Raw genomic sequence first — 112621 nt, 5'->3', positions numbered from 1 at the left:
TTGGATCGTCACCTGGGCGAACGGGAAACGTCGCACCTTGGGTTCGATCGAACACCTGACACTTGATCAAGCCCGCGACCACACGCGGCAAGCTGTCGCTGAGTACGTTCAGTCCGGGCTGCCCGCGCTTGAGAAGTACAAGCCCACTAGTTGCACGCTCGAAACACTGCTCAACGATCACTTCGAGCCTTGGGCCATAGCTGAGCTCAAGCGTAGACGTCAGTATCCGGATCGCATTCGATCAGTGTTCTCGGAGCTGCTGCTCCGTCAGATCATTGAGATTGATGTGCCGACCATGGAGCGTTGGTGGCGTGGGCGTGTCACTGGTCCTGCTGTAACCAGGGCTACTGCAGCGCGCGACTTCGCTTGCTTGCGGTCTGCATTGTCTCGAGCCGTTGAGTGGAAGTTGATCGAGACCAATTCTTTGATGGGGATGCGTCAGCGGTCAACTGCTAGTCGGAAGGTGGTACGGGTTCTGTCGCCTGATGAGGAGGTGGTGCTACGGGCTGCACTGGCGGCGCGCGATCTGGCTGGCGTAGAGGGCAGGGCGAACGCAACTTCACCGATGAAAACACACCTTCATCGGCGCCCCACAATCACCGCATCCCGCGCCAACCACCACGCGAGCTGTCGCAGGTACCCGCCCACCGCACCGGCCATTACACCCAGCAGCAACCGCCGCAACACACGCGCCGATCGCAGGCCAGCCTCCCGCAACCACGGCAGCATCGCCATCACCTGCGCCCCCAGCAGCAACGCCAGCACGTCCAGCCCCAGCGCATCCAGAACCGGCAGCAACGGCAGCAGATCCGGATTGCAGGCCAATACGATCACCAGCAGGGTGCCGAGCACGGCCATCACGCGGCGCCCAGCGGGCAATGTGGTCCAGCGCAGCAGTCGGTTGATCAGACGCATGGCATTCCTTGTGTCATAAGCGGGAACCCTAATCGGGTTCAATCGGCCGCACCGGTTGCCGCAGCATGGTCTTCAATCGCGCGGCTGCGGTCTTGCGCGGGTCGCTCAGGTAGATCTCGTGATGGGGGCCGGCAAAGGCATATCCCAGTGCAGGCATCAGCGCGTCATGAAGACGGGCCAGGGTCGGCCCTCATCATCGTAGGCACCCACATGCCCTGTGTGGAGCATCCCATGTCCATGCCCCAGTAAACATGCCTGAACAGGTTCAGGCGACTTTGCCGAACCCGGTCGGAGCCCCCGCCATCGCCCGATGCCAGGATGCTGCGCCGAGCGTTCTGCCCGCCATGCCGCGCAGTGCGACAACGTGTCGCAGTCAGAATCAGGCCTTTCCTGCGCTCGATCATTGTCAATGCCTTTCTTAAATGGTGCGTGACGGCCTAAAATTGAAAGGCTGACTCGACCCCACCTCCCTGCCTGTCTTCCGGACCGGTGGGACCGGCTTTGGCCGGAACAGGCAGGACGGGGAACGGCATTCCCTCGCAATTGGATCGACCGATGATTCCGTTGAAAACCCTTGGGCGCTGGTTGCGCCCGGGCCTGCTGCTGTCGTTGCTGGTGATGCTCACTGGCTGCGATGCCGTGGCCATCCTCAGTCCGAAGGGCCAGATCGGCCAGGATGAAAAGACACTGCTGATCACGGCCACCGTGCTCATGCTGCTGGTCGTCATCCCGGTCATCATCATGACCCTGACCTTCGCGTGGAAGTATCGCGCCTCCAACACCAAGGCCCGCTACGAGCCGAAGTGGTCCCACTCGACGGCGATCGAGGTGGTGGTGTGGTCCATTCCCTGCATGATCGTGCTGGTGCTGGCGGTCCTGACCTGGCGCTCGTCGCACGCACTGGACCCGTACAAGCCGCTGGATTCGGACGTCAAGCCAGTCACCATCGAGGCGATCTCGCTGGACTGGAAGTGGCTGTTCATCTATCCGGAAGAGAAGGTCGCGGTCGTCAACGAAATCAAGTTCCCGGTCAACACGCCGCTGAACTTCAAGATCACGTCCGATTCGGTGATGAATGCGTTCTTCATCCCGCACCTGGGCAGCATGATCTACTCGATGGCTGCGATGGAGACCAAGCTCCATCTGATCGCCAACGAGACCGGTGAATTCCCGGGCATGTCCTCGCACTACAGCGGCGCAGGCTTTGCCAAAATGCACTTCACCGCTTACTCGGTTACCGATGCCGAATACCGCCAGTGGCTGGACCAGGTCCGCGCCGGCGATCAGACCCTGGACAAGGCTTCGTTCAAGGCCCTGGGTGATGCGCGCAACGCCGAGTGGTATCCGGTCACCTACTTCGGCAAGACCGAAGAAGGCCTGTTCGACTGGGTCCTTGCCAAGCACATGGGCGACAACAAGCACTACGGCATGAAGCACGAGCACAAGGCCCCGGCCGATGGTGCCGCTGCCGAAGGCCACGACGCCCATGCGGGTCACGAGGGCCATGAAGGCCACGCCGACGCCGCTGCCGCTCCGGCCGAACACGCCGGACACACTGCTGACGAACACGCCGCCGCCGGTCACGCCGGCCACGCGGGTTCGGGAGAATGAACATGTTGGGTAAACTCTCAATTGAGTCGATCCCCCACGATCCGATCGTCCTGACGACGTTGATCGGCGCGGTTCTGGGTGGCCTGGGCGTCATGGCCCTGATCACCAAGTTCAAGCTGTGGGGCTATCTGTGGAAGGAGTGGTTCACCTCGGTGGATCACAAGAAGATCGGCGTGATGTACCTCATCGTCGCCTTCGTCATGCTGCTGCGCGGTTTCTCCGACGCGATCATGATGCGTACCCAGCAGGCGCTTGCCGTCGGCGGGTCCGAGGGCTACCTGCCGCCGCACCACTACGACCAGATCTTCACCGCCCACGGCGTGATCATGATCTTCTTCGTGGCGATGCCGCTGATCACCGGCCTGATGAACCTGGCCGTGCCGCTGCAGATCGGTGCGCGCGACGTCGCGTTCCCGTTCGTCAACTCGCTCAGCTTCTGGCTGTTCGTGTCCGGCGCGGTGCTGATCATGCTGTCGCTGTGGATCGGTGAGTTCGCTGCCACCGGCTGGCTGGCGTTCCCGCCACTGTCGGGCATCGAATACAGTCCAAGCGTAGGCATGGACTACTACATCTGGGGTCTACAGGTCGCAGGCCTGGGCACCACGCTGAGCGGTATCAACTTCTTCATCACCATCTTGAAGATGCGTACCCCCAGCATGAAGCTGATGCAGATGCCGGTGTTCACCTGGACCGCCCTGGTGACCAACGTGCTGATCGTCGCTGCCTTCCCGGTGCTGACCATCACCCTGGTGCTGCTGACCCTGGACCGTTACCTGGGTACGCACTTCTTCACCAATGACGGTGGCGGCAACGCCATGCTGTACATCAACCTGATCTGGATCTGGGGTCACCCGGAAGTCTATATCCTGGTGCTGCCGGCCTTCGGCGTGTTCTCCGAAGTCATCGCGACCTTCTCGCGCAAGGCGCTGTTCGGCTACAAGGGCATGGTCTACGCCACCGCCTGCATCGGCGTGCTGTCGTTCATCGTGTGGCTGCACCACTTCTTCACCATGGGTTCGGGTGCCAACGTCAATGCCTTCTTCGGCATCACGACGATGATCATTTCGATCCCGACCGGCGTGAAGATCTTCAACTGGCTGTTCACCATGTTCCGCGGTCGCGTGCAGTTCACCACGCCCGTGCTGTGGACCATCGGCTTCATGGTCACCTTCACCATCGGCGGCATGACCGGCGTGATGCTGGCGATCCCGGCCATCGACTTCGTGCTGCACAACAGCCTGTTCCTGATCGCCCACTTCCACAACGTCATCATCGGCGGCGTGGTGTTCGGCATGTTCGCCGGCATCACCTACTGGTGGCCGAAGATGTTCGGCTTCCGCCTGAACGAGTTCTGGGGCAAGTGCGCGTTCTGGTGCTGGTTCATCGGCTTCTACGTGACCTTCATGCCGATGTACGTGCTGGGCTTCATGGGCATGACCCGTCGTCTGCAGAGCACCGTCAACCCGGCCTACGAGCCGCTGCTGCTGGTGGCTGCCGCAGGTGCCTTCATCGTCGGCGCTGGCATCCTGTGCCAGATCATCCAGGTGGCCGTGTCGATCCGCGACCGCAAGAAGACCGCCGACCTGACCGGCGACCCGTGGGATGCCCGTACGCTGGAGTGGGAAACCTCTTCGCCGCCGGCCTTCTACAACTTCGGCAGCCTGCCGGAAGTCACCGAGCTGGACGATTTCTGGGAGCGCAAGCAGCGTGGTGAAGCCTGGCCGAAGCCGGCCAAGTACACCGACATCCACATGCCGCGCAACACTGGCACGGGCGTTGTCATCGGTGCCTTCAGCCTGGTGTTCGGCTTCGCGATGATCTGGCACATCTGGTGGCTGGCCATCGTCGGCTTCGTCGGCATGATCGCCACGTTCATCTACCGCACCTTCGACCAGGACGTGGACTACTGGGTCCCGGCCGCCGAGGTGGAACGCATCGAGAACGAACACCGCAAGCACCTGGAATCCCAGGGCCTGGTGAAGTCGGAGCTGAAGGCATGAGCACCAATACCTCGACCCTGAGCCACGGGCACGCCGCGCAAGCGGCGGCCCATGGCCATGACGACCACGAGCACCACGACACCGGCGGCAACACCGTCTTCGGTTTCTGGGTGTACCTGATGAGCGACTGCCTCATCTTCGCCTCGCTGTTCGCCACCTATGTGGTGCTGGCAGGTGGTACCGATGGTGGCCCCACCGCGAAGGACCTGTTCGAGTTGCCGTTCGTGGCGTGGGAAACCGCGCTGCTGCTGACCTCGTCGCTGACCTTCGGCCTGGGCATGATCGCCATGCACCGCAAGCAGATGGGCCAGATGTACCTGTGGCTGGGCATCACCTGGCTGCTGGGCTTCGGCTTCATGTGCATGGAAGTGTGGGAGTTCCAGCACCTGATCCACCAGGGCTACGGTCCGGACCGCAGTGCTTTCCTGTCGGCGTTCTTCGCCCTGGTCGGTACCCACGGCCTGCACGTCAGCGCCGGTCTGCTGTGGCTGCTGGTGATGTTCGTGCAGCTGAAGAAGTACGGCCTGACCCCGACCAACAAGACCCGCATGGCGTGCCTGAGCCTGTTCTGGCACTTCCTGGACCTGATCTGGATCGGTGTGTTCTCCGTCGTCTACCTCAATGGAGCGCTGTAATGGCACATGACAACCATGCACACGACCACGCAGCGGGCGGCGAGAGCCACGGCAGCGTCAAGTCCTACCTGATCGGCTTCGTGCTGGCGGTGGTGCTGACCGTCATCCCGTTCTGGGTGGTGATGTCCGGCGACTTCTCGCGCACCGTCAGCGGTGTGGTGATCGCGATCACCGCGGTGCTGCAGATGCTGGTCCACCTGGTGTTCTTCCTGCACCTGGACCGCTCTTCGGAAAGCCGCTGGAACGTCAACGCTGCGGCCTTCACCGTGGTGGTGATCGGCATCATCGTGGTCGGCACCCTGTGGGTCATGCACAACATGAACGTGCACATGATGCACTGACGTCTTCGCGACGTTGCCACGCAGAAAGGCCGCCCTCGGGCGGCCTTTTTGTTTGCGCGATGGAGGCTATCCACGCATGGCGTGGATCTACGGGGATCCACGATGGCGACCGCAGGTCAGTAGATCCACGCCATGCGTGGATGCTGTGCCCGCCTCACCCCACCTTGCGCAGGAACTCGTCCGCCTCCATCGGCCGGCCCAGGTGGTAGCCCTGCAACTGGTCACACCCCAGCTCGCTCAGGTATTCGCGCTGCGCCTGCGTCTCCACGCCCTCGGCCACCACCTGCAGCTGCAGGGTGCGACCCAGTGCGATGATCGACGACACGATGGCCGCGTCCTCGTCATTGCGTTCCAGATCACGCACGAACGCACGGTCGATCTTCAGCTCGGTCGCCGGCATCCGCTTCAGGTACAACAGGCTCGAATAGCCGGTGCCGAAATCGTCGATGGCGATATGCACGCCCATCGCGGTCAGGTCGTTGAGGATCGCCAGGCTGGCGTCGACGTCCTTCATCGCCGTGGTCTCGGTGATCTCCAGAGTCAGCCGCGCCGGCTCGATGCGGTGCCGTTCGAGCACCTGGCGCACGCTGTCCAGCAGGGCTGGGGAGGAGAACTGCAGCGGCGACAGGTTGACTGCCATCGACCACTCCATGTGCCCGGCATCGTGCCACGCACGCAGCTGCGCGCAGGCGCGATCCAGCACCCAGTCACCGATTGGAAGGATCAGCCCGCTGCGCTCGGCGATGGGAATGAACACATCCGGCGCCAGCAGGCCCAGTTCCGGATGCTGCCAGCGCAGCAGTGCTTCGGCGCCGGTGGCCGGTGCGCCCGCAGCCGGGAACTTGGGCTGGTAATGCAGAAGCAGCTCGTTGCGCGCCACGGCCTTGCGCAGGTCCTGCAGCAGTCTCAGCTGGCGGTTTGCGCTGAGCTGCATCGACGGGGTGAAGAAGGTGTAGCCGTTCCGTCCGGTTTCCTTGGTGTGATACATCGCTGCATCGGCATGCGCCATCAGCTCGCGCTCATTGCTGGCGTCGTCCGGATACAGGGCGATGCCCAGGCTGGCACTGACCTGCAGTTCGGCCGCATCCAGCAGGAACGGCTCGCCAGCGGCAGCGATGATGCGCTCGGCTACCACTACCGCATCGTCGGGAATATCGATGGCCAGCACGATCACGAACTCGTCGCCGCCGAGGCGGGCGAAGGTATCCTGCGGTCGTAGCAGCCCGCCAATGCGTTGAGCCACTGCCACCAGCAGGCGGTCGCCGAGCTGATGGCCATAGGCATCGTTGACCGCCTTGAAGCCGTCCAGGTCGCAGAACATTACTGCCACCGCGTGGCTGCGGCGCCGTGCCTTCTCGATGGCCTGCTCGATGCGGTCCTGCAGCAGCATGCGGTTGGGCAGCTGGGTCAATGGATCATGCAGGGCGGCCTGGATCAGCTTGTCGTTGGCGTGGGCCAGTGAATCGGCGAGCAGGCTGGTGCGCACGCGCATCTGCCGGTCGAACAGCGAGGCCACCAGGGCGATGCCCAGCGTGGCCACGGTGGTGACGATCACCAGTACCGCCAGCCAGCGGGTGTCGATGCCGCCGCTGCCGACCGCGCCACAGATGCTGCCTTCGGGGAAGCGCGCGGCGGCCATGCCGGTGTAGTGCATGCCGACGATGGCCAGGCCCATCACCAGCGAGGCGAGCAGGCGCAGGCGCGTGGTGTTGCGCTGTTCGGCACGCAGCCGGAAGGCGATCCACAGCGCCGCACCTGCGGCACCGATGGCCACCGCAATGGAGGCAGCGAACCAGCCCGGGTGGTAGTCGATGCCCGGCTGCATGCGCATCGCGGCCATGCCCAGGTAGTGCATGGCCGCGATGCCCAGGCCCATCAGCACCGCGCCGGCCAACAGCCGCCGCCACGGCAGGCTGGGCCGCGACACCAGCCACAGTGCATAGGCCGAGGCGCCGATCGAGACCGCCAGCGAATACAGGGTGATGCCGAGGTCGTAGCCGATCGGGATCGGCAGGTCGAAGGCGAGCATGCCGATGAAGTGCATCGACCAGATGCCGAGGCCCATGGCAGCGGCGCCGCCGGCCAGCCACCAGCGGGCCACGCGGCCTTCAGCCGTCGCCAGGCGCCCGGCCATGTCCAGCGCCGTGTACGAAGCAAGAATGGCCACCAGCAGCGAGATGGCGACCAGGCTCTGACTGTAACTGCCAGTCATGTTGAATCCAGTGGGGGAAGGAGGGGCGCCCGCAAGGCGCACGCCCGCGACAGCTATCGGCGGGGGCGGGCGGGACTTGAGCGGTCGCAGCACCTGCGACCCGGCTCGGCTATCCTGCCACGCCCGTTCCCGTTGCAGGAAATCACCCGATGGCAAAAGCCCGCACCGCCTACGTCTGCAATGAATGCGGCGCCGAGTTCAGCAAATGGCAGGGCCAGTGCACCGAGTGCAACGCCTGGAATTCGCTGTCGGAAATCGTGCTGGAGAGCGCCGCGGCGGCCAAGGCGCCAGCCTCGCGCCGGGCCGGCTGGGCCGGCAAGATCGACCCGCCCAAGATCACTGCGCTGAAGGATGTGGAGCAGACCGAGCACCGCCGGGTCAGCACCGGCATCGGCGAGTTCGATCGTGTTCTGGGCGGTGGCCTGGTCGAGGGCGCGGTGGTGCTGGTCGGTGGCGACCCGGGCATCGGCAAGTCGACCCTGCTGCTGCAGGCGGTGGCGAAGATGGCCGCCGTGCTGCCGGTGCTGTACGTCACCGGCGAGGAGTCGCTGGCCCAGGTGGCCGGTCGTGCACATCGCCTGGAACTGCCGCTGGACGGGGTCAACGCGCTGGCCGAAACCGGGGTCGAATCCATCCTGCAGCATGCCTCCAGGGCCGGCCCGCGGCTGATCGTGGCCGACTCGGTGCAGACCCTTTGGACCGAGAGCCTGACCGCCGCGCCGGGATCGGTCAGCCAGGTGCGCGAGAGTGCGGCGCGGCTGGTGCGTTTCGCCAAGGAGACCGGCACCGCCGTGTTCCTGGTCGGTCACGTCACCAAGGAGGGCGGCATTGCCGGCCCGCGGGTACTGGAACACATGGTCGATGCGGTGCTCTATTTCGAAGGCGAGAGCGGCAGCCGCTTCCGTCTGCTGCGTGCGTTCAAGAACCGCTTCGGCGCGGTCAACGAACTGGGCGTGTTCGCGATGGGCGACAAGGGCCTGAAGGAGGTCTCCAATCCGTCGGCGATCTTCCTGTCCGGTGCCAGTACCCATCAGCCGGGCAGCTGCGTGATGGTCACCCGTGAGGGCACCCGGCCGCTGCTGGTGGAGGTGCAGGCGCTGGTTGATGCATCGCCGCTGTCGAACCCCCGCCGTGTCGCAGTCGGCCTGGAGCAGAACCGCCTGGCGATGCTGCTGGCGGTGCTGCATCGCCACGGCGGCGTGCTGGTCGGTGACCAGGACGTCTTCGTCAATGTCGTCGGCGGCATCCGCGTGCAGGAAACCGCGGCCGATCTGCCGGTGCTGCTGGCGGTGCTGTCGTCGCTGCAGGACCGGCCGCTGGCGGAGAAGACCATTGCCTTCGGCGAAATAGGCCTGTCCGGCGAGATCCGTCCGGTGCCCAATGGCGAGGACCGCCTGCGCGAGGCTGCCACCCATGGATTCAAGCGCGCCATCGTGCCCAAGGCCAATGCGCCCAAGGGCGGTTCGGTGAAGGGCATGGAAGTGATCGCGGTGGAGCGCCTGTCCGAGGCCATCGACGCGGCGTGATGCCTGCCGCGCCTCCCGCCGGGCATGGCCCGGCGCTACCTGCGTGCGTGCGGAATGCGGCGGCGGGCACGGCAACGGTCAGCGTTCCTGTGCTAGTTTTTCCCGCTCGACGAAGGCGCCCTCTGGCGCCTTTCCGTGCCCAGGAGTAACCGATTACATGCAGGACACCGCGCTCACCGCCCCCAACGCCGAAATCCGTCGCGCCGGGGTCGATCTCAATGGATTGATGACGGTGCTGGGCAAGCACCTGTATTCCACCCCGGTGGTGGCGCTGCGTGAGCTGGTGCAGAACGCGCATGACTCGATCATCCGCCGCCGCATCGAACAGCCCGGCGTCGAGGTGCCCTCGCGCATCTCGGTGCAGGTCGATGCCGGTGCCGGCGTACTGCGCATCATCGATACTGGTGCTGGCCTGACCCGCCAGGAGATCCATGATTACCTGGCCACCGTCGGCGTCGGCTACACCCGTGGCCTGCGCCAGGGCGGCGAGGACGATGAAGGCCTGATCGGCATGTTCGGCCTCGGCTTCCTGTCGGCGTTCGTGCTGGCGCGCCGGGTCAGCGTGCGCACCACGTCGTACCAGACCCCGCAGCTGGGTCACCTGTACGTGTCCAGCAATGCCGAGCAGTACACCGTCAGCGAAATGCCTGCACGCGCGGTCGGCACCGAGGTGGAGCTGGAGCTGCATCCGGATTTCCTACCGCTGGCCAATGAAGCGCGCCTGCACGAGGTGCTGGGTCGCTACTGCGCGCTGCTGTCCGAGCCGATCTTCATCGGTGCCGGGGCCGAGGCGCTCAACCCGGAGCCGCCGCCGTGGCGCGGCCAGGGCGATGTCGCCCTGCATCCGGTACAGGCGCGGCGCCAGGCGCTGCAGTTCGCGGCGCGCTTCGAGCATGACTTCGAGCCCATCGTGACCGTGCCACTGCGTGCTGATGGCAGCAGCGATGCCACCGGCATGCTGTGGGTGCAGGACGGCGCCACCTATGGCACCAGCGACAACCGGAATCTGTCGGTGTTCGTGCGCGGCATGCTGCTGGACGACGATGCGCGTGACCTGCTGCCGCCATGGGCCGGCTTCATCGGCGGGGTGATCGAATCCTCGCGGCTGACGCCCACCGCCAGCCGCGAAGACCTGCAGCGCGATGACCAGTACCGTGCCGTGCAGCATGCGCTGCTGGAAGCGCTGATCGACGGCCTGGCCGACGTCGCGCGGCAGCAGCCGGAAGCCTGGCGACGGGTGCTGGCCCGCCACAACGAGGCGCTGCTGGGTGCGGCGCTGTGCGATGACCGCCTGTTCGAGCTGCTGCTGGAGCACGTGCGCGTGCCGACCTCGCAGGGCGACCTGCCGGCCAGCGCACTGCCGGCACGTGGCGCCGTGCACGTCATCCTCGACAACGGCGGTGGCTTCGAGGAAATGCTGTTCCGTGCGATGGGCGTGCCGGTCGCGCATGGCCACCGCTACGCCGTAGTGCCATTCCTGCGTCGCTGGGCCCAGGCCAAGGGCCTGCGCCTGGTTGAACTCGGCACCGAGCAGGGTAATCGTGCTCTGTTCCGCACCGACGACAGCCTCGACGAGGCGCAGCTGGCATGGCTGCGCGAGCAGCTGGGCGATGGTGAACAGTTGCTGCCGGCACGCTTCAGCCCGGAGGCACTGCCGGTGGTGGTGGTGCCCGACCGCGAGGCCGAACTGAAGCAGCGCCTGGAGGACGACGAGAACGACAAGCGCGTTTCGATGGCCGCGCTGCGCCTGGCGCGGCAGTTCACCGCACGCATCGAATCGCGTGCGCCGTCGCGTTTGTACCTCAACCTCGACAACCCGGCGGTGCAGGCGCTGCTGCGCGCGCAGCGCGAGGGGCATCCACAGGCCGAAGCTGCCGCACGCCTGCTGCGCTCACTGAAGATCATCGTCGCCGCGCAGGGCCGTCCGTTGGCCCGCGCGACGGCCACACCGGGCCCGGATCTCAACGGCGCCTTTACCGATATCGCCGGTGCCCTGCAGCAGATGCTGCGCTGAGCACCGCATCCTCTCATCCAGCCTTCGCTAGACAGGAGCACTTACCCCATGGACATCTGGAACTGGGTCGAAAAACTGCAGGGCGACCTGCGCCAGGCAGGCCAGGCACAGAACTCGCACCTGCTGAACCGCCTCGCCGACGAAGTCAGCGAGCTGCAGGTCGACCGCGTTGATGCATTGCTGCCGGAGGCACGCGCGCTGGGCAAGGCGCTGGACAACCCGTGGGTCGACGTCTACGTCGGGCACTGGGCGCTGCGCAACCGCGTCGGCAACCGCGTCGAAGGCGAAAGCGCGCTGGGCGAGGCGGTCGCGCTGTTCGAGCGTGCGCACCGCGAAGACACGCTGGAGTGCCCGCAGTCGATCTGCGTGACCCAGGATCTGGCCGCCTGCTACGGCAACATCGATGGCCCGGGCTGGGTGCCCGAGCGCATCGAGGTCTGCGATGAGACGCTGGGTCGCATCGATCCGAGCTGGGCATGCTTCCAGTGCCTGAGCTGCGAGAAGGCCGATGCATTGCTTGACGATGGCCGTGGCCAGGACGCGCTGGACTACCTGCAGGTGCAGTCCGATGCGATCGAAGCCTGTGGCAAGGAAGTGTTCGACAGCTTCCCGGAGATGCAGATCAAGATCCTGCTGGGCATGGGCCGCGCCGAAGAAGCGCTGGCGCTGATCGAGAAGCGCGAGGCCGACGTGGCCGCCTCCGGCGAGTACGAACCGGCCAACTGCACGGTGCCGCGCCGCTTGTCCAAAGCCTGGGCGCTGGCCCAGCTGGGCCGCGACGAAGAGGCGCTGCAGCAGCTGGTGCCGTGGAGCGAACTGACCCCCACTTACTGGCGGCTGTGGGCGAACACCGCCGCAGCACTGTGCCAGCGTGATCCGGCCCGCAATACCTGGGACCTGGGCACACGTTTCAATACCATCATCGAACACTTCGCGAAGGTCGGTTCGCACCGACTGCTGATCGAAGTCGCCGCGCTGAGCCTGGAGCTGGCCCTGCAGCGTGGTGCACGCTGGGTGGCGCTGCGCCAGCTGGAACTGGCCCGTACCCATCTGGCGCAGCTGCGTCAGGATCGTGGTGCGGCAGCGCTGGTGGCCGGTCTGGCGGCACGCATCGATGCGCTGCCGGACATCGCGCCGCTACCGGTACCGGCGGAAGAGCTGCTGGCGTGGCTGGAGGTACAGGGCGAGCAGAACCAGGCGCGTAACCCCGAGCGCGAAGCGCAGTGGCTGCTGCAGGCGCACGAACAGCAACCTGATGACGAGGCGCTGGCCGAGATGGCCGCCTCCGCGTTGAGCGCCTGTGGTGCACAGGCGGAAGCGCGGGCATTGCTGTGGCGCTTCGTGCGCGCACATACGCAGGATGACGGCCCCGCTGCCTACACGCTGATGCGCTGGTTGACCGAGCAGGGCGATGACGACGGTCTGCGTCAGCTGGCCGGGATCTATCGCGGCAGCGTGCCGGTGTTCGCGCACTGGTGCGAGGTGCAGCGCGCACGTCGCGTGTCCGACTGGCCGGCGCTGGAGCAGGCCGCGCAGGCGCTGCTGGCGGCGTCGCCGGGTTCGCACGGTGCGCGCGGCACGCTGGCGCGGATGTACATGGAAACCGGTCGCTTCAGCGAAGCGCAGGCCTGCTATGCGCAACTGGTGGAGCTGCTGGAAGAGCCCAATGCCGCGCACTGGGACCACATGAGTGCGGCCAGTGCGGCGCACGACTGGGACGCGGTGCGCCGCTCGGCGGCAGCGATCGGCATGGAACTGTCCAGCCAGGATGGCGTGGTCGAGGAGCCGTGGGGCTGGGTGATCATCCGCAGCGAAGAGAACGGCGAGCCGATGGAGTACTACGCGCGGCGCAGTGGTCCGGTGACCGCGCGCGTCGTCGAGAATGCGCCGGCCAACCGTGACCAGCAGGTCGGTGACTGGGTGGTATTCGACGCCGCGCTGGTGCATCCGGCGCCGGAAGAGGAGGAAGCGCGCGAGCATTTCATCCCGACCTATGCGCAGGTGCATGTGCTGGAGCGCGGTGGTTTCGCCCGCAGTTGGCTGATCGATGGAGCGCACCCGGGCGAAGAGGCCTGGAATGCGTTCGTTGAAGCTGCCGAGGGGCAGGGCTGGAAGGTGTGGTCGCACAACCGTGCGGACTACACCGTGACCGATCCCGAGGTGGAGGAGGGCACCCTGCCGGGCGTGCTGTTCACCGTGGCCCAGCCGCAGGACCATGCGCCGCTGGCGCTGCACCGCTTCCTGCAGCAGGAGACGTCCCAGTGGCCGCACCCTCACTGCTGGCTGCGGCTGGCCGAGGCCTGCGACCAGGATCGCCAGCCGCACCTTGATGTGATCGAGCGTTACGGGTTGTAAGCTCTGCCGCGCTGCGCGCTCGCCGGACATGGCCCGGCGCTACCCATACGTGTTGCCGGTAGCGCCGGCCACTGGCCGGCAACCCCATGAGATCCTGTGTTGCCGGCCAGCGGCCGGCACTACCTCCAGGAGAACTACATGCGAAAGACAGGGATGCTGATGATTGCCGGGCTGCTGCTGGCCCCCACCGTGCAGGCCGCGCCGGCCTGCCAGGCGCCTGCCGCCGTGGCCCGCGCCTTCTACGAGGCAACAACGGGCAATGGCGATCTGCTGGAACCGCCGCCCGCGCTGGTCAGCCCGGCCTTCGACAAGGCCCTGCGCGGCGAGCGCGCCTGCCAGACGCGTGAGGAAGGCATCTGCACCATCGATTCGGATCCGTGGCTGGATGCGCAGGACGGCGACATCGACAGCCCGGTCGATTATCGCTGGAAGGAAGCCACGGCTACGGCCGGCCAGGTCGAGATGCGCTATTCGGTATGGAAGAAGGCCTACGTGACCCGGTTGCCGATGGTGCGCCAGGGCCAGGGTTGCTGGCAGGTCGATGACATTCTCACCAACAGCGGCCGTTCGGTGCGGAAGATCCTGGCCCAGCCGCTGCCCTGACCGTCTGCGGCATCCACGCATGGCGTGGCTCTGCTCCATCTGCGATTGCCGGCCAGCGGCCGGCACTACCGGGGTGGGTGCCGACCGTTGGTCGGCACGCCTCTATCGCGAATGCCCGAACACCAGTTCGATCACGAACTGGCTGCCGAAGAACGCCAGCAGCAGCAACAGCATCGCCGTCAGCGTCCAGTGCACGGCCTTGACCCCGCGCCAGCCATAGCGGCGACGGCCGATCAGCAGCACGCCGAATACGATCCACGACAGCACACTCAGCACGGTCTTGTGCACCAGCTTCTGCGCCAGCAGATCGTCGACGAACAGCACGCCGGTCACCAGCGTGAGGGTGAGCAGGGCGAAGCCCACGGCGATGACCCGGAACAGGAGTGCTTCCAGATCGGCCAGCGGCGGCAGCGCACGCAGCCACGGGCGGAACTCGCGGCGACGCAGGGCACGTTCCTGCAGCCACAGCATGATCGCCAGCAGCGCGGCGATGCTCAGCGTGGCGTAGGCCAGCAGTGCCAGCCAGGCGTGGCTGGCCAGGCGCCAGCCCAGCACCTTGCTCGGTTCGTGGCCGTAGCCGTGGTAGGCCAGCAGCAGTACTGCGGCCAGCGGGAACACGACCACGCCCAAAGCCGACATCCGCCCGCGCGCGCCGACCAGCGAGGTCAGCCAGGCCATGCCCAGGCCGACCAGCGACAGCGCGGCGAAGAAGTGCATGTCCGGCCCGCCGTTGGTGCGCATCGCCACCATCACGTGGTAGCCGCCATGCAGCAGCATCGCCGGCAGGGCGGGCCACAGCCAGACGGGCGAGCCGGGAGTTTCATCGCGGCCGAGCGCGCGCACCAGCAGGGCACTGGCTGCCAGGTAGAGCAGGACGGCGATGAGAACGATTGTCATCGTTGCAGTTTCGCATACCCCTGCGGTGGTGGCGACGGCCCCGTGGTCGCAGTCCGGGGAGGGGGGCGGACCCGTTATACTGTCTGCCTTATTGTCCCCCGCTTTCAGACAGGTTGCGCCGCATGTTCGAGTCCCTGACCCAGCGCCTTTCCGGCACCATCGAGCGCCTGCGTGGCCGTGGCCGCCTGACCGAGGAGAACATCCGCGAGGCGACCCGTGAGGTCCGCATCGCGCTGCTCGAAGCCGACGTTGCGCTGCCGGTGGTGCAGGCCCTGATCGAGCGCATCAAGGTGCGCGCGGTCGGCCAGGAAGTGCTGAAGTCGCTGACCCCGGGCCAGGCCCTGATCAAGGTCGTGCGCGACGAGCTGACCGCGGTGATGGGCGCCGAAGCCAGCGACCTGAACCTCAATGTTCCCGCGCCGGCCATCATCCTGATGGCAGGCCTGCAGGGCGCCGGCAAGACCACCACGGTGGGCAAGCTGGCCAAGCACCTGAAGGAAAAACGCAAGAAGAAGGTGATGGTGGTCTCGGCCGACGTCTACCGTCCGGCCGCGATCGAGCAGCTGAAGACCCTGGCCGAGCAGGTCGGCGTGCTGTTCTTCCCGTCCACTGCCGACCAGAAGCCGGAAGCCATCGTCCGCGCCGCCATCGACGATGCACGCAAGTCGTTCGTGGACGTGCTGATTGTCGATACCGCCGGCCGCCTGGCCATCGACGAAGCGATGATGGCCGAGATCAAGGCCCTGCACGCGGCGGTGAACCCGGCCGAAACCCTGTTCGTGGTCGACGCCATGACCGGCCAGGACGCGGCCAACACCGCCAAGGCCTTCGGCGACGCCCTGCCGCTGACCGGCGTGGTGCTGACCAAGACCGATGGTGACGCCCGTGGTGGTGCCGCGCTGAGCGTGCGCTACATCACCGGCAAGCCGATCAAATTCGTCGGTGTCAGTGAAAAGCCGGAAGGCCTGGACGTGTTCCACCCGGACCGTATCGCCAGCCGCATCCTGGACATGGGCGACGTGCTGTCGCTGGTCGAGCAGGTCGAGCAGCAGGTCGACAAGGACAAGGCGGCCAGGCTGGCCGAGAAGGTCGCCAAGGGCAAGAAGTTCGACCTGAACGACATGCGTGACCAGCTGGAGCAGATGCAGAACATGGGCGGCATCGGCGGCCTGATGGACAAGCTGCCGGGCCTGGGCAACATCCCCGACCATCTGAAGCAGCAGGTCAGCCAGGGCAAGGAAGTGCCGCGCATGATCGCCATCATCAGCTCGATGACCAAGAAGGAACGGCGCAACCCGAACCTGCTCAATGGCTCGCGCCGCGCGCGCATCGCCAAGGGCTCGGGCGTGACTCCGGCCGACGTCAACAAGCTCATGAAGCAGTACATGCAGATGGAAAAGATGATGAGCAAGATGGCTGGCGGCGGCATGAAGGGCATGATGCGCAGCATGAAGGGCATGATGGGCGCCATGGGCGGCCGCGGCATGCCGTTCCGTTGAGCAGTGCCACAGCGGCTGCAAGCGTCACCCGATGCCGCAACTGCCTCTTGTAACAGGACCCGCTGGCTGATTCACTAGCCGGCTTGAATCATCAAAGGGATGCGCGTGAGAAAGACGACCGTGGTGATGGCGCTAGCCCTGTCGCTGGTGGCCTGCAAGGACGACACCTCCGTGTCGCAGAAGGCCGGCAGTGCCATCAGTGGTACCGCTGCCGATTTCGTCGCCGGGCTGGGCGAGGGCGTGGACAAGAAGATGAACGTGACGCTGCAGGCCGATCCGGCCCTGGCCGCGCGCGGGCTCACCGTCACTCTGGGCAAGAGCCGCGGCATGGGCTCCAAGGACGCAGCGGTCTACGTGGTGGCCGACAAGGCCTTCAAGGGCAAGCTGGTGGCGCGTGCACTGGATGCCGAGGGCACCGAGATCGGCCGCGCCAGCGCCGAGGAAGAGTTCGCTGCGGACGACGCACGCTATGTGACGTTCACGTTCAACGAAGAAATGGACAGCCAGCTGGTCCGCACCTACGCAGTGTCTGCGCGCTGAGCAACGTGGGAGCGGATCGCCCGATGCGACGCTCCCGTCCACAGTGTCTGGCGTATGCTGACAGCGACTCCTCCCACAGGTGCGTCGCGTGAGCCTTTCGCCGATTCTCGAACGCGCCGACGATTTCTGTCGGCGTTTTTCATTGCAGCTGCCGATCCTGCTGGCACCGATGGCCGGCGCCTGCCCGGTACCGTTGTCGGCCGCGCTGGCCAATGCCGGCAGCATGGGCGCAATGGGCGCGGTGCTGTCGTCATCGGCCGACATCGGTCGATGGATGGACGACTTCCGCGCCGTATCCACCGGCCCCGCACAGGTGAACCTGTGGGTGCCGGACCCGGCACCGAACCGTGATGTCGTCGCCGAGGCCGCCAGCCGCACCTTCCTCGCGCAGTGGGGGCCGGACGTCCCGGCCAGCGCCGCTGATGCCACACCGGCCGAATTCGAAGAACAGTTCGCTGCGTTGCTGGCCGCGCGCCCGGCGGTGGCCTCGACCATCATGGGCGTGCTGCTGCCGCGCCACGTACAGCAGCTGAAGGATGCCGGCATCGCCTGGATCGCCTGCGCGACCACGCTGGCCGAAGCGCGCGCGGCGCAGGACGCCGGTGCCGATGCGGTGGTGGCGCAGGGCGTCGAAGCCGGCGGCCATCGTGGCGCATTCGATCCGGCGATGGCCGAGCGCCAGCTGGTGGGACTGTTCGCGCTGCTGCCGCGATTGGCCGACCACCTGCAGATTCCGGTAATTGCCGCCGGCGGTATCGCCGATGGTCGTGGCATCGCTGCCGCACTCACCCTGGGCGCCAGTGCAGTGCAGATTGGTACTGCGTTCCTGCGCACGCCCGAAGCGGCGATCGCCTCGGCGTGGGCTGATGGACTGGCGGCCAGCGAGCCGGAAGACACCTGGCCGACCCGTGCTTTCAGTGGCCGCCTCGGTCGCGGCCTGGCCACGGCCTATGTGCGCGCCGCAGCTGCCGAAGGTGCACCGGTGCCGCGCCCGTACCCGGTGCAGCGTGGCCTGACCGCGCCGATGCGCAAGCAGGCCGTGCAGGAAAACCGGCTGGCAGCGATGCAGGCCTGGGCCGGGCAGTCGGCCTGGATGGCGCCGGCACAGCCGGCTGCCGACGTGCTGCGCGGCATGTGGGAACAGGCGCAGGCGCTGCTGCGATGACCGTGACCTGCAACGGCCGGCCGGCGCAGGTCGAGGACCTGCTGCCGGCGCTGGTCAACTACGGCCACTTCACCTCGCTGCAGGTGCGTGGCCACGCCGTGCAGGGACTGGAGCTTCATCTGGCGCGGCTGTCGCAGGCGACGCGCGAACTGTTCGGCAGCGAGCTGGATACGGCGCAGGTGCAGGTCTGGATGGCGCAGGCACTGCGGCAGGCCGGGCAGGCCGATGCCTCGCTGCGGGTAACCGTGTACTCGCGCCACTTCGATTTCCGCAATCCGCTGGCGGCGGTGCCGGTGGACCTGCTGGTGGCGGTGGCCGCACCGGTGGCACTGAGCGCCTCCAAGCGTGTGCGCAGCGTGGTCTGGCAGCGCGAGCTGCCGCAGATCAAGCATGTGGGCACGTTTGGCCTGTTCGCCGAACGCCGTGCCGCGATGGCGGAAGGATTTGACGATGTGCTGTTCGTGACCGCCGATGGCGAGGTGAGTGAAGGCAGCACCTGGAACCTGGCCCTGCACGATGGTGAGCGGCTGCTCTGGCCGCAGGCGCCGGCCCTGCGTGGTACGGCCGAGGCGCTGTTGAAGCAGCATTGGCCGGGGGCACAGGGCACGCAGCCGTTGCGGCTGGCGGATATGACTGGCGTGAAGGCGGCGTTTGCCTGCAACGCCAGCGGCCTGTGGGCGCTGGAGGCCATCGACGGGCATGTCCTGCCCGGCTCGCAGACGCTGGCTGAACAGGGCAGGGCGGTGCTGGCGGCGGTGCCCTGGCAGGGGGTAGGGTCAGATCCCTTTTGCGGCGCAAAAGGGATCTGACCCCCGGCCAGCTCCCCCGGGGTTGGCTCGGCGGGGCAGTGCCGCTATAATCGCCGGCTTACCGCGCCATCCTGGCGACTGGGCAATAGGAAAAAAGACCATGGTCAAGATTCGACTGACCCGCGGCGGCGCCAAGAAGCGTCCGTTCTACCACATCATCGTGACCGACGTTCGCAGCGCCCGTGACGGCCGCAACATCGAGCGCGTCGGCTTCTACAACCCGGTTGCACAGGGTGGCGAGAAGCGCATCGAGCTGGACCTGGCCCGTGTTGACCATTGGGTCAAGAACGGCGCCCAGCCGACTGAAAAGGTTCGCAACCTGATCAAGGAAGCGTCCAAGTCCCAGGCCGCTGCGGCCTGATCCTGACGGGCCGCACCCTGGTGCGGCCCATCTGATTGAACGCAGATGAAAGATAACGAGCGCCGCATCCTGCTGGGCAGGATTGTCGGCGCTTTTGGTGTGCGCGGCGAAATAAAGCTCGAGTCCTGGACCGAGCCGCGTTCCGCTATTTTCCGTTACCAGCCGTGGATCCTGCGCAGCCCCAACGGGCAGGAATCGACGCTTGAAGGCGCCCGTGGCCGCGACAGCGGCAAGCATCTGGTGGCCCGTTTCCCGGGCATCGAAGATCGCGATACGGTCGAGGCGATGCATGGCACCGAGGTCTACGTGGCCCGCAGTGCATTGCCGCCGCCGAGTGCCGATGAGTATTACTGGGTCGACCTGGAAGGCCTGGATGTGAAGACCGTCGAGGGCGTTGCCCTGGGCCAGGTCTCGCACCTGTTCAGCACTGGCGCCAACGATGTGGTCGTGGTGCGTGGCGATCGCGAGCGTATGATCCCGTTCGTGCTGCCGGAGTTCGTCAAGTCGGTCGACTTCGAGGCCAATCTGGTCGTGGTCGACTGGGATCCCGAGTTCTGAGTGTGAGCATGCGTTTCGACGTCATCACCCTGTTCCCCGAGTTCCTCGCCCAGTCCGCCGGGCTGGGTGTGGTCGGGCGAGCACAGGAAAAGGGGCTGTTCAGCCTGCACGGCTGGAATCCCCGTGACTACGCCGAAGGCAACTACCGCCGGGTGGACGACCGTCCGTTCGGTGGTGGCCCCGGCATGGTGATGCTGATCGAGCCGCTGCGGGCCTGCCTGCAGGCCATTCGCGATGCTGATCCGACCCCGGCGCGGGTGATCTACCTCAGCCCTCAGGGGGCGCCATTGACCCAGGCCAAGGTGCGGGAACTGGCGGCGCTGCCGCGCATGGTCCTGCTCTGCGGCCGATATGAAGGCATCGACGAGCGCTTCCTGGAGGCCAATGTCGACGAGGAAATCTCCCTCGGCGACTACGTGCTGTCTGGTGGCGAGCTGGGTGCGGCGGTGATCATCGACGCCGTGGCCCGCCTGCAGGACGGTGCCCTGAACGACGCTGAATCTGCGGCGCAGGACAGTTTCGAGGGCGACCTCGGGCTGCTCGACTGCCCGCACTACAGCCAGCCGGCCCAGCACCCGCTGGGTGACGTGCCGGATGTCCTGCGCTCGGGCAACCATGCGGCCATCGCCGCCTGGCGCCGCCAGCAGTCACTGGTTCGCACCGCACAGCGGCGCCCGGACCTGCTGGATGAACAGGCGCTGGGCAAGGCCGACCGCAAACTGCTGGACCAGGCCCGACAGGCCCGGAAACAAAAGGCCAGCCCCTAGCGCAGGGCCGGCTTTATCGGCTATCATGGCCAATTCCCGCCAGCCTTGTGCCGGCGCGCGCAGTACCCAGAACAAACGTGCAGCACAGTCCAGTGACTGCATGAGCCTATGTTGTCGAAACGACACACCCACCCGAACAAGAATCGGTGTAACCCATGAGCAAGCTGAACAAGTCCATCGTCGCGGAATTCGAATCCGCCCAGATCACCCGCGAACTGCCGAAGTTCAGCCAGGGCGACACCGTTGTCGTCAACGTGAAGGTGAAGGAAGGTGCCCGCGAGCGCGTGCAGGCCTATGAAGGCGTTGTCATCGCGACCAAGAACGGTGGCCTGAACTCCTCGTTCACCGTCCGCAAGATCTCGCACGGCTACGGCGTCGAGCGCGTTTTCCAGACCCACAGCGCCATCATCGACTCGGTCGAAGTGAAGCGTCGTGGTAAGGTCCGCGCCGGTAAGCTGTACTACCTGCGTGGCCTGGAAGGCAAGGCTGCCCGCATCAAGGAAGACCTGGCTGCCGCTGCTGCCGCCAAGGCTGCCCGTCTGGCCGAAAAGGCCTGATAAACAACTTCGGTTGTTGCCGCGACGGCCACCTTCGGGTGGCCGTTTGCGTTTCCGGCATCGCATCGGCCACGATCGGGTGATGAACGATATCAACTCGCGCTATCCCGCCGTGATCCAGTCGGCGCTGCGCTTCCTCGACGGCAAGGGGCTGGCGCGCGTGCAATCCGCGCCGCTGCTGCATCGCCTGCTATGGCGCATGGGCATCGCACTGCCGCCGCCGATCCTGGCCGGATTCGGTATCAATGCGCTGGTGCAGGGCCTGCTGTTCGGGCTGTTCTGGACCGCGCTGATGTGGCTGATGCTGTGGCAGGGCAGTGAGCGCCCGCTGGCCTTGCTGCTGCTGGCTGGGCTGCTGGCAGGTGCCCTGTTCGGCGTCGTGATGGCGGCCTTGATGCGCTCGTTGCGCCGTCACCGCAGATTGCCGGACTGGCGGGCGTTCCGTGCGGGGCAGGCGGACTGAGCCGATGGCGCACTGCGCCGTGACCGGCAGGTGCGAGCCGCGCTAGGCTGCGGCTTCATCCCGATGGACGTGCCGTGCGATGCCTGCCAAGCGAACCGCACCCTCCGCCGCGCCCAAGCTGCTGTCCGGTGGCAACCCGCAGATCGCCAAGGGCGAGGGTGATGCCACGGTGCAGGCCTATATCGCCGCGATGCCGGACTGGAAGCGGCCGATCGGCGCCCAGCTGGATGCGCTGATCGAGCAGGCGGTTCCCGGCGTGCACAAGGCGGTGAAGTGGAATTCGCCGATGTATGCGGTTGCCCCGGGCGAGGGCTGGTTCCTCAGCTTCCATTGCTTCACCCGCTACATCAAGGTCGCGTTCTTTCGCGGCGCTGCACTGAAGCCGGTACCGCCCGAGCCGTCCAGGAGCGCTGACACGCGCTATCTGCATATCCACGCGGACACTGCGCTGGATGAAGCGCAGTTCCTGCAATGGGTGCGCCAGGCCGCGGCGCTGCCCGGCGAGCGCATGTAAGCCTGCTGTCTGATTCCCTTCCGACGAGAACACGGATGGCCACGCATGCACCGGACCCCGCCGATGCCGGAACACCGGCCGCCGAACTGATCGATGCACGCATCGCCGAGCTGGGCGACTGGCGCGGCCAAACGCTGGCGCGCGTGCGCGCGTTGATCCATGAAGCGCTGCCCGACGTGCAGGAAACCTGGAAGTGGCGCGGCACGCCGGTGTGGGAACACAACGGCATCCTGTGCACCGGCGAAACCTACAAGCAGGCGGTGAAGCTGACGTTTGCCCATGGCGCGGCGCTGGCCGATCCGAAAGGACTGTTCAATGCCAGCCTGGAAGGCAACACGCGGCGCGCGATCGACATCCATGAAGGCGCGATGCCGAATGCCGCTGCGTTGAAGGCGTTGCTGCGCGCGGCGGCGACCTTCAACGCGGCGAAGAAGAAGCGGTAGAGCCGGCCGCTGGCCGGCTGTTGCACGATGCTTCCGGAGAGGTATGAAGTTGCCGGCCAGCGGCCGGCACTACCGTGGCATTCACCGATCCATGATGTTGCCGGCCAGCGGCAGGCACTACCGCGGCGGCGCTGACTCCAATACCGCGTCCGGGTCGGCCACCGGCGAGGGCGGGCAGGCCGGAATCTCCGACGGCGTGGCCAGTTCTTCGGCGTGCGACGGCTTGCCGATCATCGTGGCCTTGCGCCAACCACCCCAGCGGTAATACGCCAGCGACAGCAGCATCGACACCAGCGAACTGACCGGGAAGCTCCACCAGATCGCATCCACGCCCCAGTACGGCTGCAGCAGTTCGGCGAACGGTACGCGCACGCCCCACAGCGAACCGGCCAGGATCAGCAGTGGCGGAATCACCGCGCCGGTGGAGCGCACCACACCGGAGATCACGAAGCTGACGCCGAAGAACAGGAACGAGCCGATCACTACGTGGTTGAGGTGGCGGGCGATGTCCAGTGCCTGGCTGGCCGGCGGCAGGAACAGCGCCAGCAGCTGCCGATCGAACAGCACCAGCGGCAGGATCAGCGCGCCGGTCAGCAGGAAGTTGAACAGCACGCCCTGGCGCGCGGTGCCACGCACACGGTCCCAGCGCTGCGCGCCGACGTTCTGCGCGGCCATCGACGAACACGCCGCACCGATCGCCATCGCCGGCATCTGCAGGTAGTTCCACAACTGCAACGCAGCACCGTAACCCGCACCGGTATCGGTGCCGTACTGGTTGACCATGGTCATCAGCAGGATCACCGACAGCGAGATCAGCACCATCTGCAGGCCCATCGGCACGCCCTTGATCACCAGGGCCTTGAGGATGGTCAGGTCGAGCTTGAACAGGCGCATGTCGGCACGGCCCAGCCACAGCGTGTGACGCTTGTGCCGCATGTACAGCAACAGGCCGGCCAGCGACAGCGTCTGCGCGACCAGCGTGGCCCAGGCAGAGCCGGCGATGCCCAGCGCGGGGAACGGCCCCATGCCGAAGATCAGCACCGGGTTCAGTACGATGTCCAGCGCCACCGACACCAACAGGAAACGGAACGGTGTGCGCGAATCGCCGGCACCGCGCAGTGCGGCGGTGAGAAAGGCGAATGCGTACAGCGTCGGCATCGCCAGGAAGATGATCTGCAGGTAGGCCTCGGCCAGCGGCAGCGAGGCGGCAGGCGTGCCCATCGCCGCCAGCAGCGGGTGCGCCGTGAACCAGCCGACGATGGCGATGATCACCGATAGACCGATGAAAAACGTCGCGCTGGTACCGACCACGCGCCGCGCCTGGGCGATGTCGCGCCCGCCGATGGCCTGGCCGATCAGGATGGTCGAGGCCATGCCGAAGCCGAACACCGAGCCGATCAGGAAGAACATGATGTTGTTGGCGTTCGCGGTGGCGGTCAGTGCCGCCTCGCCGAGGAAGCGCCCCACCCAGACCGCATTCACCGAACCGTTCAGCGACTGCGCGATGTTGCCCGCCAGGATCGGTAGTGAAAACAACAGCAGATTGCGGCCGATCGGGCCGGAGGTCAGGTCAAGCGGCGCTTTGGCCATGGAGTGGTGATCGAATCCCGGGAGGCGCACACTAGCACCAAGCCGGTTTGCAGGATGTGGCAATGCATCAACGACTGCAGGTGAAATGGAGCCTTGCGCTGGCCTTGATCGGCGCCGCACTGGCCGCATGTTCGACAGGTGACCGGCTGGGCGATACCCAGGTGCGGCCGACCGACCGTCCGGAATGCCTGGTCGGCAGCCAGCGCCAGGACCTGTCCGCGGGTGTACCCACCTTGATCGGGGGCAGCGGCTGCCGCACCGACCCCGACAACCCGCGTCCCCTGAACAAGCGAACGGAGTAGTACGCACCGATGCCTGAGCTTTCCCCGCTGTCGCCCAGTGTCCGCTTGGACCTCTGGCTATGGGCGGCCCGTTTCTTCAAGACCCGCAGCCTGGCCAAGCAGGCCATCGAGACCGGCAAGGTCAGCGTCGCCGGACAGCGCCCGAAATCCTCGCGCGCGGTGCGCGTGGGTGAGCAGCTGCAGGTGGATCGTGGCGAAGAGCATTTCGAGATCCAGGTGCTGGGCCTGAGCGACCAGCGCGGGCCGGCGCCGACAGCGCAGCAGCTGTATGCCGAGAGCGAGGCCTCGAAGGCGCGCCGTGCCGAACAGCGTGCGCTGCGCATCGCCGCACGGGATGGTTTCCAGCCGCCGGAGCACAAACCGGACAAGCGCGCACGGCGGTTGATCCGGGCGTTGGGTGACATCGACGCGCTCTAGCGAAATCCTGATTCCAACGGATTGTTCCTATCGTCGTGCGGAAGAAGACACCGGTCACGGTGTGTTCGGATTGTGCTGGGCAGGCTGTTTCTTCACCTCTCGAAGGCCTGCCCATGCGTTGTCTGCTGTTATGCCTGTCCCTGCTTGCTGCTGCGCCACTGCACGCTGCCGACATCACCTTCTGGGATGTTCCGCAGCGCGGCGGCAACAGCATGAACATGTCGCCTCCGGACAGGAAGTACTTCGAAGCGCTGCACGCGACCGGTGCGACCTGGGTGCGGCTGGTGCCGGACAAGTGGCAGGGGCAGGGCGGTCGCGACTTCCTGATCGGTAACGCCGACGACTATCGCGGACTGGTTCCAGCCGATCTGGCCACGCTGCGGCGGGTGCTGGACGACGCTGATGCGGCGGGGCTGAAAGTGGTGCTGGCGCCGCTGTCACTGCCGTTGCTGCGCTGGAAGCAGCACAACGGCGGCGTGGTCGACCAGCGCATGTGGCAGTCCTTCGACAACCAGGCGCCGGCACGACGTTTCTGGCACGATCTGGCCACGGCGCTGAAAGGTCATCCTGCCCTGGCCGCCTACAATCTCATCAATGAACCGGTGCCCGAGTACGGCGCGGGCCTGGCCGAGCACGCGTCCGCCGAAGCGATGCAGCAGTGGTATGCCGGCGTGCAGGACGGCCCACGCGATCTGCGCCGCTTCTATTTCGGCTTGATCAGCCGCATCCGCGAGGTCGACGCGGAGATGCCGCTGATGCTGGATGCGGGCTGGTACGCCGCCGCCGACGGTTTCAACTACTGGCCGGCGCCGCTGGCGGATCCGAAGCTGCTGTACAGCGTGCATATGTACGAGCCGTATGCCGCAACCAGTGCGCCGAACCAGACGCGTGCGAAGCCGTACCGGTATCCGGCGCAGGTGCCGTTTGGTGGTCGCAGCGAGCGCTGGGATGCGGCGCGTGTACGCAGTTACCTGCAGCAGCCGATGACGTGGGCCGCCTCGCATGGTGTCGCTGCCAACCGCATGGTGGTCGGTGAGTTCGGTTGCATGCGGCGCTGGCCGGACTGCCGCCGCTACCTGCAGGACGTGCTGCAGGTGCTGGAGCAGGACAAGGTGCACTGGGCCTTCTACGCCTTCCGCGAGGATGGCTGGGAGGGCATGGACTACGAACTGGGCGACAAGCCGTTGCCATGGTCGTACTGGCAGGCGCAGGAAAAGGGGCGCCTCGTGGAGCCGCCGCGCTCGATGCAGGCGCCGTTGTTCGCGCCGATCCTGCAGCGGTTGAAGGCTGGCAACCGCTAAGCCGCCGGGCATGGCCCGGCGCTACCCATGGAGATGCCGGTAGCGCCTGTCCATGCCCGGCGGATGCCGATCAATGCAGCACCCGGTAGCGCCGGGCCATGCCCGGTGACGCTTTCCGTCAGCGCTTGCCGCCGAGCAGATTGCCGCCCAGCTTGAGCAGATCGCCCACACCGAGCTGTCCATCACCATCCTGGTCCAGCAGGCTGCCGAGAAGGCCACCGGCAAGCCCCCCTTGCTGCTGTACCTGCTGCTTCTCCTGGCCCAGGGCCTGGCTGAGCGAGCCGGCATTGGCCTGGCCACCACCCAGCCGCTGGGCGAGGAAAGCCATCACGATCGGGGCAAGGATCTGCAGCAGCTGGCCGGTGCGGCCGCTGTCGAGCTGGGTGGCCTGGGCCAGGCCGGTTTCCACCTTCTGCTGGCTGCCGCCGAAGATGTGGCCGAGGATGCCGGCGCCATCGCTGGCCGCGCCATTGCCTCCGCCGCCCAGCACCGAGCCGAGCACGCTGCCCAGGTCCAGGCCGCTGTGGTTGTTCTGCAATGCGCCGAGCAGTGCCTGTGCACCCTGTGGCTGCGAGGCGTTGTTGCCCAGCGCGCCCATCAGCACCGGCAGCGCGGCACTGATCGCGCCGGAGGCCTGGGTATCGCTGATGCCAAGCTGCTGCGACACCTGCTGCAGCGGGGCGCCCTGCAATTTGGCGAGAAGTTCGTCGGTCAGGCTCATCTGCGGAATCCTTGTTTGGGGTTGGGCGTGCAGAAGGTACGACGCGGACCGTTAAAACGGCGACGCCGCCTCACGGGGAGGCGGCGCACCGTACGTCGGGGAGGCGGATCAGAGCTCGATGTCTTCCGCACCCGGGGTCGCGCTGGGGAAATCCGCTTCCGGTTGGGCCGGCTTGAACGGGTCGGACGGTTGGTCGGCCAGCGCCTTCAGGGCTGCGGCGATGCCGGCACCGTAGGCCGGATCGGCTTTGTTGCAGTTGTCGATGTGGCGCTGCTTGATGAAGTCCGGCGCATCGCCGAGGGCGCGGGCGGTATTGGCGAACAGGCGCTCCTTCTGTGCCTGGTTGTAGCTGCGGAACAGCGCACCGGGCTGGCTGAAGTAGTCGGCGTCGTCCTCACGGAAATTCCAGAAATCGGCGTCTCCCCGGATCTTCATCGGCGGTTCGCGGTACTGCGGCTGTTCCTGCCACTGGCCGTAGCTGTTCGGCTCGTAGTGCGGCAGGCCGCCGTAGTTGCCGTCCACGCGCATCGCGCCGTCGCGGTGGTTGCTGTGCACCGGGCAGCGCGCTGCGTTCACCGGAATCTGGTGGTGGTTCACGCCCAGGCGGTAGCGCTGCGCATCGGAGTAGGCGAACAGGCGCGCCTGCAGCATCTTGTCCGGCGACGGACCGATGCCCGGCACCAGGTTGCTGGGTGCGAACGCCGACTGCTCCACGTCCTGGTACCAGTTGACCGGGTTGCGGTTCAGTTCGAACTGGCCCACTTCGATCAGCGGATAGTCGCTCTTCGGCCACACCTTGGTCAGGTCGAACGGATGCACGCGGTAGGTTTCGGCATCCAGCTCCGGCATGACCTGGATGAACAGCTTCCACTTCGGGAAGTCGCCTTTCTCGATCGCGGCGAACAGGTCGCGGCCGTGGCTTTCGCGGTCATGGCCGACCAGGATCTGCGCCTGCGCGTCGGTCAGCGATTCGATGCCCTGCTGGCTGACGAAGTGGAACTTCACCCAGAAGCGTTCGCTGTCGGCGTTGGTGAAGCTGTAGGTGTGCGAGCCGAAACCGTGCATGTGGCGGAAGCTGCGCGGAATGCCGCGGTCGCTCATCACCACGGTCACCTGCATCAGGGCTTCGGGCAGCAGCGTCCAGAAATCCCAGTTGTTGCGCGCGCTGCGCAGGTTGGTGTGCGGGTCGCGCTTGACCGCCTTGTTGAGGTCGCCGAACTTGCGCGGGTCGCGCAGGAAGAACACCGGCGTGTTGTTGCCCACCAGGTCCCAGTTGCCTTCTTCGGTGTAGAACTTCAGTGCGAAGCCGCGGATGTCACGCTCGGCGTCGGCGGCGCCACGCTCGCCGGCCACCGTGGTGAAGCGGGCGAACATCTCGGTCTGCTTGCCGACCTTCTCGAACAGCTTGGCGCGGGTGTACTTGCTGATGTCGTGGGTGACGGTGAAGGTGCCGTAGGCGCCCGAACCCTTGGCGTGCATGCGGCGTTCGGGAATGATTTCGCGATTGAAATTGGCCAGCTTCTCCAGCAGCCAGACGTCTTCCATCAGCAGCGGGCCACGCGGGCCGGCGGTCCTGCTGTTCTGGTTGTCCACCACCGGCGCGCCGAAGGCCGTGGTCATCGGGGTGACCGGATCATCGCCATGCTTCTGCTTCGGCGTGGTGCTCAGCTCGCGCTGCTGCTGGGCGCCTTCTTCAGGCGTCGGGGCGCTGTGATACGGGCACTTGGCGTTGTTGTTGTCGGACTGGCTCATCGGCTGGCTCCTGGTGGCGGTGAAGACGTGGGAGAAACATCTTCACTCGACTTTAGCTATGGCCAGATGAAATGAATAATCGAATGATTCATTCAGCTTGATAGATTTTATCAATTGGAATGCAGAATCAAATTTACGGAGCCTTTCGAACGGCCTCCCGCAACTGGGCGGGAGGCCATGGGCGTGCGCTGCGATTACAACAGCGCCTTCAGCCGGTACAGCGCTTCCAGCGCCTGCTTCGGGGTCAGCTCGTCCGGATCGATTGCTGCCAGCGCTTCCTGTGCCTTGTTCGACGGTGCAGCAAACAGCCCGAACTGCTGCGGGGCATCCAGAGCCTGCGGCGCCAGTTCAGCAGCGTGGCTGTCTCCGCCGCGCTGTTCCAGCTCGGCCAGGCGCCTGCGGGCCTGGGCCACGGTCGCGCGCGGCAGGCCGGCCAGTGCCGCTACCTGCAGGCCGAAGCTGCGGTTGGCCGGGCCGTCTTTCACCGCGTGCATGAACACCAGCGCCTCGCCATGCTCGACCGCGTCCAGGTGCACGTTGGCGATGCCGCTGCGGCCGCCCTCGTGCTGCTCGTCGGCCAGCGCGGTCAGCTCGAAGTAGTGGGTGGCGAACAGCGTGTAGCAGCGGTTCTGGTAGGCGAGGTGACGCGCCACGGCGTCGGCCAGCGCCAGACCGTCGTAGGTTGATGTGCCACGGCCGATCTCATCCATCAGTACCAGCGAATGGGCGCTGGCGTGATGCAGGATGTAGCTGGTCTCGGCCATCTCGACCATGAAGGTGGACTGCCCGCGTGCCAGATCATCGCCGGCGCCGATGCGGGTCAGGATGCGGTCGATCGGGCCGATCAGCGCACGGCGGGCCGGCACGAAGCTGCCGATGTGGGCCAGCAGCACGATCAGCGCGTTCTGCCGCATGTAGGTCGATTTACCACCCATGTTCGGGCCGGTGATGACCAGCATGCGGCGATCCGGATGCAGGTCCAGGTCGTTCGGTTCGAACGGCTGCTCGCGCACTGCCTCGACCACCGGATGACGGCCGCGCTCGATCTTCAGGCACGGCTCGGCCTGCAGTTCGGGGCGCGCCCAGTCCAGCGCCTGTGCGCGTTCGGCGAAGGCCGCCAGCACGTCCAGTTCACTCAGCGCCGCAGCGCACTGCTTCAGCGGTTCCAGCTGCCCGCCGAGGGTATCCAGCAGCTGCTCGTACAGGTACTTCTCGCGCGACAGCGAGCGGTCGCGCGCGGACAGCACCTTGTCCTCGAAGGCCTTCAGCTCTTCGGTGATGTAACGCTCGGCATTGGTCAGCGTCTGGCGGCGGGTGTAGTGCACCGGCGCGCGGTCGGACTGGCCCTTGCTGATTTCGATGTAGTAGCCGTGCACACGGTTGTAGCCCACCTTCAGGGTGGCAATGCCGCTGCTCGCGCGCTCGCGCTGCTCCAGGTCGACCAGGAACTGGTCGGCATGGGTGGACAGGCGGCGCAGCTCGTCCAGCTCTTCGTCGAAGCCATCGGCCAGCACGCCACCATCGCTCAGCTTCAGCGGCGGCATCTCGGCGATGGCGCTGGCCAGCAGGTGCGCGCACTCGTCGTGTTCGCCGAGCGCGGCATGCAGGGCCTGCAGGCGCGGCGAATCCAGCGGCCCCAGCACCTCGCGCACCGCCGGAAGCAGGCCAAGACCGTCACGCAGGGTGGAGAAATCGCGCGGACGCGCCGAGCGCAGCGCCACCCGGGTGAGGATGCGCTCGAGGTCGCCGAGTCGGCGGAACTGTTCGCGGATATCTGCATCGCTGCCACGGTCGATCAGCGTTTCCACCGCGTGGTGGCGCTGCACCAGCACCTCGCGCAGGCGCAGCGGGCGATGCAGCCAGCGCCGCAGCAGGCGGCCGCCCATCGGCGTCACCGTGCTGTCGAGCACACCCAGCAGGGTATTGCGGGTGTCGCCGTCCACGCGCGTGTCCAGTTCCAGATGGCGGCGGGTGGCGGCATTCATCGCGATTGCTTCGCCGGCGGTTTCCATCGAGATGGACGTCAGGTGCGGCAGGCGCTGCTTCTGGGTTTCTTCGACATAGCCGAGCAGGGCGCCGGCCGCGCCCGTGGCGCGTGGCTTGTCGTCGATGCCGAAGCCACTCAGGTCATGCAGTTTGAAGAAGGCCAGCAGCTGTCGGCGGCCGCTGTCGGCATCGAACAGCCACGGCGCGCGGCGGCGTACGCCGGTGCGCTGGCGCAGGAACTCCGGCCAGTTCTCCTCGTCGGGCACCAGCAGCTCGGCCGGTTCCAGGCGGGCCAGCTCGGCTTCCAGGGCGTCGTCGGTTTCCACTTCGTTGACCAGGAAGCGGCCGCCGGCCAGGTCGGCCCAGGCCAGGCCGTAGCCCTGCTTGCTGCGCGACAGGGCCATCAGCAGGGTGTCGCGGCGTTCATCCAGCAGCGCCTCGTCGGTGACGGTGCCGGGGGTGACGATACGCACCACCTTGCGTTCGACCAGGCCCTTGGCCAGCGCCGGGTCGCCGATCTGTTCGCAGATCGCCACCGATTCGCCCAGCGCCACCAGCCGTGCCAGGTAGCCTTCATAGGCATGCACCGGCACGCCGGCCATCGGGATGGGGGCGCCACCGGAGCTGCCGCGCTGGGTCAGGGTGATGTCGAGCAGGCGTGCGGCTTTGCGCGCGTCGTCATAGAACAGTTCGTAGAAGTCGCCCATGCGGAAGAACAGCAGCAGGTCCGGATAGTCGGACTTGGCTGCGAAGAACTGCTTCATCAGCGGGGTGTGTTCCTTGGACGCCTTGGCGTTGCTGGTGTTGTCTTTTGTATCAGTCACTTGGGGCGTTTCGCGTCTTGGCAGGGCGTCGGGGCGTGGCCATGCAGGCATGGCCGGGAGGACCGTTAGTGTAGCGACCTGGGTCGGTCGATGGCCCGCGGCGTCGGAGCTCCGGGCAGGGCCGTCGGGCGGGGCTGTCTGCACGCCAACTCCCACGGCCCAGGCACCTGTGGTTTGGTTGATTTCCGTAGGCCCCCACGGTAGTGTCAGCCCCGGCGATTTCCGCCAAACGGCCTCCATGGAAACCGGGGCGGCTCATCCCCGGGCGGGCGTTGATGGAAAGAACAAGCATGACTGCAGCCTGCACGGCCGCCGAACCTCGTTACACCTGGCGTACCGTCCTGCTCAGCATCCTGGTCGCCATTGTTCCGCTGGCTGGATCCGCACCGTTCACCCTGCTGAAGGCAGTGCTGCTGCTTGTCCTGCTGGTCACCGGCGTGGTCCTGATCCGCCGCCAGCCGGATGTCCGCCTGCGCTACCGCATCGCGCGGTTCATCGTGATCGTCTGCTTGCTGCGCCTGGCCTACGCTTTCTACAGCATCGGCTGGCATGGCCTGCGCTGGAACGAACTGGACCTTCCCGCGCAGACCCTGATCTACCTGGGCACGGCCGCGGTGTTCGCCACCGCCCTGGACTGGCGCCTGATCTGGAAGGTCTTCGCGTTGTCCACCCTGGTCTTCGGTGGTTCCTGCATCGTGCAGCACCACGTGATGGGCATGGAACGCGCACATGGCTTCAGCGGTGGTGAGTGGACGGCCATCGAGTTCGCCATGGTCACGCTGTGCATGGCGCTGTTCTCGGTCATCCGGCTGATCCAGCCGAACGTCCATCCGGCCGAGCGCTGGCTGCATGGCATCGCCATCGCGGTCGGGGTCTACGGCTCGATCCTGGCGCAGAGCCGCGGGCCGATCCTGGCCTTCATTCCCGCCATGCTGATGGTGATTGCCGTGCACGTCCGGCGCACCCGGCGCTGGCGCGGGGCGCTGGCCTTCGTCGGTGCCCTGGTCATCGGCGTGGCCGGTGCCACCTCGGTGCTGAACCACGAGGTGATCCAACGCTTCGGTGAGGTCAGCGGCGAGATCTCCGGTTTCAACCAGGAAAACGAGGTCGGCTCGGTCCGCGAGCGCATCGCCATGTGGGGCGTGGCGGTCGACGCCTTCGCCGACCATCCCGTGGCGGGGGTGGGCCTGAACCAGTTCGGTACCTATGCACGTGAGGGCATCGCCCGCGGCGAGGTGTCCGATTCGATCTACCGCTACAACCACCCGCACAATGAATACCTGGAAGCGGCGGTGACCGGTGGTGTGCCGTTGTTGGTGATCATGCTGCTGGTCTTCATCCTGCCAGGCATCCACTTCGTACGACGTCTCGGCCATGCCGATGAGGTGACCGCGATGATCGCTACCGCAGGACTTGCCGTGGTCATCGTCTATGCGCTTTCGGCGTTCACGGACAACGTGTTCTACCGGGCGATGCCGCATTCGTTCTACTTCTACCTGGTGCTGGGCTTCATGCTGGCGACCGCCTTGCCTGCGCGCGACCTGCGCCGGGAAGGGAGCGCCTCCTGATGGCGCATATCCATCTGTTGGCCGCCGACAACCAGCGTGGCCTGTCCCATGACATCCAGGTGATCGAGCGCTCGTTGCAGCAGCTCGGGCACAAGGTGACGGTCAGCCGCCTGGACGCGGTGCGCAACGGTGGTGCCTGGAAACTCCGCCGGATGCGCCTGCGTAGGCTGCTGGCCTCGTGGCTGAGCCTGGGGCGCACGCCGTCCCGGTTCGACATCAACATCTCGCTGGAACATGTCCGGCCGGCAAGCTTCGGACTGGCCAAAGTCAATCTGTTGATCCCGAATCCGGAATGGGTGTCCGCACGTAGCCTGCGCATCCTGCCGCGGTTCGATGCGTTGCTGACCAAGACCGAAGAAGCCACGCGCATCTTCACTGCACTTGGGCTGCGTGCGCTGGAAGTCGGTTTCTGCAGCCGTGACCGTTACGACCCTTCAGTACCGCGCAAGCCCCGCAGCTTCCTGCATGCGGCCGGTACCAGTGGCATGAAAGGCACGGCAACGCTGGTCGAGGTCTGGAAGCGCCATCCGGAATGGCCCTTGCTGACCATCCTGCGCGGCGGCCCTTCGGACGAGAACGAGGGCGGTGCCACGAACCTGCGGATCGTCCGAGAGCGCCTGCCCGACCAGGAAGTGCAACGCCTGCAGAACGAGCACGCGTTCCACCTGTGCCTGTCGCAGACTGAAGGCTGGGGCCATTATCTGGTGGAGGCGATGAGCTGTGCGGCGGTGGTGATCACCTGCGACGGCGCGCCGATGAACCAGATGATCGACGACACGCGTGGCATTCCCGTTGCGGCCCATGAGGGCCAGCCCTGCCACCTGTCCAGGACCTGGCACGTGGACGAAGCGGCGCTGGAACAGGCGATCGAGCGTGCCTTGGCCATGGATGAGCTGGAATGGAGCCGGTTGGGCGCCAATGCGCGCGCGTGGCACCTGGCCAGCGAGGCCGCGTTCCCGCAGCGGCTGGGCGAGGCCCTGGCGAAGCTCTGAAGCGAAACGCGTTGTCGTCGCCGCACGCTCAAGCGAGGACCAGAGTCACCTGCGGGTGGCCGTTGAAGATTTCCATCACGATCTCGAAGTAGGTCTGTCCCTGGCCCCGTTCCAGCGCCGCCAGCTGGCCCGTGACCGCCGCGGTGTTGAAGCTGCCGGCCGGATCGAGTTTAGACCGCAGCCACGCCCGTGTGGTCTCGCGACCCAGTGCGTGGCGGCTGTGTTCGATGTCGCGCCAGACCACCGTGGCGGAGGCATGACCGGCGAGTGCACCGTAGCCACCCCATAGCAGGTCATCCAATGCGTCCAGGCTTGGCCCCAGTTGCCAATCTTCGCCAGCCATGAATACCCGGTTGATTTCCACGTAGAAGCTGGTGATGTCGCTGATGGCTGCGCCGTCGATCTGCAGGACAAGGGTCATGCGACGACTGTATCGGCTTCTGCGGCATCGGTACGATTCCACGGGATTCTGGACGGTTTTGTCCGGTGCGAATGACCGGTGATGATCAAGGGCGGAGTGTGGGCGGGATTATCTTGTGAGTATGTCGTGACATTCTTGGGGTGCAGCGTTGTTGCTTTTCACGCCGGTCTGCACAGTTCCAGAGTTTTGGATCGATATAATAATCGAGGCCCATAAAGTTTCCCTTGGTCGAGCCGCCATCGATCGTACGGCCACGATCAAGGGAATTGAGATGCTCGCCTTACGCAACCTTCGTGTGGGTTTCCGGCTGGGTGCCGGTTTCGGTCTGCTGCTGCTGTTCATCATGGCCATCATCGGCCTCGTGCTTTATGGAAACCAGCTGAAATCCGCCCAGTTCGAGAAAGTGGTGGACGTCAACATGGTGAAGATGCGGCTGTTGAACGACATGCTCGATACCAACAACGCGGTGCTGATGCATCGCCGGTTGATGGTGATCAAGCGCGGCGAGGATTTTGATAAGGATTATCAGCGCGCACAGGAACTGTCGAAGACCTACGATGGCATCTGGGCCCGATATATCAAGATTCCGCGCGATGCCACCGGCAATGCACTGGTGACCCGTATCGACGCAGCGCGAAAGGCCACCGATACATCGACCCGACATCTGCATGAACGCATGAAGGCAGGTGATTTCGACGGCGCGGCCAAGGAGCTGCTGGCCGAGCATGGTTTGGCCACCGCCTGGAATGAATCGATCTCGGCCCTGCTTCGGCATCAGGAAATGCTGACCGAGCGCAGCCGTGAGGAATACCGTTCGACCGAAGCCTGGACCGGTACCTTGTCGATCGTGTTCGGGGCACTGAGCCTGTTGCTGGGTTCGTTGGCGGCGTGGGCGATTACCCGCAGCCTGACCCGGCCGCTGGAGGGTGCGGTGAAGCTGGCCGACGGCATCGCCGGTGGCCGACTGGACAGCAGCATCGACGCCTCCGGCAACGATGAGGTGACCCAGCTGCTGAGATCGATGCAGCGCATGCAGGCGCAGTTGCAGGCGGTGATGGCCGCCCAGGGCGAACTTGCCCGCCAGCACGATGCCGGCAGCCTCAGCTACCGCATGGACGAGAGTGCCTTCCCCGGCGACTACGGGCGCATGGTGCACGAGACCAACGCGCTGGTCGGCTCGCATGTGCAGGTGCAGAACCGCTTGATCGAGGTGATGAAGCACTACGCACGCGGTGATCTGTCGGTGGACATGGATCCACTGCCTGGCGAGAAGGCGGCGATCACCCAGGCGATGGATGAGACCAAGAGCAGCCTGTCAGCGATCAACAGTGAGATCCGCCGGCTGGCAACCGCGGCCGCAGCCGGCGACTTCAGCCTGCGCGGCGACGAGGATCGTTTCGCCTACGATTTCCGCGACATGGTGGCTGGGCTCAACCGGCTGATGCAGACCACCGACGAGAACCTGGTGCAGGTGTCTACCCTGCTGCAGGCCATCTCACGCGGCGATCTGACCGTGCGCATGGAGGGCGATTTCCATGGGGTGTTCGCGCGCATGCGTGATGACTGCAATGCCACGGTCGATCAGCTCAAGCAGATCGTCGGCCGCATCCAGGCCAGTGCGTCCAGCATCAATCTGGCGGCGGGCGAGATCGCTTCGGGCAACACCGACCTGTCGCGGCGTACCGAACAGCAGGCGGCGAACCTGGAAGAAACAGCGGCGTCGATGGAGGAACTGACCTCTACCGTGAAGCAGAACGCCGAGCACGCACGCCAGGCCAACCAGCTTGCCATCGGTGCGCATGGCGTGGCCTCGCAGGGCGGCGAGGTAGTCGGCCAGGTCGTGACGACGATGTCGGCCATCGAGGCATCGTCGAAGAAGATCGCCGAGATCATCTCGGTCATCGACGGCATCTCGTTCCAGACCAACATCCTGGCCTTGAACGCAGCGGTGGAAGCCGCGCGCGCCGGTGAGCAGGGCAGGGGCTTTGCGGTGGTCGCCAGCGAGGTGCGCACGCTGGCGCAGCGTTCGGCCGGTGCTGCCAAGGAGATCAAGGGCCTGATCGAGGATTCGGTCGGCAAGGTTGCCGATGGATCAGCGCTGGTGCGCCAGGCCGGCACCACGATGGGTGAGATCGTTGCCTCCGTGCAGCGGGTGACCGACATCATGGCCGACATCTCCGCCGCCTCGCAGGAACAGAGCTCGGGCATCGAGCAGGTCAATCAAGCGGTGGTGCAGATGGACGAGACAACCCAGCAGAACGCCGCGCTGGTGGAAGAGGCCAGTGCCGCGGCACGCTCGATGGAGGAGCAGTCCACGCTGCTGGCCGAGGCGGTATCGGTGTTCCGCACCGGTGCTGTCACGGCAGCAGCAGCGGTACGCCCGGCCCTGGCGGCGGTGGCTGCGACGGTCACTCCGGTACGGCGGCCAGCGTCGCTGTCACCGCGCATCGAGCCGACGCTGGCGGCCAATGCGGGCGGCTGGGAAGAGTTCTAGCAGGGCTGGAACGCCGGCAGGGAGACGGCGCCCATCGCGATGGCTGATCGCGATGGGCGCGGATTTTCTTCCTGAACGGGCGATGGCCGATGAAGTGGCGGACACACGCATTTCACTTCCGGTTGCCAACGGCGGGAGGACACTCGTGCCATACCAGACCTCAGGAGATGGCCATGAAGACTTCGACCCGACTGCTTGTGCTGGGCACGCTGCTGGCGGCATCGTCCGTTGCGGGCGCGCAGACCTACGGACCACGCGATGAGGGACGCAAGTTCAATGATGGCAGCCGTGTGGTCTGCAAGAACGTGGAAGTGCAGCGCAATTCACGCGACCCCAACCGTATTGCCGGTACCGCCACCGGCGCGGTGATCGGTGGCCTGCTGGGCAACCAGGTGGGTGGTGGCAACGGCAAGAAGCTCGCCACCGTGGCCGGCGCCGTAGCCGGCGGTGCTGCCGGCCGCCAGATCCAGGGCAACAGCCAGCAGAAGAACGGTGATCGCGTGGTCGAACGCCGTTGCGAGCGCGTCTATCGTTGATTGCGCGAACCGCTCAGCCCTTCCACACCGCAGTACTCGAACGCCGGCCCTGTGCCGGCGTTCCTCGTTGTGGAAAAAGGGGACGGAGGGGATTAAGTCGTAATTCCCCAAGCCGGCCGCTTACGACTTAATCCCCTCCGTCCCCTTTTCTGCGAGGAGGCGCCAGGTGGCGAGGCTGCCGTAGAGCAGCAGCAGGACGGTGAGGGTGATCAGTTCGTGGCTGACTTCGGCCAGGCTGGCGTCCATCTGGTTCAGGCGCACCATCAGGTTGATGCCCGAGGTGGTTGGCAACAGCTGCGCCAGCCAGACCAGCGGTTGCGGCGTCATCACCGAAGGCCAAGACAGGTTGGCCAGGAAGAACAGCGGGATGGAGGTGGCGATGATGTACTGGAAGGCGCGCTCGCGGGTGCGGAAGAAGCTGCCGACGAACAAGCCGAACGCCACTGTGGCGGCGATGAACAAGGTGCCGCCCAGCAGCTGGCCCAGCGGGTTGCCGCCACGCGGATAGTCCTGCACCCAGGCGGTGAAACCCGCGTAGTAGAACAGGCCGAACAGGCCGATCAGGCCGAAGCCCAGCGCCATGCCGGCCAGCGTTGGCAGGTCGAAGCGCAGGCGGCGGCCAAGTATGAGGCGGCGGCCGCCGAGCAGCACGCCGATACCCATCAACAGTGTCTGGTGCACGATCAGCTCGGCCACGCCGGGCACGATGGCGCTGCCATAGCCTTCCTGGGTGTTGTACAGCGGGCGCTGCACCAGGGTGACCGGCGGTGCCTGCGGCGCGCCCATGAAGGCGGCCTGGCCGACCACAGCGTCACGCCCGAACGCACCCAGTGCATCGGCCACACTGCCCAGCACCCAGCTGGCACGGCCCAGGTAGGCGCCGTTGCCGAGCAGCACCAGCTTGGCCGGGTGGCCGCGCAGGATGTCGCGCTCCAGGTTGGCCGGGATCAGCACGATGCCTTCGGCGTGGCCGGCTTCCAGCTGCTGGCGCGCGCTGTCGATGTCGGCCGGTTGCCCGACCACGCGTGCAACCCGTAGTGCATCGAGCTTGCGCAGCAGTTCGCGGCTGGTCGCGCTGTGGTCCTGGTCCACCACCAGCACCGGCAGGTTGCCGGCCACCTGGTGGCGGTATGCGGCCGGGTAGAAGAACGAGTACAGGATCACCGCGCCGACCATCACCACGATCGCATAGCGGTCGCACAGCACCGCCATCAGGGTCTGCCGCAGGCTGCGCCAGAGTGCGCTCATGCGTCGGCCCCCGCCGGTTGCGCGGCCTCGGGCGTGCGCGCGAAGGCGATAAGGCGCACGCCGCCGATGCCACCCGCCACGACCGCCATCAACAACAGCGTGGCCAGCGGCCATACCGAAACCTGCAGCGGCGAACCGATGAACTGCTGCTGGGTCTGCAGCTTGATGTAGGCGCTGAGTGGCAGCAGCTGATGCCAGACGCGGGTGAACAAGGGGCCGTCCAGCACCGGGAAGGTGGCGCTGGAGAACGCCAGTGCAGTGCCGATGCTGAGGCCCACTGCGGACAGCGCAGTGCCCATGTCACGGGTGACGCCGACGAAGAACAACGCGTAGGCGGCGGTGGCCAGATAGAACAGGGGCTGTGCGAGCAGCAGCAGGAGCACGCTGCCAGCCACACCATCGCCGCGCAGCCAGGCCAGGTAGCCGATGCCGAGCGCGCCATACAGCGAGAACAGCAGGATGTACGGCGCGACCTTGCCGGCAATCGCAGCCCATGGCGTGTGCCCCAACCAGTCGGGCAGGGCGCCGTCGCGGATCTCGCGGCCGAGGCTGCCGGCCACGGCAAGCGCCAGCACCAGCGACAACACTGCCGGGAAGATCAGTGGCAGCAGGAACAGCTCGTAGCTGCGCGCCGGGTTGTAGAGGATGTCCGACTGCACCGCGATTGGTGCCGCGCGCAGCTTGCCCGGGCCGACCTGCAGGCCGATGCGCTCGCGCAGCAGGCGTGCGTTCCAGGCAGAGACCGCATCACCGATATCGCGCGCGGCGGACTGGCCGGTGGTCATGTAGGTGGCGTTGTAATAGGCGAACACCGTGCCCTGGCGCCCACGCAACGCCTGCCGGGTGACATCACGCGGCACCAGTACGATGGCGAACACGTCCAGGCTGCGCAGCTGCGAACGCGCGTCTTCCATGTCCACGGGCTGGCTGGCGATACGCACTCCCGGGCTGGCATCGAGCATGCGCAGCAGCAGGCGGCTGTCGCTGCTGTGGTCGAGGTCGACCACGGCGATCGGGATGTCGCGCATCACCGAGGGCGTGAACATCCACGCCATCACCACCAGCATCAGCAGGGGCAGTACGGTGACCAGCATCAGATCGGCGCGGTTGCCGCGCAGCGACTGCAGTTCGCGCCGCCAGGAGGCGGCGACGCCGCCGTGGTCGGGGTTCAGTGTTGGGGCCATGCGAACAGCACGCTCATGCCGGGGCGGAAGCCCTCGATGCGGCGTACCGGGCGCACCCGCACCTCGAAGCTGCGGACGTCGTAGCCGGACGACTGGCGGGTAGTACGCCAGGTTGCATAGTCACCGGCCGGGTTGATGAAGTAGACCTCGAACTCGCCGTCCACGCCGAGCGCCGGCACGCTGCCCTGCAGCTTGCTGCCAACCTTCAGGCCCTGCATCTGCGATTCGCGCAGGTTCATCGCCACCCACATGCGGTCGATGTCGACCAGGGTGAACACTGGATAGCCGGCGGGTACCAGTTCACCCGGGTCAGCCATGCGCTTGTTGATTTCGCCGGCCACCGGCGCGCGCCCTTCCACTTCGACACGCGCGGCGTTGACTTCGGCCACCGCACCCTGCGCCTGCTGCACCTGGCCCTGTGCGGCGCGCTTGTCCTGCTCGCGGGCGCCGGCCAACGCCATGTCGTACTGCGCGCGGGCGGCGCGGGCCAGTTCGCGTGAACTGGTGGCCTGGGCATGCGCTTCGTCGCGCTTCTGCCGGGTCATCACTCCTTCGTTGAACAGGTTCTGCACGCGCTGGTAGGTGGCTTCAGCCAGCGTCGCACCGGCTTCGGCCCGCTTCCAGTTCGCTTCGGCGGCGCGGATGTCTTCGCTGCGTGCGCCTTCGTCGGCCTTGTCCGCCACCGCCTGAGCGGCTGCAAGCGCGCCGTGCGCCTGCTGTTCCTTGGCGGCCACTTCGGGGCTGTCGAGCAGGAACAGCACCTGCCCGGGTTGCACGCGGTCGCCCTCGCGCACCTTCAGTTCGGCCACGCGCGCGGTGATCTTGGCGGCCACGTTGATGGTGTCCGCGTCGGCCATGCCCTGGATCTGGTCGGCCGGGCTGCGCCAGGCCAGCCACAGGCCCAGCACCACCACGATCAGCAGAACCACCACCAGGATCGGTCCCAGCCGGCGCTTGCCGGGGGGCGTCGTTGCTTCGTCGTGCAGCACATCACTCATGGTCGATCACCTCGTCCGCACGCCGCCGGAATTCCTCGAAACGGTCCATCTGTCCACTGATCTCCAGCAACTGTGCCAGCGCAATATCGTATTGGTAGGCGGCCTGCGCGCGCTCGACACGGGCGCCGCCCAGGCCGAGCCGCGCGTCGATCACATCCAGCGAGGTGGCCTGGCCTTCGCGGAACGCCAGCGCCTGCAGGCGCAGGTTCTCCTGTGCCTGGGCGATGCTGCTGTCGAGCAGCACGTACTGCTGGCGCGCGGTTTCCAGTTCGTTCCAGGCCTTGCGCACGCCCAGTGCAACCTGGTTTTCGGCTTCGCGCAGGCCGGCTTCGGCCTGGTCCTGCTGCGCGCGCGCCGCGCTGATCTGCGCCGGCCGCGAATTCGGCGACAGGAAGGTGTACTTCAGGCCGATGCCGAACGCCCAGTCCGGATCGGTCAGCATCTCGTCGCGGCGGCGGAAGTCGTACTGGCCGAAGGCAAAGATCTGCGGCTTCAGCTTGGCCTGCTGCACGCGTACGCCCTGTTCGGCCTGCGCCACCATCGCACGCAGCCGCGCGATCTGCGGTTGGCGCGCCTGCGCGGTGCGCTCGAAGCTGGCCACCGGTTCCAGCGGCACGCGCTGCACGAACAGCGGCGATACCGGCTGCACTTCGCCACCACTGCGCAGCAGCGTGGCCAGCGCGGCCTTCAGCGTGGCCAGGTCGTTCAGCGTCTTCTGGTATTCGCGTTCGGCCTTGTCGCGGGCCACGGTGGCCTGCAGGCGCTGCGCACGGGTGGCGAAGCCCTCGCGTTCCAGCTTCTCTGCATCGGACAGGTGGCGGTTGAGGCCATCACGTACATCGCGGCGCACGTCCACCGCCTGCTCGGCCAGACGCTGGCCGAAATAGGCCTGGGCCAGCTGCACGGTCAGCGATTGGCGCTGTGCTTCGCGCTCGGCGCTGGCCTGTTCGTGCGCGGCGCTGGCGGCACGTTGCGCGGCCGGAATCACGCCGCCGGTGTACAGCGGCAGCACCGCGGTGACCACCGGGCGGGTGCGCCAGTCGCGTTCGGTGAACGACAGCGGCGAGTCGATGCCAAAGGCCTCGGCCACCGGTGCCAGCGAACCCAGTGGCAGGGTGAGGGTCTTCTGGAACTGCAGGCGGCGCACTTCGCCGGTGATCTCCGGCAGGCGCAGCAGGCGGGTGGCTTCCTGCAGGTCCTGCTTGTTGCGCACCGCTGCATCGGCGGCGGCCAGTGCATCGGAGACCTGCTCCAGGCGTTGCCGTGCCTGTTCCCAGTCCAGTGCTGGAGTGTCGGAGGTGGACTGAGCGAGGGCTGCGGGGGGCACGCCAACCAGCAGGGCCAAGCCCAATCCGACCGCTGCGCGGTGCATCCTTGTACGTCGGCCGATCACGCCCATGCCGTCCCATTGGTGAAGAAGTGCGCAAACGGTAGTGCGCGCGGCGTGAAGCCTGGGTCTGCGGTCATCGGATTGTCCTCAGCGAAGGGTGCCGCTGGCTGCAGTGCGCAGCGCCTGGGTGATGTGCTGCAGCGTGCTTGAGCGCACGGCGGCATGCTGCCAGTACAACGGCACATCGAGCCAGCGGCGGGGTTCCAGTACCACCACGCGGCCGGCGCGGACGGCGGGCGCGACAAGCGTTTCGGGGGCCATGCCCCAGCCGAGTCCGCACGCGGCAGCTTCGACGAAACCGGTGGAGGAGGGCAGGTAGTGTAACGGCGGCTGCAGCCGCGCGCGGGTGAGGCGCCGCACGAAACGCCATTGCAGTTCATCCTTGCGGTTGAACACCAGCATCGGGGCGTGCGCCAATGCTGCGGCCTGCATGCCGTCGCCGAAGTACTGGCGGGCGAAGCCGGGCGATGCGATGGCGTGGTAGCGCATGGCGCCGAGCGGATGCACGTTGCAGCCTTTCACCGGCTGGCTTTCGGCGGTGACCGCACCGAGCACGCTGCCATCGCGCAGCAGTTGCAGGGTGTGGTCCTGATCGTCCATGCGCAGATCGAACAGGTAGCCGTGACGTTGATGCAGGTCGGCGATGGCCGGCACGAACCAGGTATCGAGCGAGTCGTCGTTGACCGCCAGCGGGATCGGCGTGCGTGCGGCGTCGCTGCCGCGTTCGGGCAGCAGTTCGGCCAATGCCTCGGCTTCCAGCGCCTGCATCGGCCGCACACGGCGTAGCAGCGCCTCACCGGCCGTGGTGGGGCGGCAAGGTGCCTGGCGTACCACCAGCACCTGGCCAAGCCGATCCTCCAGGGCTTTGATCCGTTGTGACAGCGCCGACGGGCTGATCGACAGGCGGCGTGCGGCGGCCTCGAAGCTGCCTTCCTCCAGCACCGCGGTAAACGCGGTCAGTTGCGGATGTACCAGGTCCACGTGGAAGCCTCTTCAGTTCTTCTGCACAGGATAAAGAAAAAACAGATTGTCTTAACCGGACCCTTGGCCGCACCCTGCGCGTCCCCTCACTGCCTGGCTTGTCCTGATGTGGATTGCTGCTACCGCTGCCGGTCTGTTCGCAGGTGCCGGCCTGATCATCGCCATCGGCGCACAGAACGCCTTCGTGTTGCGCCAGGGCCTGCAGCAGCGCCACGTGGGTACGGTGGTGGCGGCCTGCGCCGGTGCGGACATCGTGCTGATCCTGGCCGGCGTCGGCGGCATGGGCGCGCTGGTGCTGCAGTGGCCATTGCTGTTGCAGGTGCTGCGCTTCGGTGGTGCTGCCTTCCTGCTCTGGTACGGCCTGCAGGCCGGGCTGCGGGCCTGGCGAGGGGGCAGTGCACTGGCCGCCGCCGAATCGCAGGGTGGCAGCGGACGTCAGGTACTGCTGACCTGCCTGGCCTTCACCCTGCTCAATCCGCATGTCTATCTGGACACGGTGGTGCTGCTCGGCAGCCTGTCCACGCGCTACCCGGGCGATCTGCGCTGGGCCTTCGCCGCCGGTGCCTGCGTCGCCAGCGTGGCCTGGTTCTGCATGTTGGGCTACGGCGCGCGCCTGTTGCAGCCGGTGTTTCGCAGGCCGAGCGCCTGGCGTGTGCTGGACGCAGGTGTTGCGGTCTTCATGCTCTGCCTCGCCACGCTGCTGCTGTTGCGCCCGCTATCTCCATGAGTGCGCGGCCGGGTACAGCGCGCTTGAGTGGTACTTCGTGCATAGGCCGATCACAGCGGAAGCTCCCATTGCAGGCGAAGACTTGGCACGGAACGCCGGGTGTTGCGAAGTACCTGTGATCCGCCTTCGTCGAAACGCCACTGGCCGGTCTCGATGTCCTGCGCCAGCAGGTTCGAGGCGGTCAAGCGCAGCTTGCCGTGCCGCTCGGTTGCGTACTGTGCCCAGGCATCCAGCTCGCGTCGATAGGCCGTGATGTCCAGCTCGCTCAGGCTGTAGCGTATTCTGCCTCCACTGCGATGGGTATACGCCAGGCCGCTGCTCCAGCGCGATGAAATGCGGTAATCGAGCGACGCACTGGCGGTGAATGGCACTTGGTCTTCAATCCGATTGTCGGGCCCGGGAACATCCCTGACCCGGGAGTGGTTCCAGGTGGCGTTGCCGCGCAGCTCGATATCCGGCCCTCCGCGGTACAGACGTGCCAGCGGCATCCTGCCATCCATCTCGATTCCCCAGGCCATGGCGCGGGTACCGTTGACCGGCGTTGATACCCAGCGCCCGTCACGTAGTACCGTTTCATTGCGGATCGGTGCGTCGATGCGGCGCAGGTAGCCGCCGATGCTCCCTTGAGTACCTTCACTGCCGTGCATTTCCCAGGCCGCATCCAGGCCCCACGCCAGTTCCGGACGCAGCGCTGGATTGCCGATCTCGTCAGGGTTCAGTGGGCGGTTGTTCGTGGAAGTGTACGGACGCGGGACCAGTGAGCGCAGCGCTGGTGCGCGGAAGCTGCGGCTCAATGAGACCCGTAGCTGGTCCTTGCCCTTTGCACGCTTCCACAGGCCCTGCAGGACCGGCGTGAACACGCTGGCACGGTGACGCGTCGTGGCGAAATTCCGACCTTCGCTGCGGGTCTGCAGTTGTTCCCATCGTCCGCCGACGTAGAAGGCACTGCGCGCGCCCCAGGGAAACTCATCCTGCGCGTACAGCGCCATGCGATGCAGCCGCGCATCGAAGAAGAGGTCGCTGAACGTCGACGGTTCGCTGGGAGAAGAATGCAATTGCTGCACTCGGGATTCACGCCGCGAGTCCATGCTGCTTTCGGCACCGACCTGCAGTGTATGGCGGCCCCACGCCGGCAAGGTCCACTTCACGCGGGTGGTGCCACCCAGCACGTGCAGCTTCGCATCGGTGCGATCGAAAAGATTATCCTGCTGTGCCTCATCCTGTCCTTGTTCGCGAAAGCGGTAGTCCTCCCGGTTTCCGTCCATTGCCAGGCGCAGGTTCAGGCTGCCTCCATCCGACAGTTTTTTCTCCCACTCTGCGCTGACCTGGCCCTGGTCAAGACGCAGGTGCGTGCGCTGCCGGTAATGGGGAGTGCGTAGCGGCGGACCCAGCGGCGTGTCCCAATCAATGGACATGTCGCGACGGAAGTCGGACGCGTCCAGCAGGGCCTGCAGCGAAAGGGTGGTGTCATCGCTGGTTCTGAACGTCAGTGAGGGCGAGAGCGAAACGCTGTCGCGTTGGCCGGTGGCACGCAGGCGCGATTGTCGATGCAGCAACGGCGCACCAACACCGTCCCAAGCGTCTTCTCTGCTGCGTTCCTCCACCAGGAATGCGCGGGCGGTTGCCGTGGCGGTCAGTGAATAATCACGATCGAGGTTGGAGCGGGCCTGACGCCAGCTTGCTGACGGGGTCATGCGCCCTTGGGTATCCGTCCATGAAACCGTCAGTCGTTGACTGTCTTTTGCAACCGGTGCACGGGTGACGATGTTGAGTGTGCCGGCGATGGCACCCATGCCCTGATCAGCGGAGGGCGCGCGCAGGATTTCGACGCGCTCGATCAGATCGGTGGCCAGTGAGTCCAGGCTGAAACCGGCGGGCGTGCGTTGGCCGTTCAACAGGATCTGCGTGTAGCCCGCGCCCAGGCCGCGTAGCGACACGGTGCCTGGGCGGCCTGGTGCGCCGCTGGAAACGCTGACACCTGGAAGGCGCTTGAGTGCCTCCAGCAGGTCGGTATCACCGTGTCGTTGCAACGTATCGTGGTCGACGACAATACGGCTGGCGGTGTCGTCACGGCGAGCATCGTAGCGCCCGGCCTGGACCTGCACGGCGTCCAGATCGGTCGTGATCGGAGGCGCGGGTGTCGTTGGCGGAGCCGCCGCTGCGGTCGTTGATCCCGTCAGACAGCCGATGGTGAGCCATACCCTGGCGCGCGAACGCACCGTTGTCGCGGAGGACGAAGATCGTTGCATTGGTGTGCAGTTCCTTTGTCATGGCGTGACAGCCGGCCGCAGCAGGTCCTCCCGCGACCGGGAATCGAAACGATGCGAAGAGGTGAGCGGCGGCGCGCCGGTCAGTGCATTACTGCAGCCAGTGCTGCGGGTCCACTCGTGTTCCGTTGCGCAGCAGTTCCATGTGCAGGTGTGGGCCGGTAGTGCGCCCGGTGTTGCCGCTGCGGGCGATGGGATCACCCCTGCGCACCTGCTGGCCTGGCTGTACCGCGAAGTCCTGCAGGTGTGCAAACAGCGACTGCCAGCCACCGCCGTGATCGATCACGACAACCGTGCCGTAATTCGCACCATCGGGATAGGCGTGCGTGGCGGCGATCACGGTGCCGTCGGCGGGGGCAAGCACGGCGGTGCCACGGCGCGGCCGTCGGCGGGGGCAAGCACGGCGGTGCCACGGCGCGCGGCGAAGTCGGTACCGTGATGGGCGCTCTGGCGGAAGTCGGCGACGTGCCCGAACACGCTGGTGACCCGCGCATTGGACAGTGGCATGAAGAATGACGGAGGTGGCAGCGTGGCTTCCACCAGTGTTACCGACGCGGTGGGGAGTGGCAGCGTCGCGGGCGTCGGTGCTGCCACCACGGTTGCCTGTACGGTGGCCACGCCGACTGTGCAGGCAGAGCCCAGTGCGAGCAGCAGCAGGATGCTGGTAATGCCTGGGCGGCGACCGTCATCACCCTTCAGCATGTGCTGCAGGCGCACCTGGTGGCCGCCGAGGTCGCGATGGGTGAGGGCGCTGGCCGGTTGCACTGCCGTCGCGTAGCGAAGTGTCTGGACATAGGCGTGGGCCAGCAGACGGCCGTCGTTGGCGGCGCCACCCTCGGCCAGTGCTCGCGCATCGCATTGCAGTTCGGCGGCCAGTTGCATGCGCGCGGCAATGCGTCGAACGAAGGGATTGAACCAGTACAGCGCACCAATAAACCGCATCAGCGCAGCGCGCTGGGGGTCGCGGCGCTGCAGGTGGGCCGCCTCGTGGCCGATGACCAGGCGAAGCGTACGATCCGGCAGGGCCAGGCATGCCATGGGCAGGATGATCTGCGGCTGCGGCCTGCACAGGGCGAAGGGCGTGCCGCCGCCTTCTACAATGCGCAACGCGACGCCTTCCTGCTGCAGCCCCTGCACAGCGTGACGCGATTGCGGGCCAGGCAGCTGCGCAGTCTGCAGCGGGTGGCTGCGGCGTAGCAGGGCCCGCAGCCGGTGGCTGGCCAACGCCCAACGAACGAGGGCCAGCATGACCCCTGCGATGTAGACGGTCAGCAGCAGTGGCGTCAGCCAGGCCATCAATGGTTCGGTTGCCGTGAGTGCAGGCAGTTGCACAGGCCGCAGTACGCCGGTGCCGCTGTCCAGCGCAACAGGCAATGCGCTGGCCAGCTCCTGCACCGGTGCCACCTGCACCGGCAGCAACAGCGCAAGCAAGGGGGGCAGCACAGCACACAACCACGCCCCCAGCCAGAAGCGTGCCGAAGCATGTGAAAGCCTGAGCAGCCGCTGCAGCAACTGCGCGCCGTACCAGACCAGGCCAGCCCCCAGCAGGCTCGCAGCGAGGCTGATCATCCATGGCGCGGTTGATGACAGGCTCATGGCTGGTCCTCGTCATCCTGGAGCAGCAGCGCCTGCAGTTGCTCGATTTCCTTGTCGCTCAGCAGGCGGCTTTCGGCGAATGCCTGGGTCGGCAGCGGCCCGTCGATCTCCAGCACGCGACGGGCGAAGTCGGCACTGAGTGCGGCCAGTGTGGCTACCTTGCCGGCCTTGGCACTGTAGACATTCAGGCCATGCTGGCTGCCCTCTTTCACCAGCCCCTTGTCGACCATCCGTTCCAGCGTCTTGCGCGTGGACGAGTACGACCAGTCCAGTGCGGCAGCTGCCGCATTGTGCAGTTCACGCGCGCTGCAGGCGCCGTCGCGCCACAGGCACTTCAACAACTCCAGTTCGGCGTTCGAAGGTGTTGGGACGCGGGGCATGGTCAGACCTGGGCGTGCGATTGATGTCGTGAGTGTGCGACAGATGTCGCACGCCATGCAAGAGGGACATCAAGGCGCGGAGGTGCTGAGGTCAGCCGGTCGCCATCCGGTCGATGGCGCATAACGGCGTCTCGCCAGGGCGCAGGGTCAGCACGCGCACGCCATTGCGAGTGACCGCCACGGTGTGCTCGAACTGCGCCGACAGCTTGCCGTCGCGTGTGTACACCGGCCATTCGTCCGGCTGCTGGCGGATGGCCGGCTTGCCCTGGTTGAGCATCGGCTCGATGGTGAACACCATGCCTTCTTCCAGCACCCTGCCGGTGTTGGGATGGCCGTAGTGCAGGATCTGTGGCTCCTCGTGCATTTCCTGGCCGATGCCGTGGCCGCAGTATTCCTTCACCACGCTGTAGCCGTGGCTGCGCGCATGACGGGCGATGGCATGGCCGATATCGCCCAGGCGCGCGCCGGGGCGCACTGCGGCGATGCCTTTCCACATCGCCTGGTAGGTGGTCTGCACCAGCCTGCGCGCGGCGTAGTCCACGTCGCCGACAAGATAGGTGGTGCTGGAGTCGGCAATGTAGCCGTTCTTCTCCAGGGTGATGTCGAGGTTGACGATCTGACCGTCGTGCAGCACGTCGGTGGTGCTGGGCACGCCGTGGCAGATGACGCTGTCGATCGAAGTATTGAGCACGTACGGGAAACCGTACTGGCCCTTGCTGGCCGGCCGCGCCTGCAGTTCATCGACAATCATGCGCTCGACGAAGTCGTTGATCTCCATCGTGCTGCGGCCCTGCAGCGGCAATCGGTCGAGTGCGGCGAACACCTGCGCCAGCAGGCGACCCGACTCGGCCATCAGCGCGATCTCGTCCGGGCGCTTGATGATCGCCATCGACTCAGACCTGACCCGGCGGCAGCAGCGGCGGCTGCACGCCGGCCGCGCGCAGTTCGCTGGCGACGATGTCCTGGAAGCTCAGCGTGGGGTTCAGCTCGCACAGCATGCCGATCCGGATCCAGAAGTTGGCCTGGGCGTTGATCGAGCGGCTGGAGACGGTGCAGGCACGGCGCAGCTGGTCGTGCAGGGTGTCATCGATGTTGACGATGCCCATGGGTGGTCCTGGATGAGTTGATATACGAAGCGTATATGTTTCGTATACTCCACTCAAGGCCGGGTGGTTCAGCTGGCGTCGGTGGCGAAGCGCAGACGGTTGCCATCGGGGTCGCGCAGCAGCATTTCGCGGCTGCCCCATTCGGTGTCATGCGGGGGCTGCTCGATCGGCACGTTGGCCGCGCTGAAGGCGCGGTGCAGGCCGTCGACATCGTCGACGATGAAGTACACCGCGCCGCCGACCTCGCAGTCGCCGCTGTGTTCGGTGAGGAAGATCGTCTGGCCGTCGCGGGTGAGTTGGGCGAACAGCGGGAAGCCGGGTTCGAAGCGGTGTTCCCAGTCGACCACGAAACCCAGCCCCTGCACGTAGAACGGCAGCGTGGTGTCGGCGTGGCGCATGCGCAGTTGCGGGATGACGGTCTGGGCCATGGCGAGGGCTCCTGGGGTAGGAGCCCAGTGTAGTGCCGGCCGCTGGCCGGCATCCTCGTGAGCCTGGGAAGAATGAGGTTGCCGGCCAGCGGCCGGCACTACCGGAGCCACGCCGGCCAGCGGCCGGCACGAACGACAGCGCTCAGCAGGCCGTCGGCACCGCGGCCATCGCGGCCAGCAGTTCGCGGTTTACCTGCTGGTGCCGCGCCTGCCAGACCGGCAGATCCTCGGCGCTGACGTCAGGCTGGCCATCCAGCGACGACAGCCAGCGCTTGAAACGGCTCTGGTAGTGGGCCAGCGACACTTCGCCGGTGATGTCACTGCCAACCAGACCGCCGGCGCGCAGCGCTTCGATCACCACCAGCGCGTCTTCCAGCTGGAAATGGCCCTGGTCCCAGTTGCTGCGGGCGACGTCTTCGGCGAACACATCCTTGTCGATCGACAGATAGGTCGGCTGCGGCGACTTGGCCTGCTCTGCGGCGAACGCGGCGACCAGTGCCTCCGGGTGCTCGAACCGCCGGAACGCACGGCCCATGCCGAGGCGATGGCCCCAGCCCACGTCCACGTCCATGCACCAGTAAGTCAGACGCCCGCCCATCAGCGGCCGCCAGTGGTTTTCCCAGGCATGGCCGAGGCCGATGTCGCTGGAGGTGATGCCGAGCACGTGGATGTGCGAGACCTGCGGCAGCTTGCTGGCGGCGTTCACCCACGAACCGCAATGCATGCCGAACGGGAAACGCATGTTGTCCGGATGGTTGTCCAGCACCACCAGCTGGAACGGGGCCTGGCCACGCATGCGCTGCAGCAGCGGCAGGCTGAGATGATGGAAGTCGCCACTACCCAGCATGACCGTACCGAGCTGGGCGGGCAGTGGTGCCAGCACTTCAGCTGCGAAACGGTCCAGCGTGGCATTGCTGCAGGCGAAGCGCAGTGGATCGTGCCACTGCGGCAGGGCCAGGGTCTGCGCCTGTGGCAGCGGCAGCACGCCACCGTCCAGGTCCAGGATCAGCGGGGAACGCAACGGCATCGTTCAACCGCCTCCATCAGGTTCGCCCTGCAGGTACGGCGCCAGCCTGCGCAGGGCGGCGCGCAGCAGCGGGGAGCGGGCGTGGATCGCATGCCGGGTGGAGGTGAAGCGGGCGCCCAGCTCGGCCTTGATCCGCGAATCGGTCCAGCCGGCCACGTAGTGGCTGAGGCCGTGCTGCAGCGCGTATTCGAGGTTGTGCATCCAGCTCACCGCGTACAGGTTGTGCTCGCGTGACTGCGGGTAGGCCAGGCCGATGTATTTGTCCACCAGCTTTCCGGCGTGGATGTAGCACAGGTTCCAGCCGATCAGCTGGCCCTGGTGGCGGTACAGGAACATCCGTCCCTGGCCCTGGCTGTCGGCCAGAAGATGCTGGAAGTAGGGCAGGTCGAGCTGGTCGAAATGCACTGCGCTCTGCGCGTACACGCCCAGGTACAGCGCGTACAGTTCGGCCTGCAGCTGCGGATCGGCCAGGGCCGGATCACCGGTGGCGATGCAGTCAATCTGCAGCTCATCACGCGAGCGCAGCTTGCGCCGGATGTTCTTGCGGCGCGAGGACGACAGGCGGGCGAGATAGCCATCGAGCGAATCGAAATCGATCGCCACCCAGGCCAGTGGCATGCCTTCCAGTTCGACGAAACCGCGTGCCAGCAGCGCCTGCAGGAAGGCGCTGCTGTGCGCATTGGCCGCGTCGTCCAACAGCGGTGAATCGATCGCCAGGTCCTTGACCACCAGCAGCCGGGTATCGCCGATCGCGTGACGCGTCACGTCCTCGGCCAGCGCCTCTGGCGCGACGTGTGCCGGCAGCGGGGTGTACTCGGTGCTGGTGGCACCGACGAAGCGGGTCTGCCAGGTGATCCACGGCCGCCACAGGCGCGACAGCGGCAGGCCGAGCAGCTTGCCGCGCAGTTCGTCGTCCATCGTGGTGGTCAGGTCCAGCGGTGCACGGAAGGTCGGCAGGCCGCTGGGAAGCCGGCCTGCCTCGAATCCGAGCGGCGGGTGGGCCAGGAAGCCCTCCAGCAGCGCGGCCGGTTCCAGCGAAGTGCTGGATGCGCGTGACGTCATTTCCATCGGCACGGGAACCGGCAGCGCATCGACGTCAGCCCTTGGCCTTGGTCAGCGCCTGGTCGAGCAGGGTGATCGCCAGGTCCATCTCTTCGTAGCTGATGTCCAGCGACGGGGCGAAGGTGATCACGTTCTTGTACCAGCCACCCACGTCCAGCACGAGGCCCATGCGCTTGCCGTCGTGCAGCAGATCACCGGCCAGGCCGATGTCGACCATGCGGTCCAGCAGTTCCTTGTTCGGGGTGTAGCCGTCGGTCTGGCAGATCTCCGCGCGCAGGGCCAGGCCCAGGCCGTCGACGTCGCCGATTTCCGGGTGGCGCTTCTGCAGGCCACGCAGGCCGTCGAGGAAGTACGCGCCCTTCTCCGGCACGGTGCGCTCATAGTCCATTTCCTTGCCCAGCTTCAGCACTTCCAGGCCCAGGCGGGTGCCCAGCGGGTTGGAGTTGAAGGTGGAATGGGTGGAGCCCGGCGGGAACACGGTCGGGTTGATCAGTTCTTCGCGCGCCCACAGGCCCGACAGCGGGTTCAGGCCGTTGGTCAGCGCCTTGCCGAACACCAGCACGTCCGGGGTCACGCCGAAGTGCTCGATGGCCCACAGCTTGCCGGTGCGCCAGAAGCCCATCTGGATTTCATCGACGACCATCAGGATGCCGTACTTGTCCAGCACGCGCTTGAGGCCGGTGAAGAAGTTGCGCGGCGGGATGACGTAGCCACCGGTACCCTGGATCGGCTCGACGTAGAACGCGGCGTACTCGGCCTGGCCGACCTTGGGATCCCACACGCCGTTGTATTCGCTTTCGAACAGGCGCTCGAACTGCCACACGCAGTGGTCGGAATACTCTTCCGGGGTCATGCCCTTCGGACGACGGAACGGGTACGGGAACGGAATGAACATCGCACGCTCGCCGAAGTGACCGTAGCGGCGGCGGTAGCGGTAGCTGGAGGTGATCGACGACGCGCCCAGGGTGCGGCCGTGGTAGCCGCCCTCGAAGGCGAACATCAGGCTCTTGCCGCCGCGCGCGTTGCGCACGATCTTCAGCGAGTCTTCAATGGCCTGCGCACCGCCGACGTTGAAGTGCACACGGCCGTCGAGGCCGAACTTCTCGTGCATGTCCACCGCAATCGTCTTGGCCAGCTGCACGCGGGTCGGGTGCAGGTACTGGCTGGCGACCTGCGGCAGCGTGTCGATCTGGTCCTTCAGTGCGTCGTTCAGGCGCTTGTTGCTGTAGCCGAAGTTGCAGGCCGAGTACCACATCTGCAGGTCGAGGTAGGGCACGCCGGCACCGTCGAACATGTAGCTGCCTTCGCCGCGCTGGAAGATCTTCGGCGGATCGACGTAGTGGACGGTGTCGCCGAAGGAGCTGTAGCGGGCTTCGTCGGCCAGCAGCTGCGCATCGGAGGCAGCGGCGTCGGCGTTCTTGTCAAATATGTTCATGCAGTTCGGTTCCGTGAAGGACGTTCGAAAGGGGCAACAGGGGCGTGCCTGGAAGGGAGTGCTCAGGCGGTGGCCAGCAGCAGGGGCAGTACGGCGGGCTGCGGGCTGGCGTCGAAATGACGTGGCTGCAGCAGGCTGCCATCGAGCAAGCGCGGCAGCAGTGCGATTGCATCGTGGAAGGTACCGATGGCGGCATGCTCGATGCCGGCATGGGTGCAGTGGGTGATCAGGCGGCGCTTGGCGAACACGAAGTCGGCGTCTTCAGAGACGCAGAAGTCCGAGCTGCCATCGCCGATCATCAGCACGCGCGGTGCTTCGTTGGCGCGCGCCTGCGCAGCGCAGGTGCACTTGCAGGTGCCACTGCGGCAACCTTCGGCCTGGTAGGGCGATTCCAGTTCCCAGTGGTCATCGCACCAGCGCAGGTGGTTGGCCACCACCGGCAGTCGCGACAGGCCGTGGTTGGCGAGGATGCGGTGGATCGCATAGTCCAGGCCATCACTGACGATGCGCAGCGGCACGCCCAGTTGTTCGGCGCGGCTGACAAAGGCGGCGAAGCCCGGATCGATCTGCACCTGGTCCAGGTGGGCGTCGAGCGTGGCCGGGTCCAGCTTCAGCAGCCTGACCTGGCCCTGCATGCATTCACGCGAGCCGATCCGGCCGGCTTTCCACTGATCTTCCAGGTCTTGCCATCCCGGCTGGCCGTACTTCTCCAGCAGCGAGTCGATGACATCTTCGAGGCTGATGGTGCCGTCGAAGTCACACAGGATGCTCCAGTGCATGGGCAGGTCCGTCGATGAAAGAAACGTCCGGCACCATGCCGGGGCAGGCTCAATGTAGGCAGGCAGCCTTTCTCGTTCCTTTCCTGTTGAAAGCCTTCACGCCACGGCGGGGAAAGCGTTCAGAAAAGTGCAGGAATGAATGCCGGAAACGCACTCGGTCCCTGCGTTTCCAGGTCAGGCCCGGGCCAGCACTTTCAGGATTTCGGCGGTATCTTCGCGGGTCTGCCAGGCGCTGTTGCCGAGCGTCAGCATGCGTGCAGCGAAGTCACGTGCGTTGGGCATGTCGTCCTGCGGCACGATGCCACGCAGGTAGGCATAGTCGGGCAGGGCATGGATGAACATGCGGCTGACCCCGAGCCCGCGCGGCCACAGATGTTCCAGCGCGGCGTCGCGTGCCTGCTGGCTGGGAAGCAGCAGCATCAGCATCGGCCAGGTGCCGCCGCTACCGGCAAGGCCGTCCACCACGTCCACCGCCGGCAGCTGCGCCAGCTGTACCCGTAGTTGCAGGGCGCGCAGTCGACCGGCCTGCAGGAACGCAGGCAGGCGTCGCGCGGCGTGGGCGCCGATGTTCTGCCGCCACTGGCTGACACGGTGCTGCGGGATGTCCAGCGGGAAAATGTCACCGACCGCTTCTTCCAGATCGCCGCATTGCAGTGCGCTGCGCAGCGGATTGCCGTATACCAGCGACAGCAGCGAAGGGCGATAGCAGGCGGCGAGGCCGAGCAGTTGCACACTGCGCAGCAGCTCCCAGCGCAGGCTGGAACGCGTCTGTTCGGCGGCATGCTCGGCCAGCGCCGCACGCAGTTCTTCGTCACGGCTGACCAGCAGCCCACCTTCATGCAGGCTCAGCCCTTTACCGGCGGCGAGGCTGAAGAAACCAATGTCGCCACGCAGGCCGACACTGCTGTTGCCGACCCGCGCGCCCAGCGCCTGTGCGGCATCTTCGATCACCCAAGCGCCAGCGCCGCGTGCCACTTCGTTGACCTGTTCCACATCGGCAATGCGCCCGCCAAGGTGGGTCGGCAGGATCGCAAGCGTGCGCGCATCGGTGAGCCGCTTGAGCTGGCCGGGGTCGAAGTCGAAATGACCGCGCCGGGTGTCGCACAGCTGCACGCGCAGGCCCAGACTGTGCACCGCGATCGGTACCAGCGGGCAGGTATAGGCCGGCATGATCACGGTATCGCGCCGGGGCGCGCGCCTGCGCAGCGTGCGCAGCGCGATCAGCAGCGCGTGGGTGCCGGAACAGGTCAGCTGCAGCGGTGGTGTGCCGAGCTGGTTGGCCAGGATTTCGCGCAGGTCGCCACCACCGGGCAGGAAGTCGCTGGCCTGCATCGGCAGGCCAGCGGTAGGCGGCAGTTCGCGCGCGAACAGGTTCATCGCAACGCGCTCACGTCGTGGCTTCGGTGGGGCTGTGCGGGTCATCCGCTTCGGCACGGCCGAGACAGACGATGCCGGCCACGATCAGTACTGCACCGAGCAGATGATGCAGGGTCAAAGGTTCATTCAACAACCACGCCGACAGCAGCAGCACGCTGATCACTTCCAGGTGCGATGCAGCGAAGGCCGGGCCGATCGGCGCGTGGCGCAGCAGGCTCATCCAGGTGAAGAACGCTCCCACGTAGCCGAGGATCGCGCCATACACCCACGGCTGTGACAGCACGCGAAGCAGCCAGGCGGTATTGGCTTCGACCGGCAGCGCGGCATCACCGGCGTACTTGAAGCACAGCTGGGCCAGCGTATCGAAGGCCATCAGCAGCGGGAAGCCGATCACATACAGGCGCCTCATGAGCCGGCCCCCACCACCGCCACGCCCGCGGTGACCAGCAGCATGCCGGTCACCCGCAGCGGCGTGAGCTTCTCGCGGAACAGGAAACGACCGGCGATCATCAGCGCAACGATGTTGATCGAGCCGAGCAGCACGCCCTTGGACAGCGGCACCAGCGACAGGAACGCAATCCAGGCGACGAACTCAAGCACGTAGCAGGTGATGCCGATCCACAGCCAGGGCCGGCTGAGCATGTGCTTCCAGCGCTGCAGTCCCTCAGCTTCATTCGGGTCGCTGGCGGCAGCCTTGAACGCAAGTTGGCCGCCGGTGTCGAGCACTACGTTGACCAGCCACAGCAGCGTGGCAAGTGACCCCATTTCAGGCCACCGCCTTGAGGATGCCGCTGCGTTCACCGATCTCGCTGAAGAAGCGCGCACTGCGACGGATCACATCGCGGCGTTCGCGATCAATGGTGATCATGTGGTAGCTGTCTTCCAGCACCACCAGTTCCTTCGGGCCGCTGACCCGCGACATCACCAGTTCGGCGTTGCCCATGCTGGCCACGTCGTCCTCGCGGGCGTGCATCACCAGGCAGGGGGCGGTGACCTGGTGCAGGTGGCGGCGGGTCCAGTTGCTCAGGGCGCGCATCTCGGCCAGGGCGTGCCAGGGGTTGCCCGGCAGGCCGGCCGCTGCGCTGTCACCCGACAACATGGCAGCGCTGACCTGCGCACGCAGGCGCTCGTCGCGCAGGCCATAAGGCGGCTCTTCCATGAACATGCGGTCGCGGCCGATGTTGAAGCGCTTGAACCACGGCAACAGGAACGAAAAGCGGGCCACGGCCGGAATGTTCCAGCCGTCGTAGCGGAACGTGGCGCCGTACACGCCCACGCCGGAAATCCATTCCGGCCGGCGCGCCGCCAATGCCAGCGACAGCACCGCGCCCATCGACAGGCCACCGACGAACAGCTGGTCGACCTTGCCGCGCAGGGTTGCGGCCGCATCTTCCACGCCCTGGTACCACTGTTCCCAGGTGGTCGCGAGCAGGTCGTCGACGCTGCCGCAATGGCCGGGCAGCTGCACCCCGTGCACGGTGAAACCGGCATTGTTCAGGCCCTTGCCCAGCATGCGCATTTCCGCTGGCGTGCCGGTCAGGCCGTGAACCAGCAGCACGCCCTGCGGGCCACCGGGAAGGAAGAAGTCGTGCGTTTCGGTCACCTGGCGGCTCCGGGGCGGCAGTGGGGATGGTCAGGATCGCAAGCGCGATTTTCACCAGCCTTTCAGCGCCCCGGACCGGGTCAGGGGGCCTTCAGCAGCGGCAGCGTGATGGTGACCTTCAGCCCGCCACCGGCTCGGTTCAGGAAGCCCAAGCGCCCCCCGAAGTGCTCCACCGCCTCGTGGGCAATGGCCAGGCCGAGGCCGGTGCCACTGGCCGTGGTGCCCGGGGCACGGAAGAAACGCTCGCCCAGCCGTGGCATCACATCCTCGGGCACGCCCGGGCCGTTGTCTTCCACGTAAAGCTCAACATCGTTGTCGTCCAGCGCCTGCACGCCGACCGTGACGGTGGCGCCGCGACCGCCATAGCGCAGGGCATTGTCGATCAGGTTGTCCAGCGCCTCCTGCAGCAGGGCGCCATTGCCGAGCACGCGCAGCGGTTGGCTGCTGCCACGGTAGCCGAGGTCGGTGCCATCGCGGATCGCCTCCGGTACACGCATGCCGACCCACTGCGGCACCAGCTCGCACAGGTTCAATGCTTCCACGGTATCGGGCACGGTCTGCGCCCGGCTCAGTGCCAGCAGCTGGGTGCTGACCCGTGCGGTGCGCTGGTTGAGACGGCGGATGTGCTGCAGCGCCTCACGCACGGTGTCCGGGTCGCCATGTGCCAGCGCCTGGTCCACGTGCAGGGCCATGCCCGCCAGTGGCGAACGCAGCTGGTGCGCGGCATCGGCGATGAAGCGGTTCTGCAGGGTGATCATTTCCGCTTGGCGGGCGAACAGATCGTCGATGGTGCTGATCAGCGGCTGGATTTCTTCCGGCACGTCGGCATCGGAGATCGGTGCCAGTTCGCCACGGCGCTGCGCCAGGCGTGTCCTCAGCGGGGTCAGGATGCGCAGGCCGTAGGTCACGCCGAACCAGACCAGTGCCGCGGTACCTAGCGCCAGCATGGTCATCAGCGGAATGATGATCATCAGGATCTCGCGCGCGCGCTGGCGGCGGTCGGCCATGCTCTCGGCCACGGTCACCGCCAGCTGGTCCTGCGGGTCGTTCATCGCCTGCGTGCAGACCGTGGCCATGCGCACCTGCTGGCCGTTGAGGTTGCCGTCATACAGCGCCGGATGCACGCCGGTGCAGTCCTGCGAAGGAGCATAGGGGCTGAAGTCGGCGTTGCCGCTGAGGGTGCCCTTGCGGCTGCTGTCGACGTTGAAATAGCGATGGCCGTCCGGGTCGTACTCGATCAGGAAGCGCGCCTGTGGCGACAGGTCGCTGGTCACCGGCATGGTGCTCAGCATCTGGGCGAACGAATGCGTGTCGTCGATCAGGTTGCGGTCGTGGATGCGGTTGGAATAGTCCAGCGCAACGTAGTAGGCCAGGAGCGTGTTGAAGATGAGCAGGCCCAGCATCGGCAGCGCGAGGAAGGCGAGCAGGCGCCGGCGCAGGCTGGGGGGGCCACTGATCACGAGGCGCTGTCGTCCTGTGCGTCTTCCAGCATGTAGCCCAGCCCGCGCACGGTGCGGATGCCGATGCCGCCAGGCTGCAGCTTGCGGCGCAGGCGATGCAGGGCGATGTCCAGGCCGTTGTCGGTCAGGTCCTGTCCCCAGTCGCACAGCGCTTCGACCAGTTGTGCGCGCGAGACGATACGTTCGGCACGCACCGCCAGCGCCGACAGCAGGCCGAATTCGCGTGCGGTCAGCTCCAGCGACTGCTCGTCGATCCAGACCCGGTGCCCGGCCAGGTCCAGGCGCAGGCGGCCGATGCGCAGGTCGGGGTTGCCATTGCTGGTGACGCGCCGCAGCTGCGCACGCACGCGCGCCTCGAACTCATCCAGCGCGAACGGCTTGACCAGGTAGTCATCGGCGCCAAGGTCGAGCACGCGCACGCGTTCGGCCAGGCCGTCACGGGCGGTCACCACCAGCACCGCCAGGCCATCGCCGCGCTGGCGCAGGCGTTGCAGCACGTCGCGGCCATCCAGTTGCGGCAGTCCCAGGTCCAGCACCAGCAATGCGTACTGGGTCGAGCCCAGTGCAGCATCGGCGTGCGCACCGTTGTCGACGTGGTCAACCACGTGCCCCTGCCGGCGCAGCGAGGCGCACAGGCCGGAGGCGATGTCCGGGTCGTCTTCAGCAATCAGAACGCGCATGCGCGGGGCTCCTGTAGCGGTCAGGCCGGCCGGATGAACGCGGTGGGCCTCTCGGCTGCCGAGGGTAGCCGCAAACCGGGTGAAGGGGGAGCGCGCTGGCGCTGGCAGGCGCCGCTGCGCTGTCCTTCCATTCAGTCCTGCAGGCCGGGCTCGCCCTGGGCCAGCGGCACCCGCGAGCCATCCAGCAGGCCCCGGCTGAGCGTGCCGTTCTCGATGAACAGCAGCTCGCCGTTTTCACCGTTCTTGATGCTGCTGTCGATGGCGATCACGCGGTCGCCATGGAAACTGCTGACGTGCGGCATCGAGGTGTGCCCGACCACGATGCGCTTGAGCTGCAAGCGGTCCAGCACCGTTTGTACGCCCGGCGTGTCGAGGCGCCCATCGAAGTAGCCGCGGTACCAGATCGGGCTGGTCTTTCCGTCATACAGCGGTGCGGTGGCCGGGTCGGCCTTCACTTCGGCCTTGGGCAGGCCCAGCGAGGCCTGGTAGGCCGCGTTGGTCCGCGCCGGGTCCAGCGCCAGCTCCACCGCCTCGGGCGAGATGCCACCGTGCAGGAACAGGGTGTCGCCGATCTTCAGCAGCACCGGGCGGGTGCGCAGCCACTGCCCGATCACCGAGTCGGCGCCATACAGCTGCGGGTAGCTGCGGCCCAGCAGCTGGGCGCTGCGCAGGTACTTCGGGTTGACGTAGCGCAGGTCGTCGTACAGCACCATGGTCTCGTGGTTGCCGAGCACGAAGTGCACTGCGCCACCGGCGGCGGCCGCCTGCTGCTGCAGGCCGTACAGCAGCCAGAAGGCCTCGGTCACCTGCGGGCCACGGTCGAACACATCGCCGGCGATGACCAGGGTGTCCTTGCCCAGCGCCCAGCGGTCCTGTGCGTCGATGACCTGGTGGGCACGCAGCAGGCGCACCAGCAGCCCGTACTGGCCATGGATGTCGGACAGCGCAACGATGCGCGGCACGGCCGGCAGCACCGAGACCGAAGGTGCATTCGGGGCAGCCACATGCACCGTGTGCTCGTAGCCGCAGCGCGGGGCGATATCCGTGCCTGCGGCCTGCGTAGCAAGCGTGTGCGACTCGACCTTGTCGTCGCAGATCCATTTGGCCTGCAGCTGGTTGCCCTGGCGGAACACATAGGGGCCATCGGCCTGCACGTGGTCGGCGGGCGCGGCAACCTCGCGGGCCTGCGTGACTCCAGCGGCGCAGGCCAGCAGCGGCAACAGCAGGGCGGTCAGCAGGGAAGGGCGGTAGCGCGACATCGGCGGCATCCAGCGGCGGAAAGACCCGATGCTAACCGGCGCGGGCGTTCGTCGGTGTGCGCGAATGGGCGGGTCAGGTGTCGCGCCCGTCGTCCTTGAGCTTGCGCACGCGGGTGGCGGTGGGCTGAAGCGGCTGGCCGTCGCGCCCGCGCGGCTGCATGTAGAGCAGCGGCCGCCGCGTCGCCGATTCGATCAGCTGTGAATGGGCTTCGCCTGCACCGAAGCGATGGCGCTCTCCCCATTGGCGCAGCGCAACCAGCAGCGGGAACAGTTCCAGGCCGGCGGTGGTCAGCACGTACTCCTGGTAGGCCGATCCATCGGAGGCCGGCTGCAGCTGCAGGATGCCGGCCTCGACCAGCCTGCGCAGGCGGTCGCTGAGGATGTTGCGTGCCGCGCCGAGGCTGCGCTGGAAATCACCGAAGCGGGTGATGCCGTCGAACGCGTCGCGGATCACCAGCAATGCCCAGCGGTCACCGAGCAGGTCGGCACTGCGGGCTACGGGACAGGGGCTGTCGGGGGGCATGCTGGCTATCTCCGAATGTGGTTGCAGTTTAAAACCAATGGCGATAGCCTGCATCAAGTTTCAAATTGCAACCACATCATGTCTGTAGCGCCCGTTCCACGCCCCTTGCTGGTCCTGCTTGCGATTGCTGCGGGTGCCAGCGTGGCCAACGTCTACTACGCGCAGCCGCTGCTGGACCTGCTTGCGCGCGCCTTTGCGCTGGACCGGGCCGTGGCCGGCGCGGTGCTGGCTGCCACCCAGGCCGGCAGCGTGCTGGCGTTGCTTGGCTTGCTGCCGTTGGCGGACCGCGGTGACCGGCGGCGCCTGCTGCGCATGCAGTTGATGGCACTGGTGGTTGCATTGCTGTGGTTGGCGACCGCGCGAACGGCCATGTGGCTGTTGTCGGGCATGCTGCTGGCCGGGTTGCTGGGCACCGCGCTGACCCAGGGACTGATCGCCTATACCGCATCGCTGGCACCGGCCGAGCAGCGCGGGCGCGTGGTCGGCGTGGTGCAGGGAGGGGTGTTCATTGGCCTGCTGCTGGCACGTGTCGTGTCCGGTGTGGTGGCGGCGGCCTTTGGCTGGCAGGCGGTCTACCTGCTGTCAGCGGTGGTGATGGCGGCGTTGGCGATGCTGCTGTGGCGACGCCTGCCCGCAGTACCGGTGCCAGCGGTGCCGCCACGCTGGCGCGAGCTGCTGGGCTCGATGCTGGGCATGCTGCGCCGCGATCGAACGCTGCGCGAGCGCGGGCCGCTGGCATTGCTGCTGTTTGCAGGCCTCAACGTGTTCTGGGCGGCGGCACCCTTGCCACTGTCGGCACCGCCGATGCACTGGTCAACGGCGGCCATCGGTGCGCTTGGCCTGGCCGGTGTTGTGGGTGCGCTGATGGCGGCGCGGGTCGGGCACTGGATGGACTGCGGTTTCGCGCATCGGGTCAGCCTCGGCGCGCTGCTGCTGATGCTGGTCGCGTGGTGGCCGCTGCTGGGCCTGCCGCAATCGCTGTCATTGCTGTTGCTGGGCGTGGTCGTGCTCGATCTTGGCGGTCAGGCACTGCACGTTTCGAACCAGGCGTTGCTGCTGCGTGCACCAGCAGAACAGCATGGGCGCCTGGTGGCGTTGTACATGCTGTTCTATGCGGTGGGCAGTGGTGCAGGAGCGGCGGCCGGACCGTGGATGCAGGCGCGGCATGGCTGGCCTGCAGTGTGCCTGCTGGGGGCGGGCATCGCGCTGCTGGCGCTGCTGTGGTGGGCAGCATGGCGGATGGTCGCGGTGAAAGCAGCGGCTGGCGCCGGTTTCGGTAGAGCCGGCTGTTGGTAGAGTCGACCGTTGGTCGACTGCACTTCCTGCGGATCGCGAAACGCCCGCGCCGCGCGCGATGGTCGACTGGCAGTCGACTCTACCCCTCGGTTGCCCCCCGCGCTGGGTTACCGCTGCAACGCACGTCGCCCGGGCGGTTCCTGCAGTGCATCGCTGGCCACCACCACGCGGTTGCGGCCGCTGCGTTTGGCCTCGTACATGGCGGCGTCGGCACGTGCCATCAGCCGTTCGTAGTCCGGGTGGCCATCGTGGCCGGCGACGCCGATGCTGGCCGTCAGGCTCAGCGCCTGGCCGTTGGCAAGCGGCACCGGCGATTGTGCGATCTGCCGGCGCAGGCTCTCGGCAATCACTGCCGCCTGTGATTCGCTGGCGGCGACCAGCACCACCACGAATTCCTCGCCGCCGTAGCGGAACAGATAGTCGCTGCCACGGGTGAGCTGGCCGAGAACCCCGGCCACGTGCTGCAGCGCGCGGTCACCCGCATCGTGGCCGTGGCCGTCGTTGATCGCCTTGAAGTGGTCCAGATCGAGCAGCAACAGCGAGAACGGCGTGCGGTTGCGCGTGGCCAGCTCGATTTCCCGGCGCAGCACGGTCGGCAGGAATCGTCGGTTGAGCAGGTTGGTCAATGCGTCGCTGCCGGCATCGAGTTCGCCGATGCGCTCGAACAGCAGGGTCATCAAGGTGCGGATGGCGGCCAGGTCTTCGCGGATCGCCGGCAGCACTGCAAGCCGCTGCCCGGGATCATCGGCGGCCGCCCGCTGCAGGCAGCCGTCGATGCGTGCCATCAACTGGTCGACCTGCTGTGTCTCGCTGCTTTCGCCGAAGCTGGGAATGCCCTTGTGGGTGAACCACAGGCCAAACTCGGAGGTGGCCAGGCTGGCGCCGTCGCTGCCCTGCACATGGCCGGCCAAGGCGTAGAGCAGCGCGTTCTCCCAGTCCAGCAGCAGTGCGCGCTGGCGCTCGCGCTCGGTGCTGACGTTCTGCACCAGCGAGAACAACCTGTAAGCCGCATCGGCGCGCGTGGAGCGTTCGCGGGCATGGGTGTAGGCCAGGGTCATGCCTTCCATGGCGATATCCATGATTGCACTGAGGCAGTCGATGGCGGCGAATGCGGTGTCGGCGTCCGGCGCATCGTCGCGAAGGCGCACGAACAGTTCGTGCTTGAGCACGCGGGCGCCACGGGTGACCAGATCGACCGGAATGCCGACCCGGGCGTGTACATCGCCGATCACCCGTTGCGAGGCCACCGTATTGGCGATGCCGCTGGCATCGGTGGTCAACAGTTGCGCCAGCCAGCGCTGCATGGCTGGCTGCAGGCGCTGCTTGACCTGGTCGTGGGACAGGAAACGACGGGCACGGGTGTCCTGCAGCAGCACTTCGTAGAAGCGCTGGGCCAGGGCGGGTGGGGCGTCGGCGGCAGCGGCGTGCAGCAGCGCGGTGGCGGCTGGGCCGGCCTGCAGCAGGCACTGCTGCCAGGCCTCGGCCAGCGGTTGGCTGGCATCGTCCAATTGGGGTGGTTCCACGTCGATCTCTGACTGCGTACGGCAAACCACGGGTATCGGCCGCGGCGGCGTACGGTTGATGGCGGGCTAGCCGACCAGTTTAAGCGCGATGCAGGCTTGCACGGTGCGCAAAGCACATCGGCATGGCTGCGGCAATGAGTGAACGCATTTGAGAATCACTCGCATTGATGGGAGAATACGTGCACGGATCGGGCTGTAGGCACCTGCAGCGGCGCTCCGCCTCCCCTCGTCGCTGCCTCAAGCCCTTTGCCAGAGGCCCCGTTGCCCTGCCAGAAGGTCCAGATCATGTCCCGAGCCGTTGTCCTTTCGCCACGCCCGCTGGCGCTTGCCGTTGCCGCCCTGTTGGCGGGCAGCGCCCTGACCGTCCACGCTGAAACCGACGCCACCGATATCGACACGGTGCACGTCACCGCCTCGCAGATCGCGCGCCAAGCATTGGGCACCTCGACCATCACCGCCGAGGACATCGCCAAGCGGCCGCCGGCCAACGACATCGCGGAACTGCTGCGGACCATGCCCGGCGTCAACCTGACCGGCAACAGCGCCTCCGGCCAGTACGGCAACAACCGCCAGATCGATCTGCGCGGCATGGGCCCGGAAAACACCCTGATCCTGGTCGACGGCAAGCGCATCGGTGCACGCGATGCGGTGCGCATGGGCCGCAGTGGCGAACGCAATACCCGCGGTGACACCAACTGGGTGCCAGCGGAAATGATCGAGCGCATCGAAGTGCTGCGCGGCCCGGCGGCGGCGCGTTACGGCTCCGGTGCCTCCGGCGGCGTGGTCAACATCATCACCAAGCGCCCGACCGGCGACCTGACCGGTGCGGTCGACCTGTATGGCCTGGTGCCCGAGCACAGCGCCGAAGGCGGCAGTGAGCGCGTCGGCCTGCAGTTGAGCGGGCCGATGACCGACACCCTGTCGTTCCGCCTGTACGGCAATCTCAACAAGACCGACGCCGACTCGCTGGAGCTCAACCGTGACTTCGCGACGAATCCGAACGCGGTGCCGCCAGCCGGCCGCGAGGGCGTCAAGAACCGCGATGTCAACGCGCTGCTGCGCTGGGACGTGACCGCCAACCAGGTGGTCGAGTTCGAAGCCGGCACCAGCCGTCAGGGCAACATCTACGCCGGCGACCGCGCGGTCAGCACCACGGGTACCTCGACACCGATCGATCTGGGGGCCTTGGCCGAGCAGCAGGCCGAGACCAACCGCATGTACCGCAACACCGGCGCAATCACCCATCGTGGTCGTTGGGGCGATGTCACCTCCCGGGTGACGGCCGCAGTGGAAGCAGTGAACAACTCGCGCATCAACGAAGGCCTGGCCGGTGGCCCGGAAGGCAGCTTCAACGGCACCGACTGGTCGACCTCGCGCCTGCGCAACTACCAGCTGGATGGCGAAGTGAGCTTCCCGACCACACTGGGTGGTGCCGAGAACATCTGGACGTTGGGCTTTGAATACCTCGACAGCCGCCTGACCGACCCGTATTCGATGAGCCAGTCCAGCAGCAGCGGCGGCGGATTCCCGGGATTGTCGGCCGATCGCGCGCGGGGCAAGTCCGACGCGCAGACCACCGCCGTGTTCGTCGAAGACAACATCTACCTGGGCGAGCGCTGGATCGTCACCCCGGGCCTGCGTTTCGACCACCACAGCCAGTTCGGCAACAACACCAGCCCCAGCCTCAACGCGCAGTTCCGGCTCAACAGCGACTGGGTGGTCAAGGGCGGTATCGCCCGCGCGTTCAAGGCGCCGAACCTGTACCAGTCCAATCCTGACTATCTGTACTACACCCGTGGCAATGGCTGCCCGAATGCACTGCCGAGCCTGGGCGCCGGCTGCTACATGCGCGGCAATGCGGATCTGAAGGCGGAAACCAGCCTGAACAAGGAACTGGGCATCGAGTGGGCACCGCAGAGCGGCTGGCAGGCGTCGTTGACTTACTTCCACAACGACTACAAGGACAAGATCCAGGCCGGCTACAACCAGATCGGGCTGACTGCCGATACCAAGGGCCGCATCTTCCGCTGGGAGAATGCACCCAAGGCGATCGTGCAGGGGCTTGAGGGCAACCTGGTGATTCCGCTGCTGGGCGAGCAGGGCAGCCGCCTGAAGTGGAGCAACAACTTCACCTACATGGTGGAGAACGAGAACAAGAGCACCGGCCAGCCGCTGTCAGTGATCCCGAAGTACACCGTCAACACGATGCTGGACTGGCAGGCCACCGACAAGCTGTCGCTGCTGCTGACCGGCACCTTCTATGGCAAGCAGAAGCCGGCCACCGCCAACATCAACAACGATCCGCGCTGCACCGGCACCTGCGACCCATCGATCGCACTGCAGGATCGCGGTGCCTACAACATCTGGGGCGTGAGCGCGCGCTACAAGGTGACCGAGACGGTCAGCTTCGGCTTCGGCGTGAACAATCTGGCTGACAAGCGTCTGTTCCGCGAGGCCAACAGCAGCGATGCCGGCGCGGCGACCTACAACGAGCCGGGCCGCGCGTACTGGGCCAGCCTGCGCTTCGGCTTCTGATCGCATGCACGCGTCGTTCCGCAGGGCTCGCCAGGCATGGCCTGGCGCTACTGGGTCGGGCATGTCACACCGTAGCGCCGGGCCATGCCCGGCGGCTTCGGCGCTGCACGCCTGCAATGTTATAAACACCGTGATAGTTTCCCAACGCGCGCCGGCGTAGCCTGCCTCCCATCGCAAAGGAGCTGTTGCCATGGGCCACGACCACGATCACCTGCCATCCGAGATCCGCCACGAGAAACCCTTGTGGTGGGCGCTGGGCCTGACCTCCACCTTCCTCGTCGTCGAAGTGGTGGGTGCGTTCTGGACCAACAGCCTGGCGCTGCTGTCCGACGCCGCGCACATGGCTACCGACGCGCTGGCGTTGATGATCGCGCTGGTGGCGGTGCGGCTGAGCCGGCGTCCGCCGGATGCACGTCGCACCTACGGCTACGCGCGGCTGGAAGCGCTGGGCGCGATGATCAACGGTGCGATGCTGTTCGTGGTCGCCGGCTACATTCTGTGGGAGGCGATCGGACGCTTCCGGGAGCCGCAGGAGATCGCCTCCTCCGGCATGCTGGTGATTGCCGCAGCGGGCCTGGTCATCAACCTGATCTCGATGCGCCTGCTGCAGGCGGGCAGCGGCGAGAGCCTCAACGTGAAGGGCGCCTACCTGGAAGTATGGGCCGACATGCTCGGCTCGGTGGCGGTGATCGCGGGTGCGTTGCTGATCCAGTTCACCGGCTGGAAGCCGATCGATCCGATCCTGGCGGTACTGATTGGCCTGTGGGTGCTGCCGCGCACCTATGTGCTGATGCGTGAGGCGATCAACGTGCTGCTGGAAGGCGTGCCCAAGGGCATGGACGTGGCCAAGGTGCGCGACAGCTTGTCCGACCACACTGCGGTGCTGGACGTGCATGACCTGCATGTGTGGGCGCTGGCCTCCAGCACCCCGGCGTTGACCGCGCACATCGTGATGCGTGAAGGCACCGACGCAGATTCACTGCGTCGGGAGCTGGGTGGGCGCCTGCACGATGACTTCGGCATCGAGCACGTCACCCTGCAGATCGAGGCGGACCACTGCGGTGAAGCCTGTGGTGAGCCGGCGCCGGCCAAGAGCAGCGGGCAGGAGGGCCATGAAGGCCACGACCACGGCGAGGACGCGCAGGGCCATCGCGGCCACGTGCATCGTTGAATGGGATAAACGGGACGCCGGCCGGGGTGGAACAGGCCGGGTGAAACCGGCTTGGTAGAGTCGACTGCTAGTCGACTATCGCGCGCAGCGCGGGCTTTTGCGCAACCTTGTCGAAGCGCCGCCGACTAACAGTCGACGCTACCGCGTCGCGAGGCCAGCCGATCCGCCAGCCGCGTCGGCTCCGGCAGCCGGTAGCCGCGCAGTGTGCGCTGCACCCAGCCCAGCGCGGTATCCGCACTGACCCGATGGCCGCCGGCCACGAACAGCGGCTTGCAGCGCACCTTGCTGCGCAGCACCCAGCCGAGCTGCTCGTCACCGTCCATCAATGGCGTATGCGCGCCTGCCTCGGCACCCGGTTCGACGAAACGTCCGACCAGTCTTGATTTGGCCACGCCGATGCTCGGCAGGTCGGTGACCACGCCCAGATGCGCAGCGATGCCCAGCCGCCGTGGATGGCTGATACCGTGGCCATCGACGAACACCAGGTCCGGCGCGCGCGGCAGCAGCGCCAATGCGGCCAGCAGTGCCGGCAGCTCACGGAAGCTGAGCAGGCCGGGGATGTAGGGCATCACGGTGGGAATCCGCGAGATCTCCTGCGCCACGGGCTGCAGCGTCTCCGTGTCCAGCAGCACCGCCGCGGCACGGGTGATGGCGCCGTCGTCTTCGAAGCCGACATCCAGCCCGGCCAGCCAGCGCACGGTGGCGGGCAGGCGGTCCTGGCGCTGCACGCGGGTGGCCAGCTGCTTCTGCTGCTCGCGGGCAGCGGCGACGCTGCCTTCCCAGCGTCCGGGATCGATCACCGTGTTCATGGGTCACAGCATCGCATGCGTGGTGCCACGGCCCGGTGAGTGGCGCCCGGGGCTACAATGGTGGCCTGCCTTTCCTCGCGTTGGAGACCCTGCAGTGACCCGTAAACTCGTACTGTTGCGCCATGGCCAGAGCCAGTGGAACCTGGACAACCGCTTCACCGGCTGGGTCGATGTCGACCTGACCGAGCAGGGGCGCCGGGAAGCGGCCACCGCCGGTCGTCTGATGCGCGAGGAAGGCCTGCAGTTCGACGTCGCCCATACCTCCGTGCTGAAGCGCGCCATCCACACCCTGCAGGGGGCGCTGGCCGAGCTGGAGCAGGACTGGCTGCCGGTGAACAAGTCCTGGCGCCTCAACGAGCGCCACTACGGCGGCCTGCAGGGCCTGGACAAGGCCGAGACCGCTGCCAAGCACGGCGAGGACCAGGTGAAGGTATGGCGTCGTTCGTACGACATCCCGCCGCCGGCCATGGACCTGGAAGATGCGGGCCACCCGATCCATGACCGTCGCTACGCAGGCCTGGACCGCAACGCGCTGCCGGGTACCGAATCGCTGGCGACCACGCTGGATCGCGTGCTGCCGTACTGGCACGACGCCATCGCGCCGCAGCTGAAGGACGGCAAGACCGTGCTGGTCACCGCCCACGGCAACTCGTTGCGCGCGCTGTACAAGTACCTCAACAACGTCTCGCGCGAGGAAATCCTCGAGCTGAACATCCCGACCGGCATCCCGTTGCTGTTCGAGTTGAACGACGACCTGACGGTGAAGTCGTTCCGCTACCTGGGCGACCCGGAAGCGGCGCGCAAGGCCGCTGAAGCCGTGGCCAACCAGGGCAAGGCGAAATAAGAAGCAGAAGGCCGGCGCAAGCCGGCCTTCGCTTTTTGTAGAGTCGAGCCCACGCTCGGCTGGCGCTGTCGCAACCCAGTAGAGCCACCCCATGGGTGGCTGCATCTGCCGGCTACGAAGGACCCAGCAGGCGCACCTTCGGCGGCTGCAACGCAGCAATGTCGATGACGTGGTCCTGGCATATCACCTGGTAATGCGTGAATGGGCCCGGGTAACGGGTATCAGCGAAGGTGGCACGGTCCAGATAATCAAGGAACTTCGAACGGCTGTAGCGGCGGAACAGGTTGCCGCTCCAGGCCTCGGACTCATCCCAGCTCTGGTAGGACTCGTTGTGCACGGCGTAGCTGATGTAATGGTCCCAGATCAGTTCAAACCGCTGCGAGTGGGGCACCACCTCTATCGCACGCACATCATCGATTGAACGTCCATGACCGAGCTCCACACGGGAGGGCTTTCCGACCACCTGGCCTTCCTCGACGACCAGGCGCAGACGATTCGCTTCCGGCTCGCCAATCTCCGTCAGGAACAGAAACTCACAGGTGTCGAAGGCCAACAGCAGCGCAGGTTCGTCCATGGTCATGAAGTCCAGTGATCGCAGAGGCCAGAGCATACCGGTGCGCGGCGGGAGCTGCGCCGTGGGCTCGTGACCTTTGGCCGGTCCCCAACCTGGCTCCCCCGGCTACCCTGTGAAATTACCCGCAGGAGAGCCTCATGAACTTCCGCAACCTGGCCCCGTTGGGCCTGACCATCGCCATCGCTGCCTCGCTGGCCGCTTGTGGCAAGAATGAAACCGCGCCGGCCGCCAGCGCCGATGCCAAGCCGGCCTTCGACCAGTCGGAGATCAAGACCGCGCTGATCAGCCTCAACGGCGCCGACCTCGATCCGGCCATTTCGGCCTGTACCGACCTCAATGGCTTCGTCAACAGCAAGTGGCTGAAGGCGAACCCGGTGCCGGGCGACCAGACCACCTGGGGCAGCTTCGAGATCCTGCGCGAGCGCTCTCTGGAAGTGCAGCACGCGCTGGTGCAGCAGGCCGCCGCCAGCCAGGCCAAGGCCGGCTCGGTGGAAGCCAAGATCGGTGACATCTGGAAGACCGGCAACGATGAAGCGAAGATCGAAGCCGCCGGCCTCGCGCCGCTGCAGCCGCAGCTGGACAAGATCACCGCGCTGAACGACACCGCCGCCATCACCCAGTACCTGCGCGACAGCCAGGCCGAGGGCAAGGGCGTGCTGTTCTCGCTGTTCGCCAATGCCGACTACAAGGATTCGGCCAACGTCATCGCCTACGTCGGCCAGGGTGGTCTCGGCCTGCCGGAGAAGGGCTACTACTTCGACGACGCGCAGGCCAAGATCCGCGACGGCTACGTGACCTACATCGCGCAGGTGTTGACCCTGTCCGGCGTGGATGCCGCGCAGGCCGCGGAGCAGGCCAAGGCCGTGATGGCTTTCGAAACCCGTCTGGCCAAGGCTTCGATGTCGCGCATCGAAATGCGTGACCCGGCCAAGCGCTACAACCCGCTCAGCGCCGCCGACGCCGACAAGCTGACCCCGAACTTCAGCTGGACCGCGCTGTTCGACACCCTGAAGGTGCCGGCCGCACAGAAGTTCTCGCTGGCCCAGCCGGGCTTCTTCGGTGAAATGGACAAGATGCTGGCCGATGTGCCGGCCAGCACCTGGCAGGCCTACCTGCGCTTCCACACCATCGACGATGCTTCGCCGTACCTGAGCAGCCAGTTCGAGAAGGCCAACTTCGAGTTCTTCGGCAAGACCCTGCGCGGCCAGCAGGAGATGCAGCCGCGTTGGAAGCGCGTGCTGGAGTCGGTCAACGGTGGCATGGGTGAAGCCCTGGGCCAGCTGTACGTCGACGCCGTGTTCCCGGCCGAATCCAAGGTGGCCATGCAGCACCTGGTGCAGAACCTCTCGGTGGCGCTGAAGGCGCGCCTGGAGCAGTTGCCGTGGATGGGTGAAGAGACCAAGAAGAAGGCGCTGGAGAAGTGGGCCAGCTTCACCCCGAAGATCGGTTACCCGGACAAGTGGCGTGAGTGGACGGGCCTGCAGACCAACGGTGACAGCTACCTGGGCAACATGCAGGCGGCACGTGCGTTCAACTACCGCTACATGCTGGACAAGATCGGCAAGCCGGTGGACAAGACCGAGTGGGGCATGACCCCGCAGACCGTAAACGCCTACTACAACGCCACCAAGAACGAGATCGTGTTCCCGGCCGCCATCCTGCAGGCGCCGTTCTTCGACGCCAAGGCCGATCCGGCGCTGAACTACGGTGGCATCGGCGCGGTCATCGGCCACGAGATGATGCACGGCTACGACGACTCGGGCAGCCAGTTCGCTGCCAACGGCAACTTCGACAACTGGTGGACCGACGCTGACCGCAAGGCATTCACCGAACGTACCGACCAGCTGGTCGCACAGTTCGATGGCTACGAGTCGGTGCCGGGCGTGTTCGTGAAGGGCAAGCTGACCCTGGGCGAGAACATCGGTGACCTGGGCGGCCTGACCGTGGCCTACGACGCGCTGCAGATGGCGCTGAAGGAAGACCCGAAGGCGAACGTGGCGGTCGATGGCCACAGCCAGGACCAGCGCTTCTTCATGAACTGGGCCACCGTGTGGCGCCGCAACTTCACCGACGGTGAACTGCGCGTGCGCCTGAACACCGACCCGCATGCACCGGCCAACTTCCGTGCCAACGGCGCGCCGTCGAACATGCCGTCCTACGCCGCTGCATTCCAGTGCAAGGCGGGCGATGCGATGGTGCGTGCCGACGACAAGCGCGTGGTGATCTGGTAATCGATCGCACGTAACGCGTGATGCAGAAGGCCCGGCGAATGTCGGGCCTTCTGTTTTGCGCGGCCGATAGCGCCGGGCCATGCCCGGCGGATCTCAGGCCAGCGCCGGCTCCTGCGCCAGCAGGCGGTGGAAACGTTGCAGCACGTAGGGATCGATCAGGCCGCCGGATTGATCGTCGATGATCCGCAGCGCCTTCCCGTGCTCCATTGCGGCGCGGTAGGGGCGCACGCTGGTCATGGCGTCGTAGGCATCGGCAATGGTGACGATGCGTGCACCGAGTGGGATATCTTCGCCACGCAGGCCATCCGGATAACCACTGCCATCGAACGCCTCGTGGTGGGTACGGATCAGGCGGGCCACGGGCGCGGCATCGCTGCGACCGGTAGCCATGAAAATATGTTCGCCACGCACCGGATGCTCGCGCATGATCGCGCGTTCCTCGTCGGTATGCCGGCGGGGAGTGAGCAGCACATCGTCGGGGATGCCGATCTTGCCGATGTCGTGGAAGCGCGCGGCCAGGCTTATCTGCGCGCAGGCGTCGTCGTCGAGATCGCAGTGTGCGGCCAGGCGCTGCGCAAGCAGGCCGACGCGGTCGCAATGGTGGCGGGTGTAGGCGTCGCGCATCTGCAGCGACATCGAGAGGGCATCGATCAGGCAGGCCTGCGCGTGCAGCAGGTCGGGGGCGGGTACGGCGTCAGGGAACATGGTCATCCGCCCGCACCGGGTGGGGACCGGTGCGGGGTGTTCGGGGGGGCGATCAACCCGGGGCGAGGGTGGTCAGAAGGGCGCGGGCCGCATTGAAGCGGTCTTCCGGCAACGGCAGCGGGTGCTTGATGCGCAGCTTGTCCGGCCCTTCCATGGCGTAGAGATTGGGTTGTTTCTGGATCAGCTGGATTACCGCCATCGGGTCGATGTTCGGCTTGGACTCGAACACGATGCGGCCACCGTTCTCGCCCAGGTCCAGCTTGCGGATACCCAGCGTGTTGGCTTTCAGCTTCAGCTCGGCGATGGCGAACAGGTGCTTGGCTGCATCCGGCAGCAGGCCGAAACGGTCGATCATCTCCACCTGCAGTTCGCGCAGCGCATCGCTGTCGCGCGCGCTGGAAATGCGCTTGTACAGGGTCAGGCGGGTATGCACGTCCGGCAGGTAATCTTCTGGAATCAGCGCCGGCACATGCAGCTCGACTTCGGCACCGCGCACTTCCTCGCCGGCATCCAGGTCGGGCAGCTTGCCCTGCTTGATGCTGCGCACCGCGCGCTCCAGCAGCTCGGTGTACAGGCTGAAGCCGACCTCGGCCATCTGACCGCTCTGGTCCTCGCCAAGCAGTTCACCGGCACCGCGGATCTCCAGATCGTGGGTGGCCAGGGTGAAGCCGGCGCCGAGTTCGTCCATCGAGGCGATCGCTTCCAGGCGCTTTTCCGCATCCGGGGTGATCGAGCGGCGGTCGGGCGCGACCAGGTAGGCGTAGGCGCGGTGGTGCGAACGACCGACACGGCCGCGCAGCTGGTGCAGCTGGGCCAGGCCGAAGCGGTCGGCGCGGTTGATGATGATGGTGTTGGCGTTGGGAATATCGATGCCCGATTCGATGATCGTGGTCGACAGCAGCACGTTGAAGCGCTGCTTCTGGAAATCCAGCATCACCTTTTCCAGCTCGCGCTCGGGCATCTGGCCGTGGGCGATGCCGATGCGCGCCTCCGGCACCAGCTCGGACAGCTCGCGCTGCATGCGGCCGATGCTCTCCACGTCGTTGTGCAGGAAGTACAGCTGGCCACCGCGCGCCAGCTCGCGCTGGAAGGCCTCGCGCAGCAGCGCGTTGTCCCACTGGGTGATGAAGGTCTGCACCGCCAGCCGGTTCGGCGGTGGCGTGGCAATGATCGACAGGTCGCGCAGGCCGGCCATGGCCATGTTCAGCGTGCGCGGGATCGGCGTGGCGGTCAGGGTCAGCAGATGCACGTTGGCGCGCAGCGCTTTCAGCGCTTCCTTCTGGCGCACGCCGAAACGCTGCTCCTCGTCGACGATGACCATGCCCAGGTCCTTGAACTTCACGTCCGGCTGCAGCAGGCGATGGGTACCGACGATGACATCGATGGTGCCGGCCGCGACCTTCTCCAGCTCGGCTTTGATTTCCTTGGTGCTCTTGAAGCGCGACAGCACTTCCACCTTCATCGGGTAATCGGCGAAGCGGTCGCGGAAATTGCGGTAGTGCTGCTCGGCCAGCAGCGTGGTCGGCACCAGCACGGCTACCTGCTTGCCTGCACTGGCGGCGGCGAACGCCGCGCGCACCGCCACCTCGGTCTTGCCGAAGCCGACGTCGCCGCAGACCACACGGTCCATCGGCTGGCTGCTGGCCAGATCGCGCAGGGTGGCATCGATCGCGGCCAGCTGGTCCGGTGTTTCCTCGAACGGGAAACCGGCGGCGAACGGCTCGTACATCGCGCGGTCCACCTGCAGTGCGAGGCCGGCACGTGCCTGGCGGCGGGCCTGGATCTCCAGCAGTTCGGCAGCGACGTCGCGTACTTTCTCGGCCGCCTTGCGCTTGGCCTTGCTCCACTGCTCGCCGCCCAGCGAATGCAGCGGCGCGGTTTCCGCCGAAGCGCCGGAGTAGCGGCTGATCAGGTGCAGCTGGGCGACCGGCACGTACAGGCGGTCCCCCTTGGCATATTCAATTTCGAGGAACTCGCCGGGCATGCCGCCCACGTCCATCGCGATCAGGCCACGATAGCGGCCGACGCCATGGTCTTCGTGCACGATCGGCGCGCCCTCGGTCAGTTCGCCGAGGTCGCGGATGATCGCTTCCGGCTCGCGGCCGGCACGGCGCGTGCGGCGGGTACTGCCGGCGCGCTCGGGGAACAGCTGGCGTTCGGTCAGTACCGCGATGCGCGGGTCATCCAGCGCGAAGCCATCTTCCAGGGGCGCTACCGTGATCGCGAAGCGCGCATTGTCGGCGAGGAAGCTGGGCAGGTTGGCTGCCACCGGTGGCTTCAGCTCGGCAGCCTGCAGCACTTCCAGCAGGGCTTCGCGGCGGCCGGGTGAATCGGCGGCGATCAGCACCCGGCCCGGGTAGTGGCCGAGGAAGGATTTCAGCGCATCGCCAGCGGGGGCTTCGCGTGCGGCCACCGGCAGTGGTGGCAGCGGCTGGTCACCCAGCGCATGGGCATCGGCAATGCGTGCGTGGTCAGCCGACCACACCTCGATGCGCGGAGCGTCGTTCAGACGCTCGCGCAGCAGCTCCGGCGACAGGTACAGCGCCGACGGCGGCAGCAGCGGCCGCTCGACGTCGTGGCGGCGCTGTTCGTAGCGCTCACCGGTCTGCGCCCAGAATGCCTCGGCGGCTTCGCCGGCACCGGCGCAGACCACCGGCAGGCTGCCGTCTGGCAGGTAGTCGAACAGGGTCGCGGTGCGTTCGAAGAACAGCGGCAGGTAGTACTCGACGCCGGCCGGGGCCAGCCCGGACTTCAGGTCCTGGTACAGCGAACTGCGCCGGGTATCAACGTCGAAGCGTTCGCGCAGCGTTGCCAGCACGCGGGCGATGCTGGCCTCGTCCATCGGCACTTCGCGGCCCGGCAGCATGTGCACGGCCTCGACCTTGTCCAGCGAGCGCTGGCTTTCCGGATCAAAGGCGCGGATCGAATCGATGTCTTCGTCCAGCAGCTCCACCCGCAGTGGCTCGTCGGCACCCATCGGGAACACGTCGAGCAGGCCGCCGCGCACGGCGAAATCACCCGGGTCCATCACCTGCGGCACGTTGCGGTAACCCGCGCTCTCCAGGCGGCGCTTCTCGGCCTCCAGGTCCAGGCGCTGGCCGACCTTCAGGTCAAAGCTGCCGCCGATCACGTAGCTGCGCGGGGCCAGCTGCTGCAGCAGGGTCTGCACCGGCACGATCACCAGGCCGCGTTTCAGCGTAGGCAGGCGGTGCAGGGCGGACAAGCGCTGCGAGATGATGTCCGGATGCGGACTGAAGCGGTCGTAAGGCAGGGTTTCCCAGTCCGGGAAAGCGACCACAGGCAGGGCCGGGTCACCGCCGAGCAGGGTGTGCAGGTCGGCTTCGAGCTGGTTGGCGCCGTGGTTGTCACGGGCGATCACCAGCAATGGGGCGTCGTGCGCACGCGCGGCCTGGGCCAGGTACCAGGCCAGGGCGGTCGGTGATGCGGGGGCGCGCCACCAGGCGCGGAGCTGGCCGGCGCGCGGCAGCGGCGGGGCGGGGTATGAGGTACGCGACATGGACCCCGGATTTTAGCAGAAGCCCGATCAAACCCTGTCGGGTAGTGCCGGCCGCCGGCCGGCAGCCTCATCTACCGTTGGGGTATCGGAATGCCGGCCAGCGGCCGGCACTACCGGAATGCGTCGCCGGGCCGCGCCCGGCGCATCCGTCAGTTGTCCAGTTCCAGCACCATCCGCACCAGGCCCTCGGCGCCGGTCGGGTGGGGGACCGGCTTGAAGCCCAGCGAGGCGGCCAGCTGCTTCATCGGCTCGTTCTCAGCGGCAACGTCGCCGTACAGGCGGTCCAGGTACTTGCCGCGGCCCCACTTCACCAGCTTGCGCATCAGCTGCCGGCCCAGGCCCTGGCCGATGAGGAAGCGGCTGATCAGGATCGCGTACTCGGCTTCACGGGTACCGGGGATGATCGAGGCCCGGGCGACCGCGCCGACCACCGCCTCACCAGCAGGCAGGGATTCGGCAGCGACCAGGGTGATCTCGGTCTTCGGATTCGGGTGGGTCAGGCGCTGGGTGGTTTCCGGCGAAAGCTCGGTCACCGCCTGCAGGAAACGATCACGGATTTCTTCCGGCCCGAACAGGCTGAACGCCGCTTGCAGCGGCGCGCCATCTTCCGGGCGGATGGGGCGGATCAGCAGCTCGTGGCCGCTGGGAGCCTTGAAGATCTCATGCCAGGGCGGCATGCGGTTGCGAGTGGCCATACCGGGTGATTCCTTGGTGGTCCATCGATTGTGGCATCACCGGGGCTGCATTCCGTGAACGAAAGGCTCACGGCGGTACAGCCTCGTGAAGGCCGTTATTCGGGGGCTTTGAGCCAATCCAGCCGGGTGCTGGCGCCGGGTTCGCCCAGGTGCTGGCGCAGTGCCGGCAGGGCCGGACCGACCACCCGGTCGAACTGCCAGGGCGGGTTGAGCAGCAGCATGCCACTGCCGTTGAGGCGCAGCGGCGAGTCGTCCGGACGCACCAGGAACTCGATCGTCATCGCTGATTTGACCGGCAGTGCACTGGCCTTGCGCAGGAAATGCAGGATGGTGCGACGCTGCTTGATCGGGAACCAGACCGCACAGGTGGCCTGCGGCCAGCGCGCCAGAGTCTCGGCCAGGGCGACCAGGACGGCCTGATATTCGGCATCCTGGGCTTCGTAGGGCGGATCGATCAGCACCAGGCCGCGGCCGATCTTGCTGCCGTTGAACTTCGGCGGCAACAGCGAGCGCAGCAGCGCGTAACCGTCGCCCGGATGCACGCCAACCCGGTTGTCATGGGCGAACAGCGCCTTCAGCGTTGCGGTTTCGGCTTCCTGCAGCTCACAGACCGCCATGCGGTCCTGTGCACGCATCGCCTGCGCGCTCAGCAGCGGCGAGCCCGGGTAGTTGGTCATCGCGCCGACCGGGTTGCCGGCCTGCACCGCCTTCAGGTAGTGCTCGATCACCTCCGGAAGCTTGGGCTGGGCCATCAGCCGCATGATCCCGGACTCGGCCTCCAGGGTCTTGCGGCTCTCTTCGCTGGCCAGCAGGTAGCGGCCGGCACCGGCGTGGGTGTCGAGCACGAAGAACGGGCTGTCTTTGCGCTTGAAGCTGTCGATCAGGGCGAGCTGCACGATGTGCTTGAGCACATCGGCGTGGTTGCCGGCATGGAAGGCGTGGCGATAGTTCATGGGCGGCAGTGTACGGGGCGGCGGCCGCAGCGGCTATGCTGCGCGCCATGACAGCTCCCGTTGCCCATGTCCTGGTGGTCGAGGACGAAGCCGCCATCGCCGAAACCGTGCTCTATGCGCTGCGCAGCGAGGGCTACGCCGCCAGCCACTGCCTGCTGGGCGGTGAGGCCCTGCTGCGGCTGCAGGCCGGTGGCATCGACGTGGTGGTGCTGGATGTTGGCCTTCCCGACCTTGGCGGCTTCGAGGTCTGTCGCCGGCTGCGCGCCTTGCCGGGCCCTGCAGCGCAGCTGCCGGTGATCTTCCTGACCGCCCGCAACGACGAGGTGGATCGTGTGCTTGGCCTGGAACTGGGCGCCGACGATTACATGACCAAGCCGTTCTCGCCGCGCGAGCTGGTGGCGCGGGTACGAGCACGCCTGCGCCGTGCGGCACCGGCCGTGGCGGCGCCCGACGCTGAGGCCGGCTGGAAGGAGCACGGGGCCTTCGCCATCGACCGCGAGGGTCGGCGCATCCGCTTCCGTGGACAGGCACTGGATCTGACCCGCTACGAATATGCGCTGCTGGAGTCGCTGCTGCAGCGCCCGGGCGCCATCCTCAGCCGCGCCCAGCTGATGGACCGGGGCTGGGACAGCAGTGCCGACAGTGCCGACCGCACCGTCGATACCCACGTCAAGACGCTGCGTGCCAAGCTGCGCGCGGCCGGTGCCAGCGACGATCCGATCCGCACCCACCGTGGCCTTGGCTACGCGCTGGAGGTCTAGCCGATGCGCCTGGTGCTGAAGCTGTTCCTCGGCTTCTTCCTGATCACTGGCATCGCCGCGTTCTTCGTGATGCGCGTGTTCGTCAACGAAGTGAAGCCCGGCGTGCGCCAGGCGATGGAATCGACCCTGGTCGACGCGGCCAACGTGCTGGCTGAGATGGCCGCCGCCGACGTCAAGGACGGCACCATCCGCAGCGGCAGCTTCACCCGCAATCTGGCCAAGGCGCGGCAGCGCGACCTGAAAGCGATGGTCTGGCGCTTCCCGAAGCGCGCGCTCGACTACCGGGTGACCATCACCGATGCCAAGGGCATCGTCATCTACGACTCGCTGGGGCGTGACCTGGGGCGCGACAACTCGCGCTGGAACGATGTCTACCGCACCCTGCGTGGTGAATACGGTGCCCGTTCCAGCCCCGAAATCGCTGGCGAAGAGGGCGATACGGTGATGCATGTGGCGGCGCCGGTGTACGACCCGGTCGATGGCCGTACCCTGATCGGCGTGCTGAGCCTGGCCCAGCCCAACCGCAGCATCGATCCGTTCATCGCCGCCAGCCAGCGTGCCATCATCGAGCGCGGGGCATGGCTGATCGGGCTGTCGGCGCTGGTCGGTGTGCTGGTGACGATGTGGCTGACCACCGGCCTCGGCCAGCTCAGCCGTTATGCGCGCGCAGTGACCGCCGGCGAACCGGTGCCGCCGCCACGCCGCCGCCACGACGAGATCGGTGATCTCGGCCAGGCGCTGGAAACCATGCGCCGCAAGCTGGAAGGCAAGGCGTACGTCGAGCAGTACGTGCAGTCATTGACGCATGAGATGAAGAGCCCGCTGGCAGCGATCCGCGGTGCTGCCGAGCTGCTGCAGGAGCCGATGCCCGAGGACGACCGCGTGCACTTCGCACGCAGCATCGTCGACCAGCAGGAACGCCTGACCGAGACCATCGACAAGCTGCTGGCGCTGGCCGAGGTGGAGCAGCACGGCTGGCTGCAGACCCGCGACCCGATCGCGTTGCCGGTGCTGCTGGCCGATGCTGCTGCCGCAGCGCAGGTGCGCGCGCAGGCGGCCGGGGTGCAGGTCTGCATCGGCAGCGTGCCCGACCTGCGCGTACAGGGCGATACCTACCTGCTGCGGCAGGCCCTGCACAACCTGATCGACAACGCGATTGCGTTCTCGCCGGCCGGCGCGGAGATCGCGCTGCAGGCCGAGGTGGACGGGCAGCGCGTGCGCCTGCTGGTGGCCGACCGTGGGGCTGGCATCCCCGACTATGCGCGCGAACGGGTGTTCGAGCGCTTTTATTCGCTGGCCCGCCCCGGCAGTGGCCGGCGCAGTTCGGGGCTGGGCCTGCCGTTCGTGCAGGAAGTTGCCCGCCTGCATGACGGCCGCGCCAGCGTCGACGACCGCGAAGGCGGCGGCACCGTGGCCAGCCTGTGGTTGCCGTTGGTCGTGCCAGGCCAGCGCCCGCGGCGCTGACTTCACACTCGCTTCAAATTCGCCACAAACCCTGCTCACCACAGCGGTCCATCCTGCAGCCCTCTCCAACGAGGATGGACCATGAAATCCCTGAAGATGCTGCTGCGGTTCGCCATTGTCGGCGGACTGATCCTGCTGCTGCTGATCCCGCTGATGATGATCCGTGGGGTCATCAACGAGCGCAGCCAGTACCGCGATGAGGCCTTCGCGCGGGTGGCCGACAGCCGCGCCGGCGTGCAGCGCCTGGTCGGCCCGGTGCGCGTGGTGCCGTGGGTGGAACGCCTGCAGGTCGAGGTGGTCGATGCCAAGGGCAACAAGAAGACCGAGGTGCAGGTCACCGAAGGTCATTGGCTGCAGATGCCGGCGTCGCTGGAGATCGGTGGCGAGATGCTGCCGAGCCAGCGCGAGGTGGGCCTGTTCAAGGTGCCGGTATACAGCTGGAACGGCCAGTTGAAGGCCACCTTCGCCGCTGACGACTATCCGGTGAAGGCCGGCCGCAGCTATGGCCAGCCGTATGTGGCGCTGGGCATTTCCGATGTGCGTGGCCTGGTCGGTACGCCGAACCTGCGGGTGGATGGCAAGCAGGTGCGGCTGTTGCCGGGCGTTGGTGCCGCCAGCGAGGTCGGTCGAGGCCTGCATGCAGCGGTGGCTGGCTTTGCCGAGGATCATGGCGGCACCCTGGCCGGCAGTGCGGTTGAACTGGAGCTGCGCCTGGACGGCAGCCGCATGCTGTCGGTGGTGCCGGTGGGGGATGACACCAAGATCGCGCTGCGCTCCAGCTGGCCACACCCGTCGTTCAGCGGTGCTTTCCTGCCCAACGAACGTCGTGTCGACGCACAGGGCTTCGACGCACGCTGGGCGGTGTCCTCGCTGGCCTCCGATGCCCAGCGCCAGCTGCGCAGCGACGGTGCGATCGATTCGCAGGCGGTGACGGTGTCGCTGGTCGATCCGGTCGATGCCTACACCCAGGCCGATCGTGCATCCAAGTACGGCGTGCTGTTCGTGGTGCTGACCTTCGTCGGCTTCATTCTGTTCGAGCTGATCAAGTCGCTGCGCATCCATCCACTGCAGTACCTGATGGTTGGCCTGGCACTGGCGATCTTCTTCCTGCTGCTGATCAGCCTGTCCGAGCACATCACGTTCTGGAAGGCCTACCTGGTTTCGGCGGTGGCCTGTATCGGCCTGCAGGCGGTGTACCTGGCCAATGTGCTGGGCCACTGGAAGCGCGGCCTTGGCTTCGCTGCGCTGCTGACGGTGCTGTACGGCGCGCTGTATGGCCTGCTGGTATCGGAAAACAACGCGCTGCTGATGGGTTCGCTGCTGCTGTTCGTGATCCTGGCGCTGGCGATGTGGGTGACCCGCCGGGTCGACTGGTACGCGCTTGGCGCGGACCTGAAGTAAGGAGCACGCCATGAGCTGGCGCCAGGGATTGCGGCAACGGGCACGGCAGGGCATTCCGGCCCTGCTGGAAGTGGATGCACTGCTGCAGGCACATGGCGTGCTGGCGGCCCTGCCGGGGGCACGGATCGCCCCCGGCCTGGTCCGCTTCCAGCTGGCCGCGGTGACCTGCGAGGGACTGCAGGGCAAGGGGCTGGGCTGGCTGCAGGGCGCGCGGCAGGGACGCGGCGCGGTGGCTGGCCGGGTGCCGCGCTACCGGCCATGGAAGGCCGGGGCGGAGGCGCTGGCAGAGATCGGCATCGGTGGCCTGCCCGGTGACTGGCCGGCACATGCGGCGGTGTACGGCTGCAGCAGCATCGACCGGCGGCACTGGTTGCTGCTGCTGCCGGAGCGGGCGCAGCTGTGGCTGGGGTGGAGTGGGTGATTGCAGATGATGTATCCACGCATGGCGTGGATCTACTGCCGCCCATGACCGATGGGACGGTATCCCTGTGTCCTCGCTGGCTAGACTCGATGGGTTGATGATCGAGCCGAAGGGCAGGGGTGCGATGTGTTGAAGTGGGGCATGCTGGCCGCAGCGCTGGCGATGGGGGGCAATGCAGGGGCGCAGCAGCGCGAGACGGTGGACCTGGACATGGTCAGCCGCATCCGACAGGAGGCCTTCCACCGTTCGCAGGTGATGGACACCTTCAGCTACCTCACCGAACGCATCGGCCCGCGCCTGACCAACTCGCCGGCAATGGGCCGCGCCAACGCGTGGACCCGCGGCAAGTTCAACGAATGGAAGCTGGACAACGTCCACGACGAAGCCTTCGACGACTTCGGGCGTGGCTGGGAGTTCACGTCGGCCAGCGTGGAGATGCTGGGTGACCGCATCCAGCCACTGCATGCACTGCCCAAGGCCTGGACGCCGGGAACCAAGGGCCCGGTTGAAGGCGAGCTGGTACAGGTCGAGATCAAGAAGCCCGAAGACATCGAGAAGTACCGCGGCAAGCTGCGCGGCAAGATCCTGCTGCTGGGCGAGGCGCGCGAGTACAAGCGCGGCACCGAGGCGGATTCGCACCGGCACGACGCCACCTCGCTGGAAGGCCTGCAGGAGTTCACCCTGCCCAAGGACAAGGACGCCACGGCCGAACGTGCCAAGCGGGTCAAGGAATACCAGGAGCGCCAGCAGCTGGCGACCAAGGTCAATGCGTTCTTCATCGAAGAAGGCGCGCTGGCCTCGATCAGCATCAGCAGCTGGGACAACGGCATCATCCGGGTTGCCGGTGGCGGTTCGCGCAAGGCTGGTGAGTCGGTGGGCATCCCGGAGCTGGCGATGATCGCCGAGCACTTCAATCCGCTGGTGCGGGCGCTGGAGGCCAAGCAGACCGTGCGCCTGCGCGTGGATGTGGCCGCGCGCTTCACCGACGAGGCCGACCAGCCCGGCTACAACACGCTGGCCGAGATCCGCGGCAGCAGCAAGCCCGATGAAGTGGTGATGATCGGTGCGCACCTGGATTCATGGCACAGCGGTACCGGTGCGGCCGACAACGCGGCCGGCGTGGCGGTGATGATGGAGGCGATGCGCATCCTCAAGGCGACCGGCGCCAAGCCCAAGCGCACCATCCGCGTGGCGTTGTGGAGCGGTGAGGAACAGGGCCTGATCGGCTCGCAGGCCTATGTGGCCAAGCACTTCGGTCGTTTCCCGGAACCCACCGACCCGGCGCAGAAGGCGCTGCCGGCCTCGCTGCGCGAGCCAACCGGCGCGCTGCAGAAGACCCGCGATTACAGCAAGTTCCAGGTCTACTTCAACATGGACAACGGCTCGGGCCGCTTCCGTGGCATCTACGCGCAGGAAAACCTGGCGGCCATGCCGATCTTCGAAGCCTGGCTGGCGCCGTTCCATGACGTGGGCGCCACCACCGTGGCCACCCGCAACACCGGCAGCACCGACCACATCAGCTTCGATCGCATCGGCCTGCCGGGCTTCCAGTTCATCCAGGACCGGCTGGACTACTTCACCAACGTCCACCACAGCCACCTGGACACCTGGGACCACGCCGAACCGGAAGACCTGAAGCAGGCTGCGGCCATCGTCGCCTCGTTCGCCTACAACGCCGCAACGCGCGAGCAGTCCTTCCCGCGCAAGGTAGAACCGTAAAAGGGGACGGAGGGGATTAAGTCGTTTCTCCCCTCCGTTTCCCGGTCGCAGCCCCACGGGCGTGGCAATTGCGACTTAATCCCCTCCGTCCCCTTTTTCCGTCGGGGGCGGAGGGCTGGTAAAATCGGGGGATTCCCGTTCCTCGAGCCGTCCATGACCTGCCGCACCCGCTTCGCCCCCAGTCCCACCGGCTACCTGCACATTGGTGGTGCCCGCACTGCGCTGTACTGCTGGCTTGAGGCCCGCCACCGCGGCGGCGAGTTCGTGCTGCGCATCGAGGACACCGACCGTGAACGCAGCACCCAGGGCGCGATCGACGCCATCCTGGAGGCGATGGACTGGCTGGGCCTGGACTATGACGAAGGCCCGATCTACCAGACCGACCGCGTCGCCCGTTACCTGGAAGTGGCCGAGCAGCTGGTGGCCGACGGCAAGGCGTACTACGCCTACGAAACCCGCGAAGAACTGGATGCGATGCGCGAGGCCGCCATGGCCAAGCAGGAAAAGCCGCGCTACAACGGTGCTGCGCGCGAGCTGGGCCTGCCGCGCAAGGATGACCCGAACCGCGTCATCCGCTTCAAGAACCCGCTGCAAGGCACGGTGGTGTTCGACGATCTGATCAAGGGCCGCATCGAGATCGCCAACAGCGAGCTGGATGACATGGTCATCTTCCGCCCGGACGGCTTCCCCACCTACAACTTCGCGGTGGTGGTGGACGATTGGGACATGGGCATCACCGAGGTCATCCGCGGCGACGACCACATCAACAACACCCCGCGCCAGATCAACCTGTACGAAGGCATCGGCGCCCCGGTGCCGAAGTTCGGCCACATGCCGATGATCCTGGATGAGCAGGGCGCCAAGCTGTCCAAGCGCACCGGTGCAGCCGACGTGATGCAGTACAAGGATGCCGGCTACCTGCCCGATGCGCTGCTGAGCTACCTGGCCCGCCTGGGCTGGTCCCACGGTGACCAGGAGCTGTTCAGCCGCCAGGAACTGATCGACCTGTTCGACGTGAAGGACTGCAACTCCAAGGCCTCGCGCCTGGACATGGCCAAGCTGGGCTGGGTCAATCAGCACTTCCTGAAGACCGAGGACGTGGCCGCGATCGTGCCGCACCTGGTCTACCAGCTGCAGAAGCTGGGCCTGGACGTGGCCGCCGGCCCCGCCCCGGAGGACGTGGTGATCGCCCTGCGTGAACGCGTGCAGACCCTGAAGGAAATGGCCGAGAAGGCTGTGGTCTGGTACCAGCCGCTGACCGAGTACGACGAAGCGGCGGTGGCCAAGCACTTCAAGGCCGGTGCCGAGGTGGCGCTGGGCAAGGCCCGCGAGCTGCTGGCCGCCCTGCCGGAATGGACCGCCGAATCGGTAGGCGTGGCCCTGCACGACGCGGCCGCAGCGCTGGAAATCGGCATGGGCAAGGTGGCCCAGCCGCTGCGCGTGGCCATCACCGGCACCCAGGTCAGTCCTGACATTTCCCATACCGTTTACCTGGCCGGCCGCGAGCAGGCCTTGAAACGCATTGATGTGGCCATCACCAAGGTAGCCACGGCCTGAGGCATCCTTGCCAGGCCCGAACCGGAGAATACGCATGCCCGCCAAGACCGCCACTGCCTGTACCGCCCCGCACCACCACGTCCACGATGCATCGGATTTCGTGGCGGTGGTCGAGCGCGTCTCGCGCGAACGCGGGCTGCGCCTGACCCCGATCCGCGCCAATGTGCTGAAGCTGATCGCCGAGGCCGGCAAGCCGGTCAAGGCCTACGAGCTGCTGGAATGGGTACGCAACGGCAAGGGCGTGGGCGCTGATGCCCCGCCCACCGTGTACCGCGCCCTCGACTTCCTCATGGCCAATGGCTTTGTGCACAAGCTGGAGTCGGTCAATGCCTTCGTGGCCTGCCACCATCCCAGCAGCGCCGCGCATTCGGTACCGTTCCTGATCTGCAACAGCTGCCACAGCGCGGTGGAACTGGAAGACCGCGAGATCGTCACCCAGCTGGAAAAGCGCGCCAAGGAACTGGGCTTCCAGCCGCAGGCGCAGACCCTGGAAGTACACGGCCTCTGCGCGCGCTGCGCCGGCTAACGCAACGGTAGTGCCGGCCGCTGGCCGGCATTTTGGGAACGGGGTCAGATCCCTTTGCCATTGGCAAAGGGATCTGACCCCGTTTCGTGAGGACCTGCGTCCTAGTCCATCGGCTTGGACCGGGTATCCACCCGCACGATCACCGACATGCCGGGGCGCAGCTGCTTTGCCAGCTCCTGATTCCCATTGATTGAAATCCGAACCGGCAGCCGCTGCACCACCTTGGTGAAGTTGCCGCTGGCATTGTCCGGGCGTAGCACGCTGAATTCCGAACCGGTAGCCGGCGCGATCTCCTGCACGCGGCCGCGCAGCACCTGGCCCTGGAACGCGTCCACCGAGAACGTGGCCGCCTGGCCGATCGCCATGCCCCAGGTCTGGCCTTCCTTGTAGTTGGCCACCACCCACAGCGTGTCAGGCACCAGGAACAGCAGCTGCGAACCGGCGGCGACGTACTGGCCCACGCGCACGCTGGCCTCGCTGATCTGGCCGTCGCGCGGCGCGTGGATCACCGTGTTGGCCAGATCGATGCGCGCCAGTTCCAGCTGCGCCTGTGCGCTTTCCACCTGGGCCTCCAGGCTCTTGCGCGCCACCTGGGTCGACACCAGCGTTTCCTCGGCGATGCGGATCTGCGCCTGCGACTGCTGCACGCTGGCCTGCGCCGAGGCCTGGGTGGTGCGGAACTTGTCGCGGTCGTTGACCGACACCAGCTGCTGCGCGGCCAGCTCCTCATAACGCCTGGTCTCGTTGCGCGAGCGCTGCAGTTCGGCTTGCCCGGCCGACAACGTGGCCTGCGCGGAGGCGATCTGCGCACGGTTCTGGGCCTGCGACTGGTCGGAGTTGGCCAGTGCCGCGCGTGCGCTGTCCAGCGTCGCCTGCGCCTGGGCAACACGCTGTGTGTAGATGCGGTCATCGATGCGCAGCAGTGGCTCGCCCTCCCTTACGTGCTGGAAGTCCTTCACCAGCACTTCGGTCACGTAGCCGTTCACCTGTGGCGCCATTACGGTGATCTGTCCGCGCACATAGGCGTTGTCGGTCACCATCACGCTGCTGGTGAACGGCCACAGGTGCCAGGCGCGCAGGATCAGCGCAATGCCCAGCAAGGCCACCACCACCATCACCACCACGCTGCGCGCGCTGGGCTTGAGGTACTTCGGCGCGACCGCTGGTTCTACCGGCGTGGGGGCGGGCGCTGCGTCGGTCGGCGGCGGTGGTGTGACGTTGTCGGCGTCGCTGTCGTCGGGACGGGGTGGGACGGGAGGCATGGTGATGGACTCAGCGGGGCGCGGCCGGTGTGGCCGTAGTGGAAAGGGTGGGGTGGCGCTTGCGCCATTGCTTGAGTATGGCGGTGCGCAGCGACAGCAGCAGCAACCAGCACAGGAAGCCGATGGCCAGCCAACCGCTCAGGGTGAACACATCATTGAAGCCTCGCACATTGGCTTCGCGGCGCGTGGTCTGCGCCAGCTGCGCGCTGCCCTGCGCACTGCGCAGCACCGGGTCGGTGATCTGTGCGCTGTACAGCTGTTGCTGGATACGCAGGCGTTGTGCGACCACCGGGTCGGCCGGGTCGAGCTGGCTGGTCAATGCGCTGGAGTACAACTGCTCGCGATGCAGCTGGAAGGTGCCCAGCACCGCCGAGCCGGCCAGGCCACCCAGCGTCTGCGTGATCGACAGCGTTACCAGGAAGGTGATCATGTGGTCCACGCCCTGCTTCAGCGCGGCGGAAATGCCGAGCATGATCAACGGACCCATGAACATGCCGGCACCGACCGAGGCCAGGAACTGGCTGACGTAGAAGTCGTGCGGCCGATCCATGCTGGTACGGTGCTGGTCGAAGAAGGCGGCAGCGCCCAGCAGCAGAATCGCCATCAGCAACTGGGCGATCAGCCGCTTCGGGCCGAAGGTGAGCGCCGCACCGGCAATGCCGGTGACCACGCCTGCGAGGATCACCACGAACAGCGGGCGCATCTGGTCAGGCCCCATGCCCAGCGTGCGCATCAGGTTGACCACGCCGTAGGACTGCTCGGTGGTCAGGAAGCGGATCAGGAACGCGCCGACGATGAAGTGCAGCACCGGCAGCTTCGACAGCCAGCGGATCTGCAACAGCGGATTGCGCCGGTAGTGTTCGATGATGAAGGCGGTGGTGGACAGCGTGATCGAGGCGACCAGTGCCCAGCCCAGCCACGGCGTGTTGAGCCACCAGCGGGTGTAGCCCTGTGCCAGCACGACCACCAGCAGGGCGACGGCCGGCGCGAGCAGGGCGAACGTGAGGAAGTCCAACGGCTCGAACGCCTTCACCTGGATGCCCGGCGGCAGCTTCAGCACCACCACTGCGGCGAACGCGCACAGTGCCAGACCGGCTTCAAACGAGTAGAGCTGGTGCCATTGGCCGGTATCGACCAGGCCCGGCGACACGATCCAGGCGATCGGCACGGCCAGCTGCGAAAGGCCGACTCCGACCACCAGCAGATTGCCGGTGAAGCGACGCGGCAGCGCCTGCAGCATGTACAGCGTGCCCAGTGTCGAACAGGCCGCGCCAGCGAAGCCGCTGGCGGCACGGGTCAGCATCGTGGTCTCGAAGCTGCCGACGAACAGGTGCAGCACCGCCAGCGCCGCGTACAGGCCCAGCCCGATCTCGGCGAACAGGCGGATGCCGTACTGCTGGCGGAACTTGAAGGCCAGCAGGTTGGCCGTGACGTTGACCATCGCATAGGCGGCCACCAGCCAGCTGCCCTGGGTCGGGGTCAGCGCCAGCTGGCCCTGCAGGAACGGCAGGTTGGCGGTGACCAGTGCATTGCCGAGGCCGCCGGTGATCGCCACCAGCAGCGACACCAGTGCATAGGCCAACCGGCGGTGCGGTGGGTGCCAGGGCATCGACGCCGAACCGGGCATGGTCGGCTTCTCGTGCTCCTCCCAATCCGGAACCGGCTTCAGATACGGCTGGACCATCAGCGGGCCTCGCTGGTTGCTCCCTGGAGACCCCCGCGCAGCAGCTGCAGGGCGCGCCCGGCCAGGTGGGCGCGCTCGTCGCGGGTCTTGCCACGCAGGGCTGCGCCCAGCATGCCCGAGATCAGTGAAATATCCGTCTTCTCCAGGTCGGCACGGCACAGGCCGGCGGCCTTGGCGCGCTCGATCGGTGCTTCCAGCAGGTCGCGTACCGTCTCGCGTGCGGTGCGCATGGCCGGCACGTCCGAATCGACCGCACGCCAGTAATCGGCCAGTGCCGGCGAATCGATGATGCGCTGGGCCATGCCCTCGAACACCTCGAACAGGGCGTCGTCGCGGTCGCCGAGTTGTTCGACCTGGCGCCGTATGCGGTCGACCGTACGTTGCAGCAGCGCCTGGATCAGCGCGGTGCGGTCGGGGAAGTTGCGGTACAGGGTGGCGCGGCCCACCTGGGCGCGTTCGACCACCAGGTCCAGCGGGGCGGTGACGCCATGTTGGCCGAACACATGATCGGCGGCATCGAGGATAAGGGCGCGGCGGGCAGCAGCATCGGCACGTTGGGCTGTCATGGATTCATTTTCGGACAAAAGTGTCCGATTGGCGAGACATTGAGTGACGGGATTGTCCGCTTGTTGTGGTACGCACATCTTTGTGACGGGTGTGTGATGGGCGTCGCGCAAAAAGTGATGGGGGCCAGAAGGCCCCCATCGGATCTGCTTGCATTGGATCCACGCCATGCGCGGTCTGAGGCTGGGGCCAGAGCCCATTCCTGCGGAATGGGATCCGCCCCCCGGCGTGGTGCAGTAGATCCACGCCATGCGTGGATGGAGGAGAGTCAGAAGAACGCGCGGATGCCGAATGCGACGCCGCGGCCCGGCAGCGGCGAGTAGTCGCGCAGCAGCGAGGTATGCGGACGTACTTCGCGGTTGGTCAGGTTGGCGCCATCCAGGAACACCTCGTAGCTGTTGCTGGCGTTGCGGTCCCAGCGGTAGGCCAGATGTGCGTCGACCAGGGTGTAGCCGTCGCTCGGTGCTTCGTTCTGGGCGACGTCCTTCTGGCGGCTGTAGCGCACCGCACCGACCGAAGCGCGCCAGCCGTCCTTCGACCAGCGCAGATCGGCGCCTACGCGGGCCGGGGCGATACGCGGCAGGTAGCCGGTATTGGCCAGCTCCACGCTGTAGTTGTGGTTGTGGTCGCCATGCGGAACGGCAATGTCGAGATTGCGGCTGCCGCTGCCATCCAGCTTGGCCTTCACGTAGTCGCCGAACAGGCGCAGGTCCCAGTCACCGGCGCCGCCCTCGAACAGGTGTACCAGCGCTTCGGCCTCGGCACCGCGGAACACCGCGTCCTGCTGGGTCCAGGCGCGGACCGGCAGGCCCTCGGTGACGCCGGTGTCGGCCAGGTAGATGAAGTCCTTGAACTTGGTCTGGTAGACCGACGCGGAGAAGTCCAGGCGCTCGCTGTGGGTGTGGATGCCCAGCTCCACGCGTTGGCCACGTTCGGTCTTCAGGTTGGCATCACCGATTTCCAGCGAACGGGTGGCGATGTGTGCACCGGCCGCATACAACTCTTCATTGGTCGGTGCACGCTCGGAACTGTCCACGCCGATGCGCAGGTCAACCGCATCGCTGAGCTTCCAGATACCGGCCGCAGACAGGTTGGTGGCGCCGAACGTGCGGTGGCGGTAGTCACCGGTCGGGTCCAGCTTGACCTGGTCGTGGCGGCCGCCCAGTTCCAGCTTGAACGGGCCGAACTGCTTTTCCTGCAGCACGAACAGGCCGATGTTCTTCGTGCCGGTATCCGGAACGAATGCCTCTTCGCCCTTGGCGCCGAAGTCACTGTTGCCGAACTGCAGGCCGAAGGCGCCGTCCCATCCGCCGATCTGCTGCTGCACCGCTTCCAGACGCGCCTCGATGCCACGGTTGGTGAAGCGGGTCGACGGCGTGCCGGCTTCCAGCTCCACGTGTTCGTAGTCGGTGTAGGCCACGCGTGCGTTGATGTTCTTCAGGAACGAGACCGGGTTGTAGATGCCGGCCTTGGTCTCGAAGCGGTTCTGCACCATGTCGATGCGCACGTCATGCTCGTCGCCGCCTTCCTCTTCATCGCCATGGTCGTGGCCGTGGTCATGACCGTGATCATCACCATCGGCGTGCACGTGCGCGCCATTGGGAATGCCATAGTTGGTGCGGTAGGTGCTGGCCGAGGCACCGAAGTAGCCGCCTTCGCCCAGCCAGGTTGCACCGACGCCACCGGCGCGTGTACGGATGGAGCTGTTGTCCAGGCGACCGCGGCGCGGTTCTTCGCCTTCGGCTGCATCGTGGCCATGGTCGTGATCGTGGTGGTCTTCAAGGCTGTCGATCACCGCATAGCCGGGAATACGGTAGTCGTCGCCGTTGCGCACCAGGCCGTCCACGTGCAGCACGACATTGCCGCTGACGCCATCGAGGCGGAACATGCCGCTGCGTTCGTTGTTGACCGAATTGCCGCGCAGTTCGGCGCGGCCACTGAGCGGACGCTCCGGCAGTTCGCGGGCGATGCGGCCGTCAACCACGTTGACCGCACCACCGATGGCGCCGCTGCCGAACAGCAGCGTGGCCGGGCCCTTCAACACTTCGATCTGGTCGGCCAGGAACGGCTCGATGCTGGTGGCATGGTCGGCGCTGACGGTGGAGGCATCCATGTTGCCCATGCCATTGGACAGCACGGCCACGCGTGGGCCTTCCTGGCCGCGGATGATCGGGCGGCCGACGCCGGGGCCGAAGAAAGTGCTCTGCACGCCGGGCAGCTTGGCCACGGTGTCACCCAGGGTGCCGGCCTTCTGTTCGTCAAGGCGTTCACCGGCCAGCACGTCCACCGGGCGCGCCAGGGACTCGGCATCGCCCTGCAGCGGCGATGCGGTGACCTGCACCGACGACAGTTCGGTCAGGTGGCGGTCACGATGAGCGCTGTCATCGCTCGCTGCAAAGGCAGCCGAAGGCAGCAGGGCGGCGAGGGCCAGGGCGAGGGAATGCGGCTTCAACCGCGGGGTACGGGCGGGCATGGGTGGGTCCTTTGTTACACTGTATCAATCGCTGGGCGCACGAATCCCGTCAGCGGGACAGGGGGAGGGAAACCGTGCGGGTCGGGAAGGGATGTTATATTATTCCATAACGATTCGCCGACCCTGCTGGAAGTCATGTCCCTGTCCTCACGCCTGCGCCACCTGCTCGACCGTTTCGGCGCCACCGGTTCGATGCTGTGCGCGGTGCATTGCGCGGTGATTCCGGTGCTGCTGGCCGCAGCGCCTTCGTTGGGCCTGTCGTTCTGGTTGAGCGACGGCGTGGAACAGGCGCTGGTGGTGTTCGTGACCCTGCTGGGGTCGTTCAGCCTGGTCTGGGGCTATCGCCGGCATGGCGCGCTGCGCGCGCTGGGCTTCCTGATCCCCGGCCTGGTCGCTTTGTGGGCTGGCGTGTTGTACGACCCGCTGCACCACAACGCGGTACCGCATGCAGTGGTGATGACCATCGGCGGCCTGCTGGTCGGCGTCGCGCATCTGGTCAACCTGCGTCTCAACCACGGCCACGTACACGACGCCAGCTGCGCGCACTAGGCGCTCCGTGATAGGCTTTCCGATCGTGCGCGGGGGCGTCCAGCAAGGCGGCCCCGCCGAACCCGTGTCAGTACGGGGTAACCAGATTTCACATTTGAGGAGTTGAAGACATGGGTAAGGGTGACCGCAAGACCGCCAAGGGCAAGCGCTACAACGCCAGCTACGGCAACGCCCGTTCGCACACCGCGAGCAAGGTCGCCGTAGGCGCCGCCGCCCCGGTTGCCAAGAAGACCGTGGCCAAGGCTCCGGCGAAGAAGGCTGTGGCGAAGAAGGCCGTCGCCAAGGCCTGATCCGGCCGACCGACCGGTTCAATGAAAAACGCGGCGCCTGGCGCCGCGTTTTTTTATGCCTGCCGTCCCGGCCGCTGCGCTCGCCAGGCATGGCCCGACGCTACCCACCTTGGCACGGTAGCGCCGGGCCATGCCCGGCGGACACCGCACGATCAGCGCAGCGTCTTCTTCAGCGTCTCCGCATTGCCGTCGTTCGGCGCGGCCGGCACCCGCAGCAGGTGGGCCAGCAGCGGATAGACATCGACGTTGTCGAAGCCATCGATCACCAGGCCCTGCTGGAACGACGGGCCGGCGGCCACGAACACCGCGCGCATGGAAGGCAGAGCGTTGTCGTAGCCGTGCGAACCGCGATCCTGGTGGTCGCGCTTGGCGATCTTTTCCTGGTGCAGGGCATCCCAGCCTTCATCCATCACGCAGACAATGGCGGGAACGCGCGGATGGGTGCCGTAGTGCAGGCGCGCCGGCAGATTCTCTTTCTTCCAGCACTCGTACTGTGCGTGGCGGCCGAGCAGCGCGCGCTCGGCGGCGGCTTCATGGCCGGCAACCGGTGCGAAACCCACCGACTGGCCCTGGCTGACATTGCGCGCGATGGCCGGATCCGCCATCGACTCGGTGGCGATTACCTGGCCGACCGGCACACTGGCCATGCCATGGTCGGAGACCACGATCACGTTGGTGGTCGCCGCCAAGCCATGCTGCTGCAGCCCATCGAGCACCTGGCCGACGATCTGGTCGGCGCGCACGATGGCGTCAGCGTACTGCTTCGACTCGGGGCCGTAGTTGTGGCCGGCCTTGTCCACGTGTTCCATGTACAGCGTGGTCAGGCGGGGTGCATCGGCGTCGGTCTGTGCAAGCCAATCGAGCACGATGCCGGCGCGCTGCTCCAGCGGTTCCTTGCCGTCGTAGACGCGCCACTGGCTGGGGCGTACGCCACGGATTTCCGATTCGCTGCCCGGCCATGACGTGGTGGCCGAACGCACGCCGGCGTTCTCGGCGCCGACCCAGATCGGTTCGCCGCCCCACCAGCCGCTGGTAGTGACCGCGTCGCGGTTGCTCAGCTCGAAACGGCCGAGTGTTGCGTCGTCCATGCTGTTGTTGACGATGCCGTGGTGGTCCGGACGCAGGCCGGTGACGATCGTGTAGTGGTTGGGGAAGGTCAGCGACGGATAGGACGGGGTCATCCAGCGTGCACGCACGCCGCCGTCGATCAATCGCTGCAGGTTTGGCGTCAGGCCGCGGTCGAGTGCGTCGGCGCGCAGGCCGTCGATGGAGATCAGCAGCAGCTTCGGCGGTGCAGCCGCAGCGACAGGTGTGGGAACGGAGGCGGAAGGGGCGGGCGCGGTGGTGCAGGCGGCCAATGGCAGCAGCAGCGCCAGCGCGCAGGTCAGGCGTACGGAAGTCATCCACGCATCATAAGCCGGTGCAATGACGTACCAAAGACACGCTGCGCCGAAGGGCCCAGCGTGTCCGCGCATTTTTTCTTGTCCCCGCACCTGTTGGCGCCCTCCTTCAACAAGAAGGGGCTTTTCTCCAGACAGATTCCAGATGCTTCCATCCACGCATGGCGTGGATCTACCGTGTCGACCAAGGTCGACACCTACCGGGTTGCGCCGGGTGCCGGCGCAGCCCGGTCGGCCCTCTCAGGCGAACAGCGGGGCCTGGCGTTGTTCCAGCCGCAGCAGCGCGGCCTTGGTTTCCAGGCCGCCGCCGAAGCCGGTCAGTGCACCGTTGCTGCCGATCACGCGATGGCAGGGCAGGATGATCGGTAGCGGGTTGCGGCCGTTTGCCGCACCGACCGCGCGGGTCGCGCTGGGTTGGCCCAGATGCTGTGCCAGCTGCAGGTAGCTCCAGGTCTGGCCGAACGGGATCAACGCCAGCGCCTGCCACACCCGCAGCTGGAACGGCGTGCCGCGTGGTGCCAGTGCAAGGTCGAAGCTGCTGCGCTCGCCGTGCAGGAACTGCAGCAGCTGTTCGCGTGCTTCTGGCAAGGCATCCGGTGCGTAGTGCCAGTCATCGCGTCCGCGTGCCGGGTGGCGGTTTTCGGGGAAAAGCACATGTGACAGGCCACGTTCGTCACCGGCGATGGTCAGCACGCCGATCGGGCTGTCGAAACGATCGAACAACAGGGTCATGTCGGTTCTCCAACAAAAGTGCCGGACAGATGCCACAGGTGCAGCACGGCATAGGCGCGCCATGGCCGCCAGGGTTGCGAGCGTGCTTCGGTCGCGCGTTCGCTCAGGCGCTGGCCCTGCGCGTGGCCGAGGACCTGCTGCAGCACCAGGTCGCCGGCGGGGAAGGCATCGGGTTGGCCGAGTCCGCGCAGGGCGATGTACTGCGCGGTCCACGGGCCGATACCGGGCAGTGCCACGCAGCGCGCAACGAATTCTTCCAGCGCCTGGCCGGGACCGAAGTCGAGCTGGCCGCTGGCGCAGGCGGCAGCCAGTGCGCGCACGGTGGCGGCGCGGCTGCGCGGCAGGCCGATCGATTCCAGCGGCGCCTCAGCCAGCATCTCGGGCGCGGGGAACTGGCGATCGAAGTCCGATGGCATGCCCGGCAGATGTGCGCCATAGGCATCGACCAGGCGCCGCGCGAAGGTGGTGGCCGCGGCCACGCTGACCTGCTGCCCGAGCACGGCGCGCACGCCCACCTCGAAGCCATCCCAGCCGCCGGGCACGCGCAGTCCTGGGCGTTCGGCAATGCCACGCGCCAGCAGCGGTTCTTCGCCCAGCGCGGCATGCACCTGCTGCAGGTCGGCGTCCAGATCGAACACGCGACGTACGCGGCGCACGATATCCGGGATCAGGCGCGGATCTACTGCACCCAGTTGCAGGCGCAGTTCGGGGCGTTTCGGGTCGGCGGTGACGCGCAGCAGGGTGGGGCGCTCGGGCGTGCCGAGTACGCGCTGGTAGCTGTCCTCGCCGATGAGTTCGATGCCGGGCAGGCTGCGCTTGCGCAGGAACGCCAGCATGCGCGGGAAATCGAGCGGTGGGCGGTAGACCAGGCGCAGTACCAGGCAGCCGTCATCGGCGGCCAGCGGCTGGTGCTGGCGACGCAGCGCCGTCGGTGCCATGCCGCAGCCCTGCAAAAAGGCGGTGTTGAAGCGGCGCAGGCTGTTGTAGCCAGCGGCCAGCGCAACGTCGGTCACCGGCAGTGTGGTTTCGGTCAGCAGCTGCTTGGCCAGCAGCAGGCGATGGGTGGCATGGATCTGCCCCGGCGTCGCACCCAGATGTTCGACGAACAGGCGCTGCAGCTGGCGCGCGCTGAGGCCGATCTTCTCTGCGAGATCAGCTACCGGCTGTTCCTGCAGGAAGCCACCATGGATCAGCGCCAGGGCGCGCTGCACGGTCTGCCCGGCCAATGCCTGCTGGGCCTGCGGTGCCAACTCGGGACGGCAGCGCAGGCACGGGCGGTAGCCGGCGGCGGCGGCAGCGGCGGCGGTCGGGTAGTAGGTGATGTTGCGCGGCTTCGGTGGCGGCGCCGGGCAAACGGGGCGGCAGTAGATGCCGGTGCTGCGCACGGCGGTGAAGAACACGCCGTCGAAGCGTGCGTCGCGGGCCAGGCGGGCACGGTCGCAGGCGGCGGTGTCGAGGGCGAGGGCGGTGTCCATGGCGCCAGTCTAGGCGTGTGCGGGCGGGGATACTCGCCACATTCGGACATGGATGCTGAAGGGGGTTCTGGCAGGGCCGCGCCCTGCACCCGCCGAGGCCAGAGCAACAGCAACAGCGGGCTTCCTGCGGGAGGGCGGGGTGGGTCCGGTTGCAGGGGACGCTGCAAGTACGTCCTTGTAAGCTCGGTCGCGCCATCCATGGCGCTCACGCCCCTGCAACCGGACCCACCCCGCCTTCGACAAGTTCACGCGGCCTGCCGGAACGGCATCCCGCTCTGGTAGGTGTCGACCTTGGTCGACACGCTTTCCCAAGCGTCAGAGAGGGTTCAGTGCCACGCGCTGAATGCGCGCCCCGGACGGGTAGACTGTGGCTCTTGCTCACGTGAAGACTGGTTGCCCGATGTCCGCCAAATTCCGCTGGTTGCCCCTGTTGTGCCTGGCCCTGGCGGGCTGCAGTCAGTTGGAGAATCCGGGCAATGTAACTGCTGCCGACAAAGCGGCGAGGGCACCGGCCAGCGATGGCGAGAACATGGTGTCGATCAATGCCGCCGATGCACCGCCGCCGCCGGCACCGCCGCGCAGCCGGGCGGATCGGCCGTGGCCGCAGGCGCTGTTGGAAAACGGTCGTGCATGGGTCAGCTGCAGCACCGAGTATGCCGGCGATGCCGGCGACGGTGTCGAGCTGGAGGGCCTGCAGCGCGAGCAGATCACCCATGCCCTGGCGCCGTGCGCCGAGCGTGGCCTGATGCGCGTGCGTTACGTCGGCAAGATCAACCCGGGCTTCGCCGAGATGATGTGGCGGTTGGCCGTGGTTGCCGACGAACAGAAGATCCACAAGCGCATCCTCGATCTGGATTCCAGCGGCGGGCAGGTGGAATCGGCGATCGTCGCCGGTGACAGCATTGGTGAGTCGGGCTGGACCATCTGGGTGCGCGAGGGCTCGATCTGCCACAGTGCCTGCGTGTTCGTGCTGGCCGCCGGTGACAACCGGTTGTTGTCGGGCAAGGTCGGCATCCATCGCATGATGCGCATCAGTTCCAAGGCCACCTCGCGCGCGGAACTCAACCGCGAGCTGCACGAGGTCTACGACAACGTGAAGGACTACCTGCAACGCAACGGCGTGGCGGTGGGTGTGGCCGACCTGATGATGACCGTGCCCAACCGCAGCCTGCGCCTGCTGACGCCGGACGAGCTGCGCCAGTACGGCCTGGATGGCACCAACGCGGTGCAGGACGATCTGGAGCGCATCAAGCAGATGCGCGCCTGCGGCGATGATTTCGTGCAGCGCAAGGACGCGTTCCTGATTGCCTTCGACCAGCAGTGCAAGCGCGAAGGCGCCGACATGGAATCGATCAACAGCTGCGGTCAGGCACTGAAGCAGCGCTTCGGGTTCCCGGATGCGGTATGCCCGGAAGAAAGCCCGCTGTCGGAGATCGATGTGGCAACGCTGCCACCGGCACCGCCGGAGCCGCCGCCGGTGGCCGAACAGGCGCCCGCAGACACCGGCACGCCTGCCGCGCAGGCTGATGCCGCAGCGGTGGAAGGCAGCGCCCACGCGCGCTGACGAACAGCTCACCGCGCTGGCGTAGACTGCGGTTCTTTCCCGAGAACCGGCGGTGTCCATGAAGCGCGTGCTCCTGCTGCTGTCCCTGCTGCCCCTGACCGCATTGGCGCAGGCACCTGCGCCGGCCACACCCGCCCCGGCTCCGGCACGCCCGGCACCGGCCTCGCCGTCGGCTGCAAAACCGGCCACCGCCGGTGCTCCGGCGTTGACCGCCGCGCAGCAGGCGCAGGTGCAGAAACAGGATGCGGAAATGGGCGCGGCCGCAGTGAAGGCGGCGCAACTGGTTGATGCCAACCGCACCGGCGAGTTGTGGGATGGCGCTTCGGCCGTCGCGCGCCGTGCAGTACCGAAGGCCGCTTTCGTCAGCCAGTTGACCGCCGAGCGCACGCGCCTGGGGGCACTGGCCGGGCGTGGCCAGCCGACCATCACCCGGGTCAAGTACAGCGCAGGTGCCGCGGTGCCGGAAGGGCTGTACATCAACGTCAGCTTCCCGACCCGTTTCGCCAACAGCGCGCAGCCGGTGCGCGAGCTGGTCTCGTTCCGTTTCGACGAGGACCAGGTGTGGCGCCTGGCCGGTTACAGCCTGCGTGCGTCGGCACCCTGAGGAGATGAATGATGGCAACTGAACTGACGATGCTGGCTTGGTCGGTGCTGCTGGGTTTCGTCTACATCTTCGCCACCTCCACGGTGGTGACCCGCGAGCGCGGGATGAAGTGGAATGCTTCGGCACGTGATGGCGACGCAAAACCGGTCAGCCCGCTGGCCGGGCGCCTGCAGCGTGCGCAGGCCAACTTCCTGGAAACCTTCCCGTTCTTCGCCGCCGCCGCCATCGCAGTGGTGGTGGCTGGGCGCGGCAACGACACCACGGCGCTGGCTGCACAGGCCTACTTCTGGGCGCGCGTGGCCTACCTGCCGCTGTATGCCGCAGGCGTGCCCTATGTGCGCAGCCTGGTGTGGGCGGTGTCGCTGCTGTCGATCCTGGCGCTGGTGTTCGCGTTGTTGTGATCCCGGCCTGATCCAGATCAAGGCCGGTCAGGTGCGCGGCGCTATGCTGGCCCGGACTGAATCAACGGCAGGAGGCGCGCATGCGCAGGATGGACGTGGTGGTGGTCGGCGCCGGACCGGCGGGTCTGTGCTTCGCGCGCGCACTGGCCGGCAGTGGCCTGCAGGTTGGGCTGGTTGAAACACAGCCGCGCCAGGCACTGGCTGAAGCAGCTTTCGATGGCCGCGAGATCGCGCTGACCCATGCCTCGCGGCAGAGCATGGAGCAACTGGGGCTGTGGCAGCGATTGCCGGACGCCGAAGTGGCCGAGCTGCGCGATGCCAAGGTGATGAACGGCAGTTCCCCATTCGCGCTGACCTTCGCCAGCAGCCAGGTCGACGGCCAGCCGCTGGGCTGGCTGGTGCCCAATCATCTGATCCGCCGTGCCGCATGGGATGCCGTGCAGGGCCAGGACGGCCTGGAACTGTTCGACGGGCGCAAGGTGCAGGGCGTACAGGCCGATGCACAGGGCCATGTGGTCACGTTGGACGACGGCAGTACGCTGCACGCGCGTCTGCTGGTGGCCGCTGACAGCCGCTTTTCCGCAACCCGCCGCATGCTCGGCATCGGTGCGCAGATGCGCGACTTCGGCAAGTCGATGCTGGTGTGCCGCATGCAGGTCGAGCGCGACCATCACCACACCGCTTGGGAATGGTTCGGCTACGGCCGCACGATGGCACTGCTGCCGCTCAACGAGGGCCAGGCATCAGCAGTGATCACGCTGCCGCCGCGGCAGATCGAGGAGCTGCTGGCGATGGATGAGGTGGCCTTCGGTGAGGCCATCAGTGGCTGCTTCGAACACCGTCTTGGCCGGATGCAGCCGGCGGCCAGGCCACAGGCCTATCCGCTGGTGGGGGTGTACGCGCACCGCTTCGTTGGCGAACGTTCGGCGCTGATCGGCGATGCTGCAGTAGGCATGCATCCGGTCACCGCGCATGGCTTCAATCTGGGCCTGGCCAGCGCACAGCGGCTGGCACAGGGCATTGTCGACCAGCAGCGCCGCGGTGCCGACATCGCCGCTGCCGGCATGCTGGCCAGCTACCAGCGCGGGCACCGGTTGGCGTCGCGCCCGCTGTACGAAGCCACCAACGCGATCGCCAGCCTGTACACCGACGATCGTCGACCGGCGCGCCTGCTGCGGGCGGCCGGCCTGCGCCTGGCACAGGGCGTGGCGCCGTTCAGGCAGTTGATTGCCTCGCATCTGACCCAGCGCGTGGCCTGAACCGGTTCAGATCAGCCCGTTCAGATCAGCCGGCGGCCAGCACACGGATCTGGCTGTCGGCGAATTCCACCACCTGGCCTGCGCGGATCTTGCAGGCCTTGCGCAGTTCGACCTCGCCGTCGACCCGCACCTGGCCGTCGCTGATGACCATCTTGGCCTCGCCGCCGCTGGTGACCAGGTCGGCGAGCTTGAGCAGCTGCTTGAGTTCGACGTAGTCGCCGTCGAGGTCGAATTCGAGAATCTGCATGGAACGGGTTTCCTGTGAAGGGGCGCAGGCCGTTGGCCGGGGCCGGGAGAGGGCGCGTATTGTGCGCCAGCGCGAGGCATGACGGCACACGCAGGGCAACCTGTATGCATGGTTCAGGATCAATGCGGTATGATTCCGCTCTGAGCGAGTGAAATCTCCTCCAACCGAGCAGCGCCAGGGCACGCGATAAGAAGGGCGCCCAAAGCGCGGACCATCACCTTTTTTATCGCACTGCCAGGAATACGGCAGTGTCTTTGGAGTTCCCCATGTCCCAAGAATCCCAAGCGCCGCTGCAGTTCGCGCAGCTCGGCCTGTCCGAGCCTGTCATGCAGGCAGTCACCGCCATCGGCTACGAAACTCCGTCGCCGATCCAGGCCGCCACCATCCCGGCGATGCTGGAAGGCCGCGACGTGCTGGGCCAGGCCCAGACCGGTACCGGCAAGACCGCAGCCTTCGCGCTGCCGGTGCTGTCCAACATCGACCTGCAGCAGATCAAGCCGCAGGCGCTGGTGCTGGCCCCGACCCGCGAACTGGCCATCCAGGTCGCCGAGGCGTTCCAGTCCTATTCCTCGAAGATCCCCGGTTTCCGCGTGCTGCCGGTGTACGGCGGCCAGCCGTACGGCCAGCAGCTGTCGGCCCTGCGCCGCGGCGTGCACATCGTGGTCGGTACCCCCGGCCGCGTCATCGACCACCTGGACCGCAGCACCCTGGACCTGTCCGAGCTGAAGACGCTGGTGCTGGACGAAGCCGATGAAATGCTGCGCATGGGCTTCATCGACGACGTCGAAGCCGTGCTGAAGAAGCTGCCGGCGCAGCGCCAGGTGGCCCTGTTCTCGGCCACCATGCCGCCGCAGATCCGCCGCATCGCGCAGACCTACCTGCAGAATCCGGTGGAAGTGACCATCCAGGCCAAGACCACCACCTCAGCCAACATCCGCCAGCGTTACTGGTGGGTGAGCGGCATGCACAAGCTGGACGCGCTGACCCGCATCCTGGAAGTCGAGCCGTTCGACGCGATGATCGTGTTCGCGCGCACCAAGGCCGGCACCGAAGAACTGGCCAGCAAGCTGCAGGCCCGTGGCCTGGCCGCGGCCGCCATCAATGGCGACATGCAGCAGGCCCAGCGTGAGCGCACCATCGCCATGCTGAAGGAAGGCAAGCTGGACATCCTGGTTGCCACCGACGTGGCCGCCCGTGGCCTGGACGTGGAACGCATCAGCCACGTGCTGAACTACGACATTCCGTACGACACCGAAAGCTACGTGCACCGCATCGGCCGTACCGGTCGTGCCGGCCGCAGCGGCGAGGCGATCCTGTTCGCCACCCCGCGCGAAAAGGGCATGCTGCGCCAGATCGAACGCGCTACCCGCCAGCCGATCGAAGAGATGCAGCTGCCGAGCGTGGAAGCGGTCAACGACAACCGCATCAACAAGTTCACCTCGCGCATCACCGAGACCCTCGGCCTGGGCGGCCTGGACTTCTACCGCCAGCTGCTGGAGCGCTTCGAGACCGAGCAGAACGTACCGGCCATCGAAGTGGCTGCTGCGCTGGCGAAGATGATGCAGGGTGACACCCCGTTCCTGCTGCAGCCGCCGGTGCGTGCACCGCGCGAAGAGCGTGCTCCGCGTGAGCGTTTCGAGCGCAGCGAGCGTCCGGAACGTGGCGATCGCAATGAGCGTGGCCCGCGCTTCGAGCGTGGCCCGCGTCGTGATGACGCCGAAGGTGGTTTCGAGCAGCGTCCGCGTCGTGACGTGCCGCCGCGCGGCGCGCCGGAGCAGGGCATGGAGACCTACCGCATTTCGGTTGGTCACCAGCATGGCGTGAAGCCGGCCAACATCGTCGGCGCCATTGCCAACGAGGCTGGCCTGGAAAGCCGTTTCATCGGCCGCATCGACATCCATGATGATTTCTCGCTGCTGGACCTGCCGGCGCAGATGCCATCGGACGTGTTGACCCACCTGCAGAAGGTGTGGGTGTCCGGCCAGCAGCTGCAGATGCGTCCGCTGGCGGCCGGTGAAGAGACCAACCCGGCACCGCGTCCGTTCAAGCCGCGCTTCGACAAGCGTGGTCCGGGCGGCCCGGGCGGCCCGCGTCGTGGTGGTCCGGGCGCCCCGGGTGCCCACGCTGGCGACCGCGGCGGTGACCGCGACAGCCGCCCGCCGCGTCGTGATGGCTTCAAGCCGCGCGGCCCGCGCAGCTACTGAGCCGCACGGTTGCCCTGAACAACGCCAGCCTCCGGGCTGGCGTTGTCCGTTGTGGGACCGGAAAAGGGGACGGAGGGGATTAAGTCGTATATGGCCGGCCGCGCGCTTATGCCGAAAACGACTTAATCCCCTCCGTCCCCTTTTCGCATGGCAAACACATTGGCGGTCATAGGCTGGGACAGTTCCAAGGGAGGTTGTCACCGCAGCACATTCGGGGGGATCCGGGATGGGTAGGAGTGGCACGGACCAACACAGCCGACGGGTGCCGATGACCCGTGGGCTGGGACTGCGATTTGCATTGCTGACGGGCATGGCGATCGGACTGGTTGCCTTGTCCGCCCTGATCCAGGAACTGCAGGCGGCGTCCACGGCCTGGATTGCCGGGCAGGGCTATTGGTCGCGGGGGCAACAGGATGCGACCGCCGCGCTGAGCCGTTATCTGGCGCGCGGCCATGCCCAGGATCTGGACGATGCGCGGCAGGCGCTGCAGGTGCCCTTGGGCGACCTGCAGGCGCGGCTGGCGCTGGAACAGGCCGAGCCCGATGAGTCGCGGGCCCGGCAGGGCTTCCTGCAGGGTGGCAATGCCCGTGCCGATATTCCGCGATTGGTGTTTTCGTTCCGCTATGCGCGGGACCTGGGCGCGTTTCGCGAAGCGACCGCGCTGTGGCGGCAGACCGATGGCGATTTGATGGCAGTGCAGAACCTGGTGGCGGAACTGCAGCGGCGGCACGCCGCAGGTGGCTTGCCGGTGGCTGATCGTGATCGCTACCTCCAGCAGCTGCGTGATCTTGATCGACGCCTGCAGATACAGGCGCAGGCGTTCTCGCAGGCGCTGCTGCGAATGGCCACGATGGTGCGCGTGGCGACCCTGATGGTCGGCGGTCTGTCGGTACTGGCGATCAGCCTGATGGCGGTGGCCCTGGCACGCCGCGTGGGCAAGGACCTGACCGAGCATGAGAGCCGCTTCCGTGCCGCGTTCTACCAGGCCAACGTCGGCATGCTCAAGCTCGACACTGATGGCAAGGTGATCGAAGCCAATCAAGCGATGGCCGATATCCTGGACTATCGCCGCGATGTACTGCTGCAGATGTCGCTGCGCGAGCTGCTGATGGAAGGCGAACTGGTCATCGACGGCGTCGGCCGTATCGACTGGGATCGACAGTTGCGACCGAGTGAACTGCGCTTCTGCCGCCGCGACGGCAGTCTGGTATGGGGCCGCTGGAGCGGGACCGGCGTGCGCAGTACCGGTGGCGGCCTGTCGGTGTTCGCGATCATCGAGGATGTCAGCCAGAACCATGCACTGGCACGTGAGATCGAGCATCACGCCAGCCACGATCCATTGACCGGTCTGATCAACCGCCGCGAGATCGAGCGGTTGCTGGAACGTTCGCTGCTGCAGGTGCGCAGCGAGGGCGGCACGCACTCGCTCTGTTACATCAATCTGGATCACTTCAAGCTGGTCAACGACAGCTTCGGCCACGCGGCGGGCGACCAGATGCTGCGCAGCTTCGCGGACTATCTGGTTGCAGCGGTGCGCGATGGCGACTGGGTGGGCCGGCTGGGGGCCGACGAATTCGCGGTGTTCCTCGCCCATGCCGGGCAGGACGAGGCCAAGCGGGTGCTGCAACGGGTGATCCGCAACCTGGGCCAGGCCACGTTCCCGATCAGCGAGGGCAGTCCGCAGCTCAGTTGCAGCATCGGCGTGGTCGAGGTCAGTGCCGAGGCGCCGGACGCGAACTGGTTGATGAGCGCCGCTGACAGCGCCTGCTATGCGGCCAAGCAGGCCGGTCGCAACCGCGTGCACTGTTTCAACGAAAACCGCATGGCACTGGAGGAGCGGCGCCAGGAAGCCGAGCGCCTGCAGGGCGTCAGCCTGGCGATGGCCGAGAACCGCATGCTGTTGTATGCGCAACGCATCGCCCGCGTCGGTGATCCGTCCTACCTGCACTACGAAGTCCTGGTGCGCATGCGTGGCACCGATGGCAGTCTGCACCTGCCCGGCCAGTTCATGCCGGCCGTGGAGCGCTATGGCATGGCCGTTGCGTTGGACCGGCATGTGCTGGGGCTGCTGTTCCGCCACCTGCAGGTCTGTCCGGCACACGTGCGTCAGCTCGGGCTGTGCAACGTCAATGTGTCCGCGCAGTCCATTGCCGAGCCTGGCTTCCTTGCCTTCGTCTGCGACCTGCTCGAGCGCAACCGCGCGCTGGCCTCGAAGCTGTGTTTCGAGATCACCGAGACTGCGGCGATCAGCAATCTCAGCCAGGCCCGCGCTTTCATCGATGCGGTGAAGGCACGCGGTTGCCGCATGGCACTGGATGATTTCGGCTCCGGCCTGTCTTCGTTCGGCTATCTGCGCCAGTTGCCGGCCGACATCCTGAAGATCGATGGGGCGTTCGTGCGCGACATGGATACCGATCCGATCAGCCATGCCACCGTGCGTGCGATCAGCGAGCTGGGGCGCGAACTGCAGATGGAAGTAGTGGCCGAATGGGTGGAGACCGCCGAGGTTGCCGGTGCGCTGACCCGGCTCGGCGTGCAGGGACTGCAGGGGTACGCGATCGAACGCCCGCAACCTCTTGAGCGGCTGACCCTGGCCGACCTTCGCCCGGTGCGGCTGGTGGCGGTGAAGGGGCCGCCGGCCGCCGGCTGAACGACGGGTGGCGACTTTGGTCTACACATGCGCTGCGCGCCCGGCTGCGATAATGCGCGCCAGGGGCGACGCGCAGTGGGCGCGGACGTAAGCAGGAACAGGATGTGGCGTGGGCGTCAGGCAGTGGCGGTACGAAACAGGGGCGCTGCTGGTCGTCCTGCTGTTGGCAGTGGTCTTTCCCGATCTGGCGCGCGCGCGCATGGCCGAGGCCGGCCGCGATTTCCTGCTGGTTGGCGCACCCACGGACGAGCCGACGCCGCATCGTGGCTGCACGCCCGGGATGCTGGCCGGGCCGCGCGAGCAGGTGCAGGTACCGGCGCCCCCGGAGGGCTGGTCAGGGCAGCCACAGGCCCTGGATGTGTTCAACGTCTTCGCTGGCGAGGTCCGCGTACAGCATGGCGACCGCGAGATCTGCGGCAACATGCACGATGCGCGTACCCGTGATTCGCGCTTCCGCGCCGGCATCGGCCTGGTGGCGGTGCCGGCAGCCGGCAGCCACGAGCCGTTCCTGGTGTCGTGGCAGGCACCGCTGAAGTCGCGTTGGGTGCCGACACTGCGGCTGGGTGCGCCAAGCCCGGTTCAGCAGAACGATACCGCCCGCCTGCTGGTGCGTGCGGCCTGCATCGCGGTGGCGATCGCGCTGGCGCTGTCGGCGCTGATGGCTTACCTGACCACGCGCGACCGCAGCTTCCTGGTCTACATCGGCGCGACGTTCGTCGTGGTGCTGTGGCAGGCCATCCTTGGCGGGTTGAGCGGTTACCCCGAGCCCTGGCTGCCGGTGGGTGAGCGCGGCGCATGGTGGCTGCTGGCGCTGACCGCTGCGACCCAGGCACTGGTGTTGCCCGCTCTGTGGCGCCTCAACGGTGGGGACCGCCTGCTGCCGCGCTCGCGGCCGGCACAGCAGGGCGTCCTGTGGGGCCTGATGGGGCTGGCGGCGCTGGTGCCTTGGCTGCGCTGGGAAACCCTGGCGCTGGTTGCGCAGGCCCTGCAGCTGAGCTTCATCCTTGGTTGCCTGCTGTCACTGGCCGCTGGCATCCGCGCGTGGTGGCGCGGTGACCGCTGGGCGCTGGCGGGTCTTGCGGCGCTGGTGCCGCTGCTGGTGATGATCGCCGCCGATGCCAGCAGCGCCGGGTGGCTGTTGGAGTACCGGGTCGAAGCACTGCAGTTGTCGGTGACCTGGCTGCTGATGATGGCGGCCTATGCCCTGAACCAGCGGCTGGGGCGGCTGCGTCAGCAGCGCGATGAGCTGCGCCAGCTGGCCGAAACCGACGGCCTGACCGGATTGCCCAACCGCCGCGCCGGCCTGCAGCAGCTGGCCCGGCACCTGGAGCGGGTCGACCGCGAACGTGGGCCGCTGGTGATCGGCTTCCTCGACATCGACCTGTTCAAGGACATCAACGACCGCCACGGCCATGCGGTGGGTGACCAGGTGCTGGTGGCGGTGGCGCGCGCGCTGCGGACCGCGGTGCGCAGCCAGGACGAGGTGGTGCGGATGGGCGGCGAGGAGTTCCTGCTGCTGATGCCTGGCATGCCGCGCGAGGCCGCCTCGGCGCGGCTGGATCGACTGCGCCAGCGCATCATCGAGGCCGGCCGGGCGTTGCAGGTGCCAGGGCTGGAAGTGACCGCCAGCATCGGCCTGGCACAGTGGCGGCCGGGCGAGGATGATCTGGCCGCCCTGCTGCGCCGGGCCGACCATGCCATGTATGTGGCCAAGCGGGCGGGCCGCAACCGGGTCTTCGACGGCGAAGAACTCGATCCACCCGTGCCGGAATGAAGCGCAGCGGGCGTCGATGCCGGATAATGGACCGATGACCACCCGACTCAACAAACATATCGCCGACACCGGCTTCTGCTCCCGCCGCGAGGCCGATCGCCTGATCGCCGCCCGCCGGGTCACCGTCAACGGCCACCCGGCCGGTACCGGCGCGGTGGTGGGCGAGGAAGACCAGGTGCTGGTCGACGGCCAGCCGCTGCGCGCGCGCGTCGCACGCAAGCCCGGCACCCGTCGCCACGTCTACATCGCGCTGAACAAGCCGGTGGGCGTCACCTGCACCACCGAAACCTCGGTCAAGGGCAACATCGTCGACTTCGTCGGCCACGAACAGCGCATCTTCCCGGTCGGCCGCCTGGACAAGGAGTCGGAAGGACTGATCCTGATGACCAGCAACGGCGACATCGTCAACCAGATCCTGCGTGCCGAGAACGGTCATCAGAAGGAATACCTGGTGGCGGTGAACAAGCCGGTCACCGACGAGTTCCTGCGTGGCATGGCCCGCGGCGTGCGCATCCACGACCAGATGACGCTGCCGTGCAAGACCTCGCGCATCGCCAAGTTCGGTTTCCGCATCACCCTGCAGCAGGGCCTGAACCGGCAGATCCGCCTGATGGCTGCCGAGTTCGGCTACCGCGTGACCCAGCTGCGCCGCGTGCGCATCGACAACATCAAGATCGGCGCGCTGAAGCCGGGCCAGTGGCGCAACCTGACCGAACAGGAACTGCAGGGCCTGCTGCCGAAGCAGCTGGACTGGTAGTGCCGGCCGCTGGCCGGCTGCAATGGGCGTGCGATTTACCCGGGATGCCGGCCAGCGGCCGGCACGACCCGTTGTACGGATTACGCACCGGCATCGGCTAGACTCCGCAGTGACCTGCCGGAACGTGACGCTGCATGATCAAGCCCGACAAGCCTGCCAACGAAGCCCTTCGGCTCGAGGCGCTGTACCGCTACCGGATCCTTGATTCGCAGCGTGAGAGATCCTTCGACGACCTGGTCGCGATCGCCAAAGCGGTCTGCGGCACGTCGATGGCGGCGGTGACGCTGATCGATGTGGAACGGCAGTGGTTCAAGTCCATCCAGGGCATCGATGCGGCGGAGAACCTGCGCAGCGATTCGATGTGCGGCCACGCCATCCTGCAGCCGCAGGAAATCATGGTGGTGGAAGACGCGTTGCAGGACATCCGCTTCCACGACAACCCGGTAGTGACCGGTGAACCGCATATCCGCTTCTATGCGGGTGCACCGTTGATCAGTTCCGATGGCCTGCCGCTGGGTACCTTGTGCGTGTTCGATGCGCAGCCGCAGCACCTGGCCAGCGACAAGGCCGAGGCGCTGGCGGCACTGTCGCGGCAGGTGATGCTGGTGATGGAACTGCGCCGCTTCGCGCTCGACATCCAGAAGCACATGCTGGAACGCGATGACTACGAACGCCTGCTGTCGGAATACCAGGATGTGCTGTTGGCACAGAATGCCGACCTGGCCGAGCAGAGCCGCACCGATGCGTTGACCGGCCTGCCCAATCGCCGCGCGATGGCCGCAGCACTGGAAGAGGCGGTGGCCGTGGTGGACGGGCAACCCGGGCTGGCCTGTGTGGCGCTGCTGGACATCGACCATTTCAAGCACATCAACGACTTCCAGGGCCATGCCACTGGCGACCGCGTGCTGGCCGAACTGGGCGCGCTGCTGCATTCCCACTTCGCCGACCGCGGCATGGCCGCGCGCTATGGCGGCGAAGAGTTCGTGGCGGTGATGCCGGGCATCGATCTGCGCGCCGCCGAACTGCACTGCGAGCGCCTGCGTCTGGCCATGGCCGACCTGTCGTTGGGTTTCCCGGTCACGATCAGCATCGGCGTCGCCCAGCACCAGGCAGGTGAAAGCGTGGATGAAATGCTGGCGCGTGCCGACAAGGCGCTGTACCGGGCCAAGGGCAATGGCCGCAACCGGGTGGAACGGGCGGGCTGAAACACCCGTCCAGTAGATCCACGCCATGCGTGGATGGGGAATCCACTCGAACACCGCGCCCGTCGCATTCCCTGCGATCTACGTGCTGCAACATGCCATTCCTGTTCCCACGGACGCGACCATGCTGCAGACCCTGGCCATCGCCCACTATCGTTCGCTGCACGGACTGGTGCTGCCGTTGCAGCAGTTGAACGTGATCACCGGCGACAACGGCAGCGGCAAATCCAGCCTGTACCGCGCGCTGCGCCTGTTGGCGGAGACCGCGCAGGGCGGGGTGGCGGCGGTGCTGGCCCGCGAGGGCGGCCTCGGTTCGGCGCTATGGGCGGGGCCCGAGACTCTCGATCGCCGGGTCATCGCCGGCGAGATTCCGCTGCAGGGCGGCCCGCGTCAGGCGTCGGTCGGGCTGAAGCTGGGCTTCGCTACAGAGGAATTCGGCTATGCCATCGACCTCGGCTATCCGCCGCCCAGTCGCTCGGCGTTCGCGCTGGATCCGCAGATCAAGGCCGAAGCAATCTGGGCCGGTCCCTTCCTGCGCAGCGCCAACCTGCTGGTCGACCGCCGCGCGGCGATGGTGCGGCAGCGTCACGCGCGTGGCTGGGAGGTGGTCGATGATCACCTGTCGCTGTTCGACAGCCTGTTTACCCAGGTGGGTGACCCGCAGCGCATGCCGGAAACGATCGCGTTGCGCGAGTACATCCGTCGCTGGCGCTTCTACGATCATTTCCGCAGTGATGCAGACGCTCCCGGGCGGCAACCCGCGATGGCCACGCGCACGCCGGTGCTGCATCACGATGGACGGGATCTGGCCGCGGCCTGGGTGACCATCCTTGAGATCGGTGACCCGGTCGCGTTGGCACGCAGCGTGGACGACGCGTTTCCGGGCGCCACGGTCGGCTTCGAAGAGCTGGACGGTCGATTGGCCCTGCGCTTCCACCAGCCGGGCCTGCTGCGGCCGCTGTCGATGGCCGAGCTGTCCGACGGTACCCTGCGCTTCCTGCTGCTGGCTGCTGCGCTGCACACGCCGCGGCCGCCGCCGTTGCTGGTGCTCAACGAGCCGGAAACCAGCCTGCACCCGGACCTGCTGCCCGCCTTGGCACGGTTGATCATCGCGGCCAGCGCCCGCAGCCAGGTATGGGTGGTGTCACACGCCAGTCGATTGATCGCGGCACTGGAACAGGCACCGGGCTGCCACTCGCTGCACCTGCACAAGGAGCAGGGCCGCACGCTGTTGAGCGGGCAGGGCCTGCTGGACGCGCCGGCCTGGCATTGGCCGCAGCGCTGACCGATTGATCCGCGCCCCGCACGCATGCTGTGACCATTCCCCCGCGCGTCGCTGCGTTCAGTAGATCCACGCCATGCGTGGATGCACTCAATCGGCGATGTTGCGTGCCTCGGCGGTACCGAGAATTTCCGGATGCTGCACCGGCTTGCGACGGTTCAACAACGGATGCAGGAACACCGCGCCGACGATGATCGCCACACCCAGGTAGAACCACGGCGTGACCTCGTGCTGTTCGCGCAGCAGCACTACCGCCAGCAACACCGCATAGACCGGTTCCAGGTTGGTCACCAGCTGCACGGTATAGGCACTGAGGTGTCGCAGCGCGACCAGGGCCAGGGCGAACGGCAGCAGCGTGCAGAACCCGGCTAGCACCAGCAGCAGGATGCCGTCGTGCAGATCCGGTACCACCCACAGCGGGCTGGCCAGCGCCGGCAGCAGGTAGGGCATCAGCGGCGCCAGCAGGGTCAGGGTGAGGGTGCCGGCACCCAGCTCCAACGCGGTGACCGTGAGCGGATCGGCGTGGCTGACCATGCGCTTGTTGAGCGAGCCGAATACCGCCACCAGCAACGCCGAAATCGCGCCGATCAGGACGCCCAGACGCATGCCATCGGGCACGCCGCCGACCACCAGCGCCACGCCCGGAAGTACCGCAAGGCCGAAGGCGAGTTCACGCAGCTGGAACGGTCGCTTGGCCACCCACGGTTCGATGATCGAGGTGAACACGGGTGCCAGCGCGATGCAGGTGGCGGCTACCGAGGCGTTGGCCAGTTTCACCGCGCCGTAGAAGGTCAGCCAGTGCAGGGCGACCAGCGCGCCGATGCCGGCATAGCCGGCTACCAGCCGCAGGGGCAGGGTGCGCAGCCCGCGCCAGACCCGCGGCAGCAGGGCCAGCATCGCCGTCACCAGCAGCATGCGCCACCACACCAGCGGCAGCGCCGGCAGGGTGATCAGCTTGCCGAGGATGGCGGTGACGCCCCACAGCAGGACACAGAAGTGAATCTGCCACAGCGCTTTGCGGGTGTCGGGTGTGCTCATCGGCCTATTGTGAGGCAATCGCGCGGCCGCCGGCGATGCCTGTGGCATGCTCGCGGCAACGTTCCAGGGTACCGGGCAATGCCTGCTGACCGTTCCGTCCTGCGCACATGGGCCGCACTGACTGCACTCTTGGCTGCGGCCTCGTTGCTGCTGCAATACCTGTTGCTGCTGCGCGGACCGGGAGCCGCTGCCGGGGTCGGCATGGCGACGCTGCGGTTCCTCGGCTACTTCACCATTCTCAGCAACCTGGCGGTGTGCCTGGCCTGTATCCGGCTGGCGTGCGGACGATCGGTGCGTCCTGTGGTCGCGGCGGCACTGGCGCTGTGCATCGGCGTGACCGGCATGGTCTACATCGTCGCGCTGCAGGGGCTGTGGCAGCCCAGCGGGCTGCAATGGTGGGTCGATGCCGGCCTCCATTACGGCGTGCCGGTGCTGTATCTGCTGGGGTGGTTGCTGCTGCTGCCGCACGGGGCGCTGCGCTGGCGCGCGCTGGGCGGGGTGCTGCTGGTGCCGCTGGTCTATCTGGGTTGGGCGATGCTGGTTGCTGCGGTGACAGGGCAGGCGCCGTATCCATTTCTCGAACTTCAGCGACTGGGGCTGGCGGCGTTCCTGATCAACGTGCTGCGCGTGGCGAGCGTGTTCGTGGTGGGGTGGACCCTGCTGTGGGGGCTGGATCGCTGGCGCCGTCGATGAGACGCTGCAATGCCATCGCCGCCGCCGGATTGCGTGCCTTGCCCGCGCCGATGCACAGCAGGTAGACCTCGCGCGGCGTTTCCGGGGCGGGTCCGGCCAGGCAGGACAAGTCGTCCACTGGCTCGCCACGTGACCAGCGGCGGGCACGTTCGGCCCAGCGTTGCTGCACGGGCGCCGGCAGGCCATCGTTCAAACGGGCCTGGCTGCGTTTGATCCGCGCATAGACGAAAGCGGCACTGACATCGCCATGCAGCGGTGCCTCGTCGCTGTCTTCGATCACCAGTGCTACGCCGTGGCGGCGCGCGGCGTCGACAAGTGCCGGGCCATGTACCTCGGCGTTGCGCACTTCCAGCGCATGCTGCAGTGGCACGCCTTCCAGCTGCTTCGGCAGCTGTTCCATCAGCGCGTCCAGCGCGTCGGCATCGGCCGGATGGCGCGGGTCGAACTGCCACAGCAACGGTCCAAGCCGGTCGCCCAGCGCGAGCGCGGCCTGCAGGAACGGCGCTGCGGCCGCCACGGTGCTGGACAGGTCGCGTCGTTGCACCAGATAGCGCGGCGCCTTCATCGAAAACCGGAAGCCCTCCGGTGTCTGTGCGGCCCACTGCGCGCACTGCGC

General features: G+C 66.7%; 101 protein-coding genes and 2 pseudogenes (2 of these 103 cut by a window edge). 53 read left to right on the top strand and 50 right to left on the bottom strand.

Annotation, left to right across the window (positions count from 1 at the left end):
* Positions 1–100: pseudogene (locus ABR323_RS08100) on the top strand (Arm DNA-binding domain-containing protein); its annotated part reaches 122 nt to the left of the window's first position; the annotation flags it as partial.
* A 479-nt stretch (positions 101–579) separates the two neighbouring features.
* Here the strand turns inward: ABR323_RS08100 and ABR323_RS08095 are convergent.
* Positions 580–915 carry a hypothetical protein gene (locus ABR323_RS08095; protein ID WP_135272747.1) on the bottom strand — a complete coding sequence of 112 codons (336 nt, stop codon included), beginning with the start codon at positions 913–915 and terminating at the stop codon, positions 580–582.
* Between the two features lie 28 nt (positions 916–943).
* A pseudogene (locus tag ABR323_RS08090) lies at positions 944–1140 on the bottom strand (GyrI-like domain-containing protein); the annotation flags it as partial.
* Between the two features lie 330 nt (positions 1141–1470).
* Between ABR323_RS08090 and cyoA the strand changes: the two are divergent.
* Genes cyoA through cyoD form a run of 4 tightly spaced genes read left to right on the top strand, consistent with a single transcriptional unit; the run spans position 1471 to position 5502 of the window.
* The gene (gene cyoA / locus ABR323_RS08085; protein WP_135272748.1) at positions 1471–2526 is read left to right on the top strand and encodes a ubiquinol oxidase subunit II; all 1056 of its coding nucleotides are present in this window, start codon (positions 1471–1473) and stop codon (positions 2524–2526) included.
* A 2-nt stretch (positions 2527–2528) separates the two neighbouring features.
* Positions 2529–4526: a cytochrome o ubiquinol oxidase subunit I gene (gene cyoB, locus ABR323_RS08080; RefSeq protein WP_012510427.1), complete on the top strand. Its 1998-nt coding sequence runs from the start codon at positions 2529–2531 to the stop codon at positions 4524–4526.
* Positions 4523–5161: a cytochrome o ubiquinol oxidase subunit III gene (gene cyoC / locus ABR323_RS08075; RefSeq protein ID WP_012510428.1), complete on the top strand. Its 639-nt coding sequence runs from the start codon at positions 4523–4525 to the stop codon at positions 5159–5161. Before cyoB ends, cyoC begins: the two co-directional genes overlap by 4 nt.
* Positions 5161–5502: a cytochrome o ubiquinol oxidase subunit IV gene (gene cyoD, locus ABR323_RS08070; RefSeq protein WP_126928304.1), complete on the top strand. Its 342-nt coding sequence runs from the start codon at positions 5161–5163 to the stop codon at positions 5500–5502. Before cyoC ends, cyoD begins: the two co-directional genes overlap by 1 nt.
* 154 nt (positions 5503–5656) lie before the next feature.
* Here the strand turns inward: cyoD and ABR323_RS08065 are convergent, their stop codons facing one another.
* Positions 5657–7714 carry a putative bifunctional diguanylate cyclase/phosphodiesterase gene (locus ABR323_RS08065; RefSeq protein ID WP_439448913.1) on the bottom strand — a complete coding sequence of 686 codons (2058 nt, stop codon included), beginning with the start codon at positions 7712–7714 and terminating at the stop codon, positions 5657–5659.
* 149 nt (positions 7715–7863) lie between these two features.
* On the opposite strand from ABR323_RS08065, the gene radA reads away from it, so the two are divergent.
* The 4 genes from radA to ABR323_RS08045 all read left to right on the top strand — a co-directional run bounded on the left by radA (position 7864) and on the right by ABR323_RS08045 (position 14212).
* A complete protein-coding gene (gene radA, locus ABR323_RS08060) occupies positions 7864–9240 on the top strand; it encodes a DNA repair protein RadA (protein WP_135272750.1) in 1377 nt (458 codons plus the stop codon).
* Between the two features lie 157 nt (positions 9241–9397).
* Positions 9398–11254: an ATP-binding protein gene (locus ABR323_RS08055; RefSeq protein WP_439448912.1), complete on the top strand. Its 1857-nt coding sequence runs from the start codon at positions 9398–9400 to the stop codon at positions 11252–11254.
* Between the two features lie 48 nt (positions 11255–11302).
* The gene (locus ABR323_RS08050) at positions 11303–13609 is read left to right on the top strand and encodes a tetratricopeptide repeat protein (protein ID WP_439448911.1); all 2307 of its coding nucleotides are present in this window, start codon (positions 11303–11305) and stop codon (positions 13607–13609) included.
* A 138-nt stretch (positions 13610–13747) separates the two neighbouring features.
* Complete coding sequence (locus ABR323_RS08045) at positions 13748–14212, top strand: hypothetical protein (protein WP_439448910.1); 465 nt, start codon at positions 13748–13750, stop codon at positions 14210–14212.
* Between the two features lie 102 nt (positions 14213–14314).
* Here ABR323_RS08045 and ABR323_RS08040 read toward each other — a convergent pair whose 3' ends face one another.
* Positions 14315–15109, bottom strand: coding sequence for a cytochrome C assembly family protein (locus ABR323_RS08040; protein WP_135272754.1), 795 nt, complete (start codon positions 15107–15109; stop codon positions 14315–14317).
* Between the two features lie 122 nt (positions 15110–15231).
* On the opposite strand from ABR323_RS08040, the gene ffh reads away from it, so the two are divergent.
* The 11 genes from ffh to ABR323_RS07985 all read left to right on the top strand — a co-directional run bounded on the left by ffh (position 15232) and on the right by ABR323_RS07985 (position 22785).
* Positions 15232–16608, top strand: a complete 1377-nt coding sequence (gene ffh / locus ABR323_RS08035; protein WP_439448909.1) for a signal recognition particle protein — start codon at positions 15232–15234, stop codon at positions 16606–16608.
* Between the two features lie 105 nt (positions 16609–16713).
* Positions 16714–17148, top strand: a complete 435-nt coding sequence (locus ABR323_RS08030) for a hypothetical protein (protein WP_439448908.1) — start codon at positions 16714–16716, stop codon at positions 17146–17148.
* A gap of 88 nt (positions 17149–17236) precedes the next feature.
* Positions 17237–18313 carry an NAD(P)H-dependent flavin oxidoreductase gene (locus ABR323_RS08025; protein WP_439448907.1) on the top strand — a complete coding sequence of 359 codons (1077 nt, stop codon included), beginning with the start codon at positions 17237–17239 and terminating at the stop codon, positions 18311–18313.
* Positions 18310–19122: an aminotransferase class IV family protein gene (locus ABR323_RS08020; RefSeq protein ID WP_439448906.1), complete on the top strand. Its 813-nt coding sequence runs from the start codon at positions 18310–18312 to the stop codon at positions 19120–19122. The genes ABR323_RS08025 and ABR323_RS08020 overlap by 4 nt, the downstream gene beginning before the upstream one ends.
* Before the next feature lie 100 nt (positions 19123–19222).
* A complete protein-coding gene (rpsP, locus tag ABR323_RS08015; RefSeq protein ID WP_025873821.1) occupies positions 19223–19483 on the top strand; it encodes a 30S ribosomal protein S16 in 261 nt (86 codons plus the stop codon).
* A gap of 45 nt (positions 19484–19528) precedes the next feature.
* A complete protein-coding gene (gene rimM, locus ABR323_RS08010; protein ID WP_135272758.1) occupies positions 19529–20041 on the top strand; it encodes a ribosome maturation factor RimM in 513 nt (170 codons plus the stop codon).
* A gap of 8 nt (positions 20042–20049) precedes the next feature.
* Positions 20050–20808, top strand: coding sequence for a tRNA (guanosine(37)-N1)-methyltransferase TrmD (trmD, locus tag ABR323_RS08005; protein WP_439448905.1), 759 nt, complete (start codon positions 20050–20052; stop codon positions 20806–20808).
* A gap of 155 nt (positions 20809–20963) precedes the next feature.
* Positions 20964–21365, top strand: coding sequence for a 50S ribosomal protein L19 (rplS, locus tag ABR323_RS08000; RefSeq protein WP_004149090.1), 402 nt, complete (start codon positions 20964–20966; stop codon positions 21363–21365).
* Positions 21366–21447: 82 nt separating this feature from the next.
* Positions 21448–21828 carry a DUF6404 family protein gene (locus tag ABR323_RS07995; RefSeq protein ID WP_135272760.1) on the top strand — a complete coding sequence of 127 codons (381 nt, stop codon included), beginning with the start codon at positions 21448–21450 and terminating at the stop codon, positions 21826–21828.
* A 79-nt stretch (positions 21829–21907) separates the two neighbouring features.
* Entirely contained in the window at positions 21908–22342 is a 435-nt protein-coding gene (locus ABR323_RS07990) for a DUF1801 domain-containing protein (protein ID WP_439448904.1), read from the top strand.
* A gap of 35 nt (positions 22343–22377) precedes the next feature.
* The gene (locus ABR323_RS07985) at positions 22378–22785 is read left to right on the top strand and encodes a DUF1801 domain-containing protein (protein WP_439448903.1); all 408 of its coding nucleotides are present in this window, start codon (positions 22378–22380) and stop codon (positions 22783–22785) included.
* 117 nt (positions 22786–22902) lie between these two features.
* Here the strand turns inward: ABR323_RS07985 and ABR323_RS07980 are convergent, their stop codons facing one another.
* On the bottom strand, positions 22903–24375 hold the full coding sequence (locus ABR323_RS07980; protein ID WP_439448902.1) for an MATE family efflux transporter: 1473 nt from the start codon (positions 24373–24375) through the stop codon (positions 22903–22905).
* Between the two features lie 62 nt (positions 24376–24437).
* Between ABR323_RS07980 and ABR323_RS07975 the strand changes: the two genes are divergently transcribed.
* The 3 genes from ABR323_RS07975 (at position 24438) to ABR323_RS07965 (ending at position 26395) form a co-directional block, all read left to right on the top strand.
* Complete coding sequence (locus tag ABR323_RS07975; RefSeq protein WP_164117467.1) at positions 24438–24677, top strand: hypothetical protein; 240 nt, start codon at positions 24438–24440, stop codon at positions 24675–24677.
* A gap of 9 nt (positions 24678–24686) precedes the next feature.
* A complete protein-coding gene (locus tag ABR323_RS07970) occupies positions 24687–25094 on the top strand; it encodes an RNA-binding S4 domain-containing protein (RefSeq protein WP_439448901.1) in 408 nt (135 codons plus the stop codon).
* Between the two features lie 113 nt (positions 25095–25207).
* A complete protein-coding gene (locus ABR323_RS07965) occupies positions 25208–26395 on the top strand; it encodes a glycoside hydrolase family 5 protein (RefSeq protein WP_439448900.1) in 1188 nt (395 codons plus the stop codon).
* 118 nt (positions 26396–26513) lie between these two features.
* On the opposite strand, the gene ABR323_RS07960 is transcribed toward ABR323_RS07965, so the two are convergent.
* The 3 genes from ABR323_RS07960 to mutS form a co-directional block, all read right to left on the bottom strand.
* A complete protein-coding gene (locus tag ABR323_RS07960; protein WP_439448899.1) occupies positions 26514–27116 on the bottom strand; it encodes a DUF937 domain-containing protein in 603 nt (200 codons plus the stop codon).
* Positions 27117–27224: 108 nt separating this feature from the next.
* Positions 27225–28868 carry a catalase gene (locus ABR323_RS07955; RefSeq protein WP_135272767.1) on the bottom strand — a complete coding sequence of 548 codons (1644 nt, stop codon included), beginning with the start codon at positions 28866–28868 and terminating at the stop codon, positions 27225–27227.
* Between the two features lie 194 nt (positions 28869–29062).
* On the bottom strand, positions 29063–31729 hold the full coding sequence (gene mutS / locus ABR323_RS07950) for a DNA mismatch repair protein MutS (protein WP_439448898.1): 2667 nt from the start codon (positions 31727–31729) through the stop codon (positions 29063–29065).
* Positions 31730–31968: 239 nt separating this feature from the next.
* Between mutS and ABR323_RS07945 the strand changes: the two genes are divergently transcribed.
* Positions 31969–33246 carry an O-antigen ligase family protein gene (locus ABR323_RS07945; protein ID WP_439448897.1) on the top strand — a complete coding sequence of 426 codons (1278 nt, stop codon included), beginning with the start codon at positions 31969–31971 and terminating at the stop codon, positions 33244–33246.
* Positions 33246–34238 carry a glycosyltransferase gene (locus ABR323_RS07940; RefSeq protein WP_439448896.1) on the top strand — a complete coding sequence of 331 codons (993 nt, stop codon included), beginning with the start codon at positions 33246–33248 and terminating at the stop codon, positions 34236–34238. The genes ABR323_RS07945 and ABR323_RS07940 overlap by 1 nt, the downstream gene beginning before the upstream one ends.
* A 28-nt stretch (positions 34239–34266) precedes the next feature.
* Here the strand turns inward: ABR323_RS07940 and ABR323_RS07935 are convergent, their stop codons facing one another.
* A complete protein-coding gene (locus ABR323_RS07935; RefSeq protein ID WP_439448895.1) occupies positions 34267–34659 on the bottom strand; it encodes a barstar family protein in 393 nt (130 codons plus the stop codon).
* A gap of 271 nt (positions 34660–34930) precedes the next feature.
* Here ABR323_RS07935 and ABR323_RS07930 point away from each other — a divergent pair, with 271 nt between their 5' ends.
* Both ABR323_RS07930 and ABR323_RS07925 read left to right on the top strand, forming a co-directional pair.
* A complete protein-coding gene (locus ABR323_RS07930) occupies positions 34931–37153 on the top strand; it encodes a methyl-accepting chemotaxis protein (RefSeq protein WP_439448894.1) in 2223 nt (740 codons plus the stop codon).
* 167 nt (positions 37154–37320) lie between these two features.
* Complete coding sequence (locus tag ABR323_RS07925) at positions 37321–37689, top strand: glycine zipper 2TM domain-containing protein (protein WP_005415760.1); 369 nt, start codon at positions 37321–37323, stop codon at positions 37687–37689.
* Between the two features lie 120 nt (positions 37690–37809).
* Here the strand turns inward: ABR323_RS07925 and ABR323_RS07920 are convergent, their stop codons facing one another.
* From ABR323_RS07920 to ABR323_RS07900, 5 genes are all read right to left on the bottom strand, one after another.
* Positions 37810–38937 carry an ABC transporter permease gene (locus tag ABR323_RS07920; RefSeq protein ID WP_135272772.1) on the bottom strand — a complete coding sequence of 376 codons (1128 nt, stop codon included), beginning with the start codon at positions 38935–38937 and terminating at the stop codon, positions 37810–37812.
* Positions 38934–40121, bottom strand: coding sequence for an ABC transporter permease (locus ABR323_RS07915; protein ID WP_439448893.1), 1188 nt, complete (start codon positions 40119–40121; stop codon positions 38934–38936). Before ABR323_RS07915 ends, ABR323_RS07920 begins: the two co-directional genes overlap by 4 nt.
* Positions 40106–41119 (bottom strand): HlyD family secretion protein, encoded by a 1014-nt coding sequence (locus ABR323_RS07910; protein ID WP_439448892.1) that lies wholly within the window; start codon positions 41117–41119, stop codon positions 40106–40108. The genes ABR323_RS07915 and ABR323_RS07910 overlap by 16 nt, the downstream gene beginning before the upstream one ends.
* Positions 41112–42518, bottom strand: coding sequence for a TolC family protein (locus ABR323_RS07905; protein ID WP_439448891.1), 1407 nt, complete (start codon positions 42516–42518; stop codon positions 41112–41114). Before ABR323_RS07905 ends, ABR323_RS07910 begins: the two co-directional genes overlap by 8 nt.
* A gap of 78 nt (positions 42519–42596) precedes the next feature.
* Positions 42597–43490 (bottom strand): LysR family transcriptional regulator ArgP, encoded by an 894-nt coding sequence (locus ABR323_RS07900; RefSeq protein ID WP_439448890.1) that lies wholly within the window; start codon positions 43488–43490, stop codon positions 42597–42599.
* Positions 43491–43596: 106 nt separating this feature from the next.
* Here ABR323_RS07900 and ABR323_RS07895 point away from each other — a divergent pair, with 106 nt between their 5' ends.
* The gene (locus tag ABR323_RS07895; RefSeq protein WP_135272777.1) at positions 43597–44217 is read left to right on the top strand and encodes a LysE/ArgO family amino acid transporter; all 621 of its coding nucleotides are present in this window, start codon (positions 43597–43599) and stop codon (positions 44215–44217) included.
* Between the two features lie 50 nt (positions 44218–44267).
* On the opposite strand, the gene ABR323_RS07890 is transcribed toward ABR323_RS07895, so the two are convergent.
* From ABR323_RS07890 to ABR323_RS07800, 19 genes are all read right to left on the bottom strand, one after another.
* Positions 44268–46322: a TonB-dependent receptor plug domain-containing protein gene (locus tag ABR323_RS07890; RefSeq protein ID WP_439448889.1), complete on the bottom strand. Its 2055-nt coding sequence runs from the start codon at positions 46320–46322 to the stop codon at positions 44268–44270.
* Between the two features lie 253 nt (positions 46323–46575).
* The gene (locus ABR323_RS07885; protein WP_439448888.1) at positions 46576–46848 is read right to left on the bottom strand and encodes a M23 family metallopeptidase; all 273 of its coding nucleotides are present in this window, start codon (positions 46846–46848) and stop codon (positions 46576–46578) included.
* A complete protein-coding gene (locus ABR323_RS07880; protein ID WP_439448887.1) occupies positions 46821–48080 on the bottom strand; it encodes a M56 family metallopeptidase in 1260 nt (419 codons plus the stop codon). Before ABR323_RS07880 ends, ABR323_RS07885 begins: the two co-directional genes overlap by 28 nt.
* Positions 48077–48460 (bottom strand): BlaI/MecI/CopY family transcriptional regulator, encoded by a 384-nt coding sequence (locus ABR323_RS07875; protein ID WP_054171290.1) that lies wholly within the window; start codon positions 48458–48460, stop codon positions 48077–48079. Before ABR323_RS07875 ends, ABR323_RS07880 begins: the two co-directional genes overlap by 4 nt.
* A 91-nt stretch (positions 48461–48551) precedes the next feature.
* Positions 48552–49343: a type I methionyl aminopeptidase gene (gene map, locus ABR323_RS07870; protein WP_439448919.1), complete on the bottom strand. Its 792-nt coding sequence runs from the start codon at positions 49341–49343 to the stop codon at positions 48552–48554.
* 10 nt (positions 49344–49353) lie between these two features.
* Entirely contained in the window at positions 49354–49566 is a 213-nt protein-coding gene (locus ABR323_RS07865; RefSeq protein ID WP_439448886.1) for a ParD-like family protein, read from the bottom strand.
* Between the two features lie 68 nt (positions 49567–49634).
* Positions 49635–49994 (bottom strand): bleomycin resistance protein, encoded by a 360-nt coding sequence (locus ABR323_RS07860; protein ID WP_439448885.1) that lies wholly within the window; start codon positions 49992–49994, stop codon positions 49635–49637.
* 142 nt (positions 49995–50136) lie between these two features.
* On the bottom strand, positions 50137–51021 hold the full coding sequence (locus ABR323_RS07855; protein ID WP_439448884.1) for a hypothetical protein: 885 nt from the start codon (positions 51019–51021) through the stop codon (positions 50137–50139).
* Positions 51022–51024: 3 nt separating this feature from the next.
* On the bottom strand, positions 51025–52089 hold the full coding sequence (locus ABR323_RS07850) for a GNAT family N-acetyltransferase (protein WP_439448883.1): 1065 nt from the start codon (positions 52087–52089) through the stop codon (positions 51025–51027).
* 28 nt (positions 52090–52117) lie between these two features.
* Positions 52118–53518, bottom strand: a complete 1401-nt coding sequence (locus ABR323_RS07845) for an aspartate aminotransferase family protein (protein ID WP_439448882.1) — start codon at positions 53516–53518, stop codon at positions 52118–52120.
* 62 nt (positions 53519–53580) lie between these two features.
* Positions 53581–54297, bottom strand: coding sequence for an MtnX-like HAD-IB family phosphatase (locus ABR323_RS07840; protein ID WP_439448881.1), 717 nt, complete (start codon positions 54295–54297; stop codon positions 53581–53583).
* A 174-nt stretch (positions 54298–54471) separates the two neighbouring features.
* Positions 54472–55674, bottom strand: coding sequence for a DegT/DnrJ/EryC1/StrS family aminotransferase (locus ABR323_RS07835; protein ID WP_439448880.1), 1203 nt, complete (start codon positions 55672–55674; stop codon positions 54472–54474).
* A gap of 10 nt (positions 55675–55684) precedes the next feature.
* Complete coding sequence (locus ABR323_RS07830) at positions 55685–56083, bottom strand: DMT family transporter (RefSeq protein WP_135272786.1); 399 nt, start codon at positions 56081–56083, stop codon at positions 55685–55687.
* Positions 56080–56439, bottom strand: coding sequence for an EamA family transporter (locus ABR323_RS07825; RefSeq protein WP_439448879.1), 360 nt, complete (start codon positions 56437–56439; stop codon positions 56080–56082). Before ABR323_RS07825 ends, ABR323_RS07830 begins: the two co-directional genes overlap by 4 nt.
* A 1-nt stretch (position 56440) precedes the next feature.
* Positions 56441–57277, bottom strand: coding sequence for an alpha/beta hydrolase (locus tag ABR323_RS07820; protein ID WP_135272788.1), 837 nt, complete (start codon positions 57275–57277; stop codon positions 56441–56443).
* Positions 57278–57357: 80 nt separating this feature from the next.
* Entirely contained in the window at positions 57358–58737 is a 1380-nt protein-coding gene (locus ABR323_RS07815; RefSeq protein WP_135272789.1) for a sensor histidine kinase, read from the bottom strand.
* A complete protein-coding gene (locus tag ABR323_RS07810; RefSeq protein ID WP_135272790.1) occupies positions 58734–59417 on the bottom strand; it encodes a response regulator in 684 nt (227 codons plus the stop codon). Before ABR323_RS07810 ends, ABR323_RS07815 begins: the two co-directional genes overlap by 4 nt.
* A 131-nt stretch (positions 59418–59548) precedes the next feature.
* Entirely contained in the window at positions 59549–60676 is a 1128-nt protein-coding gene (locus tag ABR323_RS07805) for a metallophosphoesterase (protein ID WP_439448878.1), read from the bottom strand.
* A 73-nt stretch (positions 60677–60749) separates the two neighbouring features.
* On the bottom strand, positions 60750–61199 hold the full coding sequence (locus ABR323_RS07800) for a winged helix-turn-helix transcriptional regulator (protein ID WP_439448877.1): 450 nt from the start codon (positions 61197–61199) through the stop codon (positions 60750–60752).
* A gap of 78 nt (positions 61200–61277) precedes the next feature.
* Here ABR323_RS07800 and ABR323_RS07795 point away from each other — a divergent pair, with 78 nt between their 5' ends.
* Positions 61278–62495 (top strand): MFS transporter, encoded by a 1218-nt coding sequence (locus ABR323_RS07795; RefSeq protein ID WP_439448876.1) that lies wholly within the window; start codon positions 61278–61280, stop codon positions 62493–62495.
* A gap of 107 nt (positions 62496–62602) precedes the next feature.
* Here ABR323_RS07795 and ABR323_RS07790 read toward each other — a convergent pair whose 3' ends face one another.
* Positions 62603–64018 (bottom strand): GGDEF domain-containing protein, encoded by a 1416-nt coding sequence (locus ABR323_RS07790; protein WP_135272794.1) that lies wholly within the window; start codon positions 64016–64018, stop codon positions 62603–62605.
* Positions 64019–64303: 285 nt separating this feature from the next.
* Here ABR323_RS07790 and ABR323_RS07785 point away from each other — a divergent pair, with 285 nt between their 5' ends.
* Positions 64304–66553, top strand: a complete 2250-nt coding sequence (locus ABR323_RS07785; protein ID WP_439448875.1) for a TonB-dependent siderophore receptor — start codon at positions 64304–64306, stop codon at positions 66551–66553.
* A 190-nt stretch (positions 66554–66743) separates the two neighbouring features.
* Positions 66744–67724, top strand: a complete 981-nt coding sequence (locus tag ABR323_RS07780; RefSeq protein WP_439448874.1) for a cation diffusion facilitator family transporter — start codon at positions 66744–66746, stop codon at positions 67722–67724.
* Positions 67725–67849: 125 nt separating this feature from the next.
* On the opposite strand, the gene nfi is transcribed toward ABR323_RS07780, so the two are convergent.
* Entirely contained in the window at positions 67850–68533 is a 684-nt protein-coding gene (gene nfi, locus ABR323_RS07775) for a deoxyribonuclease V (RefSeq protein ID WP_439448873.1), read from the bottom strand.
* Positions 68534–68627: 94 nt separating this feature from the next.
* Between nfi and gpmA the strand changes: the two genes are divergently transcribed.
* Complete coding sequence (gene gpmA / locus ABR323_RS07770; protein WP_439448872.1) at positions 68628–69377, top strand: 2,3-diphosphoglycerate-dependent phosphoglycerate mutase; 750 nt, start codon at positions 68628–68630, stop codon at positions 69375–69377.
* Between the two features lie 112 nt (positions 69378–69489).
* Here the strand turns inward: gpmA and ABR323_RS07765 are convergent, their stop codons facing one another.
* Positions 69490–69951, bottom strand: a complete 462-nt coding sequence (locus ABR323_RS07765; RefSeq protein WP_439448871.1) for a hypothetical protein — start codon at positions 69949–69951, stop codon at positions 69490–69492.
* Between the two features lie 137 nt (positions 69952–70088).
* Here ABR323_RS07765 and ABR323_RS07760 point away from each other — a divergent pair, with 137 nt between their 5' ends.
* Positions 70089–72182, top strand: coding sequence for a M13 family metallopeptidase (locus ABR323_RS07760; RefSeq protein ID WP_439448870.1), 2094 nt, complete (start codon positions 70089–70091; stop codon positions 72180–72182).
* A 93-nt stretch (positions 72183–72275) separates the two neighbouring features.
* Here ABR323_RS07760 and ABR323_RS07755 read toward each other — a convergent pair whose 3' ends face one another.
* From ABR323_RS07755 to ABR323_RS07740, 4 genes are all read right to left on the bottom strand, one after another.
* Positions 72276–72893 carry an HD-GYP domain-containing protein gene (locus tag ABR323_RS07755; protein ID WP_439448869.1) on the bottom strand — a complete coding sequence of 206 codons (618 nt, stop codon included), beginning with the start codon at positions 72891–72893 and terminating at the stop codon, positions 72276–72278.
* Between the two features lie 46 nt (positions 72894–72939).
* A complete protein-coding gene (mfd, locus tag ABR323_RS07750; protein ID WP_439448868.1) occupies positions 72940–76404 on the bottom strand; it encodes a transcription-repair coupling factor in 3465 nt (1154 codons plus the stop codon).
* Positions 76405–76553: 149 nt separating this feature from the next.
* A complete protein-coding gene (locus tag ABR323_RS07745) occupies positions 76554–77099 on the bottom strand; it encodes a GNAT family N-acetyltransferase (RefSeq protein ID WP_004150340.1) in 546 nt (181 codons plus the stop codon).
* A 95-nt stretch (positions 77100–77194) separates the two neighbouring features.
* On the bottom strand, positions 77195–78052 hold the full coding sequence (locus ABR323_RS07740; protein ID WP_439448867.1) for a 23S rRNA (adenine(2030)-N(6))-methyltransferase RlmJ: 858 nt from the start codon (positions 78050–78052) through the stop codon (positions 77195–77197).
* Positions 78053–78087: 35 nt separating this feature from the next.
* Here ABR323_RS07740 and creB point away from each other — a divergent pair, with 35 nt between their 5' ends.
* The 7 genes from creB (at position 78088) to ABR323_RS07705 (ending at position 85901) form a co-directional block, all read left to right on the top strand.
* The gene (creB, locus tag ABR323_RS07735; protein ID WP_439448866.1) at positions 78088–78813 is read left to right on the top strand and encodes a two-component system response regulator CreB; all 726 of its coding nucleotides are present in this window, start codon (positions 78088–78090) and stop codon (positions 78811–78813) included.
* Between the two features lie 3 nt (positions 78814–78816).
* Positions 78817–80277, top strand: coding sequence for a two-component system sensor histidine kinase CreC (gene creC / locus ABR323_RS07730; RefSeq protein ID WP_439448865.1), 1461 nt, complete (start codon positions 78817–78819; stop codon positions 80275–80277).
* A gap of 81 nt (positions 80278–80358) precedes the next feature.
* The gene (gene creD, locus ABR323_RS07725; RefSeq protein WP_439448864.1) at positions 80359–81678 is read left to right on the top strand and encodes a cell envelope integrity protein CreD; all 1320 of its coding nucleotides are present in this window, start codon (positions 80359–80361) and stop codon (positions 81676–81678) included.
* Positions 81679–81688: 10 nt separating this feature from the next.
* Positions 81689–82099: a hypothetical protein gene (locus tag ABR323_RS07720; protein WP_439448863.1), complete on the top strand. Its 411-nt coding sequence runs from the start codon at positions 81689–81691 to the stop codon at positions 82097–82099.
* A 141-nt stretch (positions 82100–82240) separates the two neighbouring features.
* Positions 82241–83818 carry a M20/M25/M40 family metallo-hydrolase gene (locus tag ABR323_RS07715; RefSeq protein ID WP_135272832.1) on the top strand — a complete coding sequence of 526 codons (1578 nt, stop codon included), beginning with the start codon at positions 82241–82243 and terminating at the stop codon, positions 83816–83818.
* 153 nt (positions 83819–83971) lie between these two features.
* Positions 83972–85375, top strand: a complete 1404-nt coding sequence (gene gltX, locus ABR323_RS07710) for a glutamate--tRNA ligase (RefSeq protein WP_439448862.1) — start codon at positions 83972–83974, stop codon at positions 85373–85375.
* A gap of 34 nt (positions 85376–85409) precedes the next feature.
* A complete protein-coding gene (locus tag ABR323_RS07705) occupies positions 85410–85901 on the top strand; it encodes a Fur family transcriptional regulator (protein WP_004150412.1) in 492 nt (163 codons plus the stop codon).
* 101 nt (positions 85902–86002) lie between these two features.
* On the opposite strand, the gene ABR323_RS07700 is transcribed toward ABR323_RS07705, so the two are convergent.
* From ABR323_RS07700 to ABR323_RS07685, 4 genes are all read right to left on the bottom strand, one after another.
* Positions 86003–87163: an HlyD family secretion protein gene (locus tag ABR323_RS07700; RefSeq protein WP_439448861.1), complete on the bottom strand. Its 1161-nt coding sequence runs from the start codon at positions 87161–87163 to the stop codon at positions 86003–86005.
* Between the two features lie 10 nt (positions 87164–87173).
* Entirely contained in the window at positions 87174–88847 is a 1674-nt protein-coding gene (locus tag ABR323_RS07695) for an MFS transporter (protein WP_135272811.1), read from the bottom strand.
* Positions 88847–89413, bottom strand: a complete 567-nt coding sequence (locus ABR323_RS07690) for a TetR/AcrR family transcriptional regulator (RefSeq protein ID WP_135272812.1) — start codon at positions 89411–89413, stop codon at positions 88847–88849. Before ABR323_RS07690 ends, ABR323_RS07695 begins: the two co-directional genes overlap by 1 nt.
* A 266-nt stretch (positions 89414–89679) precedes the next feature.
* Entirely contained in the window at positions 89680–91884 is a 2205-nt protein-coding gene (locus ABR323_RS07685; RefSeq protein ID WP_439448860.1) for a TonB-dependent receptor, read from the bottom strand.
* A gap of 135 nt (positions 91885–92019) precedes the next feature.
* Here ABR323_RS07685 and ABR323_RS07680 point away from each other — a divergent pair, with 135 nt between their 5' ends.
* On the top strand, positions 92020–92433 hold the full coding sequence (locus ABR323_RS07680) for a MerC domain-containing protein (RefSeq protein ID WP_439448859.1): 414 nt from the start codon (positions 92020–92022) through the stop codon (positions 92431–92433).
* Between the two features lie 110 nt (positions 92434–92543).
* Complete coding sequence (locus ABR323_RS07675; protein WP_004150462.1) at positions 92544–92723, top strand: 30S ribosomal protein THX; 180 nt, start codon at positions 92544–92546, stop codon at positions 92721–92723.
* A 152-nt stretch (positions 92724–92875) separates the two neighbouring features.
* Here ABR323_RS07675 and ABR323_RS07670 read toward each other — a convergent pair whose 3' ends face one another.
* The 3 genes from ABR323_RS07670 to ABR323_RS07660 form a co-directional block, all read right to left on the bottom strand.
* Entirely contained in the window at positions 92876–94126 is a 1251-nt protein-coding gene (locus ABR323_RS07670) for an ectonucleotide pyrophosphatase/phosphodiesterase (protein WP_439448858.1), read from the bottom strand.
* A 237-nt stretch (positions 94127–94363) separates the two neighbouring features.
* Positions 94364–94855, bottom strand: coding sequence for a methylated-DNA--[protein]-cysteine S-methyltransferase (locus ABR323_RS07665; RefSeq protein WP_135272834.1), 492 nt, complete (start codon positions 94853–94855; stop codon positions 94364–94366).
* Entirely contained in the window at positions 94852–96330 is a 1479-nt protein-coding gene (locus tag ABR323_RS07660) for an AlkA N-terminal domain-containing protein (protein WP_439448857.1), read from the bottom strand. The genes ABR323_RS07665 and ABR323_RS07660 overlap by 4 nt, the downstream gene beginning before the upstream one ends.
* A gap of 400 nt (positions 96331–96730) precedes the next feature.
* On the opposite strand from ABR323_RS07660, the gene ABR323_RS07655 reads away from it, so the two are divergent.
* The 4 genes from ABR323_RS07655 (at position 96731) to ubiM (ending at position 100158) form a co-directional block, all read left to right on the top strand.
* On the top strand, positions 96731–97894 hold the full coding sequence (locus ABR323_RS07655) for a hypothetical protein (RefSeq protein ID WP_439448856.1): 1164 nt from the start codon (positions 96731–96733) through the stop codon (positions 97892–97894).
* A 58-nt stretch (positions 97895–97952) separates the two neighbouring features.
* Entirely contained in the window at positions 97953–98498 is a 546-nt protein-coding gene (locus ABR323_RS07650) for a DUF4019 domain-containing protein (RefSeq protein ID WP_439448855.1), read from the top strand.
* An 11-nt stretch (positions 98499–98509) separates the two neighbouring features.
* Positions 98510–98899, top strand: a complete 390-nt coding sequence (locus ABR323_RS07645) for an MAPEG family protein (RefSeq protein WP_106550390.1) — start codon at positions 98510–98512, stop codon at positions 98897–98899.
* Between the two features lie 80 nt (positions 98900–98979).
* A complete protein-coding gene (gene ubiM, locus ABR323_RS07640; protein ID WP_439448854.1) occupies positions 98980–100158 on the top strand; it encodes a 5-demethoxyubiquinol-8 5-hydroxylase UbiM in 1179 nt (392 codons plus the stop codon).
* Between the two features lie 25 nt (positions 100159–100183).
* Here the strand turns inward: ubiM and ABR323_RS07635 are convergent, their stop codons facing one another.
* Positions 100184–100405, bottom strand: a complete 222-nt coding sequence (locus tag ABR323_RS07635) for an RNA-binding S4 domain-containing protein (RefSeq protein WP_012479588.1) — start codon at positions 100403–100405, stop codon at positions 100184–100186.
* Between the two features lie 266 nt (positions 100406–100671).
* Here ABR323_RS07635 and ABR323_RS07630 point away from each other — a divergent pair, with 266 nt between their 5' ends.
* From ABR323_RS07630 to ABR323_RS07605, 6 genes are all read left to right on the top strand, one after another.
* Complete coding sequence (locus tag ABR323_RS07630; RefSeq protein ID WP_439448853.1) at positions 100672–102609, top strand: DEAD/DEAH box helicase; 1938 nt, start codon at positions 100672–100674, stop codon at positions 102607–102609.
* A gap of 226 nt (positions 102610–102835) precedes the next feature.
* Positions 102836–105259, top strand: a complete 2424-nt coding sequence (locus tag ABR323_RS07625) for a putative bifunctional diguanylate cyclase/phosphodiesterase (protein ID WP_439448852.1) — start codon at positions 102836–102838, stop codon at positions 105257–105259.
* 109 nt (positions 105260–105368) lie between these two features.
* Positions 105369–107033, top strand: a complete 1665-nt coding sequence (locus tag ABR323_RS07620; RefSeq protein ID WP_439448851.1) for a sensor domain-containing diguanylate cyclase — start codon at positions 105369–105371, stop codon at positions 107031–107033.
* A 34-nt stretch (positions 107034–107067) separates the two neighbouring features.
* Positions 107068–107790: a pseudouridine synthase gene (locus ABR323_RS07615; protein WP_099551369.1), complete on the top strand. Its 723-nt coding sequence runs from the start codon at positions 107068–107070 to the stop codon at positions 107788–107790.
* A 134-nt stretch (positions 107791–107924) separates the two neighbouring features.
* The gene (locus ABR323_RS07610) at positions 107925–108995 is read left to right on the top strand and encodes a diguanylate cyclase (protein ID WP_439448850.1); all 1071 of its coding nucleotides are present in this window, start codon (positions 107925–107927) and stop codon (positions 108993–108995) included.
* A 121-nt stretch (positions 108996–109116) separates the two neighbouring features.
* A complete protein-coding gene (locus ABR323_RS07605) occupies positions 109117–110277 on the top strand; it encodes an AAA family ATPase (protein WP_439448849.1) in 1161 nt (386 codons plus the stop codon).
* A gap of 87 nt (positions 110278–110364) precedes the next feature.
* Here the strand turns inward: ABR323_RS07605 and ABR323_RS07600 are convergent, their stop codons facing one another.
* The gene (locus ABR323_RS07600) at positions 110365–111312 is read right to left on the bottom strand and encodes a DMT family transporter (RefSeq protein WP_014036476.1); all 948 of its coding nucleotides are present in this window, start codon (positions 111310–111312) and stop codon (positions 110365–110367) included.
* Positions 111313–111390: 78 nt separating this feature from the next.
* Between ABR323_RS07600 and ABR323_RS07595 the strand changes: the two genes are divergently transcribed.
* Positions 111391–112005, top strand: coding sequence for a Pr6Pr family membrane protein (locus ABR323_RS07595; protein ID WP_439448848.1), 615 nt, complete (start codon positions 111391–111393; stop codon positions 112003–112005).
* Here ABR323_RS07595 and ABR323_RS07590 read toward each other — a convergent pair.
* On the bottom strand, positions 111926–112621 hold the 3' portion of the coding sequence (locus tag ABR323_RS07590; RefSeq protein WP_439448847.1) for a DUF72 domain-containing protein. The gene runs 177 nt beyond the window's last position; 696 of the gene's 873 nt are visible here — the last part of the coding sequence; its start codon lies off the right edge, out of view; its stop codon occupies positions 111926–111928. The genes ABR323_RS07595 and ABR323_RS07590 overlap by 80 nt on opposite strands.

The sequence above is a fragment of the Stenotrophomonas sp. ATs4 genome (assembly GCF_051861585.1).
GTDB classification, from domain to species: domain Bacteria; phylum Pseudomonadota; class Gammaproteobacteria; order Xanthomonadales; family Xanthomonadaceae; genus Stenotrophomonas; species Stenotrophomonas maltophilia_AS.
The sequence above is the reverse complement of the archived record's forward strand: the minus strand, read 5'-3'. Positions and strand labels throughout refer to the sequence as shown.

Bases quoted from the DNA above. Each gene is read 5' to 3' on its own strand.
- ABR323_RS08095 (WP_135272747.1), bottom strand. From the start codon at position 915: ATGCGTCTGATCAACCGACTGCTGCGCTGGACCACATTGCCCGCTGGG.
- cyoA (WP_135272748.1), top strand. From the start codon at position 1,471: ATGATTCCGTTGAAAACCCTTGGGCGCTGGTTGCGCCCGGGCCTGCTG.
- cyoB (WP_012510427.1), top strand. From the start codon at position 2,529: ATGTTGGGTAAACTCTCAATTGAGTCGATCCCCCACGATCCGATCGTC.
- cyoC (WP_012510428.1), top strand. From the start codon at position 4,523: ATGAGCACCAATACCTCGACCCTGAGCCACGGGCACGCCGCGCAAGCG.
- cyoD (WP_126928304.1), top strand. From the start codon at position 5,161: ATGGCACATGACAACCATGCACACGACCACGCAGCGGGCGGCGAGAGC.
- ABR323_RS08065 (WP_439448913.1), bottom strand. From the start codon at position 7,714: ATGACTGGCAGTTACAGTCAGAGCCTGGTCGCCATCTCGCTGCTGGTG.
- radA (WP_135272750.1), top strand. From the start codon at position 7,864: ATGGCAAAAGCCCGCACCGCCTACGTCTGCAATGAATGCGGCGCCGAG.
- ABR323_RS08055 (WP_439448912.1), top strand. From the start codon at position 9,398: ATGCAGGACACCGCGCTCACCGCCCCCAACGCCGAAATCCGTCGCGCC.
- ABR323_RS08050 (WP_439448911.1), top strand. From the start codon at position 11,303: ATGGACATCTGGAACTGGGTCGAAAAACTGCAGGGCGACCTGCGCCAG.
- ABR323_RS08045 (WP_439448910.1), top strand. From the start codon at position 13,748: ATGCGAAAGACAGGGATGCTGATGATTGCCGGGCTGCTGCTGGCCCCC.
- ABR323_RS08040 (WP_135272754.1), bottom strand. From the start codon at position 15,109: ATGACAATCGTTCTCATCGCCGTCCTGCTCTACCTGGCAGCCAGTGCC.
- ffh (WP_439448909.1), top strand. From the start codon at position 15,232: ATGTTCGAGTCCCTGACCCAGCGCCTTTCCGGCACCATCGAGCGCCTG.
- ABR323_RS08020 (WP_439448906.1), top strand. From the start codon at position 18,310: ATGACCGTGACCTGCAACGGCCGGCCGGCGCAGGTCGAGGACCTGCTG.
- rpsP (WP_025873821.1), top strand. From the start codon at position 19,223: ATGGTCAAGATTCGACTGACCCGCGGCGGCGCCAAGAAGCGTCCGTTC.
- rimM (WP_135272758.1), top strand. From the start codon at position 19,529: ATGAAAGATAACGAGCGCCGCATCCTGCTGGGCAGGATTGTCGGCGCT.
- trmD (WP_439448905.1), top strand. From the start codon at position 20,050: ATGCGTTTCGACGTCATCACCCTGTTCCCCGAGTTCCTCGCCCAGTCC.
- rplS (WP_004149090.1), top strand. From the start codon at position 20,964: ATGAGCAAGCTGAACAAGTCCATCGTCGCGGAATTCGAATCCGCCCAG.
- ABR323_RS07995 (WP_135272760.1), top strand. From the start codon at position 21,448: ATGAACGATATCAACTCGCGCTATCCCGCCGTGATCCAGTCGGCGCTG.
- ABR323_RS07990 (WP_439448904.1), top strand. From the start codon at position 21,908: ATGCCTGCCAAGCGAACCGCACCCTCCGCCGCGCCCAAGCTGCTGTCC.
- ABR323_RS07985 (WP_439448903.1), top strand. From the start codon at position 22,378: ATGGCCACGCATGCACCGGACCCCGCCGATGCCGGAACACCGGCCGCC.
- ABR323_RS07980 (WP_439448902.1), bottom strand. From the start codon at position 24,375: ATGGCCAAAGCGCCGCTTGACCTGACCTCCGGCCCGATCGGCCGCAAT.
- ABR323_RS07975 (WP_164117467.1), top strand. From the start codon at position 24,438: ATGCATCAACGACTGCAGGTGAAATGGAGCCTTGCGCTGGCCTTGATC.
- ABR323_RS07970 (WP_439448901.1), top strand. From the start codon at position 24,687: ATGCCTGAGCTTTCCCCGCTGTCGCCCAGTGTCCGCTTGGACCTCTGG.
- ABR323_RS07965 (WP_439448900.1), top strand. From the start codon at position 25,208: ATGCGTTGTCTGCTGTTATGCCTGTCCCTGCTTGCTGCTGCGCCACTG.
- ABR323_RS07960 (WP_439448899.1), bottom strand. From the start codon at position 27,116: ATGAGCCTGACCGACGAACTTCTCGCCAAATTGCAGGGCGCCCCGCTG.
- ABR323_RS07955 (WP_135272767.1), bottom strand. From the start codon at position 28,868: ATGAGCCAGTCCGACAACAACAACGCCAAGTGCCCGTATCACAGCGCC.
- mutS (WP_439448898.1), bottom strand. From the start codon at position 31,729: ATGCCTGCATGGCCACGCCCCGACGCCCTGCCAAGACGCGAAACGCCC.
- ABR323_RS07945 (WP_439448897.1), top strand. From the start codon at position 31,969: ATGACTGCAGCCTGCACGGCCGCCGAACCTCGTTACACCTGGCGTACC.
- ABR323_RS07940 (WP_439448896.1), top strand. From the start codon at position 33,246: ATGGCGCATATCCATCTGTTGGCCGCCGACAACCAGCGTGGCCTGTCC.
- ABR323_RS07935 (WP_439448895.1), bottom strand. From the start codon at position 34,659: ATGACCCTTGTCCTGCAGATCGACGGCGCAGCCATCAGCGACATCACC.
- ABR323_RS07930 (WP_439448894.1), top strand. From the start codon at position 34,931: ATGCTCGCCTTACGCAACCTTCGTGTGGGTTTCCGGCTGGGTGCCGGT.
- ABR323_RS07925 (WP_005415760.1), top strand. From the start codon at position 37,321: ATGGCCATGAAGACTTCGACCCGACTGCTTGTGCTGGGCACGCTGCTG.
- ABR323_RS07920 (WP_135272772.1), bottom strand. From the start codon at position 38,937: ATGAGCGCACTCTGGCGCAGCCTGCGGCAGACCCTGATGGCGGTGCTG.
- ABR323_RS07915 (WP_439448893.1), bottom strand. From the start codon at position 40,121: ATGGCCCCAACACTGAACCCCGACCACGGCGGCGTCGCCGCCTCCTGG.
- ABR323_RS07910 (WP_439448892.1), bottom strand. From the start codon at position 41,119: ATGAGTGATGTGCTGCACGACGAAGCAACGACGCCCCCCGGCAAGCGC.
- ABR323_RS07905 (WP_439448891.1), bottom strand. From the start codon at position 42,518: ATGGGCGTGATCGGCCGACGTACAAGGATGCACCGCGCAGCGGTCGGA.
- ABR323_RS07895 (WP_135272777.1), top strand. From the start codon at position 43,597: ATGTGGATTGCTGCTACCGCTGCCGGTCTGTTCGCAGGTGCCGGCCTG.
- ABR323_RS07880 (WP_439448887.1), bottom strand. From the start codon at position 48,080: ATGAGCCTGTCATCAACCGCGCCATGGATGATCAGCCTCGCTGCGAGC.
- ABR323_RS07875 (WP_054171290.1), bottom strand. From the start codon at position 48,460: ATGCCCCGCGTCCCAACACCTTCGAACGCCGAACTGGAGTTGTTGAAG.
- ABR323_RS07865 (WP_439448886.1), bottom strand. From the start codon at position 49,566: ATGGGCATCGTCAACATCGATGACACCCTGCACGACCAGCTGCGCCGT.
- ABR323_RS07860 (WP_439448885.1), bottom strand. From the start codon at position 49,994: ATGGCCCAGACCGTCATCCCGCAACTGCGCATGCGCCACGCCGACACC.
- ABR323_RS07855 (WP_439448884.1), bottom strand. From the start codon at position 51,021: ATGCCGTTGCGTTCCCCGCTGATCCTGGACCTGGACGGTGGCGTGCTG.
- ABR323_RS07850 (WP_439448883.1), bottom strand. From the start codon at position 52,089: ATGGAAATGACGTCACGCGCATCCAGCACTTCGCTGGAACCGGCCGCG.
- ABR323_RS07845 (WP_439448882.1), bottom strand. From the start codon at position 53,518: ATGAACATATTTGACAAGAACGCCGACGCCGCTGCCTCCGATGCGCAG.
- ABR323_RS07840 (WP_439448881.1), bottom strand. From the start codon at position 54,297: ATGCACTGGAGCATCCTGTGTGACTTCGACGGCACCATCAGCCTCGAA.
- ABR323_RS07835 (WP_439448880.1), bottom strand. From the start codon at position 55,674: ATGAACCTGTTCGCGCGCGAACTGCCGCCTACCGCTGGCCTGCCGATG.
- ABR323_RS07830 (WP_135272786.1), bottom strand. From the start codon at position 56,083: ATGAGGCGCCTGTATGTGATCGGCTTCCCGCTGCTGATGGCCTTCGAT.
- ABR323_RS07825 (WP_439448879.1), bottom strand. From the start codon at position 56,439: ATGGGGTCACTTGCCACGCTGCTGTGGCTGGTCAACGTAGTGCTCGAC.
- ABR323_RS07810 (WP_135272790.1), bottom strand. From the start codon at position 59,417: ATGCGCGTTCTGATTGCTGAAGACGACCCGGACATCGCCTCCGGCCTG.
- ABR323_RS07805 (WP_439448878.1), bottom strand. From the start codon at position 60,676: ATGTCGCGCTACCGCCCTTCCCTGCTGACCGCCCTGCTGTTGCCGCTG.
- ABR323_RS07800 (WP_439448877.1), bottom strand. From the start codon at position 61,199: ATGCCCCCCGACAGCCCCTGTCCCGTAGCCCGCAGTGCCGACCTGCTC.
- ABR323_RS07795 (WP_439448876.1), top strand. From the start codon at position 61,278: ATGTCTGTAGCGCCCGTTCCACGCCCCTTGCTGGTCCTGCTTGCGATT.
- ABR323_RS07785 (WP_439448875.1), top strand. From the start codon at position 64,304: ATGTCCCGAGCCGTTGTCCTTTCGCCACGCCCGCTGGCGCTTGCCGTT.
- ABR323_RS07780 (WP_439448874.1), top strand. From the start codon at position 66,744: ATGGGCCACGACCACGATCACCTGCCATCCGAGATCCGCCACGAGAAA.
- nfi (WP_439448873.1), bottom strand. From the start codon at position 68,533: ATGAACACGGTGATCGATCCCGGACGCTGGGAAGGCAGCGTCGCCGCT.
- ABR323_RS07765 (WP_439448871.1), bottom strand. From the start codon at position 69,951: ATGGACGAACCTGCGCTGCTGTTGGCCTTCGACACCTGTGAGTTTCTG.
- ABR323_RS07760 (WP_439448870.1), top strand. From the start codon at position 70,089: ATGAACTTCCGCAACCTGGCCCCGTTGGGCCTGACCATCGCCATCGCT.
- ABR323_RS07755 (WP_439448869.1), bottom strand. From the start codon at position 72,893: ATGACCATGTTCCCTGACGCCGTACCCGCCCCCGACCTGCTGCACGCG.
- mfd (WP_439448868.1), bottom strand. From the start codon at position 76,404: ATGTCGCGTACCTCATACCCCGCCCCGCCGCTGCCGCGCGCCGGCCAG.
- ABR323_RS07745 (WP_004150340.1), bottom strand. From the start codon at position 77,099: ATGGCCACTCGCAACCGCATGCCGCCCTGGCATGAGATCTTCAAGGCT.
- ABR323_RS07740 (WP_439448867.1), bottom strand. From the start codon at position 78,052: ATGAACTATCGCCACGCCTTCCATGCCGGCAACCACGCCGATGTGCTC.
- creB (WP_439448866.1), top strand. From the start codon at position 78,088: ATGCTGCGCGCCATGACAGCTCCCGTTGCCCATGTCCTGGTGGTCGAG.
- creC (WP_439448865.1), top strand. From the start codon at position 78,817: ATGCGCCTGGTGCTGAAGCTGTTCCTCGGCTTCTTCCTGATCACTGGC.
- creD (WP_439448864.1), top strand. From the start codon at position 80,359: ATGAAATCCCTGAAGATGCTGCTGCGGTTCGCCATTGTCGGCGGACTG.
- ABR323_RS07720 (WP_439448863.1), top strand. From the start codon at position 81,689: ATGAGCTGGCGCCAGGGATTGCGGCAACGGGCACGGCAGGGCATTCCG.
- ABR323_RS07715 (WP_135272832.1), top strand. From the start codon at position 82,241: ATGCTGGCCGCAGCGCTGGCGATGGGGGGCAATGCAGGGGCGCAGCAG.
- gltX (WP_439448862.1), top strand. From the start codon at position 83,972: ATGACCTGCCGCACCCGCTTCGCCCCCAGTCCCACCGGCTACCTGCAC.
- ABR323_RS07705 (WP_004150412.1), top strand. From the start codon at position 85,410: ATGCCCGCCAAGACCGCCACTGCCTGTACCGCCCCGCACCACCACGTC.
- ABR323_RS07700 (WP_439448861.1), bottom strand. From the start codon at position 87,163: ATGCCTCCCGTCCCACCCCGTCCCGACGACAGCGACGCCGACAACGTC.
- ABR323_RS07695 (WP_135272811.1), bottom strand. From the start codon at position 88,847: ATGGTCCAGCCGTATCTGAAGCCGGTTCCGGATTGGGAGGAGCACGAG.
- ABR323_RS07690 (WP_135272812.1), bottom strand. From the start codon at position 89,413: ATGACAGCCCAACGTGCCGATGCTGCTGCCCGCCGCGCCCTTATCCTC.
- ABR323_RS07685 (WP_439448860.1), bottom strand. From the start codon at position 91,884: ATGCCCGCCCGTACCCCGCGGTTGAAGCCGCATTCCCTCGCCCTGGCC.
- ABR323_RS07680 (WP_439448859.1), top strand. From the start codon at position 92,020: ATGTCCCTGTCCTCACGCCTGCGCCACCTGCTCGACCGTTTCGGCGCC.
- ABR323_RS07675 (WP_004150462.1), top strand. From the start codon at position 92,544: ATGGGTAAGGGTGACCGCAAGACCGCCAAGGGCAAGCGCTACAACGCC.
- ABR323_RS07670 (WP_439448858.1), bottom strand. From the start codon at position 94,126: ATGACTTCCGTACGCCTGACCTGCGCGCTGGCGCTGCTGCTGCCATTG.
- ABR323_RS07665 (WP_135272834.1), bottom strand. From the start codon at position 94,855: ATGACCCTGTTGTTCGATCGTTTCGACAGCCCGATCGGCGTGCTGACC.
- ABR323_RS07660 (WP_439448857.1), bottom strand. From the start codon at position 96,330: ATGGACACCGCCCTCGCCCTCGACACCGCCGCCTGCGACCGTGCCCGC.
- ABR323_RS07655 (WP_439448856.1), top strand. From the start codon at position 96,731: ATGTCCGCCAAATTCCGCTGGTTGCCCCTGTTGTGCCTGGCCCTGGCG.
- ABR323_RS07650 (WP_439448855.1), top strand. From the start codon at position 97,953: ATGAAGCGCGTGCTCCTGCTGCTGTCCCTGCTGCCCCTGACCGCATTG.
- ABR323_RS07645 (WP_106550390.1), top strand. From the start codon at position 98,510: ATGGCAACTGAACTGACGATGCTGGCTTGGTCGGTGCTGCTGGGTTTC.
- ubiM (WP_439448854.1), top strand. From the start codon at position 98,980: ATGCGCAGGATGGACGTGGTGGTGGTCGGCGCCGGACCGGCGGGTCTG.
- ABR323_RS07635 (WP_012479588.1), bottom strand. From the start codon at position 100,405: ATGCAGATTCTCGAATTCGACCTCGACGGCGACTACGTCGAACTCAAG.
- ABR323_RS07630 (WP_439448853.1), top strand. From the start codon at position 100,672: ATGTCCCAAGAATCCCAAGCGCCGCTGCAGTTCGCGCAGCTCGGCCTG.
- ABR323_RS07625 (WP_439448852.1), top strand. From the start codon at position 102,836: ATGGGTAGGAGTGGCACGGACCAACACAGCCGACGGGTGCCGATGACC.
- ABR323_RS07615 (WP_099551369.1), top strand. From the start codon at position 107,068: ATGACCACCCGACTCAACAAACATATCGCCGACACCGGCTTCTGCTCC.
- ABR323_RS07610 (WP_439448850.1), top strand. From the start codon at position 107,925: ATGATCAAGCCCGACAAGCCTGCCAACGAAGCCCTTCGGCTCGAGGCG.
- ABR323_RS07605 (WP_439448849.1), top strand. From the start codon at position 109,117: ATGCTGCAGACCCTGGCCATCGCCCACTATCGTTCGCTGCACGGACTG.
- ABR323_RS07600 (WP_014036476.1), bottom strand. From the start codon at position 111,312: ATGAGCACACCCGACACCCGCAAAGCGCTGTGGCAGATTCACTTCTGT.
- ABR323_RS07595 (WP_439448848.1), top strand. From the start codon at position 111,391: ATGCCTGCTGACCGTTCCGTCCTGCGCACATGGGCCGCACTGACTGCA.